The organism is Salinivibrio sp. IB868 (assembly GCF_001995655.1).
Lineage (GTDB): Bacteria > Pseudomonadota > Gammaproteobacteria > Enterobacterales > Vibrionaceae > Salinivibrio > Salinivibrio siamensis.
The window spans coordinates 173,015-259,247 of record NZ_MUEW01000004.1 but is presented as its reverse complement, the minus strand read 5'-3'; the positions used below and the strand labels follow the sequence as shown (position 1 = coordinate 259,247).

The 86,233-nt window shown below is 49.6% G+C and carries 78 protein-coding genes and 1 tRNA gene (1 of these 79 only partly in view); 41 read left to right on the top strand and 38 right to left on the bottom strand.

Going from position 1 to position 86,233, the window contains the following annotated elements; all coding sequences use genetic code 11:
- The 3 genes from BZG20_RS16110 to BZG20_RS06665 form a co-directional block, all read right to left on the bottom strand.
- Positions 1-357: hypothetical protein (locus BZG20_RS16110; protein WP_206744455.1), on the bottom strand; the 357-nt coding region annotated here is incomplete at its 3' end.
- A gap of 280 nt (positions 358-637) precedes the next feature.
- The gene (locus BZG20_RS06670) at positions 638-1,180 is read right to left on the bottom strand and encodes a hypothetical protein (protein ID WP_077578500.1); all 543 of its coding nucleotides are present in this window, start codon (positions 1,178-1,180) and stop codon (positions 638-640) included.
- A gap of 464 nt (positions 1,181-1,644) precedes the next feature.
- Positions 1,645-2,010 carry a hypothetical protein gene (locus BZG20_RS06665; protein ID WP_077578499.1) on the bottom strand — a complete coding sequence of 122 codons (366 nt, stop codon included), beginning with the start codon at positions 2,008-2,010 and terminating at the stop codon, positions 1,645-1,647.
- A 485-nt stretch (positions 2,011-2,495) separates the two neighbouring features.
- Between BZG20_RS06665 and BZG20_RS06660 the strand changes: the two genes are divergently transcribed.
- The 6 genes from BZG20_RS06660 to BZG20_RS06635 all read left to right on the top strand — a co-directional run bounded on the left by BZG20_RS06660 (position 2,496) and on the right by BZG20_RS06635 (position 7,362).
- Positions 2,496-3,263 (top strand): DUF3450 domain-containing protein, encoded by a 768-nt coding sequence (locus BZG20_RS06660; RefSeq protein WP_197075778.1) that lies wholly within the window; start codon positions 2,496-2,498, stop codon positions 3,261-3,263.
- On the top strand, positions 3,260-4,609 hold the full coding sequence (locus BZG20_RS06655) for a MotA/TolQ/ExbB proton channel family protein (RefSeq protein WP_046075607.1): 1,350 nt from the start codon (positions 3,260-3,262) through the stop codon (positions 4,607-4,609). Before BZG20_RS06660 ends, BZG20_RS06655 begins: the two co-directional genes overlap by 4 nt.
- A gap of 62 nt (positions 4,610-4,671) precedes the next feature.
- Positions 4,672-5,154, top strand: coding sequence for a MotA/TolQ/ExbB proton channel family protein (locus tag BZG20_RS06650; protein ID WP_231637477.1), 483 nt, complete (start codon positions 4,672-4,674; stop codon positions 5,152-5,154).
- Positions 5,154-5,558 (top strand): biopolymer transporter ExbD, encoded by a 405-nt coding sequence (locus BZG20_RS06645; RefSeq protein WP_046075609.1) that lies wholly within the window; start codon positions 5,154-5,156, stop codon positions 5,556-5,558. The genes BZG20_RS06650 and BZG20_RS06645 overlap by 1 nt, the downstream gene beginning before the upstream one ends.
- Entirely contained in the window at positions 5,558-6,190 is a 633-nt protein-coding gene (locus BZG20_RS06640) for an energy transducer TonB (protein WP_046075610.1), read from the top strand. The genes BZG20_RS06645 and BZG20_RS06640 overlap by 1 nt, the downstream gene beginning before the upstream one ends.
- Positions 6,190-7,362, top strand: a complete 1,173-nt coding sequence (locus BZG20_RS06635; protein WP_046075611.1) for a BTAD domain-containing putative transcriptional regulator — start codon at positions 6,190-6,192, stop codon at positions 7,360-7,362. Before BZG20_RS06640 ends, BZG20_RS06635 begins: the two co-directional genes overlap by 1 nt.
- Positions 7,363-7,562: 200 nt before the next feature.
- Here the strand turns inward: BZG20_RS06635 and BZG20_RS06630 are convergent, their stop codons facing one another.
- Both BZG20_RS06630 and soxR read right to left on the bottom strand, forming a co-directional pair.
- Positions 7,563-7,775 (bottom strand): cold-shock protein, encoded by a 213-nt coding sequence (locus BZG20_RS06630; RefSeq protein ID WP_046075612.1) that lies wholly within the window; start codon positions 7,773-7,775, stop codon positions 7,563-7,565.
- 247 nt (positions 7,776-8,022) lie between these two features.
- Entirely contained in the window at positions 8,023-8,502 is a 480-nt protein-coding gene (gene soxR / locus BZG20_RS06625; RefSeq protein WP_046075613.1) for a redox-sensitive transcriptional activator SoxR, read from the bottom strand.
- Positions 8,503-8,600: 98 nt separating this feature from the next.
- Between soxR and BZG20_RS06620 the strand changes: the two genes are divergently transcribed.
- Positions 8,601-8,789 (top strand): hypothetical protein, encoded by a 189-nt coding sequence (locus BZG20_RS06620; RefSeq protein ID WP_046075614.1) that lies wholly within the window; start codon positions 8,601-8,603, stop codon positions 8,787-8,789.
- Positions 8,790-8,906: 117 nt separating this feature from the next.
- On the opposite strand, the gene tkt is transcribed toward BZG20_RS06620, so the two are convergent.
- The 3 genes from tkt to BZG20_RS06605 form a co-directional block, all read right to left on the bottom strand.
- Complete coding sequence (tkt, locus tag BZG20_RS06615) at positions 8,907-10,901, bottom strand: transketolase (protein ID WP_046075615.1); 1,995 nt, start codon at positions 10,899-10,901, stop codon at positions 8,907-8,909.
- A gap of 98 nt (positions 10,902-10,999) precedes the next feature.
- Entirely contained in the window at positions 11,000-11,950 is a 951-nt protein-coding gene (gene tal / locus BZG20_RS06610) for a transaldolase (protein ID WP_046075616.1), read from the bottom strand.
- A gap of 180 nt (positions 11,951-12,130) precedes the next feature.
- The gene (locus BZG20_RS06605; protein WP_046075617.1) at positions 12,131-13,147 is read right to left on the bottom strand and encodes a sugar-binding transcriptional regulator; all 1,017 of its coding nucleotides are present in this window, start codon (positions 13,145-13,147) and stop codon (positions 12,131-12,133) included.
- A 333-nt stretch (positions 13,148-13,480) separates the two neighbouring features.
- On the opposite strand from BZG20_RS06605, the gene BZG20_RS06600 reads away from it, so the two are divergent.
- Complete coding sequence (locus BZG20_RS06600) at positions 13,481-16,057, top strand: EAL domain-containing protein (protein ID WP_046075618.1); 2,577 nt, start codon at positions 13,481-13,483, stop codon at positions 16,055-16,057.
- 16 nt (positions 16,058-16,073) lie between these two features.
- Here the strand turns inward: BZG20_RS06600 and murQ are convergent, their stop codons facing one another.
- The gene (gene murQ / locus BZG20_RS06595; RefSeq protein ID WP_046075619.1) at positions 16,074-16,988 is read right to left on the bottom strand and encodes an N-acetylmuramic acid 6-phosphate etherase; all 915 of its coding nucleotides are present in this window, start codon (positions 16,986-16,988) and stop codon (positions 16,074-16,076) included.
- Between the two features lie 9 nt (positions 16,989-16,997).
- Positions 16,998-18,110, bottom strand: coding sequence for an anhydro-N-acetylmuramic acid kinase (locus BZG20_RS06590; protein ID WP_046075620.1), 1,113 nt, complete (start codon positions 18,108-18,110; stop codon positions 16,998-17,000).
- 197 nt (positions 18,111-18,307) lie between these two features.
- On the opposite strand from BZG20_RS06590, the gene nagZ reads away from it, so the two are divergent.
- Positions 18,308-19,312 carry a beta-N-acetylhexosaminidase gene (gene nagZ / locus BZG20_RS06585; protein ID WP_046075621.1) on the top strand — a complete coding sequence of 335 codons (1,005 nt, stop codon included), beginning with the start codon at positions 18,308-18,310 and terminating at the stop codon, positions 19,310-19,312.
- A gap of 121 nt (positions 19,313-19,433) precedes the next feature.
- Here nagZ and BZG20_RS16065 read toward each other — a convergent pair whose 3' ends face one another.
- From BZG20_RS16065 to BZG20_RS06565, 5 genes are all read right to left on the bottom strand, one after another.
- Positions 19,434-19,610, bottom strand: a complete 177-nt coding sequence (locus BZG20_RS16065; RefSeq protein WP_167369752.1) for a hypothetical protein — start codon at positions 19,608-19,610, stop codon at positions 19,434-19,436.
- A 150-nt stretch (positions 19,611-19,760) separates the two neighbouring features.
- On the bottom strand, positions 19,761-20,606 hold the full coding sequence (hdfR, locus tag BZG20_RS06580) for an HTH-type transcriptional regulator HdfR (RefSeq protein ID WP_046075622.1): 846 nt from the start codon (positions 20,604-20,606) through the stop codon (positions 19,761-19,763).
- Positions 20,607-20,685: 79 nt separating this feature from the next.
- A complete protein-coding gene (locus tag BZG20_RS06575) occupies positions 20,686-22,152 on the bottom strand; it encodes a lactate dehydrogenase (RefSeq protein ID WP_046075623.1) in 1,467 nt (488 codons plus the stop codon).
- An 18-nt stretch (positions 22,153-22,170) separates the two neighbouring features.
- Positions 22,171-22,881 (bottom strand): purine-nucleoside phosphorylase, encoded by a 711-nt coding sequence (gene deoD, locus BZG20_RS06570; protein WP_046075624.1) that lies wholly within the window; start codon positions 22,879-22,881, stop codon positions 22,171-22,173.
- 22 nt (positions 22,882-22,903) lie between these two features.
- A complete protein-coding gene (locus tag BZG20_RS06565) occupies positions 22,904-23,074 on the bottom strand; it encodes a XapX domain-containing protein (protein ID WP_021023774.1) in 171 nt (56 codons plus the stop codon).
- Between the two features lie 176 nt (positions 23,075-23,250).
- On the opposite strand from BZG20_RS06565, the gene BZG20_RS16000 reads away from it, so the two are divergent.
- The 5 genes from BZG20_RS16000 to BZG20_RS06540 all read left to right on the top strand — a co-directional run bounded on the left by BZG20_RS16000 (position 23,251) and on the right by BZG20_RS06540 (position 27,270).
- Positions 23,251-23,541: a hypothetical protein gene (locus BZG20_RS16000; protein WP_046075625.1), complete on the top strand. Its 291-nt coding sequence runs from the start codon at positions 23,251-23,253 to the stop codon at positions 23,539-23,541.
- 55 nt (positions 23,542-23,596) lie between these two features.
- Positions 23,597-24,511 (top strand): ABC transporter substrate-binding protein, encoded by a 915-nt coding sequence (locus BZG20_RS06555; RefSeq protein ID WP_046075626.1) that lies wholly within the window; start codon positions 23,597-23,599, stop codon positions 24,509-24,511.
- 75 nt (positions 24,512-24,586) lie between these two features.
- A complete protein-coding gene (locus tag BZG20_RS06550) occupies positions 24,587-25,534 on the top strand; it encodes an iron chelate uptake ABC transporter family permease subunit (protein ID WP_046075627.1) in 948 nt (315 codons plus the stop codon).
- Positions 25,527-26,474 (top strand): iron chelate uptake ABC transporter family permease subunit, encoded by a 948-nt coding sequence (locus BZG20_RS06545; protein ID WP_077578497.1) that lies wholly within the window; start codon positions 25,527-25,529, stop codon positions 26,472-26,474. Before BZG20_RS06550 ends, BZG20_RS06545 begins: the two co-directional genes overlap by 8 nt.
- Positions 26,475-26,478: 4 nt before the next feature.
- Positions 26,479-27,270, top strand: a complete 792-nt coding sequence (locus BZG20_RS06540; protein WP_077578496.1) for an ATP-binding cassette domain-containing protein — start codon at positions 26,479-26,481, stop codon at positions 27,268-27,270.
- 41 nt (positions 27,271-27,311) lie between these two features.
- On the opposite strand, the gene yddG is transcribed toward BZG20_RS06540, so the two are convergent.
- On the bottom strand, positions 27,312-28,229 hold the full coding sequence (gene yddG, locus BZG20_RS06535) for an aromatic amino acid DMT transporter YddG (protein WP_077578495.1): 918 nt from the start codon (positions 28,227-28,229) through the stop codon (positions 27,312-27,314).
- 118 nt (positions 28,230-28,347) lie between these two features.
- Positions 28,348-32,094: an EAL domain-containing protein gene (locus tag BZG20_RS06530; protein WP_077578494.1), complete on the bottom strand. Its 3,747-nt coding sequence runs from the start codon at positions 32,092-32,094 to the stop codon at positions 28,348-28,350.
- 317 nt (positions 32,095-32,411) lie between these two features.
- Between BZG20_RS06530 and BZG20_RS06525 the strand changes: the two genes are divergently transcribed.
- The 6 genes from BZG20_RS06525 (at position 32,412) to BZG20_RS06500 (ending at position 37,930) form a co-directional block, all read left to right on the top strand.
- On the top strand, positions 32,412-34,010 hold the full coding sequence (locus BZG20_RS06525; protein WP_158010023.1) for a methyl-accepting chemotaxis protein: 1,599 nt from the start codon (positions 32,412-32,414) through the stop codon (positions 34,008-34,010).
- 16 nt (positions 34,011-34,026) lie between these two features.
- On the top strand, positions 34,027-34,773 hold the full coding sequence (locus tag BZG20_RS06520; protein WP_046075632.1) for an SDR family oxidoreductase: 747 nt from the start codon (positions 34,027-34,029) through the stop codon (positions 34,771-34,773).
- Between the two features lie 72 nt (positions 34,774-34,845).
- Positions 34,846-35,433: a VTT domain-containing protein gene (locus BZG20_RS06515; protein ID WP_077578492.1), complete on the top strand. Its 588-nt coding sequence runs from the start codon at positions 34,846-34,848 to the stop codon at positions 35,431-35,433.
- Entirely contained in the window at positions 35,430-36,542 is a 1,113-nt protein-coding gene (locus BZG20_RS06510) for a hypothetical protein (protein ID WP_077578491.1), read from the top strand. The genes BZG20_RS06515 and BZG20_RS06510 overlap by 4 nt, the downstream gene beginning before the upstream one ends.
- A 69-nt stretch (positions 36,543-36,611) precedes the next feature.
- Positions 36,612-37,160, top strand: a complete 549-nt coding sequence (locus BZG20_RS06505) for a hypothetical protein (protein ID WP_077578490.1) — start codon at positions 36,612-36,614, stop codon at positions 37,158-37,160.
- The gene (locus tag BZG20_RS06500) at positions 37,148-37,930 is read left to right on the top strand and encodes an NRDE family protein (protein ID WP_077578489.1); all 783 of its coding nucleotides are present in this window, start codon (positions 37,148-37,150) and stop codon (positions 37,928-37,930) included. Before BZG20_RS06505 ends, BZG20_RS06500 begins: the two co-directional genes overlap by 13 nt.
- Here BZG20_RS06500 and BZG20_RS06495 read toward each other — a convergent pair.
- Positions 37,898-38,407 carry an outer membrane beta-barrel protein gene (locus tag BZG20_RS06495; RefSeq protein WP_077578488.1) on the bottom strand — a complete coding sequence of 170 codons (510 nt, stop codon included), beginning with the start codon at positions 38,405-38,407 and terminating at the stop codon, positions 37,898-37,900. The two genes, BZG20_RS06500 and BZG20_RS06495, sit on opposite strands and share 33 nt — an antisense overlap.
- Positions 38,408-38,629: 222 nt before the next feature.
- Between BZG20_RS06495 and BZG20_RS06490 the strand changes: the two genes are divergently transcribed.
- The 5 genes from BZG20_RS06490 (at position 38,630) to BZG20_RS06470 (ending at position 43,864) form a co-directional block, all read left to right on the top strand.
- Entirely contained in the window at positions 38,630-39,217 is a 588-nt protein-coding gene (locus BZG20_RS06490; protein WP_046075637.1) for a nucleoside triphosphate pyrophosphohydrolase family protein, read from the top strand.
- Positions 39,218-39,533: 316 nt separating this feature from the next.
- The gene (gene fabI, locus BZG20_RS06485; RefSeq protein WP_046075638.1) at positions 39,534-40,307 is read left to right on the top strand and encodes an enoyl-ACP reductase FabI; all 774 of its coding nucleotides are present in this window, start codon (positions 39,534-39,536) and stop codon (positions 40,305-40,307) included.
- 56 nt (positions 40,308-40,363) lie between these two features.
- Positions 40,364-41,782, top strand: coding sequence for a bifunctional enoyl-CoA hydratase/phosphate acetyltransferase (locus tag BZG20_RS06480; protein ID WP_046075639.1), 1,419 nt, complete (start codon positions 40,364-40,366; stop codon positions 41,780-41,782).
- Between the two features lie 6 nt (positions 41,783-41,788).
- A complete protein-coding gene (locus BZG20_RS06475; protein WP_077578487.1) occupies positions 41,789-42,979 on the top strand; it encodes an acetate/propionate family kinase in 1,191 nt (396 codons plus the stop codon).
- Between the two features lie 195 nt (positions 42,980-43,174).
- Positions 43,175-43,864, top strand: coding sequence for a hypothetical protein (locus tag BZG20_RS06470; RefSeq protein WP_046075641.1), 690 nt, complete (start codon positions 43,175-43,177; stop codon positions 43,862-43,864).
- A 32-nt stretch (positions 43,865-43,896) separates the two neighbouring features.
- Here BZG20_RS06470 and BZG20_RS06465 read toward each other — a convergent pair whose 3' ends face one another.
- Both BZG20_RS06465 and fabG read right to left on the bottom strand, forming a co-directional pair.
- The gene (locus BZG20_RS06465; RefSeq protein WP_077578486.1) at positions 43,897-44,604 is read right to left on the bottom strand and encodes an SDR family oxidoreductase; all 708 of its coding nucleotides are present in this window, start codon (positions 44,602-44,604) and stop codon (positions 43,897-43,899) included.
- A 33-nt stretch (positions 44,605-44,637) separates the two neighbouring features.
- On the bottom strand, positions 44,638-45,369 hold the full coding sequence (gene fabG, locus BZG20_RS06460; protein ID WP_077578485.1) for a 3-oxoacyl-ACP reductase FabG: 732 nt from the start codon (positions 45,367-45,369) through the stop codon (positions 44,638-44,640).
- 208 nt (positions 45,370-45,577) lie between these two features.
- Here fabG and BZG20_RS06455 point away from each other — a divergent pair, with 208 nt between their 5' ends.
- The 7 genes from BZG20_RS06455 (at position 45,578) to BZG20_RS06425 (ending at position 55,388) form a co-directional block, all read left to right on the top strand.
- Positions 45,578-45,922: a hypothetical protein gene (locus BZG20_RS06455; RefSeq protein ID WP_046075644.1), complete on the top strand. Its 345-nt coding sequence runs from the start codon at positions 45,578-45,580 to the stop codon at positions 45,920-45,922.
- A 297-nt stretch (positions 45,923-46,219) separates the two neighbouring features.
- On the top strand, positions 46,220-47,305 hold the full coding sequence (gene hppD / locus BZG20_RS06450; protein WP_046075645.1) for a 4-hydroxyphenylpyruvate dioxygenase: 1,086 nt from the start codon (positions 46,220-46,222) through the stop codon (positions 47,303-47,305).
- Positions 47,306-47,528: 223 nt separating this feature from the next.
- Positions 47,529-49,796 carry a response regulator gene (locus BZG20_RS06445; protein WP_077578484.1) on the top strand — a complete coding sequence of 756 codons (2,268 nt, stop codon included), beginning with the start codon at positions 47,529-47,531 and terminating at the stop codon, positions 49,794-49,796.
- A 151-nt stretch (positions 49,797-49,947) separates the two neighbouring features.
- Positions 49,948-50,955: a sphingomyelin phosphodiesterase gene (locus BZG20_RS06440; protein ID WP_077578483.1), complete on the top strand. Its 1,008-nt coding sequence runs from the start codon at positions 49,948-49,950 to the stop codon at positions 50,953-50,955.
- 275 nt (positions 50,956-51,230) lie between these two features.
- Positions 51,231-52,373, top strand: coding sequence for an HDOD domain-containing protein (locus tag BZG20_RS06435; RefSeq protein WP_077578482.1), 1,143 nt, complete (start codon positions 51,231-51,233; stop codon positions 52,371-52,373).
- 67 nt (positions 52,374-52,440) lie between these two features.
- Positions 52,441-53,766: an ATP-binding protein gene (locus tag BZG20_RS06430; RefSeq protein ID WP_077578481.1), complete on the top strand. Its 1,326-nt coding sequence runs from the start codon at positions 52,441-52,443 to the stop codon at positions 53,764-53,766.
- Positions 53,763-55,388, top strand: a complete 1,626-nt coding sequence (locus BZG20_RS06425) for an EAL domain-containing protein (protein ID WP_077578480.1) — start codon at positions 53,763-53,765, stop codon at positions 55,386-55,388. Before BZG20_RS06430 ends, BZG20_RS06425 begins: the two co-directional genes overlap by 4 nt.
- Positions 55,389-55,397: 9 nt before the next feature.
- Here BZG20_RS06425 and BZG20_RS06420 read toward each other — a convergent pair whose 3' ends face one another.
- The 5 genes from BZG20_RS06420 to BZG20_RS06400 form a co-directional block, all read right to left on the bottom strand.
- Positions 55,398-57,032 carry an ATP-binding protein gene (locus BZG20_RS06420; protein WP_077578479.1) on the bottom strand — a complete coding sequence of 545 codons (1,635 nt, stop codon included), beginning with the start codon at positions 57,030-57,032 and terminating at the stop codon, positions 55,398-55,400.
- A 3-nt stretch (positions 57,033-57,035) separates the two neighbouring features.
- Positions 57,036-57,854: a phosphate/phosphite/phosphonate ABC transporter substrate-binding protein gene (locus BZG20_RS06415; protein WP_077578478.1), complete on the bottom strand. Its 819-nt coding sequence runs from the start codon at positions 57,852-57,854 to the stop codon at positions 57,036-57,038.
- 276 nt (positions 57,855-58,130) lie between these two features.
- Complete coding sequence (locus BZG20_RS06410; RefSeq protein WP_077578477.1) at positions 58,131-60,419, bottom strand: TonB-dependent receptor; 2,289 nt, start codon at positions 60,417-60,419, stop codon at positions 58,131-58,133.
- 391 nt (positions 60,420-60,810) lie between these two features.
- The gene (locus BZG20_RS06405) at positions 60,811-61,116 is read right to left on the bottom strand and encodes a DUF496 family protein (RefSeq protein WP_046075653.1); all 306 of its coding nucleotides are present in this window, start codon (positions 61,114-61,116) and stop codon (positions 60,811-60,813) included.
- A 276-nt stretch (positions 61,117-61,392) separates the two neighbouring features.
- On the bottom strand, positions 61,393-62,322 hold the full coding sequence (locus BZG20_RS06400; RefSeq protein ID WP_046075654.1) for a chemotaxis protein CheV: 930 nt from the start codon (positions 62,320-62,322) through the stop codon (positions 61,393-61,395).
- A 427-nt stretch (positions 62,323-62,749) separates the two neighbouring features.
- Between BZG20_RS06400 and BZG20_RS06395 the strand changes: the two genes are divergently transcribed.
- From BZG20_RS06395 to BZG20_RS06385, 3 genes are all read left to right on the top strand, one after another.
- The gene (locus tag BZG20_RS06395; RefSeq protein WP_046075655.1) at positions 62,750-63,694 is read left to right on the top strand and encodes a chemotaxis protein CheV; all 945 of its coding nucleotides are present in this window, start codon (positions 62,750-62,752) and stop codon (positions 63,692-63,694) included.
- 73 nt (positions 63,695-63,767) lie between these two features.
- A complete protein-coding gene (locus BZG20_RS06390; RefSeq protein ID WP_046075656.1) occupies positions 63,768-64,259 on the top strand; it encodes a histidine phosphatase family protein in 492 nt (163 codons plus the stop codon).
- Positions 64,260-64,587: 328 nt separating this feature from the next.
- Positions 64,588-65,946 carry a hypothetical protein gene (locus BZG20_RS06385; RefSeq protein ID WP_046075657.1) on the top strand — a complete coding sequence of 453 codons (1,359 nt, stop codon included), beginning with the start codon at positions 64,588-64,590 and terminating at the stop codon, positions 65,944-65,946.
- On the opposite strand, the gene BZG20_RS06380 is transcribed toward BZG20_RS06385, so the two are convergent.
- From BZG20_RS06380 to BZG20_RS06370, 3 genes are all read right to left on the bottom strand, one after another.
- Positions 65,943-67,862 carry a bifunctional diguanylate cyclase/phosphodiesterase gene (locus BZG20_RS06380; RefSeq protein ID WP_077578475.1) on the bottom strand — a complete coding sequence of 640 codons (1,920 nt, stop codon included), beginning with the start codon at positions 67,860-67,862 and terminating at the stop codon, positions 65,943-65,945. The two genes, BZG20_RS06385 and BZG20_RS06380, sit on opposite strands and share 4 nt — an antisense overlap.
- A gap of 103 nt (positions 67,863-67,965) precedes the next feature.
- On the bottom strand, positions 67,966-68,481 hold the full coding sequence (locus BZG20_RS06375; RefSeq protein WP_162274050.1) for an oxidoreductase: 516 nt from the start codon (positions 68,479-68,481) through the stop codon (positions 67,966-67,968).
- A gap of 323 nt (positions 68,482-68,804) precedes the next feature.
- Positions 68,805-69,182, bottom strand: a complete 378-nt coding sequence (locus tag BZG20_RS06370) for a glutaredoxin (RefSeq protein WP_046075659.1) — start codon at positions 69,180-69,182, stop codon at positions 68,805-68,807.
- A 194-nt stretch (positions 69,183-69,376) separates the two neighbouring features.
- On the opposite strand from BZG20_RS06370, the gene BZG20_RS06365 reads away from it, so the two are divergent.
- Positions 69,377-70,219 (top strand): 2OG-Fe(II) oxygenase family protein, encoded by an 843-nt coding sequence (locus BZG20_RS06365; RefSeq protein ID WP_046075660.1) that lies wholly within the window; start codon positions 69,377-69,379, stop codon positions 70,217-70,219.
- A gap of 82 nt (positions 70,220-70,301) precedes the next feature.
- Here the strand turns inward: BZG20_RS06365 and BZG20_RS06360 are convergent, their stop codons facing one another.
- Complete coding sequence (locus BZG20_RS06360; RefSeq protein ID WP_077578474.1) at positions 70,302-71,309, bottom strand: ABC transporter substrate-binding protein; 1,008 nt, start codon at positions 71,307-71,309, stop codon at positions 70,302-70,304.
- A gap of 133 nt (positions 71,310-71,442) precedes the next feature.
- Here BZG20_RS06360 and BZG20_RS06355 point away from each other — a divergent pair, with 133 nt between their 5' ends.
- Entirely contained in the window at positions 71,443-72,195 is a 753-nt protein-coding gene (locus tag BZG20_RS06355) for a PilZ domain-containing protein (protein ID WP_077578473.1), read from the top strand.
- 10 nt (positions 72,196-72,205) lie between these two features.
- On the opposite strand, the gene BZG20_RS06350 is transcribed toward BZG20_RS06355, so the two are convergent.
- From BZG20_RS06350 to BZG20_RS06340, 3 genes are all read right to left on the bottom strand, one after another.
- Positions 72,206-73,330: a PQQ-dependent sugar dehydrogenase gene (locus BZG20_RS06350; protein ID WP_077578472.1), complete on the bottom strand. Its 1,125-nt coding sequence runs from the start codon at positions 73,328-73,330 to the stop codon at positions 72,206-72,208.
- Positions 73,331-73,342: 12 nt separating this feature from the next.
- A complete protein-coding gene (locus BZG20_RS06345; protein ID WP_046075664.1) occupies positions 73,343-73,582 on the bottom strand; it encodes a DUF465 domain-containing protein in 240 nt (79 codons plus the stop codon).
- A 103-nt stretch (positions 73,583-73,685) separates the two neighbouring features.
- Positions 73,686-75,560, bottom strand: coding sequence for an alkaline phosphatase D family protein (locus tag BZG20_RS06340; protein WP_077578508.1), 1,875 nt, complete (start codon positions 75,558-75,560; stop codon positions 73,686-73,688).
- A gap of 236 nt (positions 75,561-75,796) precedes the next feature.
- Here BZG20_RS06340 and BZG20_RS06335 point away from each other — a divergent pair.
- A tRNA-Asn gene (locus tag BZG20_RS06335) sits at positions 75,797-75,872 on the top strand.
- 123 nt (positions 75,873-75,995) lie between these two features.
- Here BZG20_RS06335 and BZG20_RS06330 read toward each other — a convergent pair.
- Entirely contained in the window at positions 75,996-77,603 is a 1,608-nt protein-coding gene (locus tag BZG20_RS06330; RefSeq protein ID WP_077578471.1) for a peptide ABC transporter substrate-binding protein, read from the bottom strand.
- Between the two features lie 321 nt (positions 77,604-77,924).
- Here BZG20_RS06330 and BZG20_RS06325 point away from each other — a divergent pair, with 321 nt between their 5' ends.
- The gene (locus tag BZG20_RS06325; RefSeq protein ID WP_077578470.1) at positions 77,925-78,545 is read left to right on the top strand and encodes a glutathione S-transferase family protein; all 621 of its coding nucleotides are present in this window, start codon (positions 77,925-77,927) and stop codon (positions 78,543-78,545) included.
- 13 nt (positions 78,546-78,558) lie between these two features.
- Here BZG20_RS06325 and BZG20_RS06320 read toward each other — a convergent pair whose 3' ends face one another.
- Both BZG20_RS06320 and BZG20_RS06315 read right to left on the bottom strand, forming a co-directional pair.
- The gene (locus BZG20_RS06320) at positions 78,559-79,221 is read right to left on the bottom strand and encodes a glutathione S-transferase (RefSeq protein WP_077578469.1); all 663 of its coding nucleotides are present in this window, start codon (positions 79,219-79,221) and stop codon (positions 78,559-78,561) included.
- 90 nt (positions 79,222-79,311) lie between these two features.
- On the bottom strand, positions 79,312-79,890 hold the full coding sequence (locus BZG20_RS06315) for a hypothetical protein (protein WP_077578468.1): 579 nt from the start codon (positions 79,888-79,890) through the stop codon (positions 79,312-79,314).
- A gap of 143 nt (positions 79,891-80,033) precedes the next feature.
- On the opposite strand from BZG20_RS06315, the gene BZG20_RS06310 reads away from it, so the two are divergent.
- The gene (locus BZG20_RS06310; RefSeq protein ID WP_241829523.1) at positions 80,034-81,590 is read left to right on the top strand and encodes a cryptochrome/photolyase family protein; all 1,557 of its coding nucleotides are present in this window, start codon (positions 80,034-80,036) and stop codon (positions 81,588-81,590) included.
- 48 nt (positions 81,591-81,638) lie between these two features.
- Here BZG20_RS06310 and BZG20_RS06305 read toward each other — a convergent pair whose 3' ends face one another.
- Entirely contained in the window at positions 81,639-82,277 is a 639-nt protein-coding gene (locus tag BZG20_RS06305) for an OmpA family protein (protein WP_046075670.1), read from the bottom strand.
- Positions 82,278-82,562: 285 nt separating this feature from the next.
- Between BZG20_RS06305 and yiaY the strand changes: the two genes are divergently transcribed.
- Positions 82,563-83,711, top strand: coding sequence for an L-threonine dehydrogenase (gene yiaY / locus BZG20_RS06300; RefSeq protein ID WP_077578467.1), 1,149 nt, complete (start codon positions 82,563-82,565; stop codon positions 83,709-83,711).
- A gap of 86 nt (positions 83,712-83,797) precedes the next feature.
- On the opposite strand, the gene BZG20_RS06295 is transcribed toward yiaY, so the two are convergent.
- Complete coding sequence (locus tag BZG20_RS06295; protein ID WP_046075672.1) at positions 83,798-84,811, bottom strand: 2-hydroxyacid dehydrogenase; 1,014 nt, start codon at positions 84,809-84,811, stop codon at positions 83,798-83,800.
- A 160-nt stretch (positions 84,812-84,971) separates the two neighbouring features.
- On the bottom strand, positions 84,972-86,233 hold the 3' portion of the coding sequence (locus tag BZG20_RS06290; RefSeq protein ID WP_077578466.1) for a TonB-dependent receptor. 913 nt of this gene lie beyond the right edge of the window; 1,262 of the gene's 2,175 nt are visible here — the last part of the coding sequence; its start codon lies off the right edge, out of view; it ends in the stop codon at positions 84,972-84,974.

Sequence of the window (86,233 nt, the reverse complement as noted above, 5' to 3'; positions counted from 1 at the left end):
CTGTATAAGTTTATGTGCCTCTATCCATTTTTGTTCATTGATGGTGTACCCATCCAGAAAATTTAAAAAGAATCTGAGGTAAGCAAGAAATCTGAATTCATTAGGATTTTTATTGTTACAATAGAAATCATAAGAGAATTGGTTGAAAACCGTGATGTAATCTTCGTAAGGACATTCGTTTGAACTTAATAACGATACTACTTTTCTCTTTATAAAGTCCGATACTTCATTAGTCGTTTTAGAAGAAGTGAAGGTGTAACCTATTTCGTTAGCTACCGCTATAAAATCCTTCTTTGTTTTAAAATCTATACTCCAATCGTAACTCGATGTAGTCAGAGTAGAGAACAATTGATTCATCGCCACACCTTATATTTACAATAATATCAAAAACTTGCCAAATTATATGGTACTAAGTCAGAATACACCTTTTAAACTCACAGAGCGAGATAGATAGTGCCAGTGAACCAAATAAGGAAGCTCTGATAGGCCTTTTATCTATTCATTACTTTATGTACGTCAAAACTCAGTATCGTGAGCTGCACTGAGTATTAACATTAACTTGGAATGGAGCAAAGGTGTATTTTCTAAGATCGATGCTGTTGCCAAGTTTATCTAGAACTACACAATGTATATCCTGTTATTGCAAGGTCACTACCCATACTAAGTGCTTATCCTTCAGTGAAGCTGTACCATTGTTAATCATTGCTCTAAGTAATGCAAAACGACGATTACCTTCTAGCAAGTGAAAGGGTTCAAGCATAGGTCCTTCGCGTTCAGGATATCGATACTCTATGATGGGATGGTTATGATTGGAGGCATTTTGAGCAACTATAAGCGGAACAGGGGTTGTACCATGCTCAAGCATATAATCACAAAATGCTGGTGCATTATGGCGACCTGTTTTTAACCACCATTCCCCTTTATCTAATAACCGCTTTTCATCGTAAGGATAATGCTTGATGCTATTAATATCAGCATTAGGCATTTCTACCAACTGAAAAACCCATTTTGACAAGTTTGGAATGAGATTAAGCGCGTCAACCACATCGCCATCTCCTTTGCCATGTTCGTAAACCCATTGCCTTAAGACATCTTCTGGGAAATTGCTTAGCTCTTCAGGCATCGCATTGCAGAAATCACCAAAGCACACTTCATGTCCAACCTTTGGAAACTTAGTCATTTTACTTCCTTTTTACGGTGTGCTATTGGCATCACAGACTAAATTTTGCACGTAACTACTCTCATGATTATCAGTTCCGTGCAGCCCATCAATGTAAGCATACTAGTATGAGTTACTGTGCGCTGAGCGTTGCTTCACGGATTAGATTAGGTATGGAAAAGACAGGCTATCAATGCTTGTAAAGTTGCTGCCCTAACTGATTTTGGGGCAGTTCTGCGTTACGGTGTTCCCCCAAGCGCGGTACCGGCCAAGAGTATGCCATTGAAATGATGCACAACTTATTAGATCTCCCCAAAGCGCACGAGCCGTTCCTAGCATCACTAGACTTTACCCCCTACACAATAAGCTAAATCGCTGCCCTCAGCATTAAGCCAAGGATAATGACCTCTAGCGTGTATTTTTTGATGATTTTTTCATTTTTACACGCATCTCTTACGTAAGTTATGCCTTTTATCGACTTGCCATTACGCGTCTTTCAACGAGCGAACAAAGGTGGTTAGGCCTTCCTTGGTGAGGAGGTGTAGGCCAAAATCAAGATCAAAATAGTAGACGTACCCTTGGCTCTCTTCGCCAATGCCGAGACAAAATACAGCGTTACCGTAGCTGCCCATAAACGGAAGGATCGCTTCGTTATCGAGATAAGGGACAAAGTTTAGGTATACCTCTTCTAACTCATCTTCGGCAAACACTTCTTCAATTGGTAGTGTGTCGTCGGGAATAGCTTGGTTGACGGCATCATAATCAGTAAGGTCGACAACCTTATCTAAAAGCTCGTCTTCTTGCTCCCAAACAGGTGCCAGCATGCTCTTGATTGTGGTCGCAATGTTCATCTGTACCTCAAAGCCTTTTTTTAGGTGAAGGGTAAGTCATTATGCTATCTGTATTTTTCAGGTTATGTTCTATCACTGCTCGGCCACCAGTGTGCCGACGCCACCTTTAGCGACTGAGTGAGTGGACATGGTCGTCGCCGGTTAAGTGCGACAGCGCAATGTAAACCAGTACCACGGCACCGGCCATTGCGTAATCCACTGGATCGCTGTAGCCAGTGAGATAACAAGTGGGAACGAGTAAACTGACGTTAGTGAGTCATTGTCACATCGGCGCAGACCATCGTGATGAAATGCACTATCCCGCTTTATAGCACTGTCAGCTTATCGTGACTTGATATGAGTAATATTCCCGCACCTCTGGACCTGCTAGGCTAGATTTTTGTCGCTAAACTCGGTACATTGCACGCAAATAGAAACTATTCTCACTTTTATTTGTGGCAAAGCCACACCATCAAAGCATGTTTGCAGATATCACCATGATAAAATTGTCTTCATTTCGGCTCGCGCTCGGCGTTGCGTCCTGTTTGGCGCTGACCCCAGCAGTGAGTGCGGATCAACTCGAAAAGGCGCAAGCGATTGAGGGGAACACTACCCAAGAGGCCGCGCAGTCACAGTCACGGATTAATCGTCATTCTGATAGCAGCTTGGCCATGCGCCAAGAAATTGAGCAGCTACAAGCGCAGATCAGTAACCTGGAAATCTATCGCGATCACTTGCAAAACTTGGTGGTCAATCAGGATAAAGAGGCGACCAGCCTGCGGAATCAAATCGACGAGATTAAAGACACTCGCCAAGGCATCGTGCCTTTAATGTATCGCATGTTGGGTGGGCTCGAGCAGTGGCTTGCCGAGGATATTCCTCTCAAAGCCGATCAACGCCAAGCCCGTTTACAAAAACTTAAAGCCATGATGACCCGTGCCGATGTGGCGGACTCGGAGAAATTCCGTCGTATTCTCGAGGCATACCAGATTGAGCGAGACTATGGCAGCAAGCTTGATGCCTATCAAGATACCGTAGTGCTCGATGGTCGAGATCACCAGGTCGATGTCCTCCATCTGGGCCGTATGTCGCTGGTGGCGCGTAGCTTAGATGGTAAGCAGTATTGGCTGTGGAGTGCCCGCGATGATCAGTGGGTCGCATTGGATGCGAGTGTCGCGGAAGCGGTGGATAAGGCCTTTGCGGTGGCGCAAAAGCAAATGGCACCGTCATTGTTATCTCTGCCATTGAGTGCCAACCAAGGGGTGAAATCATGAGCTGGAAAACCCTGATTGCCGTAACCTGTTTTGTCGTCGTTGCGCCTTTTACCCACGCTGATGATCTTGTTGGTCAAACCCAACAGGCGCATCAACAGGCGAGTGAGCATAACCAAGCGCGAGAAGCACAATTCGCGATGACCGAGCGTGAGCTACGTGAGAAGCTCAATCAGCTCAAAGCCACGCGCAACGCGTTAGAGGCGGAAACCGAGAAGCTCAGTGACACCTTCAGCGATAACGAGCAACAACTGGCGTCGTTAGAAGATAAGCTGCGTTTGGAGTCGGGCAGTTTGGGTGAGCTGTTTGGTGTGGTGCGCCAAGCAAGTAAAACCATTCAGACCGACGGGGCGTCGAGCTATGTGGCGATCACTCAACCTGCGTTTAATCAAACGGTGGCGGATATTGTTGCCGCCGATACTTTGCCCTCGCTCAAGCAGCTTAATAGCCTGTGGCAGGGCATGCTCACGCAAATGCAAACCAGTGGCGAGTTGCAAGCCCTTTCTCTACCTGTGGTGAATGCGCAAGGTGTGTCGGCGGAACAGTCGGTGGTGCGAGTGGGTAACCTAGGCTTGGTGAATGAGCAAGGGTATTTAAACTGGCAATCGGCGCGACAAGTGGCCGTTCCCTACCGCGCCCAACCGGATGAGACGTTAACATCCGCAAAGCTTGAGCAAGCCATTACCAACGTGGGTGAGACCGTGCTTGTCGATCCATCACGGGGCTTTTTACTCGGACAGCTTGAAAATGCGCCAAGCTTGAGCGACCGCTTTGCGCAGGGTGGCTTCGTCGCCAAAGTGATCGCGGCCTTATTGACTGTCGGCTTGTTAATTGCTCTTTATCGCGGAGCTGTCTTGCTCTCGATTCACGCCAAAATGCATCGCCAGCTTAAACATCCTGAGTCGCCAGAGGATAATCCGCTTGGCCGTGTGCTGAAGGTCTATCATGATGCACCAAAGCGTGATGTGGAATCACTGGAGCTGCGTTTATTAGAAGCGGTGGTGGATGAGCAACAAGGCTGCGAAAAAGGCCTCTCGATGCTCAAACTGCTTGCCGCGTTAGCACCGATGCTCGGCTTACTGGGGACGGTGACCGGGATGATAGAAACCTTCCAAGTGATCACCCAGTTTGGTAATGGCGACCCGAAAGTGATGGCAGATGGCATCTCGATGGCGTTGGTTACCACAGTGCTCGGCTTGATTGCGGCCATTCCGCTACTGCTGGCGCATAATATCCTCAGTGGGCAAGCTGATCACATTCGCGGCATGCTGGAAAAGCAAAGCATTAGTTTGGTGGCTGAACAAGCTGAAAACAGTGATCAGAGAGCGGAAACCGGACAAGCGGCATGATAGACGTCGAGTTATTCTCACAGCTTGGCCAGCAAGATATTTGGAGCACCTTGCGTCATTTTATGGCGCAAGGTGGGCCCGTGCTTTGGTGGCTCGGTGTGGTGGTATTGGTGTGCTGGGTGTTGGTGATTGAACGCCTGCTATACCTGTATTCACGGTTCCCCGCACAACGTCGCGCGTGGGTTGCGGCGTGGCAAGCGCGTACCGATCACCATTCTTGGCATGCACGCGCCATTCGCCAAGGCTGGTTGTTTCAAGCCCAACAGGATCTCGGCCGTTATCTTGGCTTTATTAAAGCCTTGGTGGCGATTTGTCCGATGTTGGGGCTGTTAGGCACGGTCACGGGGATGATTTCTGTGTTTGATGTCATGGCCAGTCAAGGCACCAGTGAGCCCCGCTTAATGGCCTCAGGTATTTCAATGGCCACCTTACCCACCATGGCAGGTATGGTAGCTGCCTTGGCCGGTATGTTTGCCCATGCCCGTTTAGTTAAAGCCTGTCAGCGCCGTGAAATCGCGCTGGAGCAGGCGCTTCGGAGTCAGTAATGCGATTGATTCGAGCCCAAAAACAGCGCGAAGAAGCGCAGGTTGATTTAACCTCCATGTTGGACATTGTGTTCATCATGCTGATCTTTTTTATTGTCACTAGCTCGTTTGTGCGCGAGTCTGGCGTGGAAGTAAACCGTCCGGAAGCCAGCCACTCAACCAGCCAAAAAGAGGCGGGTATTTTTGTCGCGGTCACCGCCTCGAATGAGGTGTACATTGATAAGCGTCTTGTCGATGTGGAACGTGTGGAAGCGACCCTTGAACACCTGTTGCTCGATAAGCCTGACGCTTCGTTGGTGATTCAAGCCGATGAGTTGGCCTACAATGGCACCGTGGTTGAAGTGATGGACGCGGCGAAAGGTGCCGGCATTGGTAGCATTGCGTTGGCCACGGAGTCGCCGTAATGAAGCGATGGCTAATCTCATTGCCGGCGGCGTTGGTCTTTACGCTTGGCCTGTTTATGTTGATGGCGTTGATGGTCGGACAGTCGTCTCAGCGTCCTCAGGAGACGCCTTCCTCGGTAAGCATTGATATTTTCATGCAAGAGCCGGATACCGAGGTACAACGCCGCCAACGCAGTGTGCCGGAGCGCCCGACACCGCCTGAGGTGCCCGATCCACCGACGCCGGTCACGCAAACGCAGACACAATCCAGCGCGGCGCCACAACCGGATATGCCTAACTTGAATGTGCAGAGCAATATTCAAGGGGTGATGGTGCAAGCCCCGTCGCTAGGCGATTTAAATGTCAGCACTGGGCCGAACAATCAGCAGGCGATGCCGCTATTTCGGGTCGAGCCCAACTATCCACCACGCGCCATGCGCCGTGGCCTAGAGGGATTTGTGGTGGTGAGCTTTACCATTAGCCCCTCGGGACGTCCACAAGATTTGACGGTGGTCGATGCGAACCCGCCACGTGTTTTTGAGCGAGAGGCGTTACGCGCGCTTCGAAAATGGAAATATGAGCCGAAAGTGGTTAACGGAGAAGCCGTGGCCCAACCCGGTCAACAGGTGAAACTGGAGTTTAACTTACGCTAATGTTTAAACGACTCATTGTTACCTTAGTATTGTTCACTGCACTGCCAGTCGCCGCGCAGCTGTCACCCTCGGTGGCTCGCTCGATTGAAAAAGCACAAACGTTAGAGCAAGACGCCAAACTGGGTGAGGCGATTGCCGTGCTCGAAGCGCTGTCTGCTGAGCGCGCCTACGATAAAGCGTTTGTCGATCGCGCGTTGGGGGTGTTCTATTGGCAATATGGTAATAACGACAAGGCGATCGTCCATATTCAACGTGCGGTTGACAGTGAACAGTTGCAAGATGCGCAAGCCTGGCAAACCAAGCGTATGCTCGCTGATTTATTGTTGATTGATGGTCAATATGCCGCTGCACTTCAATACTACTATCCGCTGGCGCGTTCGGTTCCCAAAGAGAAATCGGATCAAGCGGAAGACGTATGGCTGCGGATTATGCAGGCGCACTATCAGCGTGAACAATGGAGCCAGGTATTAAACGCCTATCCAGCGTATCAGGGCGTAGTAAAAAATAGGGCCAGCGTGTCAGCGCTGTCATTGAAGTTGGGAGCGCAGCTACAACTTGAGCAATGGCGTGGGGCGACACCGACGCTTAAAGCATTGTTGAAGCTCGAGCCTGACAATAAGCAATGGTGGCGCCAATTGGCGGCCAACTATGTGCGCTTGGAGCAGCCAAAAGAGGCGATCAGCACCTATTTACTCGCCAAGCGAAAAGGGATAGCGCTTGAACCGAGTGAGCAGCGCACGGTGGCGCAGTTGTATGCCAATGTCGGCGTCCCCGAGCGGGCAGCGAAGTGGCTCAAACGCTTGCCTGAGAACGAGCAAGATGCGCAAACGCTCGCGCAGCAAGCAAGCTTATGGCAGCAAGCGCGAGAATGGCCTCAAGCGGTTTCAGCTTGGCGTTTAGCCGCACAAAAAGACCGTCAATACCATTGGCAATTGGCGTTAATGCAAATTCAGCAAGGCGACTATCAGCAAGCACTTACTTCGCTTGATAAGGCGGGTAAAGGGGCATCTGCTAAAGAGATAGCGCTGACAAAAGTGCGCGCCTACTACAAACTGAAGCAGTTTGACCAAGCCCTTGAGCAAGCACGCATTGCTAAAAAGATTGCCCCTGATGAGGCGGTAGAGAGCTGGTTAACGTTTTTGAAAAAGCGTCAGACAATGCAGCGAGGCTGATTAAGTCACAGGTAGCGAGTGACCCTTGGTCGGTTACTCTGATAAAAAGCCCCAGCTTGGTGCAACACCAGATAGCCGGGGCTTTTTTGTGAAAACGTGTTGTGTCTATCCTTTGCCATCCGCTGTGTTGATCACGTTCGCCAAACTATAGGCACAAAAAAAGGGCGCCTGAGCGCCCTCTATCAATCAGATCTGGCTTCTTATGCGACGGTAACGTCAGATGCCTGTGGGCCTTTTTGGCCTTGCTCAACGGTGAAGTTCACACGCTGGCCTTCAGTTAGGGTTTTGAAACCTTCGCCAACGATCGCACGGAAGTGTACAAACACGTCTTTTTCGCCGTTGTCACGAGTGATGAAACCGAAACCTTTCTCTTCGTTAAACCACTTTACGATACCAGTTGCTTGATTAGACATAATCATTCTCTCTTAAATTACAAAAAATAGGATAGCTTTGAACGGAGTCGATGAAATGTCTAAAAGCGAAAGCGGGTAACGTTAGAAACTCTATAATATTGATAATAGCGTAGCTTATGTTGACTTTTACTTGATGTATCATTGATGCTCCATGTTCCAGAGCTGTGACCACCATACAGCATTACGCTCACATGTAAAGCGTTGTGAGTATTTTTATTTAATCGTTGGGTGAAGCGTTGCGATTGGGCTATTTATCGCCCCTTCCCCAATCTTTTAACAGTTGGGCTACTCCCATTTTCGGGTGATTCAACACGTTGTCATCTTGGGTGACTTCACCGACCACATCATTGGGGTTATAGAGCGAGCAGGTTTTCATTGATAGGCAGCCACAGCCAATGCAGCCACTTAAATTGGCCTGTAACTGCTGTAAGCGTGCGATTTGCTCATTGAGGGTGGCATCCCAGCGCTGTGCCATATCACGCCATTGCTCTTTGGTGGGAGCGCGGTGAGAGGGCAATTCACTTAATGCTTCGCCTATCTCTTCAAGTGAGAGCCCCACATGTTGTGCTGCTTTAATCACCGCAAGACGACGCAGAACAGCGCGGTCGTAGCGGCGTTGATTGCCCGCATTACGCCAACTGGTGATCAAGCCTTTTTGCTCGTAAAAATGCAGGGTAGACACCTTTAACCCCGCGCGTTTTGCCACTTGCCCAACGCTCATTTCCATCTTTTTTCACCTTTTTCTGCCACTCCATGTTTACCTCAATATAACTTGAGGTTTTATCCTGACTAGCATCTTCACAACACAATGAGAGGGGAATCACGATGAAAGAAATGAAAGCGGGCGTTACCTCAATGTTATTGGCGATTATCCAAGGTGTTCAAGGGCGAGTTGGTACGAGCCGTAAACCGAAAGCAGTGCCAATCGCATCGATGCCAGCCCACCTTCAAAATGACATAGGGGTGGATACTCTGGATGCTAATGTGCGTCCCTCGGCGAGTCGCTTTCTATAAGCGCGCTGCATCTGTCGCTGTTACAGCATGGGTTGCAGGATGCGAGAAGCGAGGGTAGAAAAAAGGCCAGTCATTGCTGACTGGCCTTCGCAGAATTAACGTGCCGTGGAGATGCGATTAAGCGAGCAACTCTTCAGCGGTGTTAACCACGTTTTCAACAGTAAAGCCGAACATCTTGAACAGCTCGTCAGCCGGTGCGGACTCACCGAAAGTGGTCATGCCGACAACGCGGCCATCTAGACCCACGTACTTGTACCAGTAGTCGGCGATACCCGCTTCAATGGCGATACGTGCTGTTACGTCTGATGGCAGCACGGACTCACGGTAGGCGGCGTCTTGCTTATCGAACAAGTCAGTGCTTGGCATAGAGACGACACGCACTTGCTTGCCGGCGTCGTTCAGTTTCGCAGCTGACTCCATCGCCAATTCGACTTCCGAGCCCGTCGCAATCAAGATCAGATCAGGCTTGCCTGCTGAGTCTTTTAGGATGTAGCCACCTTTGGCAATGTTAGCCAATTGTGCGTCATCACGCTCTTGCTGAGCCAGGCCTTGGCGAGAGAACACCAGGGCACTTGGGCCGTCCTTACGCTCAACCGCTGCTTTCCACGCGACCGCGGATTCAACTTGGTCACACGGGCGCCACATGCTCATATTCGGCGTTTGGCGCAACGTGGCCATTTGCTCAACTGGCTGGTGAGTTGGACCATCTTCACCTAGGCCAATCGAGTCGTGGGTATACACTTGAATATTCTGCACCTTCATCAGGGCAGCCATACGCATCGCGTTACGTGCGTACTCCATAAAGATCAGGAAGGTCGCACCGTAAGGCACAAAACCGCCGTGCAGGGCAATACCGTTGATAATGGCGGTCATACCAAATTCACGCACACCGTAGTGCAGGTAGTTACCGCTGGCATCGTCGGCACTGATCGCTTTCGAGCCTGACCACATGGTCAAGTTAGACGGTGCCAAGTCAGCAGAACCACCGAGCAGTTCTGGCAGTAGCTTGCCGAACGCTTCTAACACGTTTTGTGATGCTTTACGTGATGCGATTTTGGCTGGGTTAGCTTGCAGATCGGCAATCAGCTTTTGCGTTTCGCTGTCCCAGTTGCTTGGCAGTTCGCCCTTCATGCGACGAGTAAACTCAGCGGCTAGCTCAGGGTATTGTGCTTGATAGGCGGCGAACTTCTCGTTCCATGCGGCTTCTTTGGCCGCACCGGCTTCTTTGGCATCCCACTGTGCGTAAATCTCTTGTGGGATCTCAAATGGGCCATGCTCCCAACCGAGGAATTCACGCGCGGCTTGTACTTCATCATCACCCAGTGGTGCACCGTGGCAGTCGTGGCTGCCCGCTTTATTGGGTGAGCCGTAACCGATGGTGGTCTTGGTGCAGATCAATGTCGGCTTGCCGGTTTCCGCTTTTGCCGCGTCAATGGCCGCCTGAATAGCCGCCGAATCATGGCCATCTACTGCAGGGATTACGTGCCAGCCATAAGATTCAAAGCGTTTCGCGGTATCGTCAGAGAACCAACCTTCAACATGACCATCGATAGAAATGCCGTTGTCATCCCAGAAGGCGATCAGCTTGCCCAGGCCTAGGGTGCCGGCGAGTGAGCATGCTTCGTGTGAGATACCTTCCATCAAGCAGCCATCACCCAAGAATGCGTAGGTGTGGTGATCGACGATGTCGTGGCCGTCGCGGTTAAATTGCGCCGCGAGCGATTTCTCTGCCACTGCCATGCCCACCGCATTAGTGATGCCCTGGCCGAGTGGACCTGTGGTGGTTTCAATACCCGGTGCGTAACCATATTCAGGGTGGCCTGGGGTATTCGAGTGCAATTGACGGAACTGTTTGAGATCGTCAATCGATACGCCATACCCGGTCAGGTGCAGTAGCGAATAAATCAGCATAGAACCGTGGCCGTTTGACAGTACGAAACGGTCACGGTTGGCCCAATCTGGGTTTTGTGGGTTGTGGTTCATGTGGTCGCGCCACAAGACTTCGGCGATATCAGCCATGCCCATTGGGGCGCCTGGGTGACCAGATTTGGCTTTTTGAACACCGTCCATCGCAAGGGCGCGGATGGCGTTAGCTAGCATTTTGCGTTCCATGTGTTTACCTACAGGTTGAACAGGTGAAATAGGGTCAAACAGTATCATAAAAGCGGACTGAGCCGCTTTTATTGTGTTAAATCACGCTTTGTGTTGGATCACAATTGTTCGCGAATCATGTCTTCAAGCTTGCCTTGGTCAACCGCGAAGTTGCGGATACCCTCAGCGAGCTTTTCAACGGCCATCGCGTCTTGGTTGTGCTCCCACAAGAATTCAGCATGTGTCATACGCGCTGGGCGCTGCTCGGTGGCCCCCGCGTCTTTTAACTTAACTGGCACGTCACCGTCGGCGTCGCTAAGCTCTTGCAGCAATTGTGGGCTGATGGTGAGACGGTCGCAGCCAGCAAGCTCTAGAATTTCGCCTGTGTTACGGAAGCTTGCGCCCATCACTACGGTGTCGTAGCCGTGAGCTTTGTAGTAGTTGTAGATGGTGGTGACAGATTTAACGCCTGGGTCTTCTGCCGCCTCGAAATCACGGCCTTCTTTGGCTTTGTACCAATCCATGATGCGGCCCACAAACGGAGAAATCAGGTAAGCGCCCGCTTCGGCACAGGCACGTGCTTGTGCGAATGAGAACAAAAGCGTCAGGTTACAGTTGATCCCTTCTTTTTCCAGGATTTCTGCCGCACGGATACCCTCCCAAGTTGACGCCAGTTTGATCAGAATGCGCTCGTTGCTGATCCCAGCTTCGTTATACATGCTGATTAGCTTGCGCGCTTTGGCAACACTGGCTTCTGTGTCATACGACAAGCGTGCGTCTACCTCGGTAGAGATACGGCCAGGGATCACATTGAGAATTTCTTTACCAATGTTGACGGCGAGACGGTCACAGGTATCGGCAACCTGTTGGTCTGCATCGCTGCTATGTGATTTTGCATAGGCAATGGCTTCCTCGATCAGCGGCGCATATTCTTTAATTTGCGCGGCTTTGAGGATCAGAGAAGGGTTAGTTGTGGCATCTTGCGGTTGGTATTTTTTAATCGCTTCGATGTCGCCTGTGTCAGCGACCACTGTGGTTAGGGCACGGAGTTGATCCAGTTTGTTGCTCATCTTCACTCACCTTCTTTACGTGGTAGGCCCAGACGCCGAATTACGTGCTAACGCTTGCTCTGAATATGAACAGATGCAACGCGTCTGAGCAAATGATGTGACGATCTTTGAGTTTTTTACGTCACTTGTCAATTGTATTGCGACATAAAGAGAGTTAAGTCTCACTCTTTCGTCACGAATTTACTCATCCTGTTGAAACGTGAACGCGGTTTCATCGGGGGCAGGCTCAGACATGTTGAGCAGCGCCATCGCACAGCTGGCACTGGTGGCCAACACATCAATCACGCCCGTGCGCAAAGCGCCAAGAATAGATAAGGCTTTGCGACTTTCACTGGCCATCGCGATAACGCTGGGAATACGCGCCAAATCAGGCATGGCTAGCCCAACCACTCGCCCTCGCATCAAATTATCGGTGGGTTGTCCGTCGAGACGGAAAAAATCAAAGCCACCGATATCTCCGACAATACCATGGTTAACACGTGCTTCAACAAATTCGCGTGCGGTAAAGCAGCCCAATTTGACCATATGGCTATTTTCGTCCATGTCCCCAATGCCGACTAGGGCGAACTCTGCCTTTCTCGCCTGGTTCAAGGTTTCACTTATATTGGGGTGAGAGACAAACACTTGCTGGATTGATTCGTTATCGACGTAGGCTGGGGCATACAGGGTTTCACTGCTGCCGCCAAATTTTTTGGCGAGACGCCGGCAGATATGATCCGCGTTAAATGCATCACCACTTCGGTGGGTACCACCGATAGCACAGACAAAGCGCGCTTGGCGATGAGAGACGACTCCGGGGTGATCAGCCACCGCGGCGACGTTTTGGCCTTGTCCCACCGCGACCACCATGCCGTCGTTGAGGTTACCATCCAAGTAAGTGGAAACCAGGGTCGCGACTTGAGTGCGCTGCTCTTCGGGACTGGGCTGATCGAGAGAAATTAATGCGCGTTTGAGATTAAATCGCGCCATGAGCCTTTGCTCCAACTGCGCGCTGTGCACCGGGTGAAACTTCACCGTTATTTCAACAATCCCTTCCTCACGTGCTTTTCGGAGCAGGCGGCTGACTTTGGGGCGACTTATTTTGTATTTGCGTGCGATCTCCTCTTGGGTCGCGCTTTGCTGGTAATACAGAATGGCGATTTCGGTAAGCAAATCAGTGTCTTCGTGAACGTTATCTAGGGATGTCGGCGTACTCATGTATTTTGGTCTCGCTCATCGATCGAATCAAACTCACCGCACACTGTACGGCTGACTGCAACGGTGATCAGTATAGCGAGCTGACGAGGTGCGAACAAATGTTATGTTTAAAAACGTTTGTTCATTGTTTTAGGTTCAACCACAGTCGTGGAAATATCTGATTGATGGCGCGGACAGGCTTTTTAAAGGCGTTATGTTTGAAAAAATAGCCATTACTATCTAGTTTTATTAAGTCCCTCCCAGGTTTCCGGACAGATTAATTTAAAAGATGTATACAGAAAGGGGAGTAAATCTTGGGCGGCAGACTCGTTTTTGGCTAAGGAGTGTATTTTTATGCACGCATTGCAGTCTCGGCAGCCCCTTATTTGGGTGACGACCTTGTTCATACTGGTGGTTATGTTCGCTGTCGGATTTTGGATGACGAGTTTGAGTCGCACCACAGCGCCCGAACTATCACTGGTGGATACGGACTATAGCTATTTCATTGACGAGACGAACGAGCTATCTCTTAACTATGTGCTCGATCATGCCCCCTTTACGAAAGCCGATAACACGGGTGAGATCCCGTGGAAGCTGGCTTATCAAACCTATTGGATCAAGCTTGAGTTTAATTACCACGGATTGACTGAGCGCGACATTCATGTGCTCACCGATAACCCATTGATTGACTATCTAGACGCGTACCATATTTTGGATGGCGAGCAGGTGCGCTCACAGATAAAAGCAGGGGATAAAACATCGGCACGCTTGAGCCGCTTGCCAATGCCCGATTCGATTCCGGTTAACTTACTGCCGGAGCGTGATAACCAATTACTGCTCAAAGTCACCTCGAATGATATGGCGATCATGCCGTTAAGCGTGATGTCGCACCAGGCGTTTGATCAGTTATCTCGGTCTTTGCATTTGGTTTGGGGCGGCTTCATCACCTTTACCTTTTTGGTCGCGCTGTATAGCGCAGGGGTGTATGTCTACAGTCGTCAGCGCGTCTATCTCATTTTTGTGCTTGTCGCTCTAATGAGTACCTTGCTTGTGAGTGTTAATCATGGTTTCAGTCGTTACTTTTTGCCGGATCCGGTGCAGATATTTATCAGTAATCACTTGGTGGCGTTGGCCGTTTGCCTACTCATGGCGGGATTATGGTTCACCTACTATTTTCTAGACTTTGAGCGAAGTCGGCTTTATCAGCGCGCGCGTTCACTCTTTTTTATGACCACCGGGGGGCTGTTTGGCTTGGCCTTGCTAAGTTTTATCACCCCCACGTATGTGTCGCTTTCATTTGTTTTTATCGCGCAATTACCGGTCTATGGCTTGGTGGCCTATTATGTATGGCACCAATGGCAACCGAAGAAACTTTGGCTCTCGCTCTTTACCCTCTGTTGGATCCCGGCCATGGTGGGCGGGGTGATTTTCTACGCTCTGATGCTCAACGTTATTGATTACAGTCTGCTATCACGTTACGCACTGATGATGTCGCTGGGAATGACCATGATTTTCTTTTCATTGGCTCTCGCTGAACGCTTCCGGTACCAGCGATTACAGGAAATGCAGGCGCTGACGCATGACACGCTGAGTTATCTACCGAATAACAATGTGTTACATATGGTGGTCAATGATTTGATCAGCCGAAATGCCCGTTTCAATTTGTGCTGTTTATCAGTGGATAATTACAACAGCCTGCTTCCGTATTTAGATGAGCACGCCCGCGAGGAATACATTAACGCGATTGCTGGCCGTATTAATGATGTGTTGATGATGCAACCTGTGTTGGGAGTGAAAACCGACAGTGATATGCCGGATTATCGTTTGGGTTGTTTAAAAGAGGGCGTGTTTGCGTTTTTGATTGATGATGTCGACCGCTCGGCTTGCGATACGATTCTCGATTCCGTCATTAAAGGATTAAATGGTGACTTATGTGTTGGCTCATTTGTGACGCAAGTGAATGCGCGTATTGGTGTTTGCCACTATCCCACTGACGGTGACCACCCAAGCCTTTTAATCAGCCGCGCCCTGAGCGCCATTGATCAACATCGATCGCTTGCCAGCCACTATGCACATTTTAATTCTTACGAGCAACGACACCATCAATTGCATGTTTCTCTCGTGACCGACCTGAGGGATGCTATCGAGAATGATCAATTAGAGCTGTATCACCAACCGCAAATTGATTTACGCACTGGCTCTGTCCATGGCTCGGAAGTCTTAGCGCGTTGGACACACCCTGAGTACGGGCAAATATCGCCTGAAGTGTTTGTGCGGATGGCAGAAGATGTCGGTATCATCAATAACCTCACTCTGTGGGTGATTCAGCGGGCTTTCCAGCAGCAAGCGCAGCTGATCACTAACGGCCATTGTCGCCGCCTGTCAATCAATATCAGTGCGTCTGATATCTATATTCCGGATCTGGCCAATCGTGTGGTCGCGCTGGCGCATCAATATGACATACCGACTAACTTAATTTCGCTGGAACTGACAGAGTCGGTGATGGTAGAGGACTACAACTGGCTAAAACAACTGATTACAGCACTATCAGCCAGTGGCATTGAAGTATCGATCGATGACTATGGCACGGGCTATTCCTCGTTATATTTCCTCTCGCAACTCCCATTCACTGAGCTTAAAATTGATCGCAGTTTTGTGCGAGATCTTCACAAGAGTGGTCGTCACCAAAGCATTGTTCGTGCGACCACGGACATGGCGCGATCACTGGGGGTAATGGTCGTTGCTGAGGGCGTGGAAACCGAGGAAGCGGAGACATTACTGCGACGTTATGGTGTCGATGTGTCACAGGGCTATTATTACTCTCGGCCGCTTCCGTTCCAACAATATCAGGCTTACGTTGAGCGCATGGACAGCGTGCAACCGACCACGGTGCTAAGAGAACAAAATATACGCTCGTCCTCAAGTGGATAAGAGTGGGTACATTGCATCAACCTAATTGCAATGCATCACGTAAATGCCCATTGGCTTGCTGAAGCCGCTGCCGTGCCGTCGCCGGGTCTTGCTCCGCTAAAATCATAAAAATAGCGACCTTCACCTCACCATCTGACTGTGACAGGGCGTGTGTTGCGGTGTGTTCTTCACATCCTGTCGCTTCCATCACGATCAACGTGGAACGGGTAACCAGTTTATCGTTGCTGGCTTTTACATCGACCATCAGGTTTTGATAGCACTTGCCCGTCTTTATCATGGCGGCGGTGCTCAGCATATTTAATACCAGTTTTTGTGCAGTGCCTGACTTCATTCGGGTTGAGCCTGTGAGCGCTTCAGGGCCAACTTCGGGCGTAATGGCAATCTGGGCGTAGGCGTTAATGGCGGCATTGGGGTTACATGACAAAGCGACCGTGACTGCGCCAATTTGCTTGGCGTAATCGAGTGCACCGATGACATAAGGCGTGCGGCCACTGGCGGCGATACCGACCACCACATCCTTCGCGGTGAGGCCTTGTGTGACCAAATCCGCTTTACCTGCATCTGGGTTGTCTTCAGCGCCTTCTTGGGCGACGAACATAGCAGGCTCGCCACCGGCAATCAGTCCTATGACTTGCTGGCTATCCACCCCAAAGGTGGGCGGGCATTCGGCCGCGTCAAGCACACCCAGTCGACCACTTGTCCCCGCACCGATGTAGATAAGACGACCGCCTTGGTTAAAACTTGCCGCAATCGCATCGACCGCTTTTGCAATCGCGGGGAGCTGCGTCTGCACAGCGGAGGCTACGCCCTTATCCTCTGCGTTAATCATTGTCACCAAGCCAAGTGTGTCTTGTTGGTCGATCGTCAGTGTATGCGGGTTGCGTGTTTCTGAGAGTAAGCCTTTTAGCTGGTCGACGCTGGGGGCTGACATAATCGTTCCTCAGTAAGGTAGATAAATGGCACCAAGACAACAGGCTTGCGTCGCGCCTGTCACGGCGGGCACATTGCCTGGTTGGTGATTAAGGGTTTGCCTGGCCAGCCAAGCAAAGGCAATGGCTTCCATATCGTCGCAACTGATCCCGGCATCGTCAGTTTGTGCAATGGACCATTGCGGAAGTGCCTGTTGTAACGCATGTATCAATGCCTGGTTGTGCGCGCCACCGCCACACACGAACACTCGGCCACGCTCTAATGGACGGATCGCTAACGCGATACTTTCGGCAGTCAATGCCAGTAAGGTGGCTTGCACTTGGTCTGGAGAGAGTGAAAACGCGAGCAGGTGACGATCGAGCCAATCGAGATTAAAGTATTCCCGCCCGGTACTTTTAGGTGCCGGACGTGAGAAGTACGCGTCGGATAACAGGCGGTTGAGTAAGGGTTGATACGCGCAGCTGGTGGCTGCCCACTCGCCATCTTTGTCATAGGCTTGGTGACGGTGACGCTGCGTCCAGGCATCCATCAACATATTCCCTGGACCCGTATCATAGCCATATAAAGGGCGATCGGGACAAATCATTGATACGTTGGCAATACCGCCAATATTCACTACTGCGGTGGCTTGTTCGCTATCGGCAAAGTAATCATTGTGAAAGGCGGGCACCAAAGGGGCGCCTTGACCGCCATACGCCATGTCTTTACGCCTAAAATCAGCGACAGTGGTAATGCCGGTTCGCGCCGCAATCACATTGGCGTCGCCAAGTTGCATGGTGAATGGATAATCGCCGCTCGGTTGGTGATAGACGGTTTGACCATGACAACCGACCGCCGCGACATGTTTAGGCAGTAACGCCGCTTGTTCAAGTAGGGTATTGATGGCATTGGCGTAACACTCCCCTAAGCGACGATCGAGTTCGCCCAAGGCTTTGACTGACATCGGATGACCTCGGCTCAAGGTGATCACGGTAGCTTTAATATCCTGCGGTAGCGGGTCACTATGACGAGCAATTGACTCCACGTGGCCGGCTTGAGTGAACCGGACAGCGACGACATCAATGTTATCTAAGCTCGTCCCTGACATAACACCTATGTAGATATCGGCGGCGGGTTGTGGCATCGGGTGCTTCCTTACAGTAGTCCAGCGATAAAATGACGATAAGAACCAAGGTACTGAGTATAAACAGATTGCGATAAGTGGCAAAGTGCTTGATGATCCCTTTGAGGTACTGGCGCCTTGCAATAGTGAATGGTCTGATTGGACGAATATAATCAAAGTGGTTGTCAGTGGGTTGACAAGAGTATGAAGGAGAAACGATGGGACCGGTTTGGCTAGATGTGCACGCCGAGCAACTTGATAACGAAGAGAAAGAAATTTTGGCACATCCCTCTGTGGGAGGCGTTATTCTATTTGCTCGCAATTATTTTGACTCCGCACAGCTGCGTGCATTAACTCAGTCAATACGCACAGCGGCGGGGCGCGATATCCTCATCGGCGTTGACCAAGAGGGGGGCCGTGTTCAACGGTTTCGCGACGCGTTTACCCCCATACCCGCAGCGCAGTCTTATGGTGCGTTAAGTGCGAGTCCAGCGCTCGCGGAGCAAGCGGGTTGGGTGATGGCAATGGAGCTGATCGCTCATGGGATTGATCTCAGTTTTGCGCCTGTGCTGGATTTAGGATTTGGATGTGCGGCAATCAAAGACCGTGCCTTCGGTGCGACACATCAAGCTATCACTGACTATGCTGGCGCCTTTGCTAAGGGTATGCGCGTGGCAGGCATGGCCACCACGGGCAAACATTTTCCTGGACACGGTGGGGTGAAAGAAGACTCGCACTTAGTGACACCTAAGGATACGCGCGATATTTTGCACTCAGACGACTTTGCGATTTTCCAATCGTTTATTGCGCGGGGGCTCGTGGATGCGATGATGCCTGCCCATGTGGTTTACCCGCAACATGATGCCTTGCCAGCCAGTGGCTCGCCGTACTGGCTTACCCAGATTTTGCGCCAGCAACTTGGGTTTAAAGGGATTATTTTCTCGGATGATTTAAGTATGGGCGGTGCGCATTTGTTCGGCGACGCGCCCGCGCGTGCCAAAGCGGCGCTTGATGCGGGATGCGACATGGCCTTGATATGCAATGACCGCCACAGTGCGGTGTCGGTGCTCGACGCTTTGCCCATTCAGTCGATCCCTGCTGCTGAGACATTGCGGGTGCGCCAATCCGTGGAGTGGCAACGCTTACAGCAAGATCCGCGTTGGCAGTCGGCACAGCGTGAGATTAAGCGACATGCAGAAGAGTGGCAGGCGCAACAAGCCTGAGCGAGTGCACTAGCGTCAACGTATTTCAGGACGGGACACAACAAACAAAAAAGGCAACGTCATCGCGTTGCCTTTATCCTATTAATGACGAGTGCAATGCACCGCGAGTCTTGCCTCGCGATTAGCGGTCTTCTCCGAAATAACTGTCGTCGTGTTGCGATCGGGAAGCGCGCTTATTGTTGCGCTTCTTGTCTTTTTTGCCGCGTGGCATATCGTCATCAAAATCGTCGTGGTGGCGAGATTTAAACTTCTCTTTATGTTGCGAGCCGTGTTTTAACCATTGATCCCACTGTGCCATGGTGGTGTTTTCCTAACGCTTGTTGATTGTCAGTGCTATGTGTAGCCGGAGTGTTAGACACATAATGTTTGCCTAACGATTCTAAGATAGCCTAAAAATTGAACGTCGACTAGTGAAATAGGCGTGAATTTACCGATTTTTTCTGAGCACTTATAACTGACCGGTAGATGATACTAACTCATTGATTAGCGGTTTTTTATCGCTGTTAGTGAGCCAGGTAAGGTAAAGTGGGTGGGTAAGAATATGGCCGTGATCAATAAGATGGAGTTGTCCGTTGTTCAGATAAGGGTGAACTGCCAGTGACGGTAGAAACGCGACGCCGCCGTGTACGAGTAAATAGTTTAATGCCAGTTGGCATGACTGGGTATGTAACACGGGTGAGCGTTGTAGTGGCGCAATTTGGCTTTGCTCAAGTGAAAAGCGAGTTCCCCAATCAAGATAAACCAGCGGTAGCGTGTCGCTCGTGTCCAGTGTGAGCCCCGGTAAATGGCTAACTAACTGAAGTTGATAATCGCCTAGGTGGTGTGATTGTAACCCTTCAAGCTTAGGCAGCTCTGAGGTCAATCCGGCATCAATACGTTTTTCAATCAAATGGCGTGCTAGCAACTGGGCGGGTGTCGACTCGGCACGGATCAACCAGTCTGGGTGCGCCGCACACACGCGGTTGACCCATGTGCTGACGCCATCGAGTTCCCACAGCATCGGGGAGGCGGCAAGCGTGAGTTGTGCGCTCGCGTGCTGCATTGCACTGACGTCCTGTTGGGCGCGCTGCCACGTTTGCAGCATGGTTTCAGCGTAAGGAAGTAAGCGCTCACCCGCATCGGTCAGACGAACATTATTGCGCTGACGAACAAACAGTGATGTATCTAGCTGGGTTTCTAGTTGTCGAATGCGAAAGCTCACAGCGGATTGGGTCAGGTAAAGGTTTTCCGCTGCACGACCGAAGTGACGCGTCTTGCTCACTTCAATAAATGTACGCAGTAGTTGAATGTCCAATGGCGTTTTCCTTCTCGGCGATATCGGGCATTTAGACAAAAAACTTCGATGCACGTCAAGTGAATGCGCGCGAGGTGGATCAGAGCATCAGATCTGCCAGTGTCAAAGGGCGTTCGGTCAAGCCAAGCCGTTGGGCTGGGGTGAGATGCGCGCGGTCTTGCCAACATAAGTTATGCCATGCGCGATAGATATCCAGCAGGGGCAATAGCCCACCAGGGCGCAGCCGGCGTCTCGGCTCATTGACCAATAGTGAAAACTGCTGGTGGAAGTGTTGTTGATATTTTTTCAACGCATCACAGCTTGCATGGGTTAACCAATAGGCCTCTTGACCTTTGTTTTGGCCATGATCGCAGATTGCTTTAGCACCGTCGCCACTGCGAGTAAAGGCCCAACGATCACGCCACCAGCTTAGCAAAACGATATCAATTTTTTCTGGCTCTGATCCGGGCTGCCAACCGGCATCCTGCTCGACGTATACATGGCTGACGCGTTTATCTCGAATATCGGCCTCAAAAACGGAGAGGCAAGCGGAGCGCAATAAGGGCTCTTGCGGCGAAAAAACCACAATTTGCTGCCAATGCTCGATTAACGGCTTGAGGTTGAGGTAATGCGCATACGTAGTGTATTGAGGGCGGATCAGCGTGCCGCGATTAGGATAAATAAAGTGCAGCGGCTGCGTATAGGGGTCTTCGACATTCGAGCGAGCAAAGACGTCGCGGTATTTGGCATCCACTCGACCCAGTAACCCCTCTGGGCGTGCTACTGTATCTTGCGGCTGACCCGCACTGTGCGTCGACATAAAGCGACAGTCTGGCTGATAAGGGTCATGATGTGTGTGCAAGTGGTGATGGTCATCCGTATGATAATTCACATCTTGTTGCAGCACGTAGCCACTGTGCGCTTCTCCTGTTGCCAGCCATTGCACGCCATTGTCGCTCTTGGGTTGCAAGGCGGTGTGGACACTGGCCAGATGGCCCGTTGAGGTATCGGCTAAAAACCGGCTGTCGTAAGCGGCAAGCTTTTGTCGGCAGCGCGCGGCTATTTGGTTAAGATGGTCGTAGAAGGTTTTCGGGTTCAGTGACAGTCTTCGGCAGATGTCACGCACTGTGTGGCCAGTAAAAAGAAACGCTAACAGCTTTTGCTGTAACTCACTTTTTTTGTTGACCCCAGACCAGCGGTCGACAAAGGTGCTTTGGCAGCTTTTGCAGCGATAACGCTGACGATCGCCACTATAGCCGAAAGCATGATAACAATGCCGATGCGTGAGCACGGGTTTACCTAAATGCTCACATTCTGGGTTGGTACAGGCACACAAACCATCGGCATGAAGTTGACGCTGAGCAATCAGCTCAGCTTGAACATCATGGTTATTTAACAGTGGAGGAAACGCGCCACACTCTCGACACACCAAGGTTGGGCGAGCAGGATTGGTGTGTTGAACCAAGTAATCTTGCTCATCTTTCGACCCAAAGTTGGGGCAGGTGAGTGTTTTACAAAAGTTTAGCTGTAATTCACCGGCTGCAAGAGGCAGCTTACTGCTTGACACGTTTCCTCCGACCAACACTTACAGGTTGATCGCGGTTTCTAGCGAGACCGTCATCATCTCGTTAAATGATTTTTGACGCTCGTCAGAGCTTAGTGCTTCGCCACGGATGATATGGTCAGACACGGTTAGGATGGTGAGTGCACGCGCACCCAGTTCAGCTGCAACACCGTAGATGCCTGCCGCTTCCATATCTACAGCGAGGATACCTAAGTTATCCATTTTGTTGAACAAATCACCTTCTGGGCTGTAGAACAGATCGGCAGAGAAGACGTTACCGACACGCACAGACACATTCTGCTTACGTGCTTCGCCCACGGCCGTTTCCAGGAGGTGATAGTCAGAGATAGCCGCGAAGTCATGGCCAGCAAAGCGTGTACGGTTTACTTTCGCATCCGTGGATGCGCCTTGTGCGATGATGACATCCATCAGTTTGACATCGTCTTTAACCGCACCACAGCTGCCGACGCGGATCACGTTCTTAACACCGTAATCTTTGATTAGCTCATGCACATAGATTGAGCAAGATGGGATCCCCATGCCGTGACCCATGACAGACACTTTTTTGCCTTTGTAGGTGCCGGTGTAGCCGAACATGTTACGCACGTCGGTGACGCGCTCCGCGTTCTCGAGAAAGTTTTCGGCAATGTACTGCGCGCGCAGCGGATCACCAGGCATGAGGACAGTTTCAGCAAATGCGCCGTCTACAGCATTGATATGTGGGGTAGCCATAGTGTGCTCCAATTATCTTTAGTTAAGAGAAAAAGCGTTCGATCACAGCTTGGTAAGCCATGCCGCCAAGGTAGATACCAACAATGCCCATGATCCCAGAAATCACCGGGGGAGCAGGCAGTGGTAACTTGATCGCGCTGAAGAAAAAGCCAACGATGGCGCCAGCGACGACCGCAAGTAAAATTTCGTTCATTATAACCCTCAAACATCTAGTTAGGTGCAGTCCAGCTCAAATCGGTACCCAAATTGCGACAGTCATAGCTGTCTTTATTGTCTTTTAAGTGGTGCCGCATGAGATGAGTCCAGTGTATGTAACCCATGCGCATTTACGCGCGATCTTGATCACAACTATCCCCATATTAGCGCGTAATGGCCACAATGATTACTAAATATGTTGATAGTGTCGATGCAATCGCTTGCGTTTTGGTCAAATGGCGCGGTTTTATCGCCTCTCAGATGCGTGGTGATGACGAATCAACAGCAGGTAGCCGATTCAATTGCGGTTTTTTTGCGCAAGATCAAAACAGTTTTGGTAAGCGTAACTGGCATCGCCGGATGAAAGACATGATGACTGGCTTTTGCGAGCGAAACCTATTGCCTCATGCCATGCGCTTAATCAATAACACTATAAATATGAATAGTTCTCACTTCTATTCGTGACTTGCTTATTCAACTGCGTTAGCATTCCCCCACCGATTTTTGCGAGGAAAGGGCTATGCAAGCTTTTCGTTCATTTTTTTCATTTATTTTTCTCACTGTTTCTTTGCTGTTGAGCAGCCAGGCGGCCGCAAAAACCATCACCCATGCGATGGGCACCGTTGAAATCGACGGCGTACCACAACGCGTCGTTGTGTTGGGGCAGGGCAGTTTAGATGTGCTGGATCGCCTCGGTGTTGAGCCTGTTGGCGTGGTGAAGTCTTTAATGCCGGATTATCTTGCCAAAACCTATCAAGACGATAAGTATGTCGCGGTCGGGACGGTGAAAGAGCCTGATTATGAGGCCATTTTCACCGCTAAGCCGGATTTGATCATTGCGGAAGCGCGTATGGCCTCGCTCATGGGCGAGTTAGAGGAAATCGCTCCGACAATTATGTTTCGAGCGGACTACGAGAATTACTGGCAAAGTGTGCAAGCTAATTGGCGCATGCTAGGCGAGGTGTTTAACAAGCAAGAAAAAGTCGACGCGATCATTGAACAAATGAATACCAAAATCGCGCAGACCCATGATAAAGCGGTGGCAGATAACTTTAACGCGTTGATGGTCATGAGCAACGGCAGTAAAGTGGCGATGTTCGGCGAGAATAGCCGATTTGGTATGGTGTTTGATGAGCTAGGCTTGAAACCTGCGAAAAGCGATGATGTAGAAGTGGCAGGCTCACACGGTAATTTGATTTCGTTCGAATATATTGCCGACGCCAACCCAGATGTCTTATTAGTCCTTGATCGTGAGCAGGCGATTGGGGAAGGTGAAGGCAAGGCAAAAGCGCGTTTTGATAATCCTTTGGTCAACAAAACGCATGCTCACCAACAGCAACGTATCAGTTATCTCGACCCAACCGCGTGGTACATTACCATGGCTGGCATGACGGCGATGGATAAGATGATCGATGATGTAAACCGCGTGCTTTAATCATCATACGAGAAACAAACAGACCCAGGCTGGCCCTGGGTCTTTGTGGTTATAGACCTCAACGGTAGTGATTCTGTGAAGTATCTTTCTATTCCTGTCCTCGTGGTGCTGGCGATCCTGTCGATATCCATTGGTGTGGCGCACGTGTCCTTCGCGAGCTTGTGGGCGGGCGATCCAGAAGCGTGGACAATTTTTACCACCAGTCGTATTCCTCGGTTACTGGCTATCTGTTTGGCTGGTGCGGGTTTAAGTGTGGCTGGACTCATCATGCAGCAGATCTGTCAAAACCGCTTTGCCGCGCCCGACACTACCGGCACCATTGATTGTGCGCTGCTGGGTTATGTGCTGACGTTGGTTGCGTTTGGGGGCGCCAGCCAATGGCTGGACTTGTCCGTTATTGTGGGGATGGCGATGGCTGGCACTTGGCTATTCGTCCATTTTCTCCAACGACTGAAGTTTAAAAATACCGTGCTGGTTCCCTTGATTGGCATTATGTACGGCAATGTCGTTTCTTCGCTAACCCAGTTTTTAGCTTATAAGTACGATCTGATTCAAACCTTGCAAGCGTGGACGGTCGCCAACTTTTCGTCGGTGCTCGCGGGAAATTATGAAGTACTCTTTGTGGCTATTCCGGTATGTGGTATCGCCTATGCGTATGCCAGCCAATTCAGCGCCGCCAGTATTGGCGAAAGCTTTGCCAAAAACATTGGCCTTGATTATCAAAAGGTAGTGCTATTCGGTGTCATGGTGGTCGCGTTGCTGTCGTCCGCTGTGGTGATGATTGTTGGGGTCATCCCCTTTCTTGGCTTAATTGTGCCCAATGTTGTCTCGCTTTTTATGGGCGATAACATTAAACGCAACTTGCCTTGGACGGCCTTTTGGGGCGTGGTGTTGGTGTTGAGCTGCGACATTCTGGGCCGTGTCATTATCTTCCCTTATGAAGTCCCGATTGCGATGATCATTTCTATCTTAGGCGGTGCGGTGTTTATCTATCTAGTGATGAGGGACAAAGCGAATGCGTGATGGTATCAAGCTTTCCCTGGTCGCAATGGGTGTGGTGCTCGTGGCGGGGTACTTTTTAGGGCATGGATTAACGGCGGATAATTACGCGTATTTTCTTTCGCGACGAACCCCTAAGTTTTTGGCAATCACGCTGGCTGCCGTGGCCATCTCTGCCTCTTCGCTGGTGTTTCAAACCATCACCAACAATCGGATTCTGACCCCTTCGATTCTGGGCTTTGATAGTTTATACGTTCTCTTGCAAACCGTTTTATTGGTGGTATTTGGCTCAAGTAGTGTATTGCTGATCAATGCCTACGCGAACTTTACCGCCAGTGTGGTGTTAATGACGGTAAGTGCGACTGTGTTGTTCACGCTTTACTTTCGTCGACATCGCGCCAACATCTATACGCTGCTGTTAATTGGTATTGTGTTAGGTAGCGTGTTTGGCAGTATCAGTCAGTTTTTTACCTTGTTGGTCGATCCGAGTGAGTTCGCCATCCTGCAAGATGCGATGTTCGCCAGCTTCAACAATGCTAATCGTGAGCTGGTCTATGTCAGTGTACCGGTCTTAGCCGCCTGTTTGCTGGTGCTATATCGATTTAGCAATCAGCTTGATGTGTGCTTGTTGGGTGAGGATAACGCAACAAGCCTTGGCATCGATACGCGCCGACTCACACTGAAAGTGATGATGGTGATTGCGGTGATGATTGCCTTATCAACTGCTCTGGTTGGACCGGTGCTCTTTTTTGGTTTGATTGTGGTGAGCCTCGCACGACAAATGTTTGTCAGTTATCAGCATCGTTTTTTAATTGTAGCCACCAGCGTGTTGGCCGCCTTTTTGCTGTTAAGTGGCCAGTATGTTGTCGAACAATGGTTTGGGTTTGAGACCACGGTGAGTGTGATCATTAACTTTGTCGGTGGCGGTTACTTTTTGTATCTACTGACGAAAAACAAATTTTAACATTATGATTGAATTAATTGGATTATCGAAAGCTTATGGCCAAACAAAGGTGGTCAATCAAGCCAGCGCACTGTTTCCACTCGGTAAAGTGACCGCTATCATTGGCCCCAACGGGGCTGGGAAAAGTACGCTGCTATCGATGGCGAGCCGACTGACAGACAGTGATGCCGGTGAGGTGTTGATTGGTGATAAACCACTGAGTGAGTGGAGTAACCAGGCGTTGGCGCAGCGCTTGGCCGTGTTGCGTCAAGCGAACAACGTCAATATGCGTTTTCGGGTGCGTGAGTTGGTTGCATTTGGGCGCTTTCCGCATTCCAAAGGGCGGCTAACCGAACAAGACAACGCGGTGATTGATGACGCGTTAGCGCAACTCGGGCTGACAGAGTTGCAAGAGCGCTTTATTGATCAGCTCAGTGGCGGTCAGCGTCAAATGGCATTCATTGCCATGGTGGTGGCGCAAAACACCGACTATGTTTTCCTCGATGAGCCACTCAACAACCTCGATATTCGTCACTCTGTGGCTATTATGAAAACGGTACGAGAGTTGGCACACCGATACAAAAAAGCGGTGGTGGTGGTGATGCACGATATCAATTTTAGCGCGTGCTACGCCGATAACATGATTGCGATGAAAGCGGGTGAAGTGGTTGCCAGTGGCCAAGTGAAAAACGTGGTGACTAAACCCATCATGGAGCGGATTTACGAGATTGATTTTGAAGTCGAGGAGATAAACGGGCAGCGCATTTGTCTGTATTATGGCGCCGCCACGCCATCGATGGCCGCTGCAGAGTCTTAAGCGTGTTGTGAATGACTAGCCGCTATTAGCGGCTAGTAGTCTTAGTGTGCTTTGGCCTCTGTGCGTTTGTTCGCCGCTTTTTTAACGGGTGCCCGAGTCAGCCACCAACTTGCCAGTGAGCCTAAAGTGACCATGGCCACACCTTGCCAAAAGGTGAGCGTCAACGAAGTAGAAAGTAGTACTGCCGACAATAAGGTCGACAAAATAGGGATGAAATAGGATAAGGTGGCCAAGACCATCAAATTGCCCTTGAGAATACCTATATTCCACAGCCCATAACCGCCTCCCATGGCGAGTCCAGCGAGCAGCACATAGCCGCTGGTTTGCCATGAAAGATGCATGGCGGGTGCGTCAGAGGCGAGATAGCCCACCCACAAAGTGATCGCGGTGGCACAGAAAAACCAGGTGATCCCGTTCTTACCCTGCGCGCGCATCTTGGTGAGGTTGCAGTAAATCGCCCAAATAATCGCACCGCTAAACGCCAATATATAGCTAACCGGGTTCGACTGAATGTTGGCCACAAGGTGAGACCAAGATACGCCTTGCTTGCCTCCTACTGTCCACACCACGCCCATAAAGGCGACGACTAACGCAGGATAGAGCCACAGGCTTACTTTCTGACGGGTCAAAATAACCGAAAACAAGACAGTTAAGCACGGCCAGAGGTAGTTGATCACCCCCATTTCGATCGCTTGGGTGCGGGTATTCGCCCAAGCCAATGAGAGCGCTAAGCACAATTCATACACGACAAATAAAACGCTGCCAATCAGCAAATATTGGCGCGGGAAGGTGTTGAGTTTGGGGAGGCCGACGACGACAATCAAACAAAGCGAGGCAAGCGTATAAATCGCCGCTGCGCCACCGAGTGGCCCAAGCAGTTCGGTGACATGACGGATAAAGGCGACATTGCTGCTCCAAAGCATGATGGCGCCGCATCCGGCCAGCGTATATCGGTTCATGAGGTAGCCGTCCAAGCAAAACCTCTAAATTGCCTTTTTTATTGGACGTGTGCAACCACCATCGCCACTGCGTATTAGGTGAATGAGTCAAACAGTAGTCGGTGATCGTAGGGCACCGTCAGTGACTCGGCGGTGTGAGGGTATGCGTGGCAAGCAGTGTATCAAGCGGTGTTGGGTAGTCGATAAGAAACCCTTGCACGTAGTTAATGCCAATTTCTTGTACGCAGGCAAGCTTTTCTTCGTCGGAGACCCATTCCGCGACCGTTTTGTAACCCATGGTGTCACAAATGCTGACAATGGACTCCAGTATGACGCGATCGATTTTGTTTTCTCTGTCGGTCAGGTTAGCCACAAATTGGCCATCAACTTTAACCACATCCACATTGAACAGCTTTAAGTAATGAAACGAGCAGAGGCCGGCACCAAAATCATCCAGCGCGACATGCGCGCCATGGTGGCGTAGTTCGTCGATAAAAGAGACGGCTGCGTTTAAATGACTAATGAGTGCTGATTCAGTGATCTCAAAACACAGTCGCTCCGCAGGAAGGACGGAAGCGCTTAATAGCTGTTTGAGTTGTGTCTGAAATTTAGGATCACTGATTGAGTTTGCTGAGAGGTTGATGTTGAACCTGAGTCCTGACTCTGCCAACTCCGCGGCGCGCGTATTGAGTACATAGTTCACTACCCAGCCATCGATATCGCGAATGTAGCCAAAGGCCTCGGCAGCGGGAATAAATTCCCCCGGATTCATAATATTACCGTCGGTATCTACCATGCGTATTAATAGTTCGTACCAGTGTTCAACCACAGGCCCTTGTGCGGGTGCCACCTGTTGGCCATAGAGCGCAAAGCGGTTTTCAGTCAGTGCCCGTGTGATTTTTCCCACCATTTGCATGTCACTGTGGCGTCCCTGCGCGGTGCCTGAGATATCGTTGTAATCCACTATCTGGCCGCGTCCTGCCGACTTGGCCTCATACATCGCTACATCGGCGCGGCTCATCAAATCCGAGAGGGTTAATGTCGCATCGTTAACATCCACCAGACCCACACTGGCACTGATGGCAAAAATGCGCTCGCCATAAGAGAAAGACAAGTGTTCAAGCTGTTTGATTAAGTCGGCGATCGTATGTTTCGCGTCGCGCATATTGCAGTGCGTGAGCAGCAACGCAAACTCATCACCGCCCAAACGCGCCACCACATCATCACTGCGTATGTTATCGGCTAAGGCTTGTGACACTTGGCATAGGACTTCGTCACCGGCGTGATGGCCGACCGAGTCATTGATGATTTTGAACAGGTCTAAATCGATAAACGCTAACACGGAGGGCGATTGGTTCTCGCTGGACAGGTGATTTTCCATGAGGGTTTCAAAGGCGCGACGATTGGGTAGCTGTGTGAGCGAATCATGATTGGCGTTGTAGTCTAACTGTGCCATCAGCGCATGCTCATCCGACACGTCTCGCAACACAAACACATACCCGTGTTGACCGTTTTGGTTACTGGTCAGTGGAGACATAGCCACCGATACATACAGGCGTTTGCCGCCCGCGATAACCAGTTGGTAGGCGTCTTGTATTTGGGTTTCAAAAAAGGTCTCTGTTTGTTGACTGCTAAAACTGGAAAGCAACACCCGTTGCTGGTTGTTGTAAAGCTCGAAAACCGCGTCCACAGGTTGGCCGAGTGGCAGCACGCTATCATTGGCAACAAGCCACTGCGCGGTGTTGTTGAGGTAGGCCAAGTTGCCCTGATCGTCGATGGTGATCACCGCATCGTTGATGGAGTTCATCACCACATCCAGCTGTTCACGCTCTTGGGCCAGTGCGTGGTTAAGCTCGTTGATTTCGGTATTGTCCCAATTGGCGCCGATCATCCGTACCGTGTTGCCATTATCGTCTATTTGTAAGCTGGCGAGAGCACGGATGTAGCGAATACGCCCTTGACTATCAATGATCCGAAACTGGGTATCGAGTCGTTGATGATGCGTAAGCGCGTCCTGGAGTGTTTGGTTGATCGTCTCTGCATCATCTGGATGAAGACGTTGCTGCCAGGTGGCGAGTTTTTCACTGCCTTCGGCCTCGGGGACATCGTAGAGGCGGTACATTTGTGCGTCCCACTCTAGCTTGTCTTCGTTAACGTGATACTCCCAAATACCAATATTGGCCGCTTTTGTCGCGGCTTCTAGGCGGCGGCGTAAGGTGTCTGTTTGCCGGTTAGTTAGATACTGTTCAGTGATGTCAATCACGGTACTCAAGACGGTTTCTGTTTCTTCCCCCGTTTGCCGCGCCGATGATTGGCGTAGATAGCGATAGGCGTTCGCGTCATTATTAAACCGGAATACCTCTACCATCCGGTCGGTGTGTTTGTCGACGAGCAGGCGCATAGATTGTTCCCATGCGGCGCGATCGTCTGGATGTATGCGACTGACCCAGTCTTGGTAGGTGCGTATCTGTTTGGCATTGATGCCGAGCAAAGGCGCGGACCACCCAGAAAACAGCAACGCACCCGTATGAATATTGAGTTCAAAGACGGCAAGTTTGTTGATATCGAGGGCAAAACGCCAACGTTCAAGCCAGCGTTTTTGTTCACGTTGTGCCGCTTTGAGTGCGTTGATATCCTCGATTTGGCTGATCAAGTGAGTCACATGACCAGCGTGCTTATCCCGGACAGCGGTGAGCGAAAGCCGTCCCCATACTGTCTCGCCATCGGCGCGTACAAAGCGCTTTTCCAATCGCTTATTATCAGAATGACCCATGATCAGATCGCTAAAATATTCCCTCAGCGAAGATTGGTCTTGTGCTCGCGTGAACAAAGAGACATGCGAACCGATAAGCACGCGGCGCTCACAGCCAAAAAACTGCGCCAAACTGGCGTTTGCTTCTTGGACAATACCTCGCGGATCCAGTATCGCCATCCCTATCAATGAGTTGTGCATGGCTTGCGTGAGCAGCGAGTGCTGCTCAATGTGATGCCGTTGATGACGTCGATAGCTATACGCCAGCTGTGTCATCCCGACGCCTATCACCAAGGTCGCGGCCGCGGTGACTAAGCGCGACAAGGAGACTTGGTGTTCGCTGTCGATATGGAAAGCAAAGACACCGATCGCAGAAAGGAGGTCAAAACTGACCACTGACAAGGCGATAGTGGCAAGGCCTATTATTCTGCTTTGCAGTGTGGCAGCAATGAAAAACAAGCCTGTCAGCGCGATGAACGGATAGGGGAAAGCATAAAAAAGCAAACTAATCAGGACAAACAGCGCGAGACTGCCGCTGATCATTGTCGATGGAGAGGGAGCCGGTCGATAGAGCTTGTCGAGAGTATCTGTGTATAGCCGCTCTTTGAGCGCTAAGCATAGCGGAAATAGCGCAACGAATCCGATAAATTCACTAAAAAACCAGCGTACTACATAGTAGTTAAACCCGTGTTCATTGAAGGCGGATAAAACATAGCCCCCGAGGAGGGCACCGACAAGCGGGCTCATAACGGCTGTTGGCATCAGTCCGCGGATAAATGGCCACACACCGTGCAAAGGGTTGCCATAACGCCGGCGCATCATAAGGTATAACGTACAGCCCGTGAAGGCGGTTAATGTATTGATGGCCGCCAGCTTAAGGCTCAGTTGGGATGGGAGCCCCATGACACTGTCTGCTGCAAATACCCCGATAAAAAAACCGAGGGTGGCCAGGGCACGCGCGCGGTGAGGAAGGTTGGCCAGTGAAAAAGCGCCCACGGCGGAGGCATACCAAATGACGGCAAATTCTTCACTCTCGGGAATGACGGCCAACGAAAAGCACACCAGCGAGAAACTAATTGTCATCAATACCAAAAAGGCGTGAATCGCCTGGCGCACTCGGTGATGGCGGGGCATGGCTCTCTCATTAATTACAATGACCTAGCTGTAGCTTAGCGCATTTTGTCTTAGAGTTAACGACCTTTATTGCCTTTCCGCTACCTTTGTCGGTACTGAATTGTTGCCCGCCGTATTGAGAGGCACCTGCATCCTATTAATCGCTTGGTTACTAGCGCCTCAGATCTAATGCTTTAGTCGAAATTTGATCACTTTCACCGCTATTGAGTGTGAAGCATGGCATTAGTAATCAAAACGTGGCAGTCCTGTGTGTCGTGATACGACCGCATGCCATGACATTGGATAAAATCGGTTCAGTGAGGAACAAAGGTGGCTCGATGACAGGGAACGCAGCGAACAAACAATCATGGATTTGGGTTGTAATAGGCACCACGTTGACACTTTTAGTGTTGGTGAGTTGGCACTTTTTTTCTGAGCAGTTTTATACGGTAGCGGGACTCCTCGCCTGCCAAGCGCTCGTGACCGTGTTGGCGATGAAGGTGTACTCGTCGGCACCCAAGGTGGTACCGGGGCAAAATACCGAGGAAGAAACGCAAACGCTGCCGATGAAAACGGTCGGACGGCTGGCAACGCGCGCTACCATGAATGCCATGAATGCGGCGGAAGTCTCGCATCGCTCGGATATATTAAAAACGCGATTAACCGAACAGTTTTCTTCTGTGGTCGAGGTCACCGAGACCGCGCAGCATATCGAACAGACTTTGTCTCACACCTGCCAAGCGCAGGCGGCGTCTGTTGAGCAAGTAACGCGCATGCGAGATTTGAGCTTGGAGGGGGCCGATAAGCTCACCGCCTCAATCGCGGAAATGCGTGATATTAACCAAAAAACGGCTGAAACAGTGGCACGTATTGAAGCGCTAGACGCTAACGTCAATAAAGTGAGTGATGTTGCACAGGTCATTGATGCGATTGCAGAGCAAACAAACCTATTGGCGTTGAATGCCGCCATTGAAGCGGCACGAGCGGGAGAGCAAGGGCGTGGCTTTGCGGTGGTGGCCGACGAAGTGCGTCAGCTTGCACAGCGTACGTCACAAAGCACCAGTGAAGTCGCGGCGATCATAAAACAAATCATGACAGAGTCGAGTAATGTGATGACCCATATTCAAACGCTGTCATCGGATGTCGAGGCGGGGACGTGGAATGTTGAGAGGGTGGGAGAGATTTTAACCGACCTCTCGTCCAGAGCCGATCAGGTTGAAGCGGCCGTGAGACAAATGGCGGATGGATCGTCACAAAACAGTGCAAGCCTCGAGCAAATTGCTTCAGCATTGACCCAAGTGCGGACTGGACTAGAAGACAGTGATAACCAGGTCATTGCGCTGAGCCAAGAAGCGGAAGGCTTGATGGAGACCACCGAAAAAACCAATGCCGTTTTCGCTGAGCTGTCTGAGGCGAGCCCACATCAACGCTTTTTTAAAGCAGCCAGCTTATGTCGTGATCGTATAGAGGCGGCGTTTGCACAAGCCATTGAGCAGGGTGAGATCAGTAAAAGTGATTTGTTTGATCGCCACTACCAGCCGATCGCGAACACCGATCCTAAAAAATATACCACTCGATTTGATAGCTTGTGTGATCGGATCTTACCGCCTATTCAAGAGCCCATTCTTGAGACAGATGAGAACATTGTTTATGTGATAGCCAATGACAACCATGGCTACGTCCCCACGCATAATCAGCGCTTTTGCCAGCCTCTCACCGGTGATTATGCGCAAGATATCACCGGAAACCGGACTAAACGCTTATTTGATGACCGAACAGGTAGGCGTTGCGGTCAACATACTGATACCATGTTGTTGCAGACCTACAAGCGCGATACCGGTGAGGTAATGCATGATCTTTCTGTTCCTCTTTTTGTTGCAGGTCAACATTGGGGCGCAGTGAGAATGGGGTATTATCCACCGGTATCGGCGGATTAAGCGAAAAGGAGTAGCAATGAATCCAGTTGCGATTGTAACCGGGGCAAGTGGCGGCATTGGCCGTGAGACGGCAAAACTATTGGCACAGCGTGGCTATGCCATTTGCATCAATTATCTTAGCAACAGTGAATCTGCTTTTGCGCTTGTTGATGAGCTTCAAGCGATTGGTGTCAATGCGATTGCGGTTCAGGCGGATGTGTCGAGTGAAGAGGGCGTTAAACGCTTATTCAGCGAAGCAGACAACCGTCTGGGAAATATCACTGCACTGGTGAACAACGCGGGGATCATGTTGCCACAGTCGACGGTGAGCAGTATGGATGCCGATCGGATTAACGCGATGTTCCAAGCGAATGTCACTAGTGCCTTTTTGTGCTGCCGCGAAGCGGTACACCGCATGGCGCAGTCCCGCGGCGGGAACGGTGGCGCGATTGTCAACGTTTCTTCCGCAGCGGTAAAAACCGGGTCGCCCAATGAATATGTTGACTACGCAGCCACCAAAGCAGCGCTTGATACGCTTACCATGGGGTTGGCAAAAGAAGTGGGGCGTGAAGGTATTCGTGTGAATGCAGTGCGGCCAGGACCCATCGATACGGATATGCATGCCGCAGGCGGTGAGCCGGATCGCGTCGCCCGTGTCGCGGATAACATTCCACTGGGTCGCGGTGGCTCTACCCTAGAAGTGGCAGAAATGATTGCTTGGTTATTATCTGATAATGCCTCGTACTCGACAGGAAGCTTATTTGATGTGGCGGGCGGCATGTAGCTTTATTTTTTCATCAATTTGTAAGTAACTTGGGCTTTCTCCTGTCTATGATTAATAAGGAGGAGAAAGCCAATGGTTGAGAGCATGATACCCAGTTTGGCGACCTTACCGTCACTGGGTTTATTTTTTGTCATTATATTTGCCTCGTATGTTTTTGAGGACGGTGCGATTGCGCTAGCCGCTTTTGTAGCGGTTGAGTCGGTCTTGGCGTGGCACACAGCCTTGTTGGCGATTTTCCTGGGCATCGCAAGTGGTGATATTGCCCTTTTTTTACTGGGTCGTTATGCGCGGCGTTATCGCGGTTTACGTGCCCGTTTATTGTTGATGAAAGGGGTGCGAGACGCACGCCACCTTTTACGGCGTCACGCTTTTTTTAATCTTTTCCTTATCCGCTTTATCCCCGGTTTAAGAACAATTACTTATAGCCTCAGCGGTTTTCTCGCGATCCCGCTCAGCACCTTTTTATTATCCGTTGGTATTGCCACCGCCTGCTGGACAGGATTGATTTTTTGGGGCGCATTCACGATTGAGCACAGCGATTGGCTGGCAGAGAAACAACTGACAGGTTGGGCGTTTGCGCTCWCGATTGTCTTGCTGGTGCTGATTAATCGTTTTCTCCGTCGCCGCGCGTTGCCAACACCACCAAAAGGATCGCTATGACAAAGCCTTCGGTGACGCTTGTCGGCCAAGCTGGCATGCCCCACTACCCTGTGTCACGGTCGTTGGGCTGGTTTGAGTTTCTGCCTGCTTGGTGTTTCTACACGCCCGTCGTGGTTCAATCAATCGGGCTTGGCCTCTACTATCGCAGTTTGACGTTGCCGTTGATTGCTAACCCGGGGATCCGTCTCTCAGGGATGGTCGGTGAGGCGAAATCAGAGGTGTTTGCCCAAGCGGGCGACACGGCGCAACGATACATCGCTGCCTATTGGCGATGGACGCGGCCCAATGCAATCACCCCCAGCATTAAAAAAACGCTACTTGCCGAACTTGCGAAGGCAGGTATCGCTATGCCGCTGGTGGCTAAGCCGGACAAAGGCTGTCGAGGGGCTGGCGTTCAGCGCATCGATACGGAAAAAAAGCTCTTTGCTTATATCAGCACATTTCCTCCCGACAGAGACATTATTTTCCAAGCATTGGCACCTTACGACGCGGAAGCGGGGGTTTTCTATATTCGCTATCCCGGCGAGGAAAGTGGGCACATATTCTCCCTCGGGTTGAAATATTTGCCCGCCGTGATCGGTGATGGCAAGCATACCTTAGCCGCGCTTATCCAGCACCATGATGCCGCCTCTGTGCGCGGACACCTTTATCATCAGCGCCACCATCATCAGCTTGATGACGTAATACCAGCGGGCGTACGTATTCCGTTAGCCTTCTCGGGTAGCCACTGCCGCGGTGCCATCTTTAAAGATGGGGCGGCTTGGGTGACGCCAGCATTGACGGCAAAAATGGATACGATCGCGAAAGACATTGATGGTTTTTACTTCGGTCGCTTTGACATCAAGTTTCGCGATATGGCGTCGTTAAAGAAAGGAGAGGCGCTTTGTATTGTTGAGATCAACGGCGCGAGTAGTGAGCCGGCGCATATTTGGGACAGTGAGGGGAGTTATTTCCAAGCCATCAGCGCACTATTGCATCAATATCGGCATTTGTACCATATTGGTGCGCGCTTGCGATTGCAGGGACACAAACCACCCTCTTTGTTTGCTTTGCTCCGCGCATGGTACCAAGAAAGGCGCTGGATGAAGCAATACCCAGAAACGGACTAAAGCGGCATGACATCTGCTTGAATGAAGATGATGGCGCCAAATTGCCGCAACATGTACTAAGGTGAGGGTATGCATTCGAGTCTAACCAAAGCAGATAGTGCGATTATTAGTGGTAACCTGGATGTGGCTTATCAGGCACAGCAGCTACTGACGAGTGTTACGAACGCGGCTTATGGTCGTATGCGGGCCGATGGATTTACCAGCACCATTGGCCAACATATGCGTCATGCGCTCGATATGTATTGGGCCTTACACGAAGGAGAGGGTAGTGGCGTGATGAATGCAGATGGACGCCGGCGAGGCCATCGCGTAGAAACCGATAGATCTCTTGCCCAAGCTGAGTGGCAGGCCATAGCCAGCTGGTTACATACGCTATCTAGTCAACAACTCAAGCAGTCGATACAAGTGTCGACACAGGTCACCTTGTATGCCTCCAATACAGTGACTACCCCCTCAACCATAATGCGTGAATTGATTGCCGTGGCCAGTCATGCCACTCACCACTTTGCTATGATGCGCACAGCCGCATACGATCTGGGGGAAGTGTTGGATAAAGAGATCGGCATCGCTGCAGCGACGGCAAGTTATCAGCGAGAGCAGCACCCATGTGCACGCTGACATGGTTGACCTCAGAGCAAGGGTTTGAACTGTGTTTTAACCGTGATGAGGCACGAGGTAGAAGCCGTGCAATACCGCCGAAAGTCTATCAAATAGCGGGAACACGCGTACTTATGCCGATTGATCCTGATGGGATGGGCACTTGGATAGCGGCGAATGAACATGGGCTATTGGTCTGTTTGTTAAATGATTATCAAGGTCAACCGTCTGTTGTGCCCAAGCGTAGTCGGGGCCAGCTGGTGAAATCCGTGGCGAGGGCAAGCGATCTGTCTCAGGTGGCGGCCATGGTGGCAGAGCATGAAATGACGGATTTTGCGCCTTTTACCTTGTTGGTCTTTAGCCCGATGAATACCGATAAGACCCAACACGCGGCGTGTTCACCGGTGGCTTGGCAGTGGAATGGACGCACGTTGCAAGGTATCGACTGTGTGCCACCTGTTGTCTCCTCTGCGGTGGTAGCAGATGAGGTACGTCGCACGCGCTCAGCGCTCCTCGCCGCAAAATTGCGTGATTCATCTTCTTCCGCCCATGCGCTACTCGATTATCATCGAAGCCACGAGCCAGTATTGGGGAGTTTATCTGTGTGTATGCACCGAGAAGACGCCAGTACAGTGAGTTTGACACATATCTGCGTGAACGCGGATACCGCAAGTATGTATTACTACGATGGTGCCCCGTGTCGGGTCAGCAGGCCATTAGTGGCCCACTTACCCCTCGAGGTTGATCCTACTATGCCACTAAAAGCCAATACTGGTTCCGACGTTTACTGAGCTGGTTTCCGCGGTGCCTCTATCGGCATAAGTGAACTCAAACGCCATTTTGGGGCCGACGGTAGGCTGTAGTTCAAAGCCCACGGTGCCTGTTGCGCCCCAGCCAATATCTTTATCTGAACCGAACTTTGTTTGATAATAATTACCACCACCGCGCAAATAAACATTGCCCATGCTCATGGGGACATTGATCTGCACTCCCACCGGAATATAGCTTGAGGTGAGTGTTGTTTCTGTACCGTTACTATTGTCGAAATCGGCACTGGTTTGGCCGTAGCCGCTGTAAAGGCTTGTGTAATCGGTGACACGTAAGGTGCCGTTAATTTCCCAAGTGTGGCCTGTTTCTGTTTGTGTGCCGTACCTGACATCTGTGATACCGGCACTTGCGCCAATACTGAGCGGGGAGGTTTGCGCTTGTGCGGTTGTGGCCAACAACATACCAGCACACAGTGTGGCGAGCGATAAACATTTGGTCATAGTAACTATCCTTTGGGCCGAGCGTGCAAATGACGTCATAGATTCAGTATAAGGTGTTAGCGGCGAGCGTACACCAAGCTTGAGTGATATTTGTGCTTTAACGCTGTCTGGTGACAAAGAATCATCATGATCGATTTTAAGTCTAAGTGAGCAGTGCTATTGTAATGCCCCTTGTATGTCAGCATGAACGCATGCGTGTTTGTTTCTCAAAGGGCCCTATAAATGAAATTTGCTGTTCTCGATCAAGCGATCTACGACCACCTTTACCGTGACATTGAAGCCTTCCGCACCACCTTTGATTTGCCCTGCAATGATCCTGACTCTCTCGATGACAAAGCCGATGATCTGCACACGGCGTTGGCGGTCGAGGAAATGACAGAACTTGCGGAAGCCGACTCGCTGGTTGAGCAAGTGGACGCTATTGTTGATAGTGTCTACGTGCTGATGGGGCGTGCTGTTCAAATGGGCGCGCGTGGGTATCGAGAACAACTCGAAGTGAGCTACATGGTTGATATCTTGCTTCAAATCGCCTCGCGCCTAGGTGTTGATTTTGTGACCTGTTGGGATGAGGTGCATAGCAGCAATATGAGTAAAGTCTGTCGCAATCAACAAGAGTTTGCCGACACCCAAGCGTTTTACGCGCAAAAAGGCATTGATGTTGTCGCCAGTCCCAAAGAAGATGGCATCATTGCCAAATGTGCCGCCGATGTCAGTGTCGACGGCAAGCTTATCCGTGAAGGCAAGGTGATGAAATCGGTTTACTACCGCCCCGCTGACCTTGCCAAGTGTGTGATGGCCGAGCTGGCGTAATCCCACGCTTCTCGCCTGCCCAAAACGCCACCGTGATCAGCGGTGGCGTTTTTGGTTCGTGAGAAGGAATACCGGTTAGAGTGAAAGCTCTCATCGCGGTGGCCCGAGGCGAGGCTGTCATCAAAAATTGTCACAATTGTCTTTTTATCTAGCACGTCACTCGGCCTTTTTTCTTCTATACTTTTGCACTTAACGCTGATTTAAGTCTACGTTAAGGGTTTGCGGTTGCCCTAAAGTGGATGATGTCTTTTTTAGTGTAATCACTCAGCCTTCTGAGCGATTAACACTTTCGCTATCCAATTTAAGGGAGAGTATTGTGGAACATCCTTTTTCACTTGCAGGTAAAGTCGGTATTGTCGCCGGACTGGCCAATGAAAACAGCATTGCGTTTGGGTGTGCTCAAGCGCTAAGCCAAGCGGGTGCCGATGTGCTGGTCACCTATGGCACACCTAAGGCAGAGCGGTTTGTGACCCCGCTCAAAGCGTCCATGGGCGATCCAGAACTCATGCTGTGTGATGTACAGGACGATCAACAACTCGACGCACTATTCGCTCGCGCCAAGGAGAAATGGGGACGAGTCGATTTTGTTGTGCATTCCATTGCCTTCGCGCCTTTGGAAGATTTACACGGTCGCGTGGTCGATTGCTCGCGCGAGGGGTTCTCGCTGGCGATGGATATCTCTTGTCACTCGTTTATCCGCATGGCGAAACGCGCAGAGCCACTGATGTCTGATGGCGGCACGCTGTTTAACATGTCCTACTATGGGGCGGAGAAAGCCGTCGATAATTATAATCTAATGGGGCCTGTTAAAGCGGCGCTTGAGTCGACCACCCGTTACTTGGCAGCAGAATTAGGACCAAAAGGGATCCGGGTGCATGCTATTTCCCCCGGCCCGATCAGAACGCGTGCTGCGTCGGGGTTAAAAGAATTTGAAGCCTTGGCCGTGGATGGAGAAACGCGCTCGCCCCTTCGACGTTTGGCAACAGTGCAAGATGTTGGTCATGCCGTGGTTTACCTTAGCGCCGATGCTGGGCAAGTGTTGACGGGACTCACCCACTACGTTGATGCCGGTCATCACCTTAGGTTTTAAGCGCAACGAGGCTAACACATACTTTTTTGACTTGATCGATTATTGAGGAGCCCACCATGTCAGGGACGAATAACGAGGAAGTCATCGAGAATAAGACGTACGATGAGATTTCATTAGGCGATGAAGCGTTTTTAGAAAAGCGCCTCACCATGGAGGACATTAAGCTTTTTGCGATTATGTCGGGGGATGTCAATCCTGCCCATGTGGATGATGACTTTGCCAAAAGCAGTCGCTTTCAGGAAGTGATTGCGCACGGTATGTGGGGCGGAGCATTGATTTCTACCGTATTGGGGACAAAGCTGCCCGGTCCTGGCACTGTCTACCTCGGACAAACACTCGCGTTCAAAGCCCCCGTCATGCTAGGCGATGTGCTGCGCGTCGCTGTTCGTGTCGATAAAATGGACGAAAAGCGTCACCACATTGTGTTTGCTTGCCGGTGTGAAAACCAACGCGGTGATACTGTGATTGAAGGGGAAGCACGCGTACTGGCGCCCACTAAAAAAGTTCGACGTCAACGCACGGTATTACCAGAAGTGCGCTTATCTGAGCGCGGGCAGTTGCATGCGATTTTAACCGCGGCCGATCACCCTGATCCCATGCATACCGCGGTGGTGCACCCCGTTGACGACAGCTCGATCCGCGGCGCGGTGGAGTCGGCGAAGCAACAGCTCATTATTCCTACCCTCGTCGGTCCTCGTGACAAAATAATGGCGGCGGCGGATAAAGCTGAACTGGATATCCGCGACTTTGACATTGTTGATGTACCCCATAGTCACGCGGCGGCGGAAAAAGCGGTGGCTATGGCACGTGCGGGGGAGATAGAGGCGCTGATGAAAGGCGCACTGCATACCGACGAATTGCTACATGAAGTGGTTAAACGGGAAGGAGGGTTGAGAACTGAACGTTGCCTCAGTCATGTGATGGCCTTTGATGTGCCGACCTATCCGCGCCCGCTATTTATTACTGATGCCGCCATTAATATCTATCCAGGGTTGGCTCAAAAGCGCGATATTATTCAAAATGCCATCGAACTGGCTCATGCGATTGGCAACAGTCATCCACGGGTGGCGATTTTGTCGGCCGTGGAAACCATTAACCCTAAATTGAATGCGACGCTTGATGCCGCGGCACTGTGTAAAATGGCGGAGCGTGGTCAAATAACGGGCGGTATCTTAGATGGACCGCTGGCGTTTGACAGTGCCGTCTCCGAAGACTCTCGCGTGACCAAAGGGATTAACTCCCCGGTTGCAGGGTGTGCGGATATCCTGGTGGCCCCTGATCTTGAGGCTGCCAATATGCTGATGAAACAGCTGAGCTACCTCGCAGATGCCACCGGCGCGGGTGTGGTGGTGGGGGCGCGTGTGCCCATTATGCTGACCAGCCGTGCCGATGATGCATTGACCCGCATTGCATCGAGTGCGCTGGCGTTGTTGCTTGCGGAGCATCAACGTAAAGCACTGGATAAGTATAAGTAGGCGACAATGGCGAACATACTGGTCATTAACAGCGGCTCGTCGAGTTTGAAATTCGCGCTGTTTGACGTCAATGCGGATCCGGTTGAGGAAACGCGTTGGCAGGGTGTTAATCGGTTAATGGGTGGACAATTTTCCGGTTTGGGGACCCAAGGTTACGCGGTGTCCGTTGATAGCGGCGCGGATGGGCTTTCTATCCCGCCCGCCAACGCAGCGGATCACCATGCCGCGATTGTTTCGCTATTGGCGTGGCTCGAACCGCGAGGCTTTCTTGATAATCTGATTGCTGTCGGTCACCGCGTGGTTCATGGTGGTACGCACTTTCAGCAAGCAACGTCTCTTGATGCGCGCAGCGTCAAGCTGTTGGAGGCATTAACCTCGCTAGCGCCGCTTCATCAGCCTTATAGCCTTGCCCCGATTAAAGCACTTCAGACCCGATTACCCAACATGCGCCAAATTGCCTGTTTTGATACCGCCTTTCATGCCCAGCAGCCCAAGGAGGCGCGCCAGTTTGCGCTTCCTTACGCAATGTATGACAGGGGCTTTCAACGTTATGGCTTTCATGGCTTGTCTTACGACTTTATCTCGCGTTGCTTACCCGAGGTGATCCCGGATTTTGATTGCGACGCCAAAGTGATTGTTGCGCATCTTGGTAATGGCGCGAGTTTGTGTGCTATCCAATCACGACAAAGTGTGGCTTCCACCATGGGCTTTACCGCGCTTGAGGGGTTACCAATGGGAACGCGAAGTGGCGCCATTGATGCGGGATTGGTGCTGCATCTGATCACCGAAGAAGGCATGACTGCAGACAACGTCAGCACGCTCTTATATAAAGAGTCTGGGCTGTTAGGTTTATCGGGTATCAGCAGTGATATGCGCACCTTATTACGCAGCGATAAACCAAGAGCTAAGCAGGCGATAGCGCACTATTGTTATCGGATTGCGCGAGAAATCGGCAGCCTCTGTGCGGCAATGGGCGGTGTCGAACATCTGGTGTTCACCGCTGGGATTGGCGAGCATGCTGCACCTGTACGCGAGCGTGTGGTGGCACAGTGTGATTGGCTAGGTATGCGCTTGGACGCCGCGGCCAATCAAGCCAATCAAACGTGTATATCTGCACCGGACAGTAAGATTGGCGTGTGGGTTATCCCCACTGATGAAGAGCGTGTTATTGCCGCTGATTGTGTCGCGATGCTGTGATGACGATCGTTTCTTGGCGTTGCCTGCCGCCAATGGGGGACATATTGGCTCAAAAAGGTTCAAGGTGGATTGATGATTGCAGCGCCAGTTATACGCTAAAAGTGTGATATTCCATACAAGATTTTTTCTAAGAGTGCACCGAGCGGGCGTAAATCGTTATGCTAGCGCCGAGTTAGAGGATGCAAGGATGTTGTTATGATGCGCTGGGTATGGGTGAGCGTATTATTGCTTAGCCTCACAGGGTGTGCGCAGAAGCTTGGTCGGCCATTTGATATTAAAAATCTCGCCAAGTCAGACATGGATTTAATTACCGATATTCACATCGCTGAGATTCGTGATCTTAGCGAAGCCCTCATCGTGAAACTGTACAAGCGTAACCCGCGCGAGCTCAAAAAAGTGCCCGGCATGACGATTGAAAAACGCGTGGCGCAGTTGATGACGGCAGAACGCCCCGACAATGGCTTTCGAGAGCTGGGAGGAATGGATGGCATCGCGCTGCTGCCTTTAGCCTTTTCAAGTGAATTTGAGGGCGACCGCGTGTTTGCGCTCATGGCGGGTGTTACCGGCATGATCAGTGCGAGCTATAATCATCAACTTGAGTTTTTTTTGCTCGATGATATTGACCAACAAAAACTCTATAACAGTGCTCGAAACCTAGAAAAAATTGCCTGGCTTTTAAACAATCAAAAGGACGAACACGGTCAACTGCTGTTGCTGAGTAATGGAATGGGCAAAAATGGTGTGCCCAATTATAGTTACGAGCGTTTGTTGGGCCAGATGATTATTATTCAAGACATGATGGCCATTATGGTGGCGGACAGTACTAACCGTAATATTAATCAGGTGGTACACAGCATGGCGTCGATGACATTCTTCCCTATCTAATTAACGAGGCGGCGCAATCACCGCCTCGCTCCTTACCAACCAATTTCTTGGCCTTGATAATCAATAAAGTTGCCGTTTTGACTGTCCGTTAGGGTATCGAGCACATGCTTCAACCCTTGGGCCGATGTGGCAGTATTGATAAGGGCATTGGGTCCACCCATTTGCGTTTGTACCCAACCGGGGTGGAGAGCAATCGAACGAATGCCTTTACTTCGCAGGTCAATAGATAGACTTTTGATCACCGCGTTGAGCGCGGCTTTTGAACTTCGATAAATATACCCACCGCCTGATTGGTTATCACTCATGCTCCCGACTTTTGAGGATAGGAAAGCGAAAATGGGTGTATGGCCACTTTGGCTTGCCTTTTCAAGATGCGGGGTGAAATGTTCAGCGATAACCAGGGGAGCGATGGTATTGACTTCCAGCACCTCGCGCCAGGCCGCTGTATCCACGTCACCGAATTGATACCCTTTGGGGCCATATAGACCTGCATTGTTGATCAGTAAATGGATAGGCGTGTCGATAAGCTGTAATGCAAGTTGCTGTATTACCGTATGATCCGTGACATCTAATCCGTAGGTGGTGAGCGTTGAGTAACGGTTTTTTAGTGTCATCAAGTGAGGCGCAGAGCCGGGGAAGCGGCAGCAGGCAATCACCTGCCAACCGTGCTCGAGATACAGCTCAGTGAGCGCCAGGCCAATCCCACGGTTCGCGCCTGTGATAAGAAGTGTTGGAGTCATTGTTGCCTCATAATGGCCGGAAGTGTCCTTCCATTATATGACTAACCCTCCATCGACTTTAAGCGTTTGACCTGTGATAAAGCTCGCGTTATCGCTGGCAAGAAAACTAATCGCGTTGGCGATATCCTGCGCGGTACCCATGCGGCCCAAGGGTGTTTTCCCTTTCATCATCTCAATGACTTTATCGGGTAAATTTTCCGTCATGGGCGTTTCAATAAAACCGGGAGCGACACAATTGGCGCGTATTTGCGCACCGTGACGAGCGAGTTCTTTTGACCAAGTCTTTGTCATTGCAATCACGCCACCTTTTGAGGCGGCATAGTTGGTTTGACCAATATTGCCGTCGGTGCCGACGACCGAAGACAAGCTCACAATCGCGCCTTTCTCTTGCGCCATCATCAGTGGCGCGATGGCTTGTGTCATGGTAAAGACGCCCTTTAGATTGACGTCAATGACCGCGTCCCAGTCACTTTCGCTCATTTTGGTCAGCAGGTTGTCACGAGTGATGCCAGCATTGTTCACCAGCACATCGATAACTGCGTGTTGTTGGTGCAAGCTCTGCACCCAATTCGCGACAGCCTCTTGATCGCAGACATCCAGCGCAACGGGAACGATAACCCGATGTGCTTGCCAGTCTTGCATGTTGTCAATATTCCTATCTAATGCATAAATCTTGGTAGCGCCTTGTTCGACAAAGGTTTCAACGATGGCGCGGCCGATCCCTTGTGCGGCACCTGTAATGACACAGTGTTTACCGGTCAGCATGGTGTTTCTCCTCATTATATTCATCGTGCTTTTCTTGGGCGTTGGGTCACCTAAGCCCCTGCTTCTACGTTGGTATCTCGCGGCCAACGTCAGATAACGTGCAACAACTAGGCCAGTGGTGACATCCTCTATAGTAAATTGAGATATCAATTTGTGGGCGTATGGGCTAAAATTTAATCAAGTTGTCACCTTGTTCGAGAGAGGACCTATGCCGACGTCAATCAATTCGCAACCTTTAGCGCAGCAATACATGCAGCGTCAGCGCGATCGTCAAGATGATCAGGTCAATGGCGGTCTCAATAACTCGATGAGCGTGCAAGAGCGTGCCGAGCTGATCCGTAAAGAGCGAGAAGAGCAAAAAGAAGCCGCAGCATCGGGCGAGCAGCGTGAGGATAAGCGTGATTATCAAGCCCTCATTGATCGTGTGGCGGAACAAGAAGCGCAGAAAACGCGAGCGGATGCCTACAACCAACAGCAACAAGCGCTGATGGATCAGGTGCAAAAAACCATCACACCCAACGGCCAGCAAAACAGTTACAGCCTCAAGGTTTAATACGCCCACCCGCCTGCTTTTTGGTCGCCGCCTTTGGGCGGCGTTTGTGTTTTTGCTGTATGGTTTTCATCTCGCGTTGCAAAAATGTAAAATGTAATGGCGTTTTGGTTGCTATTCTTTACACTTGTTATTGGCTTAAACCCTTAAAAAAACGCGGTTAGCGACGCTTTCCTCTCACTGTTCAGCATAAGTGACACTATTGGTTAACATTTGATTAACCAGCTGTCCGCTTGTCTTCTCTAGTCCCAGTCACCGTCTAATGCTATCTCTAATGTTACACACAAGGAGGAAGCGATTATGACGTCAACCATGCAAGCACCTGTCAAAACGATTAATCCATTGGGCACAGATGGGTTTGAGTTCGTTGAATACACAGCGCCCGATCAAGCGGGTATCGATGCACTTAAGAATTTGTTCTCGTTGATGGGTTTTGCGGAAATTGCCAAACACAAGCACAAAGACGTTTGGCTGTATCGTCAGGGAGACACCAACTTTATCGTAAACGGTGAGCCCGAATCACAAGCGCAAGGCTTTGCTAAGCAGCACGGTGCGAGTGTCAACGCCATGGCGTTTCGAGTGAAAGATGCGGTACACGCGATTGCGTATGCGGCCAAACAAGGCGCCAAAGTGGTTGAGCCAAACATTGGTCCAATGGAGCTCAGCATTCCTGCGGTATACGGCATTGGTGATTCATTGCTTTACTTTGTCGACCGCTATGGTGACCAAAGTATTTATGAAGTCGATTTTGACTTTTATCCAGACTGGCAATCGCGCCTGAAAGAAGCGGATGCAGGATTGAAAGTTATCGATCACCTGACCCACAACGTCGATATTGGCAACATGGATGTATGGGCTGACTTTTACGAGCGTATTGCCAACTTCAAAGAGATCCGATTTTTTGACATTGAAGGCAAAAAGACCGGGCTGAAGTCGCGAGCGCTGACCGCACCTTGCGGAAAAATCCGTATTCCTATCAATGAGTCAAGTGATGACAAGTCACAGATTGCAGAATATTTGAAAGAGTATAACGGTGAGGGGATCCAGCATATCGCCATGACCACCGACAACATCTACCAAACGGTGCGGACGTTACGCCAACGAGGCATGGCGTTCATGGATACGCCGGACACCTACTATGAGAAAATCAACGAGCGTGTCAATGGCCATGAAGAAAGCATCGATGAGTTGCGTGATACCCGTGTATTGATTGATGGTGACGTCGACAGCGGTATCTTACTGCAAATCTTTACCAATACTGTTATTGGACCGGTTTTCTTCGAAATCATCCAACGTAAGGGTAACCAAGGCTTTGGCGAAGGTAATTTTAAAGCCTTGTTCGAGTCTATCGAGCTGGATCAAATGCGTCGTGGTGTATTGGACTAACCGAAACGGTACATAACAAACTCGCTTGAGGCTGCGATACGGGTTATCCGGATAAACTGACTCAAGTCGATAGGCTGTCGTTATTTGTAGACACCCTATGTTATTGGCGCTCCTTTGTGAGCGCCTTTTTTGTTCTTTTTCGCCCACTAACTAGGACATTTCTCGCCCAAAATAAGATTAGACTCTATGATTAGCAGAGAAGCTTTTTCGATAAAAGGTGATTATGAAGGTAGGCAGCCCCCTGACTCGCCCCTCTCTTTCTGCGGGAATCATTACCAAGCTAGCCTTAAGCTGGACCGTACTGACAGCGTTATTTGCGGCGCTTCTCCTGCTGGGCGATTACCAAACGCATAAAGCAGATGTCGATCGCGCCTTGCAAGAGGTGGGCAACAGAGATCTCAGTGCAATGACTGGACATCTATGGCGTGTGGAAACGCAAGCGTTTGAGCAACGGATAGAGCAGCTCATCGCCCAACCTGAGATTGATTATATCCATGTGTATGATGCCGATGGCTCGTTAATTGAGCGTGGCGTGGAGCCTGCTGCACAATCGTTGCAAAAGCGTTGGTCGTTAATTGCAAGAGACGAGGGAAACGAGTATACCCTTGGGCAACTTGAGGTGGCGTCAAATTATACGGCGTTAAATGCCTACTTTGGCGATAGTGCCCAGTGGGTTTTTCTTGGATGGTTGGCTGTTTCAGGATTGGGGATCTTAAGCTCGATATGGATTGTGCGTCGCCACTTAGAAAGGCCGTTAGTGGCGCTACACCAGCAGGTCAACCAGTGGGATAATGGCGTACCCACGCCGATTCAGGTCCCCCCCCAATTCCATCATTGGCGAGGTTTTGAAACGCGTTATAACGCTATGATCACGGTGCTAGGGCAACAACTGGCTCAGTTGGAGGACGCGAAGCACGACGCTGAAAAGGCTAGCCAAAAGAAAAGTGAGTTTTTGGCCAACATGAGCCATGAAATCCGTACTCCAATGAACGGCATTATTGGGATGGCCTCGCTGTTAAAAAGCACTCGCTTAAACAAAGAGCAACAAGAGTTTGTCGAGATGTTGGAAACATCGTCGATGTCGTTATTAGATATCATTAACGACATCCTCGACTTCTCTAAAATTGAAGCAGGTAAGTTAGAACTGGAACCATTAGAGCTCAATATATTTGAGTTGGGGAAAGATCTTGAGAATCTGTTCATTCTCCGAGCGAAGGAAAAGCAGCTCGCTTTTCGCTGCGAAATAGATGCTGATATTTCCCCTTTGTTGATAGGTGATGCACCACGATTACGCCAAGTGATGATTAATTTGGTGGGTAATGCAATCAAGTTTACTGAGCGTGGGGAAGTGGTTGTCTCTATCAAGCAGGTGAGTGACGAGGATACGGCCAGTGTGCTTCGTTTTGAAGTGAGTGATACCGGGCCTGGCATTCCCGTTGAAGAACAAAGCCGTATTTTTGGTAAGTTCGAACAAGGTGACTCCTTAACAGCAACCGCCCGAGGTACCGGGCTTGGGCTCGCCATCTCACAGCAAATTGTCAATTTAATGGGGGGGCGAATTACCCTCAACAGTGAAGTGAATGTGGGCAGTGTGTTTACCTTCACCGCGCGTTTTGATTGTGCGGATATTCCGTTAGCCACGCCAGTTGAGGCGTATCTTTTCGCGGGCGCCCCGATGTTATTGGTAGATGATAGTCGTTTAAACATGCGCATCACCACGGCACAATTGAGTAACCTTGGTTGCCAAGTCACATGCTGCATGCACCCGGATGACGTGATTCCTTTAATTCGCGAACGCCTTGATAGCCACTATCCATTTAAAGTGATTTTACTCGATAAAGTGATGCCCAAAATGGACGGTTTTCGCTTGGCTGAACAAATCATTACCACGTTTGGAGATAAAAGCCCTGCGATCATGATGTTAACGGCGGCGCCCGATGCATTGGATAAGCCGCGGATTGAACGCTCAGGCATAGAGGGTTACTTAGGCCGTCCCTACCAATTTAATGACTTAAAAGCGCATTTGGTGCGCATCTTACAACAGCGCCAACCGACACTGGGGGTCGTACGATCTACCGGAAAAGGCACATCGCTGGCTGGATTGCATGTCTTGGTCGTTGAAGATTCCAAAGTTAATCAACGAGTGACTGAGGCGATGTTGACCCAACTAGGGATACATGTTCGCTCGGCTGCCGATGGTGAGCAGGCGCTGGCACTGTGGAAAAGCCAACCTTTTGACGCGATTTTCATGGATTGTCAGATGCCTGTGATGGACGGTTACCAAGCCGCTGAACACATTCGAGCACAAGAATCGCGCTTTAATCGAACCCCCATTATTGCACTGACCGCGAATGCGACAACGGAAGACAAGGAAGCGTGTTTAGCCGCGGGTATGGATGATTATATTGCCAAACCGGTCAGGCAGCATGAGCTCGCGACCATGTTGAGAAAACATACCTTTACCTCGCAAACTTACTTAGTGAAGCATTAATGACGTAATACAAGGAACGTGAGCTTAGTTACAAAAATATCAGAAAAAGTAAACAAATCCTGGGGCGGCTCACGCCATTTTCGTTAGGCTTCTAATCTTTTGGTGGGCGAAACACCTAAAACAATTAGAAAGCAAAACGAAAAGAGGAAACATGAAAATCAATAAACTGCTCTCAACGGCAGCTGCGTTGCTGCTTAGTCTCAGTGCGCATGCGGGTCAGCTCAACGTCATGGCGTATAACATTATGCAACTAAGTAACCTACAAGACTGGGATCAAGCTGAGCGTGCCGCCCGTCTGCCGCAAGCGATTGCCGATATGGACACTCAGCCTGATGTGATTTTGATCAGTGAGGCCTTTAACGCGGAAGCCGAGCAAGCGATGAATCAGCTGGCAAGCTTATACCCCTATCAAACACCCAATGTCGGACAAGACTGCAGTGGGGAAGGTTGGGATGCGCTGACTGGAGATTGTTCCAATTCTTTATTTGTCGTGCGTGGCGGCGTGACTATCCTTTCTAAATACCCCATTTTGACTCAAAAGGCGCACGTTTATCATCAAAGCTTGAAAGGTAGCTGGGACTATCAAGCCAACAAAGGCTTTGCCTACGTTGAGATCGATAAAGAAGGTGAAGCCTTTCACTTAATTGGCACCCATTTACAGGCAACGCACGATGGCATGTCTGATGAGGAGCACCAAGTGCGCCTTGGTCAGCTTAGCGAAATCAAAGACTTCATCGACAAGGCGGCGATTCCCGCTGAGGAGCCTGTGATTATTGGTGGTGACATGAACGTAGAGTGGAGTCGCCAAGATGAAATCAACGACATGAAAGTAGCATTAAATGGCGCATTGCGGTTCACCGAGCCTGAGGTAACGTCTTTTTCCGCCAAGCATAATTGGTTCACGAAAGCGAACGCGTATCACTTTGAATATGACCTTAACTACAACACGACGCTAGATTATATTTTGTGGAGCCGTGACCATGCACTGCCTGCCAATCAACCTGAGATGAAGGTGGTGCAATTAACCGCCAACGATGACTGGTATTGGGACTACCTTGAAGGCGAGTGGCCGCAAGCGGCTGGACAAACCTATCATGATGGTTACTACCATGAACTCTCTGACCACTATCCGGTCATGGTACAGTTTGAATTTGAGTAATTTCAGCGCTTGATAGAGTGCATTGTTACAGGGCTCAACCATGTTGAGCCCGCTTTCCCTCCCTCCCCCTATTAACGTTATCCAGACACCGCTAATTTCGTCCCGTATGCCAAGACAGTCTGGGATTTTGGACTACGCTTACTGAAAGGATTGCTGGGTATCTCACTTTGGATAAGGTTCCACTGAGATAAGTCGCAGCGTTGATTACTCTCTCACTTACTGCCTAACGATAGCGCTGGGTCGTTTGAGGACAACGATGAGAATACGAGGGAAGCATGAGTAGGCCGCGTTTCCATGTCATCTACGTTGACGATGACGCGCTCACATTAAAGGCGATTGGTCGGGTGATTCGCCGCTTGAAACCGAGTTGGGCTATCAGCTTGATTAAGAATCCTACCCATTGGGAGAAAGGCCTGTTAGATGATCAGTCCCCTTCTCTGGTGATCAGTGATCTACTGATGCCCAAGCTAAAGGGGGATGCGTTATTAGAGCAGGTTCGAGCGCGCTTTCCTGGTACGATACGTGCCCTGATAACAGGGGATACGCGCCAAAAAATTACCGAACTCGCGACGCCTAGTGTGCACTTCGTCCTACCCAAACCCTTCTCTGAAGATGACTTTGATAATGTGCTTAATAGTGTTGAGCGCCTCTATAAGTTGCCGATTGATGCTGAAACGCGTAACCGGTTAGTCGGTATTGAGGATTTTCCCGTCTTGCCTGACTGCGTGCGCCGTTTACGTGCCACGATTAATGATCCCCATTCAGACATGGAACAAATTGCACGAGTGGTCAGCGAAGAGCCTCCCCTAGTTGCCCGACTTTTACAGCTTGCTAATTCTGCTTATTTGGGCTTTCGAAACCGGACTTGGTCAATAGAAACAGCGATTAATCGGCTGGGCATTCAATCGGTCGAGTCAATTGCTGCCACTATGGTGGGACATAATGCCTTTAAGCACTTGTCCACCAAAGAGCACTATGCCGTGGTGGATGAACATATTGAACTGGCTAATGTGAGTAAGTCGCTGGGACTATTCCTTGGGTATGACAAAGCGCATGCAGAGCGTTTGTATCTCGCATCAGTGTTGTCTTCGTTAGGGGAACTGATGGCGCGAGAGCTTGGCTGTCGTGAAAGTAGCAACAATCCCATTTGCGATTTACCTGCCCGTTTTGATACTGCGCTTGTCGTCTCGAGTTATATCATTATTTTGTGGGGCTATGATTTTGAGCTTGCAGAGATTGTGTTGGCAAGCGGCGCCATCCCGTTATCCCCTGAAAGTGAGCGAACCAAGGATGGCGCGCTATTGCATTACTGCCGGCAGTGGATTAATGCAAACGATATTGATAAAGCCAAGCTTTTACAGTCTTGGTCGGCCAATATCGGCGCTTTTTTTACTCAGTCGTATAAGGAGACGATTTGAATGTGCCGGATAACAATCTATGACGCTGTGGTTTGCTGTGCATGTGGCATAAACATGGAAGGGGAACGTGGAGGATAACAAGATTTCACCCGCGATTTTAAATGGGCTCTCTATCGCGGTATGTCTTATCGATCGTGACTATCGTATCGTTGACGCCAATACCTGCTTTCTTCGCAGCCTCAACGCAGCAAACGACGCCCTCGTTGGAGACGCGCTGTTAGCGCGTCTTCCTGCTCATCATCAATTTTTACAACAAAACATCGACACGGTTTTCTCGACGCAAGCGCCATTGCAGTCATCCGGCGCTGTCATTGTAGATATATGCGGGGATGTTGATGGGGCATACATATGGCAAGACGTCGAGTTTCTTCCCATTCTGTCAGTGCATGGCGAGGTCACACAGGTCGCCATTTGTTTTTATCGCCCGACAGCGTTGGCGGCCCCTACGCGAGAGGCTCTTCCCTCTATCCCAGATACTGAGCGACTCAAACGAAGCACTGAGGCGTATCAAGAGGTCGTTTCAGAACTCAAGCAGTTACAGAGTCAACTGCTTCAGTCAGAGAAAATGGCGTCGATTGGGCAAATATCGGCGGGAATTGCCCATGAAATTAATAACCCTATCGCTTTTATCTCCTCCAACATTCGCACGCTATACGACTATCTAGATAAATTTACCGCCTATGTCCGTTGTTTGGACGAAAAGATAGAGAGCACCGACAATAGGGCCTTACTGGCAGACCGACAGGTGCTAAAAGACGATATTCAATTGAGTTATTTACTCGAAGATGCCAGCGATCTGATTGAAGAGTCGTTAGAAGGGATCACGCGAGTGATGACGATTGTCAAAGATCTCAAAGAATTTTCACACGTTGACAATGGTGAATGGGCGACCACTGATATTCGCCGCGGTATCGACTCGACACTGAAAATCATCCATAACGAGATTAAGTATGCGATTGAAATAGAGAGAAACTACTCGCCTCAGACACCTGATATCCTTTGTCAGCCCATGCAGTTGAATCAAGTTTTTCTCAATCTACTCATTAATGCCGCACACGCGATTGAGGGCGAGGGAAACATAAAGATTTCTGTCGCCCCCCTCGATGAAGAGCATCTGATTATTGAAATCAAAGATAACGGCCAAGGGATCCCAGAAGAGGCGCTGGCGACGATTTTCGAGCCATTTTATACCACCAAACCGGTCGGGCAGGGGACGGGGCTTGGCTTGTCCGTCTCGCGCGATATTGTTGTCGCTCACGGTGGCCAAATCACAGTAACCAGTGAGCAAGGAAAAGGGACGACGTTTACGATTGTGTTGCCTTGCTCGGGAAATCAGGCTGAGGGTATTTCTTCGCCAGTCCATGAGGTGATGAAAGGAGGGCGCAGCCCATGATGACGTACACGGAAATTCTATTGGTTGATGATGAGCCGCATATCCTACGTGCACTAAAGCGAGAACTGCGTCGTTTTGTGGCGCATATTCATACCGCAGAGTCGGGGCAGCAGGCGCTTGCTATTTTATCTGAACATCACATTGGCCTCGTGATTTCCGATTACCGGATGCCGCACATGGACGGTGCGGAATTACTGATTAACATTCATCAACGTTATCCTGATATTGCCACCATCATGTTATCCGGACAAGCCGATTTGCCGGGTGTTTCCCGGGCCATCAATGCCGGCGCATTGAGCCAATACGTTAGCAAACCTTGGGATCGCGAGGTGCTGTGCGATACGGTTAAAACGATCTTGAGCAATAAACAAGCGTCTTTGCCGCACGACACGCTGACGAGATGCCTTTCGCAAGACGCCCTTAATCAGCGCATTCAAGCTATGGCGGTGGATGTCAAAACGCCGTGGTTGGTGGTGATTATTGATAGTCAAGGAACCAGCACGATTAATGAAACCCAGTCGGTGATGGCGGGGAATCATCAGTTACAGCATGTCAGTGAACATCTTCATCAAATAACGGAATTTCACTGGTACCGCATCGCAGATAAGTTTGTGGGGTTGTTGGCGTACTCCTCGACAGGTCATTGTTTGTTAAATACGTTGATTGAGAGCTTGAACCGTGCCAGTGAGGAGAAAGCACTACCTACACGATTGATGGTCAGCGCGCTTCGCTCTTGGCAGGAGATATCCTTCGAGACGATTCAGGCGCGTAAAGCGAAAAAAATACCGCTTTATGATGCGCACTATTGGCTTCCTTGTCCTGATGGGCATCAAGACGACGCAACGTTGCGTACTTTGATTCGCGATATTGAAGCCAAACACTTCGAGGCATTTTTTCAACCACAATTGAATATTGTGACTGACGAAATTGATGGCTTTGAAGCACTGGTGAGACGTCGACTCGAATCGGGTGGTTATCAAAGTCCAGCGGCGTTTTTGCCTTTGCTAAGTCAATACCAGCTCGAAGACGTGTTAACCACCGCGATGTTTGAACAAGCGCTGGAAGCGATTCGTTTATTACGCCAGGCAGATATTCTCAAGACAATCAGTGTCAATGTGACCGCTCGGCAGTTGGAGACGGGATTTGTGGTAGGCGTGATTCAGCGCCTTTTGCCTGACTATCCAGATGATGTCCCGCAACTGGAGGTTGAGCTGGTCGAAACCGACAGGATCCATAACTTTACGCATGCCCACCAACAAATGGATTGTTTGAAATCACTCGGTATTTCCTGTGCGTTAGATGATTTTGGTACCGGCTTTGCTGGCTTTGAATCCATGTGTGATTTACCTTTTGACGTGATAAAAATTGATGGTCGCTTTGTTCGTAATATCGGCCAGAGTGAAATGGACGAAGTGATCTTGTCATCGATTAGCCAGAGTGCGGCGTTAATGAATGTAGAGGTGGTTGCTGAGTGGGTCGAAAATCAAAACCAAATTGACTTTTTGAGAGAAAAAGGGTGCACGCGTGTACAGGGCTATGGCATTGGTGCGCCGCTTAGCCGTGATCATCTCCTGGAGTTTTTAGCGACTTTTAAACACAACAACATACCCTCTCAAGCATAGCGGCAGTGATTAAGCATTATTCGCCGCTGCATGAGTGACCTGACGCACGAGTACGATGGTCGCTGTGGTGCCGTCCGTGGTTGAAGTAAGCTGTATCGTCCCTTGATGATGGCGAACAATATCATAGGCATAAGTCAACCCGAGCCCCATACCTTGTCCAACGGGCAAGGTGGTGAAGAAGGGATCGTAAACACGGTGGCTGTCATCTTGAGGTAGCCCTGGTCCTGAGTCTTTCACCGTGATGGTGCACAAATCGTCATTCTCCATACCGGCTACGTCAATATGATGTGTCATCGTTGCATGACCGCGTTCACAAGCTTGAAGTGCATTTTTGAGCACTTCTTTAAACAGCATGACCAGTTCGTCATGGCGGCCCATCACTGGAGGAAGTTGATAGATACTGGCAGCAATAGATATGTTGATATTCTTGGGTGGAGACAGGGTATTCAGCGCCTCATCAATCACCGCAAAGATTTCAACGCTTTGAAAGTGTTGGCGTGTTTGTTGATTATAACTGGAGTACTGCTGTAAGGCGGAAACAATATTGATCACGCGTTGCACACAGTCGTTAGCATCGGCAAGGCTATCACTGAAATCATCGTAGATGTCATCCACGAAGTGACGTTGTTTCCAGCGAGTGAGGGTCTCAATTGGCTCTGATTGGTGAACAACTCGCTCGGCAATATCTGTCCACTTTTGATAGGTCTCGAGATACTCTTGACACATTTGAAGGTTACTTTTCACCACGCCGATGGGGTTATTGATCTCATGAGCAACTCCTGCCGCCATGGTCCCAATCGAGGCCATTTTCTCGCTTTCGACCAGCTTCTCCTGCGTTTGCTTGAGTTGATGATTTATCTCGCGTAGCTGTTCATTCGATTGCACTAGGTCAGCGGTACGTCGCGCCACCTTGGTTTCCAGCGATTGATTCGCTTCCTCTAACCGCTTTTGGTAGGTCTCGGTTTTGTTTTCGGAATCACGCAATGCTTGAATCATATTGGTAAACGCGGTAGCCACACTGGCCAGTTCATCTTTGCCGTGGGTTGAAATGTGAACGTTTCTTTTGCCACTGGCGATAGTATCGGCGGCGTTTTTAAGCTCTGATAAGCGCTGGGTGAGATAGCTCCCCAATAGATAAGAGAATAAGGCCACTAACAGCATCTCGCCCAGCACAATGAGCATGCTCCAGTTTTTGGCATCTTGTATCTGGCTCAATAGGCCTGTTAGGTCAAAGCCAATCCAGACCGATCCAAACTCAATGTTCGACTCGGAAATGGTCGCGCGTACATCATACAGTCCATCCGTGACGGACTGTGCATTCATCTCAAGAATGTCTGTATTGAAAGAATCAGGAAGGTCCCCGGCTGATGATAGGATGCTTCCGTTATCGCCTACAACCGCGACATACATAATATCGCTGTTATGGAGTAGCTCTTGAGTAAAGGAGTCAACAGTGGCGAGATCGAACGATAACACCGCATTTTTTACCGTGGAAGCGAATAACTGGGTTGTTGAACTGGCACGTTGGTTGAGCCCTTGGTAGTTGGTGGTTTCTAAATAGTTGAGAGTCAAAGTCAGCAGAATCGCCAACAGGATCGCCTCAATCAGAGCGACACCTAAGATGGTTTTTAATCGTAAGGACATGGGCTAGTCACTCAATAAGTGTTGCAACAGCGTAATATTTAACGCTCTTACATCGTCCCAATCCTCGTTCTGTGCTGGCTCTATCCCTTTAAAACTGATATTTCCCAGCAGCGTTTGGCCCTTGTCACTGTTATTGAGGGAGAGAAAGGCCGCTTTAATCGCATCGGCGACTTGAGGGTCAAGGTCAGGATGAAATGCGAACGCATGAGGTGTGTAGCCGGGGGTTTTCCATAATACTTGCAACTGTTTGCTAACCACGGGATCGGTATTATTAAACGTCCGTTCAATGCCACCACCGGCAATAAAGAAATCTCGCGCAACGTTTAAGTAAACGGAGTCATGGGACGAGACATATTGCGGTGTAATGTTTATGCCTTGATTTTTCAGCGCGGCACGAGGCACCACACTGGCGGCAAACGCGGCCGGTGAAGGAAACGCTAAGCGCTTGCCATCGAGCGCTTCAAGTGAGGAAATGGACGCGTCTTTTTTGACGACTAAAATACCGTGAATCCGCTTATCTTTTTGCTTCGCAAATGCTTGGTAGCCAGGTTTTTGGTGGAAAACCGTATAGTGGTAAGGATTCATGTAAGCGACATCATATTCACCGGTGAGTACACGTCCTTCGAATTCGGGAATGTCTTTGGCAGTACGAAAGACAAGGTTGTACCCCGATTGTTGAGAGACGTACTTTAAAATTGGACCCCAGTTGTTAGCCAATGTAATTGCAGATTGCTGTGGCACGATACCAAAGGTAATGTCTCTTGCGTGAGCGTGGCTAACGAGGGTAATGCTGAGTAAAAAAGACAGCAAAATGACTTTCATTCATTCTTTCTCGCGATGTGATTGATGAACTACCAAACAGTGTAGTTACTGACTTCATCCCTTGCCACGCAATGAAGCGTGATTAAGCCAATGAAATCACATTGTAATCACACCACGCGCTTTTCTTATTTGGGACGAAACGGCAGTGATACCCACGCGAGCTGTTCGTTCTTCATGACAGACGACGGGGTGTCAGTGGGTGAGGGTATTGGTAGGAAAACCGGGAAGCTGCAACGTCCAGGCGCCCAGCAGGACTGGGCGCGAAAAGGAACATAATTAAAACGTGGCGCTGTAGCTTAAGCTAAAGGTGCGGCCAACGCCTTGATAGGTGACTAGATCCGCTGGAATACTTGGGCTATAGACTTTTTGTGCCTTTTGACTCCAAATAGTTAGGTAATCTTTATCCAGTAGATTTTGGATACCAAAGTTAATTTGACCGACTGGCAAGGCGTAGTAACCATTGAGACCGACAAGTTCATAGCCCTCGAGGCGATCACCCTCTTTATCTGATAAGTCACCAACATGTTGCAGGTTAAGCTCAGTGCCCCAATCGAAGTTATCGTATCCGATCGCTGCCATCGCCGTTGATGGGCTGGCGGTGTAGATACTCAGGTCTTTCCATGTGCCTTTATCTTTTTCCTCACTTTCGACAAGATGGCCTTGCAAGCGAGAGTACCAATTATCAGAAATATAGTAGTTGACTTGACCTTCTAAGCCATAAATACGTTGTTCATTGTTATCTAGCTCGAGCTGTGTATTGGAGTATTTGTAGGTTTTGTCAGAAAGTGAATAGTACGCAGATAACTGAGTGTTAAATGATGCATTGCTTAGGCGCCACCCTAGCTCGTAAGAGTCTGTTTTTTGACCATCGAGGCCTACATTACTGACGCTAACGTAATCATCTAAAGCAGAGCCAGAGTATGAGCCGTAGCCGTAAAACTTACTGGGATCGGGCATATTGAAGCCTTGGCTAAAGTTTGCCCATACTTGTTGCTTGTCAGTAAGGTCATATTTAATTCCGGCATTAAAGAGCCAGATATCTTTATCCGCTTTACCGCCAGGGATAGCTTCTGCCTGCGGTTTTCCGTCTAGCAGGGTAGCGAGTTGCTTATATACACTGACAAAACTATCACCATCATACTCAGTATTTTGATAGCGAATGCCAGCGAACAAGTTAGTTTTATCTGTGATTGCCCAATCAATTTGGCTGAAGACCCCGATATTTTGTGTGGTGAAGTCAGGATAACGATCGATATTTGCTTTGTGCTTAAAGCTCAACCCTTGGCTCGTTGCACTAACTGATGGGTCGTAGATACGTTGAAACGCACTAAAGGTCTCATGCGAATAGTCCACACCATAGTTCAGTGTTGCCTGAGTAAAGTCTTTTTGTAGCAGCAATTTTGCGCCTAGTACGTCATTGCTCTGCTCTGAGGCACCGAATGCTAGTGTGGGAGCTGATATATCACCAGAAAGAGCGTAATCAACTTTTTGCTTGAATGACTCGGAAATCATTGGAAAGGGAAAGTTCCCGAATGTCTCTTCGCGGTAATAGACTTGAGCCAAAAGGGAGTGACCAGCGACATTAGCGTGACTATATTGAGTGTTAAGCATCAACCTTTCGGTAAAAGGCTGCTCGCTTAACACTAATCCGTCCGAGCGCTTCAAATAAGATGAGTCTATCAAGCCAGCATATAATTCTACATCGCCATATCCAGCGTAATCCGGATAGATATTGCCTACAGGAACGGATGTTTTAGGCCCGTAATCAATCCCATAATCCGTATCTTGCTGACTGTTATAGTATTGTGCAGTCAGGGAAAGGTGCTGCTTGTCGTCAGGGCTGTAATCTAAGTTACCCATTACATCAATGCTGTCATTGAATTGGGTATCAGTTTGGGTGACATCGGGCAAAATAGGATCGCCATTGCCGTCGTAGGCCGCACCTTTACCTTCATACGCCACGGATAAGCGCCCTTGCAAGGTTTCACTGCCGCCGGATACCGCGACTGCGGCTTTCTTGGTCAGGTCTTCGCTGTTGTTAAACCCAGTGGTGACGCCAGTCTGCACCTCGAGTTGCGCATCGCCTGCTTCACCTCGTTTGGTGATGATATTGATAATACCGCCGGTTGCGCCCGCGCCATAAATGGAGGTCGCGCCTGACAGTACCTCAACACGGGCGACATTAAAGGGGTCGATACTATCCAGTTGGCGGCTAATGGTGCGAGCGGCATTCAATGCCACGCCATCAATCATGATTTGCGCGCTGCGGCCACGTAAATTCTGTGAGGCGTTGGTACGTGCGTTGGTGCTGCCAAAGTCAAAGCTTGGGATCAGCTTTCCTAGCGCCCCTTTTAATGACTCACCGCCTTGAATTTCACGGGTTAATTCTTCATTGGTGATCACCCAGTTGGTGCTGGCTGAATCGGCGATCGTGGTTTGAATTTTACTGCCGGTGACAATGATGGTTTCGGTATTGGCCGCAGAAGGGGCGGCGTGGGCGAGATGGGCACTGAGCACTAACGCCAGCGGTGAGAGCGAAAAGCTGACTGCTTTTTTGGTGTTCATAATTATCCTTATACGTTACAACCCTGCAGGGCATAGTGAGGCTGCCTCCCTGCAGATACGTCTACGTCACTACCTTTTTCCAGTATCAAATGATAATGGATATCATTATGATTATTGATATGTAACCTGATTGTCAATACATAGATAGTTGGATTGATGCATTTAATCTAGCCTCTTGAAAAAAGAGTATAAAAACGCAATGACTAAATAAGCCTGTGTCTAGTGATATCCGCACGTCGACAAATCGTTTGGCACAAGCTAACGCGGTAGGGAATGACTGAAGAGGGGAAACATCTGGACGCTATGAAGAAATCCATCAAAAAAGCCAGCTACTGGAGCTGGCCTAAGAACTGTCAACCTATTTTAGGACGAGACATTCCTTAATGTGGGCTTATTTGCCGCCCTTGCTTTGTTTAGTTAGTTCTTTGATAGTGCGGCTGATTTCACGGCGCTGCTTAGAAATTTCCGCATTTTTGATGATGTGGTCATCAACGCGATCTTCGTAATCGCCTTTCATGTTTTTGATGATCTCCACGATCTCTTCATAGGACATCTCTGGCTGGATGTAGTCGAGCAAGTTTTCTAACAGCACCACCCGCTTTTGGTTGTCGCGGATTTTCTTGTCGTTGTCCTGGATTTCGCGCTTCAGTTTGTTCTTTTGTCGTGAGTGCTTAACGATCTCGTATACGCTGGTCATAGTAGTCGCCTTCTATCTTTTGAAGTATGAAAAAATTAAACCACAAGCGCTGCCGCAAACCCAGTCTTTTCGCGCTTGAAGTGAGGAGTTTTTAAACACTTGAATGAAACAGGCGGGTGAAGAAAAGACATTGTGAGGCCAGTTTATCAACAACCTCATTAGCTGGCTAAACCGTCACCCTACCTTCTTCGCTGATTGATGGTGGCAACGATAACAGGTGAGCATTGACAGTGTCATGACACATATCAAGGCTCACCGATAACGTGGTAATCACGCTCAGTAGTCGGTTGGGCTGCCCTCGAGCTTGACCGATGAACCGGATGTTTTCATCATCGCGCCGCGCAACATGGCTTGCACTAGCTCAGTGGCATCGAATTTCGTCAGTGCTTCGTGCGCCCCGACTTGTTTGGCACGGTCGACACTGATATCACTTGATAGCGAGGTGTGTAATATCAAGTAAGCTTCCGCCAGCTTATCGTCGCTGCGGATTTCAAAGGCTAGCTCATAGCCATCAATCCCAGGCATTTCGATATCGCTAACAATAATATCAAATGGCTTGCCGGCTGAGGCGGCATTTTTCATCATTTGCAGCGCTTCTAGGCCGTTATTGGTGACAAAGTAGGGGATGTTTATACTATCAAGCGCCTCTGATAATTGCCGTCTCGCCGTCAATGAGTCATCGACCAAGAGGATATTCATGGGTTTGAGTTTCTCACGATCGACGTCGGCTAAGATGGGGTGCAGCTTGTCAGGATCAGAGGGGAAAATGTGCTCCATAATGTATTCAACATCAAGCAGTTGCACCAACTTGTCGTCGATGTTCATCACGCCGGTAAGAAACGCGCGTGTTCCTAAGGTTTCCGGTGGCTCTGAAATAGAACGCCAATCGCACTCGCTGATCTTGTCGATTCCACGGACCAAAAAGCCCATCACCCGGCGCTGACAATCGGTCACGATAATGTAGCAAGACTCCCATTCTGACTTGGCCACGGGTTTGTAGCCAATCGCTTTTGCCATATCAATGACAGGGGTCGCGATGCCACGGAAGCTAGTGGTTCCGATCACCGTTGGGTGAGATCCCGGCAAATCCGTGAGCGGCTGAAAAGGAATGATTTCTCGTACCTTCAGCGTGCCAATCGCGAAAGATTGGGTGGCGGTGAGGCGGAACATCAACATGCCTTGTGCTTGATTCGCTTTGCTCTTCATAGCATCACTCTGGGTGTTATCGTCAGTCTTCTGATTAGGGTAACAGTGTTGTCTCTAAACACCTATTCTTACCCCAAGGATAGGGCTAACGGGTGAAAAGATAAAACTTTTGCCTACCATTGTCTCACATTTGAAACTTATTGATAGTCTCATTTAAACGTGGTGTATACCACGCTTTTAGGCCACGGTTTTTGCTAAGATAGCGAAAGATATAGGCTAAGTGAGCCAGTCATTTAGACGTCACCTTCTGCAAAGAGGTTGCCTGTGGCTGTATCTTACCTAAAATAAGAAAGAACACGCTTTTTGTCTCGGTACTTGAAAGTCTCAGTGCAACGCGACACAAAAGCCCCAACATTGAGGCACGTTAGCAAGGATTTACGTGTCCGTATAAATGCGAATGAGCAGTAACACGACGGTTGAGTAGACTATGACCAATATTTTAGATTCGGTAGATTCGCGGACACGATTGGTGGGTGAAAACCGCCTCGAGCTTTTAATGTTTTACCTTGGCTCTACCCAACCTTTTGCCATCAACGTGTTTAAAGTACGTGAAGTCATCAAAGTGCCAAAGCTCAACCAAATGCCTGGCTCCCATCCGAACATCCGTGGCGTTGCCATGATTCGCGGCAAATCTATTCCGGTGATTGACCTACGTCAGTCTATCGGCATGGGCTCGATAGGCATGTCGGATGAATGTAACGTTATCGTGACTGAATATAACCGCACCATCCAAGCGTTCCTCGTTGGGCAGGTGATCAATATCAAAAACATGGGCTGGGATGAGATCATGGAGCCGCCTTCCAGCTCTGGACGCAATAATTACTTAACGGCCATTACTCGCCAAGACTTTGATGGTCAAACGCGTTTAGTGGAAATTGTGGATGTGGAAAAAGTGCTGGCTGAGATCGTTGCGTATGAAGTTGGCGTTTCTGAAGATGTCCTCGACCCGCAACTGACCCCTTATATGACAGGGCAGCGAGTACTGGTTGTCGATGACTCATCCACGGCGCGCGCGCAGGTTAGTGAAACCTTGTCGCAGTTTGGCGTTGAGTGCATCATCAAGAAAAATGGTGCTGAAGCACTGAATTTGCTCAAGAGTTGGTGCGATGAAGGCAAAAACGTGAGTGACGAAATTTTGCTTATGATCACTGATGCGGAAATGCCGGAAATGGACGGTTATAAACTGACGCATGAAGTGCGCTCTGATAGTCGGATGAGTGATTTGTACATTGCACTGAACACCTCACTAAGCGGTAGCTTCAATGAGGCAATGGTTGAAAAAGTGGGCTGTAATCAGTTTATCTCTAAATTCCAGCCCGACCTTTTGGTCAATGTGGTGCAGGAGCGTTTGCGCCAAGTCGTGGCGAGTTAAACCGCCTAGGCACCAGTGAAAACAAAAAGCGAGCCGTGGCTCGCTTTTTTTATTGAACATGGAGGGGGTGACGATGAAAACGGTATTTTTGATGCGCCACGCAAAATCGAGTTGGGATGATCCGAGCCTCGATGATCACGAACGTCCGCTCAATCCGAGAGGATTTCGGCAAGCGCCGCAAATGGCGGAGCGCTTGAATGCTTGGTTGCACCAGCCACAAACGATTGTGACCAGCACAGCGCAACGCGCGAAAGATACGGCAGTGCTGGTGGCACAAACGCTGACCGATAAGCCGCCCATTGTTTTAGAGGAAACGTTATACAGTGAGCATGCATCGGCAATCATTCATACCATCCAAGCACTCGAGTTAGAGCAAGATGTGGCGATGATTATTGGCCACAACCCCGCACTAAACAATTATTTGCATGGAGTGGGAATGACCAAGGATAACTTGCCGACCTCAGGTGTGGCGGTGGTGCAGTATCCCGTCGAGCACTGGACAGAGGTTGCGAATACGCATGCACAGCTTTGCTTTCTCGACTGGCCTAAGCGACTTCGAGGCTAGCGTCGTCTATGGAACAGGATGCTGTCATATGCATACTAGATATGGTGCGCTCTGAATTATATTTAGCGCTTTGATTGTAAAGTTATCTACTGTACCTGTGGATAACCCCGTTAATTTCTTTGTAGGCAATGGCGGCAGTACGCGTGAGTCGTGGAGAGCAACCCCAAGACGATCGATTGAGCAAAAAACGACCAGTTTGATTGACGCGATATGGCGGTTTTTCACTTGTGTTGCGGTAAATGTGCGATACTCGTAACACCTTGGTCGTACGCGTATTATGGGGGATGGGCTTGGTAGCAAATTTATTGGCGTTCACAGGAGAGCAGTCGTGATCACAGTAGACAAACATGAGGGCTTATCAGTCAGGGTGGCTGTGCTCAACGAGGAAGTCAGTGCCCAAGAGGTCGAGTTTTATCTCTTCGTCCCTGGTGAGCTTAAGTTTGGTAAGCATGTGCTTTCTGAAGATGAGTTTTACTACCGTGTCCTCGCCAATAGTCGAACGTATTTTACGTCTCGTTATCATCTGCCCTTGGTACATGCTCGCCTAGCCAGTCGTGACAAACTGCCAACCGAACAATATCGAGTGAGCTTGAGTCTCTATGCGTATCAGTATGCCTTATCGCTCGAAAAAGCGACGCACGATTTTTTTGAATCCGTTTCTGGGCTAGAGGATGAACAAGCGTTAGAGCAGTTAGAAGATACGATAGAGATGGCGGTGGAGATTTTACGGCGACTCCGGCGCTATAAACCGCAAAATACCAAGCTACTCAAGTATTACCATAATATAGACAACTATTTATCTTGGTTGACGGAGCAACGTTTTCTGTCGTTATTAGCCCATATGCCGCGTGGAAACGTCTACAAGGGGGTACGCCAGCAATTGATTGAATTGTGCCAAGCTGAAGAGGCACACCGCCTCGTTAACCGTTATAACTCGGATAAAGCACGGCGCGATCCCACTCGTATGGTCAATAAGATGCGCTTGGCGCGCCGCTTGATTGAGTTTCCCGTGACGATTCGCCAAGTGCCGCAGGCGCTAGGTAAAAACCTTAACAAACTGGCTAAAGCGTCCGCGACGGCGTTTGTGATGCTGTTTGTCACCACTGTTATTGTCCGTGCACGTCAATATTTAGGCGAAATCACCCTATCGTTCGTGTTGGCCATGGCGGGTGTGTATGCATTGCGAGAGATCTTTAAAGATGATTTACGTGACGCGTTGTGGCGCTGGATTCGTAAAGGACGTCCCAAGTGGCGAAAACGTTTTATTGACCCCACATCCAATCGACAAATAGGTCGGCAGTTAGAGTGGCTAGATTATATGGATTTTGCTGCCCTACCCGATGAAGTGAAGAAATTGCGTCGTGGCAAACTGCGTCAACGGGAAGAGGCGGTAGTGCGTCTTAAAGTGAAAACACAGTTAGAGACAACCCGTTTTTTGTCGGGTTATGACACCACTCGTGACGTGTGGAAATTTGATTTCCGCTCTTTTTCTCGCCTTATGGACCGTGGTAGTCAGCGCTTATATCGGCTTAATGAAGGCCAAGTACTCAAAGATTCGGTTGAAAAGCGGCATCAATTCAACCTTATTAGTTGTCAGCGGTTAAAAGGGCAGCCGACGGTGTATCAGCGTTGGAAAATTACGGTTAACCGCTCAAAAGTGGTCGATATAGAAGAAGTGTTTGATTAATCATTCATCAATAACTTGTCTTTATGATTTAAGTGATCGATGCAGAAAGCATAAAAGTCCAGTGCGGATAGCGGTTTGGCGAAGAAGTAGCCTTGGAATTCGTCAACGCCCATCTGTTTTAGGCTGGTGAGTTGTTCTTGTGTTTCGACGCCTTCGGCGACCACGCGAATATCGAGCTGATGGGCCATATGACAAATGGTATCGACTAACACATGCTGGCGCGGTGTATTGGCCATGCCGGTGACAAATGAGCGATCAATTTTGACTTTATCAAAACTAAGGTGGCTGAGTACCGACATGGATGACCAACCCGTGCCGAAATCATCCAGCGCTATCCGAATACCGACGTCGCGCAGTTGATTCATCAGCAGATTGAAGCGACCAATATCGTCGATGGTCATTGTCTCTGTGACCTCAAAAATCAGTTGTTTACGTTGTTCTGGGTGATCGGCAAATACAGTGATTACATCGGCAATCAAGGACTCGTTGAAAAACGAGTCAGACAGGTTAATCGCAATATCAATGCGGTCATTAATGGTTTGCCATTCGGTATTTAATGCCAGATAAACTTGACGCAAAAGCCAGGCGCCTAATCTCCGACCCAGGCCTGACTCTTCGGCGACATTGACGATGAGCTCTGGATCAATGGGACCAAACTCAGCATGGTCCCAGCGAATTAGACACTCACAGCCAAGGCGTCTTGACGTCGCTGCCACCATGGGTTGAAACAATACATAGAGTGTCTCTTGATAAGGGTCGTCAAGGTGAGCCTTGAGCTCATCGCGTAATTGACGACGTTGCTTCGCTTCTTGTTCGTACTCCGCTTTAAATATATCAACACTGTCTTGCGTCACAGGCGCTCGTTTGGCTTTCATCAGTGCAAGGTCCGCGTTGTTTAACAGTTGATTGGCAAACTGACGATGATTTCTAATGACATTGTCATCCAAATCGAGGCTCTTTGCGACGCCAATAGCCACCGCTAATCGATGGCCTGGGTAGACACTGTCGATCGCGCTTCGCAGCGCGTTGCACAAAGGCTGAGTAAAGAAGCTCAGCTGACGATTGTCGGTGTATGCGAGAACCGCAAACTCATTACTGCTGATCCGCGCGCAAGGATAACCGTAAGGCAAACACATGCTTTTTAATTCATTGGCTAACTGTGTTAGCGCGACATCGCCTTGTTCGTATCCCATCAGGTCATTGATGTCTTTAAAACGACGAACATCGATCAGCAATAAGGTATGTATTTGTTTTTTATGTGCTGCTTTGTAGAGATACTCCAAAAGGTAATTGCGATTGGGTAGGCCAGTGAGACTATCGTGCCATGCCATTTTTTGCTGTTTGCTACTATTGCGATAGAGGCGAAAGGCGAAAAAAATCAATAACGACATCAGTATAATGATGGCCGCGTACATGGTTTTTATTTGGTCTTGTAAAAATTCACGCTGTTCGATAGCTGCCGGCCCGGTAAAATTATTGACCATCAGATTTCGTACCTGAGGCAGCACAATATCCATTTCATGAAGAAGGCCAGAAAGTCGCTGCCGGTCACCGTTCAATACCGCTTGCTCATGTTGCTGAATTAAACGAAAAGCACGTTGTACCACGGGCTGGGCATCAAACGTACGACGCATGGGCGCAGCCTCTTGGCTGCTTAAAAACGTGTCATAACGACTCCATAGGATGTCATAGGACAGGACAAGGGACTGTTTGTCTGAGGCCGTGGCGAGGTACAAGGCGAGCTCATTACGAAACTCTAAGGTTTCGAGCTCCATTTGTGCTAAAGCCCATGCTGACAATTGGGTATGCAGTGCCTGTCGTGCGTAGGCATTATGAAACTGGTAAAGCGCTGAGGCCGCGAAGGCTAACGTGGTAAATGCAAAAATGATGAAACCGATAAGAGGGCGCTTTACCATACCAATATATTCCTTTACTGCTGTGTTTTGCCTAGCTGCTTGTGGTCTAGCCTAGAGGCTCGTGGAGTAGGCAAAAACCGTGGTTGAGCCAATAGGGCTGTTGTTATTCTTTTTCTAATATTTCAATATGGTTAACTTGCCACACCATACGGCTGTGTAAAATCTCATTATCGTACTGATTAAATTCGGATAATGGGTAGATAACCCAAATCGGCCCTTTGTCGCGAATAGGCATCCACTCGCCGTTTTTCTTGATGGCGAAAACAGGGTTGTACTTATTAATCTCGTCAGTCGGCATTTTGGACCAATAATCATTGAGGGCGTGAACTTTCAATTCATGGCCTTGCTTGTCATACGTTTTTAACAGTTTTTGTGCTGACACACCGAGAAAAACCTGCTGACCTTCCGTCCAAGGGGTTTCCGTTTCAATTGTGCGGTCGGCCAGCTGCATCAGCTCCTCACGAGTAAAGGATTGCTTGGCGACATCACCATAAATGGTCAAAATCGGTCTTGCTTCGACAGCATGACTGACCAGCATGAGACACAACAGCGCTAGCAAAATGAGTTGGTCGGTATAACGGCTTTTGCGGATAGTATATCTGGGATCGTACGTTGTCATGTCACACTCCTTATTATCTCCATCTTTTTAAAGCTAGTTTGTGATTGAATCTAACTCAAGACAGAGCGGTGACCGCCATGATATACGCTCCGAAGGAAAATGGGAAAGGGTCCATTTCTCCCGTAGTAAGGGTGGGTGGATCGTGTAAATCGATCAGACACAGTCACGAGATTTATTGTTGAATTGAAAAAGAAAACTGCCCACGCATAGGGCTAGGGCAGTTTAGCAAAGCCCGATAAAAGGCATAAGCCGGTCGGGCAACAAGGGGCAAGCGAAGGAGTCTTGTCACTAAAAACATAGACGCTAGCTTGGCGGGTGTCTAATTATTTTTCGATAATTGGTGTCGCCTGTTTGTTTAAGTAGGCAATAATATCATCCGATTCGTACATCCAGCGCGCCTCGCCGTTTGCCTGTTGGATACGCAAACAGGGTACTTTGATTCGCCCTCCCCCTTGTTCAAGCTCTTTTCTGGCATCCATGTTGCGCTTCGCGTCTTTGGTCTGAAGCGGTAAGCCGAGTTTTCGGCTTGCCTGGCGCACTTTTACACAAAAGGGGCAGGCCGCGAATTGATATAGAGTGACCTGCTGTGCCAATGTGTCCATCGCCTGCTTTTGCGCTGCGTTTAATTGAGGGGATTTGGGTTGGGTCAATGACTCTACAACCAGAATAATTTTACCTAGGATCCAACGAATAACGCCCATATAACCTCCATGCGTTGACAACGGCATAGAGTGTAACACGTGATACACGTTTGCCTATCTTGAGGTTAGATTGTGCCCTTATAGAAACAAAGCGTTTCTCTCTAAGAACAGGATGGCATTGTACCCGTTAACCTGCCTGTTAAACTATTGTTTCACTTACCTCATGATAAAAAGCAAACGATTACGAGAGCATTATGACACTGCAAGCCATTGACTTTACTGCGCCTGATGCAGAGCAGGCGTTTGTTAAATCCCTACGTGAAACAGGTTTTGGTGTATTAAAAAATCACCCATTACAGCAACAATGGGTCGCCGATATCTATCAGCAATGGGAAGGTTTTTTTAATACCGAAGACAAGCACCGCTTTACCTATAAGCCCGACACGCAAGACGGCTTTTTTCCCTCAAAAGTCGCAGAGACCGCGAAAGGCCATACCAAGCGTGATCTGAAAGAGTTCTTTCATTATTACCCATGGGGACAGTGTCCAGACGCCTTGAGAGGCAATTTACAGTCGTATTACGAGCATGCTACACATTTAGCGGAAACCTTGCTCTCGTGGGTCGAGCGCCAATCCCCATCAGATATAAGCCAACACTTCTCGCAACCACTCTCCAGCATGATTAATGGTAGCCAACAGACCTTATTGCGTGTCTTACACTACCCGCCGTTAAAGGGTGATGAAGAGCTTGGGGCGATTCGAGCGGCTGCTCATGAAGACATTAATTTGCTGACAATATTGCCTGCTGCCAATGAGCCTGGCTTGCAAGTGAAAGCGAAAGATGGGAGCTGGTTAGATGTACCTTGTGATTTTGGTAATTTAATCGTCAATATTGGTGATATGCTTCAAGAAGCATCCGGCGGTTATTTCCCTTCTACCACTCACCGTGTCGTGAACCCGGAAGGTGCGGATAAAACCAAAGCGCGTATCTCGCTGCCGCTATTTTTGCACCCTAAGCCAGATGTTGTACTGTCTGAGCGCCATACAGCTAACAGTTATTTGATGGAACGCCTCCGTGAGCTTGGCGTGATCGAGTAACACACTTTTATGCTTGCCGAGGTCATGTTTGACGCTCGGCAAGTCTTGTCTGTTTATGTCTCCCACCGTGTATGTTCTACCATTATCGCAGCGCGTCTTCGACACGTTGCGCGGTTTGTGCATCAACCCATTGATGCCAAACGGCAGGGTAGCGGCGAAGAAACTCGTCTGCGGCTATTTCACCGTCTGCTTGGTAGGTATCCATCCAAGCCAGCATGTCACTCATTACTTGGTTATCGTATTCACGGCGGCTGATATAGTTAAATGCCGCGGGCGCTTGTTTGGCAAAGGATGCTGTGGTTAGCGAATGCACGGGAGAGGTGGGAAATGCGGTGACCTGGGGTGAACGGCAGTCCGCTTGGGTGATACATTGTTTGTAGTGCGCTAAATTGACATCGGCACCCAAATCGACTTCAACCATTTCATACTTTCCCATCACAGGGGTCGGCGCCCAATAATAACCAAACCAAGGGTTTTTTCGCTCATTGGCTCGTGCGATGGTACCGGCTAAGCCTGCCGCAGAGCCTGGGTCGACAATTTCAAAGCCGGCTTTGTCCAATTCAAGGGCGTTAAAAATGTGCTGGGCTGAGATTTGACATGTCCACCCCGCCGGGCAGCCCATAAATGCGGCTTTGTCAGGGTCTTCAGGGTGAGGGAACAGCTCTGGATGCGCTTTGATACCTTCAATGGTCGCTAACTCGGGGTGTTGATCGACCATGTATTTGGGTACCCAAAAGCCTTCGTTGCCACCTTGTGAGAATGCATCGCCTGCATACCTTAACCGTCCCTCTTGCACGCCTTTATCCAACATTGCTTTGTGTGAGTTTGTCCAAAACTCTGGGGCAATATCAGGCTCGCCTTTTTCTGTCATTGAGACGCCAGTAGGCATGGTGTCGCCTGGGACAAGAGAAGCATCACACCCATACCCATGGGCTAAGATAAATTGATCAACATGTGCCATGAGTGTGGCTGAGTTCCAATTCATATCCGCGATAGAGACCTTGCCACATGCCGCGTCATCGCTGGCTTGGGCAAGGGGGGAGCAGGCCAGTATTGAGCCTATCAGTAGCCGTTTTAGCGTCCCTTTCATGATGTGTCCTTGATAGATGAGTGCTTTATGTATCGAAAAAGTAACATGGGCGAATAGGGCGATCTATACTCAACGCAACCGATCTTAATAAAAACACTGAAATCCCTATTAGCGGACGATAACGAACGCCATTATGCCAAGAAAAGAGCAACTTAATGCGATAGAAAAAAACCAAGAAGCCATCGCTTTAGCTGTCACTCACGCGGTACTTAAGTTGGGGGTGGCAACCTTGGTGCGTGTTCACATTCAGACGCCTACTAAAGCTTTGTTCCGATTTAATGGGTTGTTGATTGGCAGTGATGGACAACGTTTTTGTTATCTGCAACTGCCTAAACTGTCGAGCCAACAGAAAAAGCAGTACTTTGGGGCGGGTTATAGTTTACGTCTTCATGGTGTTTCTGCCGATGGATCGCTGATTCGATTTGGTGGAAAAGTACAAGGCTTGATGGAAGCTCACCATACCCTTTTATGTGTCGAGCTTGTGCGTGACGGTGCGAGCGCCACGCCTTTGCGCCAAGACAAGCGTTTTAATGTCGAGCTCTCTGCAGCGTTAAATATAGACGGTAAAGCCAGCGTGCCCGTGACGATACACGATCTCTCTGTGGGCGGGTGCTTGTTTTCTTACCGTGCGATTGGCTTGCAGATTGATGAGGAGCAAAGTGCAGCGCTTAGCCTGACAGGTATCCCTGCCAGCCAAGCGTTGACAATGAGCGGCGTGATATTGAGTCACCGCCTTAAAGGTGAGCGTTATCATTGTGGGCTTAAATTCGACGACCGTTCTAAGTCACGAAGCGCGTGGTTAGTCACCAATTTAGACTACGATGGTGAGCTTTATCGTCTGTCAATACCTCACAATGACGGCGAGCTTACCTCCAGCCTTTCCTAGTGCTTACCGATTACTCGGACAATGGTGTGAGCCGCAGTACACTGCCATTTCTTCTATCAGTGAGGATGAGTAAACTGCCATCACGTGCTTGGATCACATCGCGAATGCGGCCAAACTGACCCTCTAACATTCGCTCTTCATGCCTGACTTGGCCGTTCTCCAGCTCTAGCCTTACTAGCAAGCCAAACTTTAACGACCCGAGCAGTAAATCCCCCTGCCACATCGGAAACTGCTGGCTGTTCACCATCGTCATGCCTGATGGTGCGATAGAGGGATCCCAGTAATAGACAGGTTGGCGCATGCCAGGTTTGGATGTGCCTTCTCCGATCTGTGTGCCCAGTCCATAGTTAACGCCATGTGTAATGGTTGGCCAGCCATAGTTTTCACCGGCGAGGATTACGTTGAGTTCATCGCCACCTTGGGGGCCGTGCTCATGTGCCCAAATACGGGTGCCGTTGTTATCTAACGCGATACCTTGAATATTCCGGTGCCCGAAGCTAAAGACCTCCGATTGCTTACTCGGTGTTTGGACAAAAGGATTTGACTCGGGCACGGTGCCGTCATGATGAAGGCGCACAAGAGTGCCAAGATGGTCATCAGCGAATTGAGCGCGATCACGGTGTCCTCGGTCACCGAGGGTAATATACAAATACTCAGGCGTGACTAATAAACGACTGCCAAAATGGCGCCCGCCACCGCGCTTGGGAAGGGCTTTAAAGATAACGCGACTGTCAATCAGTACATCCTTAGACAGTGTGGCCACCATTATCTCAGTGCCTGCCTGCCCTTGCTCGTCGACGGCGGCATAAGAGAGGTATAAACGCTGATTGGTCGCAAAATCAGGCGCCAAAGCAATATCTAATAGCCCCCCTTGCCCCTCTTGAAACACGTTTTTCGGGGTACCTAAAATGGAGACGACCAGGCCATTGGGGGTTAAGCGCTTCAGGTTACCGTTTCGCTCAGTGATGAGCAGATCGCCATCCGGAAGTTCAGTGATCCCCCATGGGTGAGAAAAACCGGACTTCAGTGTTTCAACACGAAGGTTCACCGCCTCCGTGTTGATGGTTTTCGCGTGGGTCGCCCCTACAATGCCTAGGCAAAGAACCAACAGGCAGAGTCGATGCAACATATGCATTGTCAGCTCCTGTTAGTGCGTGCGTAGTTTTTGGTATAGACGGTCTTTGAGGTGCGCGCGCTGTCGTTTCATGGCGGTAAAAACATCGTCGCTGGTAGGGATTTGGTTCATCTCTAAACCACGAATATGATGATCGAGTTGATGATAGCGTTGTGCATCGAGCTGAAACGCTGGGTCATATTGTTTCAGGTGATGGATACGATCGCGGTGCTCTGGGAAATCAAAAACGAGTGCGTGGTTTTCTCCTTGCATAAAACCTCCTGTTATCGGCCTACCTTTAATAAGGTTAGGCCTGCTTACCGCGATTATCCAAATTTCATCGATGATAATCACGGTGATGTAGCAGGCGAGCTGTCTATGTGTTTGTCTTTTCCGGAAAAGAGACGCGTTGACCATCGGTCTTCAGAAGGCTAATGGTGCGTGGAGAGCCATCTTCATTCAGGGTGACCAATCCCACGGCGCTGGCATTGACGAGACGCTTCGGGCCTGGCGTATCAGGATCGCGCCGGTCAATGCGCATACGCTTACGTTTCGTGAGCCAATTCAGTGGAGACAGTGGGCTGAATAAAACGCGATCGCACCACTCGCAAAAGCTGAGCAGTGGCTCGGGGAAGCGGTTTTTGAAACCACTGGCAGTTATTTGCCACAAACGCGGACTATGGGTGCGAAATCGGATTCGGATATCATAAGCAAACGAGTAATGCACATCCCCAGATAAAATCACATAATTGGTGGGTGTCCGTTGATGGCGAAAAATACTGAGTAGCGTATTGGCACTCCCTGGGTGTGCCATCCAGTTTTCCGCATCGACGACAGTCGGCGCGCCCAGCCAGGTCGCGACTCGTTGCAATACTTCAATAAACTTAACACCGAACATGGGGGCGGCAGAGACGATCACCGCGCTATCATGCCTTAACAGATCATGTTGAAAATCCATCAGCGCTTCCCAGTCCATCAGGCCCGACGGTTTATTCATTCGTGACTCGGATCGCCAGCGACGAGTGCGTGTATCTAACACAACGAGATGTGGCGTCGTTGGCACCGTGTAATGCCAGTGTTCAAAGCGTAGACATTGCTCCACCATGGCCTGATGCGTCGCTGTTTGTGTGTCCAGATCGCAAACACTCATGGGCTGATAGGCGCTTTGGCGGGCGGTAGTGATAAAGTCTTGGCTAAAGTTATCGGGCGCATTGCCCCAACCTTGGCACAACCAGTAAGCCATCAGGCCATTGCCGATAATACGACGAGAAAAGGGATTGAGATACGCGGCGTGCTCCCAACCGACGGTGATATTCCAATCATCTGTGATGTCATGGTCATCAAAGATCATATAGGTTGATAGGTGTGCGAATAGTCGCTGCACGCCGGTTAAACCGGAACGAAACGCATTGAGTGCGAGTGTTTCTTGTTGATAGCGCTCGCGTTGACTGTCGGTCAGTTGGCTGGGGGCGTGAAGATGAGGTCCGTCTGTTAGCGCCCAAGAAACGGGCGCCCAAACCAGCAAATACATGGCGACGTGTTCTGCGAAGCTTATCAAGTGATTGGAGACGGTTTTGGATGTAAAAATAGGCAGTGGTTGACCAAACAGTCTCTCTAAATGGCCGCCCTTTTCCGCGCGCTGGCTAGGGAGGAGCTTACCGCGTTGAACATAGCTGTCAGGGTGTGTATCCAAGGCACGGCAGTCGACAATGGGCGCGGCCTCGAAATACTCATTTTTAAGACCTAATACGGCAATTAACCGGCGAATACGCTGCAGCATCGGCGTGGCGACGTCATCTGCGTAGATTTGATCCCCACTCATAATCAACATATTAGGCCAGTGTGTCATGGGGGTCGTGGCCAAGTGTTGGTCGAGAGTGACGAGGGCATCATCGCAGTGGTGGTGTGGGTGTCGGCATGAGCCATGCGCGATGTGGGTGGCTTTTGAGGGAATACAAAAAGAGGGAGCTTGCTCGTTGTCATACAAGATATCCGGTTGGATGTCTGCCATTCCACTGTGGTTGATCTGTATGTCGTATGACAATGGGCTATCGACGGGAAACCCATGGGCTGATCGGAGATGATGAAGCACGACCCACGCGCGCTCGCCAATACGAAACCAATGCCCGGCTGACAATGGCATGGATGCTAATATTTGGTGGTGCTGATAAACGGACACGGTACCATCATCGGGCTTTTGTGTTAGCACTGACCATAAGGTCACTTCATGCTGTGTGGTACGTCTTAGCATGGGGCCGGCAATAAACAGTGGGAGTGCGTCTTTATCCAATGTCTCTGGGTCCTTGAAGTCAGCTACTGGGTTGTATATTTGCACTTTTACCTACGTCAGTGCAAAGACGATAGTTTAATCGTCTGATTTGTTGCCTTTTTAGCCATTCGAGCCGAGTGTGTGGGGATTTATTGAAAAAAGGGTTGCACCGAGATAATGGATTGCCTATCATCTCGCTCGTTGTCGCAAAAGACGATTCCCCCATAGTTCAGTTGGTAGAACGGCGGACTGTTAATCCGTATGTCACTGGTTCGAGTCCAGTTGGGGGAGCCAAATTAAAAAGAAGCGCTAGCCGAAAGGCTGGCGCTTTTTTTGTTTTTGTGCGTATGAATAAAAACGCCACGCGTCAGAGCGTGGCGTTGGCCTCATTGATAGGTTGCCTTTATTCAGAGGCGATCAATTTTTGGTGATATACAGGTTGCGTGTATACCTCAGCTTGTTGGGGTTATCGGTGTTATACCCGCCCACTTTCGGACTCTTAATCACGCTACGGGTATAGAAATACAATGGGATCGCCGGCATGTCACGGGCGAAAATACGCTCTGCCTCTTGGTAGTACGCTTTTCGTTTCTCGGGCTCTGCGACCGTTAATGCCTGATCAAGTGCCTTGTCATAGTCTTTGTTGCCCCAACTAGTTTCATTCATGCCATCACTACTGAAGTAACTCAGGAATGTAGAAGCTTCATTGTAATCGCCAACCCACGCATAACGTGCAACTTCAAAGTCTTTTTGCAGAAGCTTTTGCAAAAAGGTTTTCCATTCTTGGTTGGCCAAGTTGACATTGACAGGAAGGTGACGCTTCCACATAGACGTCACAGCTAACGCCAGTTTTTTGTGTGACTCCATGGTGTTATAGACCAGCTCAAACTCCAGAGGGTTATCTTGGGTAAAGCCGGCTTCTGCCAACAAGGCTTTGGCTTTTTGATAGCGATCATCTTGGCTCATTTCCGCCCATTCGAGCTTAGGTGGCTCAAAATGGTTGATAGCTGGCGGTGTGGCGCTATATGCCGGAAGCTGGCCTTGACCGAGAATAATGTCGGTAATGATGTTTCTATCGATCGCATACGACAAAGCCTTACGCACTCGCACATCGTCAAAAGGCGCTTTCTCTGTATTAAACAAATAATAATAGGTCCCCAAAGACGGCATAGTGATCAACTCATCAGGGCGTTCCTTTTTAATCTGATCAAAGGCCTCAAGTGGAAAGCTCGAGGTGATATCAATTTCACCGGTACGGTAGCGGTTGTATTCAGCGTTGACATCACTGGAGGCGACATACGAGGTTTTATCAATCACCGTTTCGTCGTTATTCCAATAAAGTGGGTTACGGGCTAAATCAATTCGTTCGTTAATCACCCAGTTGGTGAGGTTATACGCGCCAGAGTTGACCATATTATCTGGGCGGGTCCAGCTATCACCAAAGGCTTCCAACGCATGCTGTGGCACCGGATAAGTAGACGAGTGGGTGAGCATATTCGGGAAGTAGGGCGTGCGGCGCTCAAGGGTAAATTCTACCGTGTGATCGTCGATGGCTTTGACGCCAAGCTGCTCAGCGGGTTTTTCACCGTCGGTGATCGCTTTGGCATTTTGGATATTGGCAGTCCCTAGGTACCAGGCATAAGGCGCGCCAGTAACCGGGTCAACCACACGCTGTAGCGTATACACTACATCGTCTGCGGTAATGGGCTCACCGTCAGACCATTTGGCTTTGCGAAGGTGGAATGTATAGGTGAGCCCGTCTTCGCTTACCTCCCAGTCTTTGGCGAGGCCAGGTACGACGTCGCCATTTGGATTACGTACCATCAATCCTTCAAACAAATCCGAGATGATTTTATTGCTGGCGGTATCACTGGACTTGGTGGGGTCTAACGTGGGTACTTCCCCCGACACCCCCCAAATAAGCGTTTGGTTTTCGGCAAGGGTGACGTCATCAGGGACTTGCGCGGCAAACGCCGAGCTGCTCAATGCGAGTGCTAGCGCACTGGCTAATACCGTTGTTTTCATAATCCTTCCTTGGTTGAGTGTTTTGTTAATAAGCCTTAACAATCAATAGATTAACGCTGATACCCGGGTAGGCCAATACGTGATGAAAGAAATGTGACATAGCTGGATAAGCCCACCGTAATTTGGCGTATCCGTTTCAGAAGTAAACATCACAAAAAGCTTATAACGAGGTGCAACCTGTTGCTGTTGTGGTGCATTATTGGTCAAGTCTTGAGGTTTTTGGCTGATCTACCCGATTACTTGCTATGGAAAAAGGATTGTGCGAGCCTCGAAGGTGCAGCCGAGCAAGGAACTGCTTTATCGCGTGACAAGGAGAGCAAAATGAAAGTTTATGGGCATCCGCTATCGATTAATGTTCAGAAAGTGATGTGGCTAATCGATGAGTTAGATTTAAGTATCGCGCTAGAAGAAGTCGATATTCACCACAATCGGCACGATGCGCAAGCGGTCGCACAGCGGTGTCCGATGCGCCAGGTGCCCGTGCTCGAAGATGGTCCCAATAGTGTTTGGGAGTCACACACTATATTGCGTTATCTCGTCGCATGTTACGGCAATAAAATGTGGTATCCCGATTGTGCCTTTCAACGTTCCTGTTATGAGCGCTGGATGGACTGGTGTTTGTCTTCTTTCCAGCCAGCCATCAAAGCCGCTTTGTTTGCCTCTGCCCCTGACGGTTCCGATGAGGGGCAAGCGAAGCAACGGGCGATGGAACAATGCCGCTATGAGTTAGAGAGAGTCAATGATGCACTCGACGACCAGCAGTATCTCACCTCAGATCGCATGACGTTGGCAGATATTGCCGTGGGAAGTTTAATCCATTGCCTTAGCCAGCAAAGCGACTGGGTGCTACCACCCAATGTTTCCCGTTGGTATCAACAATTGAGTGACCGACCCGGTTATCAACGCTGGGTGATGCAGGCAGCATCAACGCTGCCCACATAAGCGTTGGGTGGTTTTATAACGCTTGTAGAGGGCCGACAACACACAAGGCATTTTGATACCCAGGCTGTTGCTCAACGTGTTCAAGGTAGCGAAGAATATTGGCGTGCTTTTGAGCATCCAATTGCTTGCGCGCCGCTAGTAACGGAAAGCTCATCTGAATGTCGGCCGCTGTTAGCGTATCTCCACACAGCCAGGTGTGTTTGGCGAGATGTGAATCAATCATCGCAAAATGATCGCGAAGCTGTGGGGCGAGAAACTGTTCAGTGACGCCTTTCATCAGCTTTTTCGCCACGGGGCGAATAAAGAATGGCATCGGTGATTCTGGGATCTTGCTAAAGATCAAAGACATCACCAACGGCGGCATCAGGGAGCCTTCCGCATAATGCATCCAATAGCGGTACAGGCCCTTTTCTTTATCCGTGTTGGGGGTTAGCGTGCCATCGCCGTACTTGTCGATAAGATATTCAATGATCGCCCCTGACTCGGCAATCACCACATCGCCGTCTTCGATGATGGGTGCTTTCCCTAAACTGTGTATCTTCTTCAGTTCGCGAGGCGCAAGTTTGGTTTTTGGATCACGGTAGTGACGTACCAGCTGATACGGAATCGCCAGCGACTCTAATAACCAGACAATCCGCTGCGATCGCGATTGCTCTAGATGATGTAAGATAATCATAGTGGACCGTTTTTTTGACTGTAATTTAAAAACTAGGCTCGGGATTAACGTACGGATTGACAACTAATTCGATCAACGCCGAGCGCGAGATCATTGATTTAAAGAAGGAAGCACCTGGCCTTCAATACGAAGATCGGGGCTGACTGACTGGATATTGGTACCGCGGATATAGAGATTTCCGCCTACGTAGATATCGTCAGGAATGCGCTCAATGGGTGAATTTGTCAGGTATAGATTTCCTTCCACAAACAAACGGCGCGGTAATTGCGTAAGAGGTGTGTTGACGAGGCTTAAATCACCCCGAACGACTAAATTAGGAGGAAGGCGGTTAATGGCGGTATTGGTGAGGTTGATATATCCCCCCACTTTCATTCTTGGGAGTTGTCTAATCGCTGTATTGGCGGCATTAAAGTAACCACCAACATCAAGCCCACGCGGGAGACGTACGATATCACTGGCCTCGATATCCAAGTAACCTTTGGTCTTAAAACCTGCCGGTAAAGCGGTAATCGGGGCAAAGCGAAGTTTCACATTGCCATAATTGTCGATATAGCCATGAAAGCGAAGATCTTGAACAAATTGGCTTGCCGGTTCATTCATGGCACGCGCTGGCTCAGCCACTATCATTGCAATTGGGAGTAAAAAAAGCCCGACAAAGAATGCTCTCATCGCCTCGCCGCCGCATGGGTGATCAATACTGGCTCTAATGTAGAGGGTTTTCCCTAAGATTCAAGCACCCGCCAGGGTTAATCATCGAAAATGTGGTTTGCTGCGTATCGCTTAAAGCTTATTTGATAAATACCGAGGTGCCAGTGACCAATAGCCAGTACTCAACGTTGCGTCTTGTGTTAGGTGATCAACTCAACGCCAGCCACTCATGGTACAAAAAGACCGATGAAAATGTGCTGTATCTTGTTGCCGAGCTCAAGCAAGAAGCAACCTATGTCAAACATCATATCCAAAAGGTGTGCGCTTTCTTCGCTGCCATGGAAGCGTTTTCCCATGCCCTGAGTCAAGCGGGGCATCATGTTTGCTACCTAACCTTGGATGACACGCAAAATTACGAAAACTTACCGGCGTTAGTGGCTGATCTGTGCGAGCACTATCAGATCAAAACGTTTGAATATCAACGCCCGGACGAATACCGGCTAGACGAGCAATTAAAAGAGATGGCTTTACCCCAGCCTGTCACAGTGACATGCGTGGATACCGAGCACTTTTTACTGCCGTTCGATCAAATATCCAAGCAGTTCACTGCCAATAAACATCGCAAAATGGAGTATTTCTATCGCGATATGCGACGGCAGTTTGGCATTTTGATGGAGGGAGAATCTCCAGAGGGAGGGCGGTGGAACTTCGATCAAGACAATCGTAATAAACTCAAGAAAAGTGATTTAGCGGCTATTCCAACCCCCTTAATATTTAGCAATGATGTACGCGATATTTTGGCGCGTATTGAACGGCATCACGTGGCGACGATCGGAGAGCCTGCGCCAGACTTGCTCTGGCCTGTGACCCGTTCACAGGCTAAAACGTTGTTGGATCATTTTTGTCGTCACTGTCTGCCCCTGTTTGGTCAATTCCAAGACGCTATGACAGGGCAAAGCGAACACCAATGGAGTCTCTATCACAGCCGTCTATCCTTTGCGTTAAATGCCAAGCTATTGCATCCAATGCAGGTGATTGAAACGGCGATTAGCCACTTTCGAGCGGAGGAGGCGATTAACCTTGCTCAAATTGAAGGGTTTGTGCGTCAAATTCTAGGCTGGCGAGAGTATATACGCGGGGTATATTGGACAAACATGCCTGCCTACGCTAACAAGAACGCATTATCCGCGCAGCGGCCGCTTCCTCGTTTTTTTTGGACGGGCGATACCAAAATGCGTTGTGTCTCACAGGCGGTCACGCAATCCTTGCAGACCGCATACGCGCATCATATCCAACGCTTAATGGTGACGGGCAACTTTTGCCTATTGGCGGGCGTCGCGCCGGATGAGGTAGATGATTGGTATTTGTCGATTTATATCGACGCGATTGAGTGGGTTGAGATGCCTAACACCCGAGGGATGACCCAGTTTGCCGATAACGGGCTTGTGGCGACTAAGCCTTATGCCGCCAGTGGGGCCTATATTCATCGCATGAGTGATTATTGCGGTGATTGCCATTATTCGGTGAAGGACAAAACCGGCGAGAAAGCGTGCCCGCTCAACGCACTTTATTGGCATTTTATGCATCGGCATCGCGAGCGATTTGCGCATAACCCGCGTACAGCAATGCCTTATAGAAATTGGGACAAAATGGCGCCGACCCAGCGTGATGGCATCTTACGTCATGCAGAAGCGTTGCTCGAAAACTTAGATGCTTTGTAGTCTGTTTATTCGGCGCGCTCACGTACGATGAACGCGCCGGACTCATGATTACTGGGTATTAGGAACGACTTGGATCTCGACGCGACGGTTCAAGGCGCGGTTTGAGGCGCTGTTGTTCGCGACCAGAGGACGGGTTTCACCAAATCCCGAGGTATACAGGCGTGCGCTGTCAATCGATTGGCTGGCAAGGTAGCCCTTAACACTCATTGCACGGCGCTCTGACAAGCGTTGGTTGTAAGAGGCGGCACCGGTGTTATCCGTGTGTCCTTCAATGCTTAAAAAGGTTTTATCGTATTTACGCATCACTTTAGCGACGGCATTGAGGGTAGGATAAAAGTCGGCAGCAATGGCGTCTTGGTCAAGCCCAAACGTGATGTTTGACGGCATAATCAAGCGAATATTATCCCCTTCACGGACCACCTGGATGCCAGAACCAGCCAGTTCCTCACGGAAAGCTTGCTCTTGTTTATCCATGTAGTTGCCGACTGCAGCCCCTCCGATGGCACCAATCGCGGCCCCAATAAATGCGCGCTTATCCTTATGATTGGATGTCGATTTACCCGCGATAGCCCCGGTGATGGCACCAATGGCTGCGCCCTTTTGGGTGTTAGACATCGATTCACAGCCGGTGAGCGCCAAAGATGCCGTCAATACTGCCACAGCGGTGAGTTTGTATTTTTTTCCCATTGTCTTCTCTCTATTTACGCGTTAGCTACCATAACCTATCGCACGTTAGACAGTGTTCTTCAAGAAAGTGTCAAAAAAATGAATTGTTGCTGCCGTTTTAAACGATATTGAGCACGCCGATGACACAACTCTCAATTCTGCCTTTTTAGCTCTGCATCCTGTCAAGCAAATTGCGCTGGATCAAAATGTGACGAACAAACTACGTGTTACAAAAAGGCATCAAATCAAAAGGGGAGCACAGTCTCTGTGACAACCCTGTTATCCCTACAAAAGGAGCCAACGATCATGTCGAGCACTTTCTTTATCCCAGCCGTTAACCTTATGGGGGCAGGGTGCCTTGCAGAAGCGGCAGACGCGATTCAATCACACGGATTCAAAAAAGCCCTGATCGTGACAGATAAGGTATTGAGCCAAATTGGTGTGGTAAAACAAATAGCCGCACTGCTTGATAGCCGGCAGGTCGATTGTGTGGTCTATGATGGCACACAGCCGAACCCGACGACTGATAACGTGGCGCAAGGTCTGGCCCTGTTGCAGGAAAGCCAGTGTGATTGCGTGATTTCACTCGGTGGTGGCTCACCACACGATTGCGCTAAAGGGATTGCCCTGGTGGCGACTAATGGCGGGCAAATAGGCGACTATGAGGGGGTTGATCAATCTGCCAAACCGCAGTTGCCGCTTATCGCGATTAATACAACGGCAGGAACGGCATCGGAAATGACGCGGTTTTGTATCATCACCGATGAAGCGCGTCATATCAAAATGGCGATTGTGGATAAGCACACCACACCTATTATTTCTGTCAACGACCCTGAGTTAATGTTGGCTAAACCCGCCTCATTAACGGCGGCCACAGGTATGGATGCGCTCACTCACGCGATTGAAGCCTATGTGTCTACCGCGGCGACACCGATTACCGATGCAGTGGCGTTAAAAGCGATGACGTTAATCCAAGAGAATCTTCGCACCGCTGTGGCGGATGGACAAAACATCGACGCGCGCGAGCAAATGGCGTATGCCCAGTTCATGGCGGGCATGGCATTTAATAATGCGTCACTGGGTTATGTTCACGCGATGGCTCACCAGCTTGGTGGCTTTTATGACTTGCCGCATGGCGTGTGCAATGCCGTATTGTTGCCTCATGTTCAGCGCTATAACGCGCAGGTTTGCGCCGCGCGTTTGCGTGATGTTGCCACCGCAATGGGCGTGGATACGGAGAATATGACGGCCGATGAGGGGGCGAAAGCCGCCATCCAAGCCATTCAGTCGCTTTCAACGGACGTAGGAATTCCAGCTGGCTTGAATGAATTAGGTGCCAAACAAGAAGATATTGATGTGCTGACTGAAAATGCGTTGAAAGATGCGTGTGGTTTCACTAACCCGAAACAAGCAACACACGACGAAATCGCCAAGATTTTTATGGAAGCCATGTAGCACTGACGTTATCCCGTGATCATTGAGCGGAAACAGGCCTGAATATCCAGGCCTGTTTTATTGGTGAATCCGTGAAACACGCGAGGTTAATCGCTGCGATCTTCGACTTCAGCGATCTGGTTTTGACAGGTTTGCCCGCCCAGAACGGTTTGAATATTGGTTAAAGTCGTCTCGGCGATATTGTGCAGTGCTTCTTTGGTCAAGAACGCTTGGTGGCCGGTAATCAGCACGTTGTGACAGGCTGAAAGGCGACGGAACACATCATCGACAATCACATCATTCGATTTATCTTGGAAAAACAGTTCACGCTCATTATCGTAAACATCCAGTCCCAACGATCCGATGCGCCCCTGTTTAAGTGACTCAATGGCGGCAACCGAGTCGAGTAGCTCGCCTCGGCTGGTATTGATTATCATCACGCCATCTTTCATTTGCGCAAAGGCGTCGGCGCTAAGCAAGTGATAGTTATCTTGAGACATTGGACAATGCAGGGAAACAATGTCGCTTTGGGCATACAGCGTTTCTTTCGAGACATACTCAGCACCAAGCGCAATGGCTTCGGGGTTTTCATAGGGGTCGTGGCAGAGAATACGCATGCCTAGCCCATTAAGAATGCGCATGGTAGCAATACCGATTTTGCCCGTGCCGATGATCCCAGCTGTCTTACCATGGAAATTAAACCCAACTAAACCATCCAGCTCAAAGTTAGCGTCTCGGGTGCGTTGGTATGCTTTATGAAAACGGCGGTTGAGGCACATCATCATGCCAACCGTATGCTCGGCGACCGACTCAGGCGAGTAAGCGGGGACACGGACCACGGTGATGCCCAACGACTTGGCAGCATCCAAATCGACACGATCGTATCCCGCGCAACGTAATGCAACTAAATAAACCCCTGAATCTGCCAGAATTTCTAAAACAGGTCGAGAAAGGTCGTCGTTCACGAAAGCACAAATGGCTTGCGCACCTTGCGCCATTTTGGCGGTTTTTTCAGTGAGTAAGAAATCATGGAACTCAAACGTATAATCAAACGCAGCATTCACATGGGAGAAGGCGGCCTTGTCATAAGATTTGGCGCTAAATACGGCAATGGTCGTCATTAACTAGCCTCCGAAGCTGTCGAGGAGGAAATGTGATGTGTATCAATAACGTGATTTCCATCAAAAATAAACCCTTAAATATTTAAGGGTAATTGTGCCAGCATGAACGGACAAAGCCGAACGTGTGTCCGGCTTTGCGAGTTGGGCTTCTCCCGATTGGTTAAAAACGCATCGTGGCATTAATGCGGATATCTCGGCCAGCGGCTGGCACACCGGCAGACAGATAAGGCGTGTAATACTGATCGGTAAGATTGACGATGGTTGCGTGAAGCACGAAATCATCGCTGGGTTTCCATTCTCCATACAGGTTTTGAAAAAAGTAGGCGTCACTGGCTACGTTGGCCGTGTGTAAAGAAGGCTCGTTAGGAACGCGGTCTTGTTCGTCCCAGTATTGTCCTTGCCACCCGATTTGGACGGTATCCGTTAATTGGTGCCCAATTCCCAACATGGCATTGAGTGGTGGGTTTTCATACCAGTATTCGTCGTCGCCAGTGCTATCGCGCAACGAACCTTTGTGTTTACCTCGCACCATAGAGACAGACGCGTCGGCAGACCACTTGCCGAGACGATATTGCAGTTGTGCGTCGAAACCGTAGGTATAGCGTCCGTCCAAGTTGGTGTAATAGCCCTCTTTTTGCTTGGTTGCATTGACACCTCGGCGCTGGGCAACATCATGAATAATATCATTCCAGAATAATGTGACTTCGGAGGCGAGATGATCGCCCGCAGTTAACACATTTTGACGTTTATCAGACAAGCCCAACAGATACGCATTGATACGAGTGACGGAAAGGTCGCGACTTGAAGATGCCCGTTTTGAGGCCTTGGCATATTGCACCGTATATAACTCATCAATGGTTGGCGCTTTCATTCCATAGGCATAAGCCGCTTTAAGCTGTGTTGATGCACTGACATCATAAGTCAATGCAACACGGGGCTCCCAGCCTTGGTGGCTGATAGCGCTGTAATCATGGCCGACTGATGGATCGTTGTAATCAGGCGCTGGGTTTGGCACACCTTGTGATCGAATATGGCTATAGCGAAGTGAGGCGGTGAGTTCGAGATCTGGGGTAATAAAGTACTTATCTTGTACAAACACGCTGGCTGTTTGTTGCGCGCCCGATGGTTCAAAGTTGGGTGTGTAGTAGCCGTTGTTTTTCGATGGCTTTTTACGATACGTGTGGTTGTAGACGTGCGAGTCTCGGTCTTGATCTTGATACTGGGCCCCGATCATGACTTCGTGATCACCGAGGTAACTGGTATTGGTGATCTCGGCAAACCAACGCTCATAGGACAACCAGACTTGGTGGCCGTATTGGCCTGATGTGATGTAAGACTGATAGGTACTATCTGGGCGCTCCCAATAGCGATGGTTTTGTGAATGCGCGATCACGACACGGGTGTCGATATTGTCGTTAAACG

What these genes read in the sequence shown, in the direction of transcription:
- BZG20_RS06645 (WP_046075609.1), top strand. Translation starts at nt 5,154, where the DNA reads ATGCGATTGATTCGAGCCCAAAAACAGCGCGAAGAAGCGCAGGTTGAT.
- BZG20_RS16000 (WP_046075625.1), top strand. Translation starts at nt 23,251, where the DNA reads ATGGCCACAATGATTACTAAATATGTTGATAGTGTCGATGCAATCGCT.
- BZG20_RS06370 (WP_046075659.1), bottom strand. Translation starts at nt 69,182, where the DNA reads ATGGGCGTTATTCGTTGGATCCTAGGTAAAATTATTCTGGTTGTAGAG.
- BZG20_RS06415 (WP_077578478.1), bottom strand. Translation starts at nt 57,854, where the DNA reads ATGAAAGTCATTTTGCTGTCTTTTTTACTCAGCATTACCCTCGTTAGC.
- BZG20_RS06390 (WP_046075656.1), top strand. Translation starts at nt 63,768, where the DNA reads ATGAAAACGGTATTTTTGATGCGCCACGCAAAATCGAGTTGGGATGAT.
- BZG20_RS06590 (WP_046075620.1), bottom strand. Translation starts at nt 18,110, where the DNA reads ATGCCACAACCCGCCGCCGATATCTACATAGGTGTTATGTCAGGGACG.
- hppD (WP_046075645.1), top strand. Translation starts at nt 46,220, where the DNA reads ATGACGTCAACCATGCAAGCACCTGTCAAAACGATTAATCCATTGGGC.
- BZG20_RS06330 (WP_077578471.1), bottom strand. Translation starts at nt 77,603, where the DNA reads ATGAAAACAACGGTATTAGCCAGTGCGCTAGCACTCGCATTGAGCAGC.
- BZG20_RS06605 (WP_046075617.1), bottom strand. Translation starts at nt 13,147, where the DNA reads ATGAGTACGCCGACATCCCTAGATAACGTTCACGAAGACACTGATTTG.
- BZG20_RS06630 (WP_046075612.1), bottom strand. Translation starts at nt 7,775, where the DNA reads ATGTCTAATCAAGCAACTGGTATCGTAAAGTGGTTTAACGAAGAGAAA.
- BZG20_RS06665 (WP_077578499.1), bottom strand. Translation starts at nt 2,010, where the DNA reads ATGAACATTGCGACCACAATCAAGAGCATGCTGGCACCTGTTTGGGAG.
- BZG20_RS06435 (WP_077578482.1), top strand. Translation starts at nt 51,231, where the DNA reads ATGAGTAGGCCGCGTTTCCATGTCATCTACGTTGACGATGACGCGCTC.
- BZG20_RS06305 (WP_046075670.1), bottom strand. Translation starts at nt 82,277, where the DNA reads ATGGGAAAAAAATACAAACTCACCGCTGTGGCAGTATTGACGGCATCT.
- BZG20_RS06380 (WP_077578475.1), bottom strand. Translation starts at nt 67,862, where the DNA reads ATGGTAAAGCGCCCTCTTATCGGTTTCATCATTTTTGCATTTACCACG.
- BZG20_RS06640 (WP_046075610.1), top strand. Translation starts at nt 5,558, where the DNA reads ATGAAGCGATGGCTAATCTCATTGCCGGCGGCGTTGGTCTTTACGCTT.
- BZG20_RS06325 (WP_077578470.1), top strand. Translation starts at nt 77,925, where the DNA reads ATGAAAGTTTATGGGCATCCGCTATCGATTAATGTTCAGAAAGTGATG.
- yiaY (WP_077578467.1), top strand. Translation starts at nt 82,563, where the DNA reads ATGTCGAGCACTTTCTTTATCCCAGCCGTTAACCTTATGGGGGCAGGG.
- tal (WP_046075616.1), bottom strand. Translation starts at nt 11,950, where the DNA reads ATGAGCAACAAACTGGATCAACTCCGTGCCCTAACCACAGTGGTCGCT.
- BZG20_RS06360 (WP_077578474.1), bottom strand. Translation starts at nt 71,309, where the DNA reads ATGAAAGGGACGCTAAAACGGCTACTGATAGGCTCAATACTGGCCTGC.
- BZG20_RS06345 (WP_046075664.1), bottom strand. Translation starts at nt 73,582, where the DNA reads ATGCAAGGAGAAAACCACGCACTCGTTTTTGATTTCCCAGAGCACCGC.
- BZG20_RS06375 (WP_162274050.1), bottom strand. Translation starts at nt 68,481, where the DNA reads ATGACAACGTACGATCCCAGATATACTATCCGCAAAAGCCGTTATACC.
- BZG20_RS06395 (WP_046075655.1), top strand. Translation starts at nt 62,750, where the DNA reads ATGACCAATATTTTAGATTCGGTAGATTCGCGGACACGATTGGTGGGT.
- BZG20_RS06365 (WP_046075660.1), top strand. Translation starts at nt 69,377, where the DNA reads ATGACACTGCAAGCCATTGACTTTACTGCGCCTGATGCAGAGCAGGCG.
- BZG20_RS06465 (WP_077578486.1), bottom strand. Translation starts at nt 44,604, where the DNA reads ATGACTCCAACACTTCTTATCACAGGCGCGAACCGTGGGATTGGCCTG.
- BZG20_RS06340 (WP_077578508.1), bottom strand. Translation starts at nt 75,560, where the DNA reads ATGCTAAGACGTACCACACAGCATGAAGTGACCTTATGGTCAGTGCTA.
- BZG20_RS06525 (WP_158010023.1), top strand. Translation starts at nt 32,412, where the DNA reads ATGACAGGGAACGCAGCGAACAAACAATCATGGATTTGGGTTGTAATA.
- BZG20_RS06490 (WP_046075637.1), top strand. Translation starts at nt 38,630, where the DNA reads ATGAAATTTGCTGTTCTCGATCAAGCGATCTACGACCACCTTTACCGT.
- BZG20_RS06505 (WP_077578490.1), top strand. Translation starts at nt 36,612, where the DNA reads ATGCATTCGAGTCTAACCAAAGCAGATAGTGCGATTATTAGTGGTAAC.
- BZG20_RS06350 (WP_077578472.1), bottom strand. Translation starts at nt 73,330, where the DNA reads ATGCATATGTTGCATCGACTCTGCCTGTTGGTTCTTTGCCTAGGCATT.
- nagZ (WP_046075621.1), top strand. Translation starts at nt 18,308, where the DNA reads ATGGGACCGGTTTGGCTAGATGTGCACGCCGAGCAACTTGATAACGAA.
- BZG20_RS06440 (WP_077578483.1), top strand. Translation starts at nt 49,948, where the DNA reads ATGAAAATCAATAAACTGCTCTCAACGGCAGCTGCGTTGCTGCTTAGT.
- BZG20_RS06530 (WP_077578494.1), bottom strand. Translation starts at nt 32,094, where the DNA reads ATGCCCCGCCATCACCGAGTGCGCCAGGCGATTCACGCCTTTTTGGTA.
- BZG20_RS06600 (WP_046075618.1), top strand. Translation starts at nt 13,481, where the DNA reads ATGCACGCATTGCAGTCTCGGCAGCCCCTTATTTGGGTGACGACCTTG.
- BZG20_RS06295 (WP_046075672.1), bottom strand. Translation starts at nt 84,811, where the DNA reads ATGACGACCATTGCCGTATTTAGCGCCAAATCTTATGACAAGGCCGCC.
- BZG20_RS06315 (WP_077578468.1), bottom strand. Translation starts at nt 79,890, where the DNA reads ATGAGAGCATTCTTTGTCGGGCTTTTTTTACTCCCAATTGCAATGATA.
- BZG20_RS06510 (WP_077578491.1), top strand. Translation starts at nt 35,430, where the DNA reads ATGACAAAGCCTTCGGTGACGCTTGTCGGCCAAGCTGGCATGCCCCAC.
- BZG20_RS06420 (WP_077578479.1), bottom strand. Translation starts at nt 57,032, where the DNA reads ATGTCCTTACGATTAAAAACCATCTTAGGTGTCGCTCTGATTGAGGCG.
- murQ (WP_046075619.1), bottom strand. Translation starts at nt 16,988, where the DNA reads ATGTCAGCCCCCAGCGTCGACCAGCTAAAAGGCTTACTCTCAGAAACA.
- BZG20_RS06565 (WP_021023774.1), bottom strand. Translation starts at nt 23,074, where the DNA reads ATGAACGAAATTTTACTTGCGGTCGTCGCTGGCGCCATCGTTGGCTTT.
- BZG20_RS16065 (WP_167369752.1), bottom strand. Translation starts at nt 19,610, where the DNA reads ATGGCACAGTGGGATCAATGGTTAAAACACGGCTCGCAACATAAAGAG.
- fabG (WP_077578485.1), bottom strand. Translation starts at nt 45,369, where the DNA reads ATGCTGACCGGTAAACACTGTGTCATTACAGGTGCCGCACAAGGGATC.
- BZG20_RS06540 (WP_077578496.1), top strand. Translation starts at nt 26,479, where the DNA reads ATGATTGAATTAATTGGATTATCGAAAGCTTATGGCCAAACAAAGGTG.
- BZG20_RS06455 (WP_046075644.1), top strand. Translation starts at nt 45,578, where the DNA reads ATGCCGACGTCAATCAATTCGCAACCTTTAGCGCAGCAATACATGCAG.
- BZG20_RS06480 (WP_046075639.1), top strand. Translation starts at nt 40,364, where the DNA reads ATGTCAGGGACGAATAACGAGGAAGTCATCGAGAATAAGACGTACGAT.
- BZG20_RS06650 (WP_231637477.1), top strand. Translation starts at nt 4,672, where the DNA reads ATGGCGCAAGGTGGGCCCGTGCTTTGGTGGCTCGGTGTGGTGGTATTG.
- BZG20_RS06400 (WP_046075654.1), bottom strand. Translation starts at nt 62,322, where the DNA reads ATGAAGAGCAAAGCGAATCAAGCACAAGGCATGTTGATGTTCCGCCTC.
- BZG20_RS06475 (WP_077578487.1), top strand. Translation starts at nt 41,789, where the DNA reads ATGGCGAACATACTGGTCATTAACAGCGGCTCGTCGAGTTTGAAATTC.
- BZG20_RS06320 (WP_077578469.1), bottom strand. Translation starts at nt 79,221, where the DNA reads ATGATTATCTTACATCATCTAGAGCAATCGCGATCGCAGCGGATTGTC.
- BZG20_RS06495 (WP_077578488.1), bottom strand. Translation starts at nt 38,407, where the DNA reads ATGACCAAATGTTTATCGCTCGCCACACTGTGTGCTGGTATGTTGTTG.
- yddG (WP_077578495.1), bottom strand. Translation starts at nt 28,229, where the DNA reads ATGAACCGATATACGCTGGCCGGATGCGGCGCCATCATGCTTTGGAGC.
- soxR (WP_046075613.1), bottom strand. Translation starts at nt 8,502, where the DNA reads ATGGAAATGAGCGTTGGGCAAGTGGCAAAACGCGCGGGGTTAAAGGTG.
- BZG20_RS06545 (WP_077578497.1), top strand. Translation starts at nt 25,527, where the DNA reads ATGCGTGATGGTATCAAGCTTTCCCTGGTCGCAATGGGTGTGGTGCTC.
- BZG20_RS06620 (WP_046075614.1), top strand. Translation starts at nt 8,601, where the DNA reads ATGAAAGAAATGAAAGCGGGCGTTACCTCAATGTTATTGGCGATTATC.
- tkt (WP_046075615.1), bottom strand. Translation starts at nt 10,901, where the DNA reads ATGGAACGCAAAATGCTAGCTAACGCCATCCGCGCCCTTGCGATGGAC.
- BZG20_RS06425 (WP_077578480.1), top strand. Translation starts at nt 53,763, where the DNA reads ATGATGACGTACACGGAAATTCTATTGGTTGATGATGAGCCGCATATC.
- BZG20_RS06500 (WP_077578489.1), top strand. Translation starts at nt 37,148, where the DNA reads ATGTGCACGCTGACATGGTTGACCTCAGAGCAAGGGTTTGAACTGTGT.
- BZG20_RS06520 (WP_046075632.1), top strand. Translation starts at nt 34,027, where the DNA reads ATGAATCCAGTTGCGATTGTAACCGGGGCAAGTGGCGGCATTGGCCGT.
- BZG20_RS06635 (WP_046075611.1), top strand. Translation starts at nt 6,190, where the DNA reads ATGTTTAAACGACTCATTGTTACCTTAGTATTGTTCACTGCACTGCCA.
- deoD (WP_046075624.1), bottom strand. Translation starts at nt 22,881, where the DNA reads ATGGCTACCCCACATATCAATGCTGTAGACGGCGCATTTGCTGAAACT.
- BZG20_RS06470 (WP_046075641.1), top strand. Translation starts at nt 43,175, where the DNA reads ATGATGCGCTGGGTATGGGTGAGCGTATTATTGCTTAGCCTCACAGGG.
- BZG20_RS06410 (WP_077578477.1), bottom strand. Translation starts at nt 60,419, where the DNA reads ATGAACACCAAAAAAGCAGTCAGCTTTTCGCTCTCACCGCTGGCGTTA.
- BZG20_RS06445 (WP_077578484.1), top strand. Translation starts at nt 47,529, where the DNA reads ATGAAGGTAGGCAGCCCCCTGACTCGCCCCTCTCTTTCTGCGGGAATC.
- BZG20_RS06555 (WP_046075626.1), top strand. Translation starts at nt 23,597, where the DNA reads ATGCAAGCTTTTCGTTCATTTTTTTCATTTATTTTTCTCACTGTTTCT.
- BZG20_RS06405 (WP_046075653.1), bottom strand. Translation starts at nt 61,116, where the DNA reads ATGACCAGCGTATACGAGATCGTTAAGCACTCACGACAAAAGAACAAA.
- BZG20_RS06355 (WP_077578473.1), top strand. Translation starts at nt 71,443, where the DNA reads ATGCCAAGAAAAGAGCAACTTAATGCGATAGAAAAAAACCAAGAAGCC.
- BZG20_RS06655 (WP_046075607.1), top strand. Translation starts at nt 3,260, where the DNA reads ATGAGCTGGAAAACCCTGATTGCCGTAACCTGTTTTGTCGTCGTTGCG.
- BZG20_RS06670 (WP_077578500.1), bottom strand. Translation starts at nt 1,180, where the DNA reads ATGACTAAGTTTCCAAAGGTTGGACATGAAGTGTGCTTTGGTGATTTC.